Origin of the sequence: Psychroflexus salarius (genome assembly GCF_900129035.1) — a bacterium.
GTDB lineage: Bacteria > Bacteroidota > Bacteroidia > Flavobacteriales > Flavobacteriaceae > Psychroflexus > Psychroflexus salarius.
The window spans coordinates 1-92,182 of record NZ_FQTW01000008.1 but is presented as its reverse complement, the minus strand read 5'-3'; the positions used below and the strand labels follow the sequence as shown (position 1 = coordinate 92,182).

The window sequence follows — 92,182 nt, the reverse complement described above, 5'->3', positions numbered from 1 at the left end:
TAAAAAAAGTTATCAATGTTACGTGAATAAAAACGATATTTATGAATGAAATTTTTAACCCAAAAAAGATCAACCTATTTCAGGACAAGACAAAATGATATTCAATAAAATAACTTAACGCAACAAACCTAAAATTATAAATTTATAGGATAGATTTAAAAACATAGACTTCTTACCATAAATGTCGAGTTTAAATTCTTTATCTTTGAAGAAAATATAATCAATATGAAAATTATTAAAACACTTTCAATTTTAATTTTTACAAGTTTACTGATTGCCTGTGGCCATTCAACTGATGTTGTGGAATCAGGAACCTACCAAGGTACAATATCTGAAGTTGAAGCTGATAAAAATGAAATTTATGTTAAAACTGACGATGGCAAAACGCTTGAACTCTATTTTACTGAAGAAACTCAACTTATGCAAAATGGTAAAATGGCAGAATTTTCAATTTTAAAAGAAAACCAAAACGTCGAAGTTGAAGTTGAAAAAGTTGGAAAACGTCTAGACCCAATTTCAGTTAAAGTTTTGAAATAAATGCAAGAAATTGAATTTTGGCGAACAGCAGTTTATCATCCGCTTAGCGTTCATTTTCCAATTGTAATCATCATCTTAGCAACTTTGTTTAAGTTGCTAAGTTTGTTTAATCACAAATTTAAGAGCACAACCCAAATCTTAATTGGGTTAGGTTTAATTAGTACTTGGATAGCTTATTATACAGGTTCCCAAGCCGATGGCGAAGTTTCTAGAACAATCTGTGATCCTACAGTTTTAAAAAATCATGAAAACTTTGCATTGTATCTTGGTTATATAATTAGTTTAATAGCTTTAATTGAGTTTAATCTGAAACTTAAAATTTTTAAAATTTCTAACAAATGGCAGTCGTATGCTGTTTTAATTGGCTTAATCGTTAGTTGTGTAATTTTAACTTATGTTGGTCACCTTGGCGCTGAACTTGTTTATAACCAAGCAGCTGGCGTTAATATTCCTAGCGAAGACTGCCGAGAATTTGAATAATTTTGTTTATTAGATTTTATCCTTTACATTTAAGTCATGAAAGAAAATCCAAAGCTCAAGTATAGTGACTTAAAGCGATTATACCAATTCACACGTGAACATTTTGTTGTTTATGTTGATGTTCAGCGTATTTTCGTAAAAGAATTGGCAGAAGGTATAAAACAACAATGGGAACAAAACCCTGACCTTAAATTTGAAACAGCACTTGAACGTCAATTTAAAACCTACGGTATTTATGGGTTCTCTGATCGAAATGATACAATTGTTCAAAAACTTCAAACCTATTATCTAAAAGTCTCAATAAAATACAGCTTAGAAAAACTTTTAAGTAAAAATATTTTATTAAGCCTATTATTAGCTTTTTTGGTTTACTACCTGTTTTTCGGTTTAGGTTGGCAAGCTTACTATCTTTTAACGTTTGCAATTTTATTTATAATTGGTGCATTTTACCTACATTTTAGACATCAGCGTAAACTAAATAAATCACGTAAGAGTCATACAGCGAGTCTCATTAACGAAACCATTAAAACTGGTGGTAATAGTGGTATGGTCACGCTTATATTAGTTCAGTTTCCGCTACAAATAAGTAAAGCGAATACTGGTGCTTTATTAGATGAAATCTTTTTAGTGACTATGTATCTAGTTATGATTTTGGGTGTTTACATTTTATATACATCATATTTTATCTTACCTCAACAAAACTTTAAAATTAAGCGTTTACTCCATCAAAAACTTCATAATTATCAAACCACATGAGCATAGTTAGATTAATTTTTGCAATAATTTTGCCACCATTAGGCGTATTTTTTACCGTAGGCATTAAACCTGCCTTTTGGCTTAATATATTACTAACAATTCTCGGTATTGTTCCAGGTATTGTTCATGCCGTTTGGCTTATTGCAAAACACGACAACTAATGCTGTATTTAATTCTAAGTAACTTTTTATTAAGTACATTTGCCATTATACCATTTCTTGAAATAGATCATTGGTCTGTTCGTTTTTTCGATTTTCCTCGAGTTCAATTTTTAAGCTTAAATATTCTTTTAATCGTCATTAATTTAAGTCTTTTTCAAACCGAAACTTGGTTTTTAATAAGTTTTACAATACTCGTCTTAGCAAGCCTTTACCAAGTCAAAAAAATCATTAAATACAGCCGCATTTACCCTGTTGAAGTTAAAAGCACAAAACAAAATATTCCTGACCAAGAAATCAGCATTCTAGTCAGTAATGTGCTCATGACTAACACATCAACTCATCAATTAATCAAATTAATAAAAAAGCACCAACCTGATGTTTTACTTTGTCTTGAAACCAATAAATATTGGGAAAATGCATTATCTGAAATCACCAAAAATTACACAGACCAAGTTAAAATTCCACAAGAAAACTTATATGGAATGCATTTGTATTCTAAATTAAAACTATCTCACCTCAACATTAGAAATTTAGTTGAAGACGATGTCCCTTCGATTACATGCCAACTACAGTTGAAGTCAGGTCAGAATATTCAATTTTACGGCTTGCATCCAAAACCACCAAGCCCAACTGAAAACGAAGCGTCTACAGAACGTGATGCCGAATTATTAATGGTTGCCAAAGAAGTTAAAAACGCTAAAATCCCTAGTATTGTTTGTGGTGATTTAAATGATGTAGCTTGGTCTAAATCTACTGAATTATTTAAAAAAATTAGTGGCCTACTCGATAGCCGAATTGGTCGTGGCCGCTTTAGCACATTTAATGCAAAATATTGGCTCTTGAGATGGCCGTTAGATCATTTTTTCCATTCGGCCCATTTTACACTTAAAAATATTAAGGTTTTGCCAAGTATTAATTCAGACCACTTCCCTATTCTAACCAAACTTCAATACCAATCTGTTGCCGAGCTAGTTCATGAAGCACCAAAATTTGAACCTGAAGATCTTGATGAAGCCAACCAAACCATTAATCAAGTTACTTAATTTTTTCAAAAACTAATATATTAAAGCCCTATTTTTAGAGATAAACTTATATTTGCTCTATGGAACATTTTGTTGTATCTGCTCGAAAATATCGTCCTCAAAACTTTGAAGATGTCGTTGGCCAAAAAGCCATTAGCAATACTTTACTCAACGCTATTAAAAACGACCATCTTGCCCAAGCCTTATTATTTACTGGTCCACGTGGTGTAGGCAAAACATCATGTGCGCGAATATTAGCAAAAACAATTAACCAACAAGAACTTGGCCCTGATGCAAGTAATATAGAAGATTCTGATTTTAGCTTTAATGTTTTTGAACTTGATGCAGCGTCAAACAACTCGGTTGACGATATTAGAAACTTAACTGACCAAGTTAGAATTCCACCACAAACAGGAAAATACAAAGTCTATATTATAGATGAAGTACACATGTTATCGCAAGCAGCTTTTAATGCCTTTTTAAAAACATTAGAAGAACCACCAAAACATGCTATATTTATCCTTGCCACAACCGAAAAACACAAAATTATACCTACAATTTTGTCGCGCTGCCAAATATTTGACTTTAAACGAATTACGGTAACTGATATTAAAGAACACCTCAAAAAAATTGCCCAAAAAGAAGGTGTTACAGCCGAAGATGATGCGCTACACATCATCGCTCAAAAAGCTGATGGTGCCATGAGAGACGCACTTTCTACTTACGATCGTGTGGTTAGCTATTGTGGCAAGAATTTGACAAGACAAGCAGTGACTGAAAATTTAAATGTTCTTGATTACGAAACTTATTTTAAAGTCACAGATTTATTACTACACAACCAAATTGCTGATGTCTTAATTAAATTCAACCATATTTTAGCCAAGGGTTTTGATGGACAGCATTTTATAAGTGGTCTAGCTAGCCATTTTAGAGATTTAATGGTTTGTCAAAACCAAAAAACAATTGCTTTGCTTGAGGTTGGCGAACAAACCAAAACACGCTATTTTGAACAAGCGCAACAAACAAATATGCCATTTTTACAAACGGCGTTAAAGCTTGCCAACCAATGTGATTTTGATTATAAGTTGAGTCGAAATCAGCGTTTACATGTGGAAATTTGTTTGATGCAATTAGCCTCTATTACTTCTGAAAATAATCCTGACTTAAAAAAAAAAGCTGAACCAAAAATCATAAGCCCATCTGAAGTAAAAACACCAGAAAAAGAGGTGTCCGCTTCAGTTGAAGCTAATGGAACAAAGCAAAATGCACATACAACTGAAAAACCAGCAAATCAAAAAAGTGTAGAAACTTCAACTGAAACTGAGCAGCCAGAGCCTGCTATTTCTACTCAGAAAAAAGTTGAAAGTCCTACTAAAAAAGCGGCCACAGCGTCAGAAGTAAATTCATCTATAACTCAAGTAGAAGAAGCCAAACCTTCAGGCTTATCTTTAAAAGCTATTAAGCATAAAAAAGCTCTCAAAGCCGAGAAAGAACGATTAGAGTCAACTAAAACAGAGCGTTTGTCTGAATATTCACAAGAAGATTTAGAACGTTCTTGGGGCGCCTTTGCTAAAAAAGTTAAAAACAAAGGCCAAAAAATATTAGCGACTTCGATCGGGATGTGCAAACCTGTAGCAAAAGAAAATTTAATTTGTATTGAGGTGCCTAATGATACGATGAAAGCTGAAATTTTACAGCAACAAGGAGACTTGATGGGCTTTTTAAAAAAAGAGCTGGATAATACCACTTTAGATTTACAAATTGATGTGGTGCATAAAAATGAGAAAGAAAATACTAAGTATTTATACACCGATCGTGAAAAATATGATAAACTGGTTAAAAGCTATCCAAGTTTAGATAAATTAAGACAAACATTTGATTTAGATTTGAAATCATGATTCTAGGACTAAAATTACCAACAGACCCAAGATGGGCAAATATTGCTGAAAAAAATATTTCTGAAATTTTAATCGATCACGCTTATTGCGAACAAAAAGCGGCTTCAACGGCTATTTCATTAATTGTGAGTTTCCCCGAATATGAAGACTTAGTAACTGAAATGACGGCTTTAGTGCAAGAAGAAATGAGCCACTTTAAGCTTGTGCATGATTTATTAAAAGAGCGTAAGATTGAGTTAGGACGCGATCGAAAAGATGAATATGTTAACCAATTGCTTCGTTTTTTCCCGAAAGGTGGCAGCAGAACTGACCAATTAATACACCGACTATTATATGCTGCTTTAATTGAAGCAAGAAGTTGTGAGCGTTTTAGGTTACTTTCTGAAGAACTTCAGGATGAGAAATTACGTAAATTCTACCGAAAATTAATGATTAGTGAGGCTAACCATTACACGATGTTTTTAAATTTTGCTAGAAAATATGGAGATCGTGAAATTGTTGATCAAAAATGGCAAGACTTATTAAATTATGAAGCTGAAGTTGTAAAAAGTTTTGAAAAAGGCACAGGTGTTCACGGCTAGTTTGTGATGATATAAAAAAGCAGGTCTGTAAGCCGGATTCTGTCGTTAACCTCAGTTAACGCCTTATCATTTATCTGGTTTTAATATTACTATTAAAATCTAATCTACCAACCCTCCAAGATTGGCCGCACAAGCCTCGAGCCTTGGTTTACTTGGTATTTCACCGCGTAGAGTTTACCTGATTTCACTACAGCTTAACCTGTACATTCTTTCTGTTGCACTTGTCCGATTTGTCATTAAAACAAATGACGGGCGTTACCCGCTACGCTGTGCTTTGGTGTCCGGACTTTCCTCACTAAAAAGCGCGATAAGGCGACCTGCTTTGGCAAAGATACGTGTAAAATTGGGTTGTCTATAATTAATGAAGTAGAATTTAATTTTCATACCCTAACAGAAATAAACCTGTAATTTTTGACTTATGAATCATAAGCTAAAAAAGTACTTATTTATTAAAAACATACAACTTGAATATTGCTTTATAGATATGTAAGTTGAATCACAGTTTTTTGTACTTTTGCAGCGAAATAATAAATATCATGTACAACAAAAATATTAAACTTATAATAGCAGGCTTAATCATTATTTATGCTGTATATCAATTTACAGAATCACAAATTGGTAATGGCATTGCTTTAATTTTATTTTCTGGTATTTTTATATTTCTATACTTTAAAAACGAATTTATTCTTCTAGCATTTCTAAAATTAAGAAAACAAAATTTTGAAGGTGCTAAAAATTGGTTAGACAAAATCAAGAATCCAGAAGCAGCTTTAACTAAAAAACAACAAGGTTATTACAACTATCTACATGGCTTAATGCTATCACAAAAAAATATGAATAAAGCTGAAAAGTATTTCAAAAAAGCCATTAAACTTGGACTTGCCATGAAGCATGATTTAGCTATGGCAAAAATTAACTTAGCAGGAATAGCAATGACTAAGCGAAGAAAACGAGAAGCTCAAACCTTAATTAAAGAAGCTAAAGATTTAGATAAGCATAACATGTTGGGTGATCAAATTAAAATGATGAAACAACAATTAAAACGAATTTAGTATTTACCTTTTCTGTATTTTGAAGGCGTAATATTAAATCTGTTCTTAAAAGATTGATTTAAGCTAGAAGGTGAGTTAAAACCCAAGTCGTTAGCGATTTCCTGTATGTTGAGATCTGTGTTTCTCAATAACTTTTTTACCTCTTGTAAACGATGTTCAATAACGTATTGATGTGGCGTTGTACCTATTTCTTCATTAAATTTTCTGATAAAATGAAATTTACTCCAGCCTGAAATTTCAACTAGAACATCAGTATCAATTGGTTTATTAAGGTTATTTTGAATGTAAGTTATTACACGCTGTATGGGCTTAGAAAATTCTTCACTTTCCTTTTTAGATACTTCTTTAGCGTTATCTTCGTCGTTAGCCTTTGTGTTATATAGAGCTACTGCAATATTATTAATTATATCTGATTCGCGCAGTGGCTTAGACAAGTAACCTGTAGGACTTGTAGTTTGAATTCTTCTTAGAGTTGAAGAGTCTGAATAGTTTGTGATGTAAAAAAATGGGATATCAGTATTTTGGCTAATGTAACTTCCAATTTGAATACCTTCATTTTTTCCCTCTAAATTTATGTCAAGCAAAATGAGATCTGGAACAATTGAAGCAATAGCATCAATACATTCTTTAACACTTTCAAATTTGTGAATAACATCATAATTATTTTTTTCTAAAATCTTTACCAGTTGAAGCTTGAGTGGTAAATCATCTTCAACAACCATTATGCGTGCATTCATATATTGTATTCTATTTTAACTAAATCTTCTGTAAAATTATGATTTAATTTTAATTGTTGATAAATAATTTTAAATAAAGTGAAGTTTTTCAATTGATTTTCAATGCTGTTAAAAAAATCACTTGGTTTTGAATGCGGGCTCTCATACATAATTTGTAAAGTGGCATTTTTAATTTCAAAAGTTATGATAAGATCATCATTATTCAATGAATTCTGGTCATCTAAATGAGTTGTAAAAATTAATTCATAAATTAAAAAACCAAGATATACAGCATCTTTAGCTTTTATAATAGTATTGTTATTTATGCTTTGGTAATCAAATTTAATTGAATTAAGCAAACTTAAATCAAAGATTTGCTCAAACTTCAAAAAATAAGATTTTAAATCGACTTCTGCTTTATAAGGCTGATCACGAGTTAAAGACGCATATAACGAGTTAATAGCTAACAAATATGGTTTTACCCGACTGTATTTTTTATCATTAGGTAAGTCTGATAGTTCAAGTAAAGCAATAACTGACTGCAAATTACTATTGACATCATGGTAGAGTATTCTGAATTTATTAAGATCAGTCATAAATATTTTAACTTAAAATTACAAATTGTGTGAATTTATTATTAATTTTCAACTATATTAATATTTGAAATATGAAAATAAATATTATCATTTACTTTCTGTTCTGCCTTTTTTGTACGGCTCAACAAAACTCTAATAAAAGTAATGATTTATTTTTTGAAAGTATTTTAAATCATCAAAAAAAGTTTTCATACGATATTGAAAGAGCCTACCTCAAACAAAATTTTGATAAGGCAAATAAAATTTTTAAGAATTTTATTCAAGAACAACTAATCAATAAAAAAATGAATGATTTTAGATGGAGCCGATTTAGATCTAAATCGAAAGCACTTTATGATATTGAAATGCCTATTTATTTACAAACACGTTCATCATGGTGTTTACCTAGTGAAGGTGAAATACCTACATTAAATAAGCTTGCTAAAAAATTTAAAAACAAAATAAAGTTCGTTGTATTATTTTGGGACAAAAAGTCCAGAATGAGAAGTGAAGGAAGAAAATATAATAGTGTGATTGATGTTGTATACATCAATGAGTTAACTTATAAAAATGACTATATAATTAAAGCTTTAAAACATGTATTAGGCGTGCCAGTAGTTTACCTGATTGACGAGCATAAAAAAGTTAGGCTCATAGAAAGACCAGTAAGTACGCCATTTCATTTCGATAGCGAAACATCTAAAGAAATTTTTGAAGGTGCCATCTTGAAACAAATCAATCACTTAGTTAGTGATTAGTTTACTTACCAAAAATCATTTTTAGACCTACGATTAGCATTACAACACCAAATATTTTCTTTAAAAGTGCTTGATTAATCGTAATTGCTAGTTTTGATCCAAAATAACCACCTACAATAAAACAAAGTGCCATAATTAGGGCGTACTTCCAATTAATTTCACCGTCTTGATAGTAATTGTACGCCGAAATAAATGTTACAGGAACGGCTAAAATAGCTAAGCTTGTACCTTGAGCTTGTTGCTGTGAATAGTTGAGAAAAATAAGCATGAATGGCACCATTATTATACCACCACCAAGACCTAACAAACCACTAGCAAAGCCACCTAAAACACCTATAACAACTAAAAGCAAAAAAGTTGATAAAGCCATGATTATTTCATTTGTGGAATTTTAATTTGATAGAGCTTCCTAGAAGAATTATTTAGATTTTTATCACGCAACCAAGGATTATAATTTTTTAGTGTTTTGTAGCTCAAATTAAATTGACGAGCAAAATCTGCAAAATTTGCCACTGCTGTATCAACTTCAACAATTTTGTAAGCTTGTAATTCATATAAATCATCAGCTTCAAAATGAAAACCATAAGCTTTTGGTTGAGACAAGATTGTCTTTAAAGCTACTATTCTAAATACATAACGTCTAGTTTCTTCATTCAATAGTAAGTCGTAATAATTAGAAGTTTCTTGACGGTCTAATTGATTTTGAATACCTGCCATTCCGCGATTATAAGATGCTGCAGCTAAACTCCATGATCCAAACTTTTCTTTCGCTTTTTTTAGATACTCACAAGCTACACGAGTCGACAATTCAATATGGTAGCGTTCATCTACATTATCATTAACTTCTAGACCATACTCACGAGCAGTCTTTTTCATAATTTGCCAAAAACCTGTAGCTCCAGCAGGTGATACTACTTGGGTTAATCCACTCTCAGCGACAGCTAAATATTTAAAATCGTCTGGAACACCTTCTTCTTTCAAAATAGGCTCAATTAAAGGAAAATATTTATTTGCACGTTTTATTAAAAGTAATGCATTAGATTGCCAATAAGTATTTACAAGTAATTCACGATCAAAGCGTTCGTAAATATCTGGGTCTTCAAGCGGAATTCTCTCTCCGGCGAAGTTCAAATTTTCTGGGGTTTCTAAAGCAAAAACATTGTAATCTTCTTCAAAGCTTTTGTTTTCTTTTGAAGTACTTACGGCATCAACTTCATTATCTATAAAAGCCGAAACAGTTATAAACCCTAAACCAACGATTGTTAAAACGCCTACTATTTTTAAAGTATTAGATATTAATTGATTTTGCATAATTTTTAATTTATAAGATTTGGTAAATGCTCGTTAAACCATCTAAAACGATTTAAAATCATGAGATGTGTTCCGCCTTCAATAGTCACACAGCCTTTTATATATTTGATTGGAAAAACACCATCTTGATCTCCATGAATATGTACAAAGTTAGTATTATCTTGAGTTTGTTCCCAATTTAAAATGCGTTTTATTGCCCAATCAAGATAATGTTTATCACTCATGGACATATAAGTTTTATACAATTGTATGCGTTTTTTTACGACATCACCTAACGGCAGTTTATCTATTTGCTCTAAATAATTAAAAACGCCCGTAGGTAAAACTTTATAAACACCTGTATCACGTGCGATTTTCATTCGTGGAGGCAACTCATTTTCATGTTTGACACTTGAAATAATTATTACTTTTTTAGCATTAACTAGCTTATGAATTTCTTGCACAATGATACCACCAAACGAAACACCTATTAAAACCACCTCATCATTTTTTGGTATGTGTTCACTTAAGCGTTTTGCGTAAGATTCTAAAGATTCATCTCCTAATGGGTCAAGCCAATCTAACCAATGCACTTTAAACTCATCAGGCAATTTAATATGCTCAAATATTGTAGGATTAGCAGCCATTCCTGGCATCATAAACACCTGAGTTTCCATAGATTTTATTTTGACAAGGTTATAATTGCAAAGCTACAACTTAAAGCTAAATGTTGTATTTTTATCAATACTTTATAAAAGTAGAATAACTGTGATTTCTACATACAAAAAAATATTGACAATAGGTTTGCAAAATCCATACTTTTTTTACGGAAAATGAAAATTTAAAATTAATTTATTATAGTTAAGTTTGAATATTAATATTTAAATCAGAAAATTATGAAAAAATTTAATTTATATTCAACTTTAATTTTAATTGTATTCTCAGTTATTACCTTATCTTGTAGCAAAGAGAACACTGAAGACTTGAACGAGACTCAAAACATCAAAACTGAGTCTAAAAACTACATACCTCCCACAATTAGTGATGCTGATATAGAAATTGGTTGTGAAGGTGGTTGCGACGAAGAAGGTAAAGCGTGTATTTTAATTATATCGACGACGACTCAAATTGGGGAATGTAGATGTGCAGGTTCTTGTAGCTTTTATATGAGACAAATGGGTAAAAGTAATTACAAAGAAATTAAAGAAGAAGCTCTTGAAGATTTCACTTATCTCATAAGAAAAGAATATGGCCTTGATGAAGTTGGTGTTAGAAAAATAGTGTTTAAGGAAGAAAATGATACCGAAGCTGCATTTTTCGAATTTTATCTTCCTGATGTTAAACAAGTTCAAACTATGCTTTGGTTAAAAACAAATAGCCAAAATAAATCTTTAGGTGGTAAAAAGATTTATAGTTGTGCGGGATCTTGTGACGATGAGAGTAAGACTTGTAGAGAAAGATTCTACATGAGAGAAGGTAGAGTAGAATGCACATGTGAAGGTAGTTGTTCTTTAACAGTTTACGAAGAAGAAGAAATAACTCCACCAAGACCATAATAGTTGACTAATAATTTTACTAGTAAACCTAACTAAAATTTTGGGTAGGTTTTATTTTTAAGCTTAAAATATTAATTTTAATTGCTCACTATATTGATAGTTTGGGTTTGAATAGCCTAAGCGTTTACAATGTTTGACACTTGAAATAATTATTACTTTTTTAGCATTAACTAGCTTATGAATTTCTTGCACAATAATACCACCAAACGAAACGCCTATTAAAACCACCTCATCATTTTTTGGTATGTGTTCACTTAAGCGTTTTGCGTAAGATTCTAAAGATTCATCTCCTAATGGGTCAACCAATCTAACCAATGCACTTTAAACTCATCAGGCAATTTAATATGCTCAAATATTGTAGGATTAGCTGCCATTCCTGGCATCATAAACACCTGAGTTTCCATAGATTTTATTTTGACAAGGTTATAATTGCAAAGCTACAACTTAAAGCTAAATGTTGTATTTTTATCAATAATTTATAAATGAAGATTATGAGTGATGATGATTTGAAAATTGAGAACAATACGTTTTTAAGACAGTATGAATTTAAAACAGAAGAAGGCTTATTAACCATAGAGTATCAAGACCAAGGAAGACAATTATTTTTAACTAAGCTAAATTTACCCTCTAAACAAATAAGCCTCGAAACGGTTGAAGTTTTTATCGCTCAAGTTTTAGAAACTTATCGTGACTCAAGAATTAAAGTGATGCCTACTTCTCCTGAAATAGCTAAGTTTTTTAAAAAATACCGTCAGAAATATAAAGATTTATTGCCAGCTGGCATTACTATTTAGACTTCAGAAGGAACCGAAACTAATTGCGCTTTTACCAAACCATCTTCAGCTATTTCAGTTAAAGTAACTTGTTGAAGTGTATTTACTAAGTAAGGATTCCAAGGAAATTTTATTTTAACGTAGTTTTCAGTAAAACCATGAATATAACCTTCTTTATTTTCGCCTTCAAATAAAACTTCATGCGTACTTCCTAATTGAGATTCGTAAAAAGCACGACGCTTTTTTGCTGAAAGTCCACGGAGCATTTTACTACGTTTTTTTCTTGTTTTTAAAGACACAGCACCTTCCATTTCTGCAGCCAGTGTATTGTCTCTTTCAGAATAGGTAAATACATGAAGATACGAAATATCAAGATCAACTAGAAAATTATAAGTTTCTAAAAACAATTCATCTGTTTCACCGGGAAAACCAACAATCACATCAACACCTATACAAGCATCAGGTAATTGTTGTTTGATGCGATTTACGCGGTCAACGTAAAGTTCACGCATGTAACGACGACGCATTTGTTTTAATAATGTATTACTACCACTTTGTAAGGGAATATGAAAATGCGGTACAAATTTTTGACTTGCCGCAACGAAGTCAATCGTTTCATTTTTAAGTAAATTTGGTTCAATAGACGAAATTCTTAAACGCTCAATACCTTCAACTGTTTCTAGGGCTTTCACCAAATCTAGAAAGGTATGTTCGTGTTTTTTATTTCCAAATTCTCCTTTTCCATAATCACCAATATTCACGCCTGTTAAAACAATTTCTTTAATATTCTGTTCAGATATTTCTTTAGCATTTTTCAATACATTTTCTAAAGTATCTGAGCGTGAAATACCCCGAGCAAGCGGAATGGTGCAATAGGTACATTTATAATCGCAACCATCTTGAACTTTTAAAAAAGCACGCGTACGGTCACCAATAGAATAAGAACCGACATAGAAATCTGCATCGTCTATTTCGCAAGAATGTACTTCTCCAAAATCATTTTTAGTTAAGTCATTAATATAATCGGTTACTTTAAATTTCTCGGTAGCGCCAAGAACTAAATCAACACCATTAACAGCAGCCAATTCTTCAGGCTTAAGTTGTGCATAACAACCAACACCTATAATAAAAGCATCACTGTTAATTTTACGCGCTTGTTTAACAATGGTTTTAAAGCGTTTGTCTGCATTTTCAGTAACGCTACATGTATTAATCACCACAACATCAGCTGGCGATTGAAAGTCGGTTTTTTGAAACCCTTTTTCTTCAAATTGACGTGCAATTGTGGATGTTTCAGAGAAATTTAACTTGCAACCTAAGGTGTAAAACGCTACTTTTTTTTGCATAAAGCTTTTATTCAATTATTATCTTATTCTAATGATAAAACTACATTTAGATCAAGATTATAAATTCATTTTTAATTACTTTGCAAATATACCAACTAAATCTTGTTTATTAAATTGAGACAGCGCCCAATCATTTACTGCATTTTAGCAAGTCTATTTATAAGCTTATATAGCTGTAAAAATTCATCTAAAGACAAACATTCTCACATGGTATTTCGTTACAACGAACATGCTAATATTACATCTTTAGATCCAGCTTTTGCAAAAGACCAACGCAATATTTGGGCATGCCATCAAATTTATAACACACTTGTTAAGCAAGACCATAACTTACACATTAAGCCTGATTTAGCTAAGAGTTGGCAGATTTCTGAAGACGGTAAAATCTATACATTTCAATTACGAGATAGTATTTTTTTTCATCAACATCCTATTTTTGGTAAAGATTCTACAAGACAAGTGACAGCCGAAGATGTTGTGTTTAGTTTAAAAAGACTAACTTCAACTGAAATTGCTTCACCTGGCAGTTGGGTTTTAGACCAAGTTGAAGCTATCAAACAGATTGATCAATCTCGATTACAAATTATACTTAAACAAGCTTTCCCGCCATTTCTAGGTATTTTAAGCATGAAGTATTGTTCTATTGTTCCAAAAGAAAGCAAACAGCTCAACTTACGCAAAACACCTATTGGCACTGGACCATTTTACTTAAAACGTTGGCTTGAGAATGAAAAAATGGTACTCAGAAAAAACAATCTGTATTTTGAAACTGATAGCTTAGGACATCAGCTGCCTTATCTCGAAGCGGTAGCGATTACATTTTTGCCTGACAAACAAAGTGAGTTTATGGCATTTTTACAAGGAAAATTAGATTTTTTAAGCGGCCTTGACCCTAGTTACAAAGATGAATTATTAACTAACACAGGTCAGCTTCAGCCGCAACATAGTGATAAAATTATTCTTGAAAAATCACCTTATCTAAATACAGAATACATCGGAATTAACATGGAAGGCCAGGAACAGGCACTACAGAATATTAACTTCAGAAAAGCTTTAAATTTCGGTTTCAATCGTGAAAAAATGATTACCTATTTACGAAACGGCATTGGTTTTCCTGCTAACAATGGCTTTATACCTAAAGGATTGCCAGGCTACCTCAACACAAAATTATATAGCTTCAGTAAAGACTCGGCTTCATATTATTTAAATAAATATAAAAAAGAAGCCAAAAATTCACCGAAAATAAACATTACAACCAACGCTAATTATGTAGACTTGATTGAATATATTCAAAAATCATATCAAGAAATCGGTATAGAAACATCGGTTGAAGTTTTGCCGCCATCAACCATAAGGCAGCAGCGGTCGGCTGGACAACTTGATTTGTTTAGAGCCAGCTGGATAGCCGATTATCCCGATGCTGAAAATTATTTAGGTTTATTTTTCTCAGAAAAAAAAGCACCAAAAGGTCCTAATTATACGCGTTTTAGCAACCCGTTATTCGATAGTTTGTTTGTGAAGTCACAAACCATTCAAAATGATAGTTTACGTTACACTTATTACCGAAAAATGAACCGATTAATCTCAAATAAAGCGCCTGTAATACCACTTTATTACGACCAAATTACTCGATTTTATCACAAAAACATCAAGGGTTTACAAATGAATCCTGTAAATTTGCTTGACCTCAAAACCGTTTACAAAGAACACTAATTATGGAATATATTATTGTGGGCATTGTTGCCATTGTATGCTTACTTATTGGATTATTTATCGGAAAAAAACTAGGCCATTCTGATGCTCAAGAAGCTCGTAAAAGAATTGAAAATGAAGCTATAGAGCTAAGACAAACCAACAAAAATTTAGAACTTCAATTAAAAGACTTAAACGCTAAATTAGAAACTCAACAAGAGACAGCTAAACAAGAGTTGAAAGAATTATCTGCTGAAAAAAATAAAGTAGAAATAGCTTTAACACAACGCAACACAGAATTTAAAAATCTACAAGAAAAACTAGACCACCAAAAAGCAGATGTTGAAAAACTACAAGAAAAATTTTCAGCTGACTTTGAAAATTTAGCCAATAAAATATTAGATCGAAAGTCTGAAAAGTTCACTTCGCTTAACAAAAAAAATATTGAGCAAATTTTATCACCGCTTAAAGATAAAATAAAATCATTTGAGGATAAAGTTGATAAAAACAATACAGATTTCATAAAAACACACTCTGAATTAGGCCAAAAATTAAAAGACCTCAACGAGCTCAATTCAAAAATTAGTGAAGAAGCTCAAAATCTAACAAATGCTCTAAAAGGTGAAACTAAAACCCAAGGGAATTGGGGCGAAATGATTTTAGAACGTGTGCTTGAAAAATCAGGTTTAACCAAAGGACGCGAATACGATATACAACAAAGTTTCGAAAATGAAGATGGCAAAAAACAAATGCCAGATGTGGTGATTAATTTACCTAACGAGAAACAAATGATTATCGACTCTAAAGTATCTTTAGTTGCTTACGAACGTTATGTTAATAGCAGCGAGTCACTTGAAAAATCAAAACATCTAAAAGACCATATTAAATCTTTAAAAACTCACATTAAGCAATTAAGCGAAAAGAAATATGAAGATTTAGGTTTTCAAAAATCGCCTGATTTTGTACTCATGTTTATTCCTATCGAGCCAGCTTTATATTTAGCTCAAAATGAAGACCAAAACTTTTTCTACTCAGCGTTTGACCATAATATTTTATTAGTCAGTCCTACAACGCTTCTTTCAACATTACGAACCGTAGATACCATTTGGAAAAACGAAAAGCAACAGCAAAATGCTAACGAAATTGCTAAGCACGCTGGTAATCTTTATGATAAATTCACAAATTTATTAGTTGAATTAGAAACTATCGGTAAGCGATTAAAATCGACTGATGTGGCTTACAGCGATGCGATGAAAAAACTAACTGGTAAACAAAATCTAATTAAAGATGTTGAAAAGTTAAAGCAACTTGGCGTTAGAACATCAAAAGATATCAGTCAAAAATGGATTAAAAAAGCTAATGAAAACTCTTTACTAGATCATGAATAAAACATACAAACACGCTTCTGAAAGTGAAGTAACATTATCTCAACTCATGTTACCTTCACATTCAAATTTTAATGGTAAAATTCATGGTGGTTTTATTTTATCGGTTCTAGACCAAATTGCTTTTGCTTGTGCCTCTAAACATTCTGAAAACTATTGCGTTACAGCCAGTGTAGATCGTGTTGACTTTCTCAATCCTGTTGAAGTCGGCGAACTACTTACTTTAAAATCATCAGTAAACTATGTCGGCCGCACTTCTATGGTTGTAGGTGTTAGGGTTGAATCTGAAAACATCCAAACCGGACATAAAAAACATTGCAATTCTTCTTATTTTACAATGGTGGCTAAAAATCAAGATGGCGAAGCCACTGAAGTTCCAGGGCTTATTCTTAAAACTGAAAATGATATCAGACGTTTCATTAAAAACATTAAACGTCGCGAATTACGCCAACAACATGATAAAACCTTTAATGACTTTCAATTAGACCTTGAAAATCACCTACAACTTCTAAAAAACCATAATGCAAAAGTTGAACTAGATAAGCATTAATAAATATGATTACAGATTTTCTAGAATTCGGTACTTTAAATTAATTTAATAATATTTTACTTTTTATTTTCTAGAGCTTTTGAATGTTTAAGTAAGCTATTCTTTTCTTTTGCAGCATCCCAATGATCAAATAAATCAATAAAATCGATTGCTGAATTCGGGCTTTGTTTTTCTAATTCTCCTTTTACGAAACCATGAACTAAAATCGATTCGATATAAAAATCTTCTTTAACCTTGTAGGGTTGGTAAGTTTCTTTTAATGAAATATTAAACAAACTCGCGGTTGTATTATACCAAAAAGCTCGCCATCCTGATTTTAAATCTTTTACTAAATCAAATGTTGTGATTCCTGTTTGGCGATGCATAAGCTTAACCAATATTTGTCCTTCTGTTTTGGTAAGTTTCTTCAATTCATCTGTAAAGCGATTCTCAATATAATCTTGAATTAATCGGGTATATTTTCGGCGTTTTCGCTTTGATTCAATTTGTTCTAAACGCTTATTTAAGCTGTCTAAACGCTTAGAGGCTAAAATAGCATAAGGCCAAACACGTTTAACTTTTCGCTTGAGTATCAGATATTGCCTAATATCTTTTCGGTTTGTTAACTTCAACTTAGGATAAATGACCACTTCGTCTAACTCAATTGAAGAAACCGCTTCAGGGTTTTCATCGGTTAAATCATAAAATTTCTTTTGCTGTGTTGAAGCTGTGGTTGTGTCCTGTGACCAAAGCACAAAGAACTTCAAGAAGAAAAAAATGATGATAAGAAATTTCATGTTTTAAAGACAGCTAATTCAATGCCAAAATTAAGATTTTGTAAAGTAAAATATCTTAAATTCTTTCCTAAATTCGCAGAAGTTAAAAATTTAAACTATGACAGATACATCTTTAAAATTTCTAGAAAAATACTTAAATAATGCAGCTCCTACTGGTTATGAAGCCGAAGGCCAAAAACTTTGGATGGACTATTTAGAACCCTATGTAGACGAATTTATCACCGATAATTACGGCACAGCTGTTGGCGTTATTAATCCTGAAGCAGAATTTAAAGTTGTGATTGAAGGTCATGCTGATGAAATTTCTTGGTATGTTAATTACATCACAGATGAAGGCTTAATTTATGTAATTAGAAATGGCGGAAGCGATCATCAAATTGCAACGTCTAGACGTGTTAATATTCACACTAAAAACGGCATTGTAGAAGGTGTGTTTGGTTGGCCAGCGATTCATACCCGTGACAAAAGCAGTGAACAATCGCCTAAACCTGAAAATATTTGTATTGATGTTGGTTGCTCAACCAAAGCCGAAGTTGAAGAGTTAGGCGTTCATGTTGGTTGTGTTATTACGTATCCAGATGAATTTTTTGTGCTTAATAATAATAAATTTGTATGTCGAGCTCTAGATAATCGCATGGGTGGCTTTATGATTGCTGAAGTGGCTAGATTGCTTAAGGAGAATAATGTTAAACTCGACTTTGGACTTTACATTACCAATTCAGTACAAGAAGAAGTTGGTTTACGTGGTGCTGAAATGATTACTCAGCGAATTAAACCTGATGTTGCCATTGTAACAGATGTTTGCCACGACACCACTACTCCAATGATCGATAAGAAAAAAGAAGGTTTAACTAAGATTGGTGATGGTCCAGTGATTAGTTATGCACCAGCCATTCAAAACAATTTAAGAGAACTTATTATCAACACAGCTGAAGATAAAAAAATACCGTTTCAGCGTTTAGCTGCAAGTCGAATTACAGGCACTGATACTGATGCTTTTGCTTATAGTAATGGCGGTGTTGCATCTGCTTTAATTTCGTTACCACTTAGATATATGCATACCACAGTAGAAATGGTACATAAAGATGATGTTGAAAATGTGATTCAATTGATATACAATAGCTTGCTCAATATTAAAAACAAGCACAACTTCAGTTATTTTAATTAATATTATTGAATTATACCAAATCTCCCATAAAATAAGATAAAAAAAGCCGTTTTATTAAAACGGCTTTTTTTAATTTTAATAGGTTTCTAAAAATAGTCCTTAAGGTTACTTTCTATTCTTTGGTTGATATCTGAAACATCAGCCTTCACAAATTTTTTACCTGTAATTTTTTCATACAACTCGATGTACCGATTACTTACGGATGTCACAAAATCGCTTGTCATCTCAGGGATTTTTTGATGGTCTTTGCCTTGAAATCCGTTTTCAATTAACCATTCTCTCACAAACTCTTTAGAAAGTTGCTTTTGGCGAAGTCCTTTTTCTTGTAATTCTTCATAAGTATCGGCATAAAAATAACGAGAAGAATCAGGTGTGTGTATTTCATCAATAACAACAATGTCACCTTCAACTGTTTTACCAAATTCATATTTTGTATCAACTAAAATTAAGCCACGCTTTTGAGCGATTTCTGTCCCTAGTTGAAACAGCTTCAAACTGTAATCTTCTAAAATTTCGTAATCCTGTTGTGATACAATTTGTTGATTTAAAATTTCATGCCGAGAAATATCTTGGTCATGTGAGCCTTGATCGGCTTTAGTAGTTGGTGTAATAATTGGTTGTGGAAGTTTATCATTTTCTTTTAAGCCATCAGGTAAATTAACGCCACAAACCTCACGTTTCCCAGATTTATATTCACGCCAAGCATGACCAGCCAAGTAAGCACGTACAACCATTTCTACCTTAAACGGCTCGCATTGATGACCAATTGCCACATTGGGGTCTGGAGAATTCGTCAACCAATTCGGCACTTGATGTTCTGTTGCTTTAAGCATATCGAAGGCAATCTGATTTAAAATTTGTCCTTTAAACGGAATTCCTTTTGGTAAAACCACATCAAAAGCACTGAGACGATCTGTGGCAATCATGATAAGTTGATGATTTGATAGTGTATAAACTTCACGCACTTTACCTTTATAATAATCAGTTTGAAGCTTAAAGTTGAAATTAGTCTCTAAAAGTGTAGAACTCATCATTTAAAATTGTGATTAATCTTGATTTTCAATTGATTTATAAGCTGAAATAACTTTTTTAACGAGTTTATGACGTATAACATCTTTATCGTCTAGATGTAAAATCCCAATCCCTTTAACATTTTTAAGAACTAAAAGTGCTTCTTTTAAACCAGAAATTGAACGTCTTGGTAAATCTACTTGGCCAGGATCGCCCGTAATCATAAACTTGGCATGTCGCCCCATTCGTGTTAAAAACATTTTCATTTGGGCATGCGTGGTGTTTTGAGACTCATCAAGAATAACAAAAGCATTATCTAAAGTTCGGCCTCGCATAAATGCTAAAGGTGCAATTTGGATAGTCCCTTTTTCTATAAAACTATCTAATTTTTCAGGCGGAATCATGTCACGCAACGCATCATACAAAGGCTGCATGTAAGGATCTAACTTTTCTTTTAAATCACCTGGCAAAAAACCAAGATTTTCACCAGCTTCAACCGCTGGACGCGTTAATATGATTCGTTTTACTTCTTTGTTTTTTAGCGCTCTTACGGCAAGCGCTACGCCAGTATAGGTTTTACCAGTTCCTGCGGGACCAATGGCAAAAACCATATCGTTTTTTTGCATTAACTCAACTAATTTGCGTTGATTAGCGGTTTGAGCTTTAATACTTCGACCGCCAACACCGTGAACTAAAACTTGGTCAGATTGTTTAGAGGTTTGATAGTCAGCTTTAGAGTCGCTTGTCAAGATGCGTTCTATACTATTTTCATCTAAGTTATTATACTTTAAGAAATACTCCGTTAACATTTTCAAGCGTTTCTCGAACTCGTCTAACATTTCTTCATCCCCAAAAGCTTTAATAGTTCCACCTCGAGCAACAAGTTTCAACTTGGGAAAATACTTTCTGATAAGTTGAAAGTTTTTATTTTGATCACCAAAAAACTCCTTAGGATTGATTTCTGAAAGTTCTAAAATTAGTTCATTCAATAGACATCATATTTGTGCATTAATACTTAATTTCGCATAGCAAATTTAGCGAAAAAAATAGCGTTATTCTAGTTTTGATATTAACAATTAATTAAATGCCTTTAGTTACCTTAACAACCGATTTTGGACTTAAAGATCACTCTGTTGCTGCAGTGAAAGGTGCTTTGTATAGTGAACTTGAAGATGTTGAAATTATTGACATTACGCATTTAATTTCGCCTTTTCATATTATCGAGGCGGCATATGTTATCAAAAATGCATATCATAATTTCCCAAAAGGCAGTATTCATATTGTAGGTGTTGATTCTGAAATTACACCAGAAAACAAACACATAGTGATGGCACTTGACGGCCATTTTTTCGTTGCGGCTAATAATGGTATTTTATCACTAATTGCTTCAGAGGTTAATCCCGACGAAATTGTTGAAATTAATATTCATGATCGCGTTGAAACAAACTTTACAGTTTTAGATATTTTTATAAAAGTTGCGGCTCATATAGCACGTGGCGGAAATTTAAGTGTAATTGGTAAAAAACTAAATGAAATTAAACAACTAAAACATATAGAACCTTCAGTTAATAATGAAAATAAACAGATGATTGGCCATGTGATTTATATTGATAATTTTGGCAATGTAGTTACCAATATCAAGCGGCAGTCATTTCTTCAAATAGCTAAAGGCCGAAGTTTTACAATTACAGCACGTTCTCAACAATTTAAGAAAATATATGAAAGCTACAGTGATGCGATCAATTTTTCGCTTCCAAAAGACCAGCGAGAAGAAGATGGTAAAAAATTAGCCTTATTTAATTCATCTTCCTATTTAGAGTTGGCAATTTATAAAAGTAATCCTTCAACTGTTGGTGGCGCTTCAAGTTTGTTTGGGTTAAAAGCTTTAGATACCATAACCATAAATTTTGATGAATGATTATACGTATTGTTAAAATGACATTCAAACCTGAGCGTATCAATGATTTCAAAGCTATATTTGAAGCTTCGAAAGAAAAAATTAGAGATCAAAACGGCTGTAATTATTTGTGCTTATTGCAAGATAAAAACAATACATCTGTTTTTTTTACGTATAGTTATTGGGACAATGAAACTTGTTTAAATCATTATAGAAATTCTGATTTATTTGGCCAAGTTTGGCCTAAAACAAAAGCTTTGTTTGCCCAAAAACCAGAAGCTTGGACTGTTGAACAACATCACGAATTAAAGTAAATTTATGATTGCTATTTTAAAAAAAGAGTTTAATTTATTTTTTAGTTCAGTTTTAGGCTACCTTATCATCGTTCTTTTTCTTATCAGTTTAGGCTTATTTTTATGGGTCTTTGACTCAAGTTTTAATATTTTCAATTCAGGTTATGCAAATTTGACACCTTTCTTTGAGCTTTTGCCTTGGGTATTTATCTTTTTAATTCCTGCAATTTGTATGCGAAGTTTTAGCGAAGAGCGTAAACAAGGCACAATAGAATTACTATTCACAAAGCCAATATCAACACGCGCTTTAGTTTACGGGAAGTTTTGGGGTGCTTTTTTACTGGCTATGATTAGCTTAATCCCAACTATTGGCTATGTGTGGACAATTTCAAGCTTAAAACAATACACCAATCAAATTGATTTAAGTGCTATAATCACTTCTTATATGGGTGTTTGCTTAATGCTGTTTGCGCTAATAAGCCTTAGCATATTTAGCTCTGTTTTAAGCAAAAATCAAATCACAGCTTTCATTTTGGCTGTTTTTTTCAACTTATTGTTATTTTATGGATTTTATGGCTTGAGCAATTTTAAACTTTTAGGCTCTGAAATTTACGCCTTAGAATATTTAAGTCTAAATTTCCATTATAAAGCTATGAGTCGTGGTGTTATTGACACACGAAACCTCATTTACTTTTTAAGCATCGCAATTATTTTTAATGAATTTACGCGCTTGAAACTCAATCAACTTAAAGCTTAATGAAAAAATATCTTAAACATATTAGTCTTTTTTTGTTAGTATTCATTAGCATTAATCTTGTATCATCACAATTGTTTATGAGACAAGATTTTACTCAAAATAAACGCTACAGCTTATCTCAATACTCTATAGAATTAACAGAATCTATAGAAAAAAACGTTTTAGTTGAAGTTTTTTTAACTGGCGATTTACCGAGTAACTACAAACGATTAGAACGTGAAATTGGCTACTTACTAGAAGAATATTCGGCTTACAATTCGTTAGTGAAATTTAATTTCATTAATCCGCTTAATGAAACTGACGATGCTATGGAAGTTGCCAATCAGTTTTATGAAAATGGCATGTCACCCAAAATACTCAACCAATTGAAAAATGGTGAAATGCGTGAGAAAATAATATTTCCTTGGGCCATTATCACCTACAACGATCAAAAACTTCCTGTAAAATTAATTAGCGAAAACAACCAAGCTAACCAAGAAGAGTTAATTAACAGTTCAATTGAAGAACTTGAATACCAACTTACCAATGCCCTTAAAATTCTAAGTCAACCAAAAGCTAAAAAACTAGCTATTATTAAGGGACAAAATGAATTAGATGATATTTATATTGCTGATTTATTGAAAAGCCTTAAGCAGTATTACTACATCGCAGCCTTTACTTTAGATTCGGTTGAAGTTTCTCCGGTAAAAACACTCAACCAACTTTCGGAATACGATTTAATTATTGACGCAAAGCCTCAAGAAACTTTTAACGAAAAGAAAAAATATTTACTTGACCAGTACGTAATGCAAGGTGGTAAAGCAGTTTGGCTTACTGAACACGTTAAAGCCGAAACCGATAGCTTAATGAAAACAGGTGAAAGCATAGCCTTAGCCTTAGATTTAAATTTACATGATTTGTTTTTTAGCTATGGCATCCGAATCAACCCAAAACTTGTTAAAGACATTTTTTGTGCGCCTATTAATTTAGCGGTTGGTCAAGGCCAAAACACAGAAATTAATCAGTTTCCATGGTACTATTTCCCACTTTCTCAACGGAACAAGCAACATCCTATAAATCAAAATCTAAGTCCAGTAAAATTTGAATTTGCCAATCCGATAGATACTTTAAAAAACGGACTTAAAAAACATATTTTACTGCAAAGTTCACCATTATCAGCAGCTATTGGTACGCCAATGGCTATTAGCTTAGACGAAATTAAATCTAAACCCAATCGAAATCTATTTAATGATGGCCGCCAAAATTTAGCTGTTTTACTTGAAGGTAGTTTTAAGTCGGCTTATAAAAATAGGATTAAACCTTTTGAGTACCCTAACTCAAAAGATAACAGCCTATCGACACACCAGGCCTTTATAAGTGACGGCGATTTTATTAAAAATAAAGTGTCACGTGGAAAACCAATGCCCTTAGGTTTTGATCGTTTTTCTGGCAAGAATTATGGTAATAAACAATTTTTTATCAACCTAATTAACTACATGCTAGCCGACCAACAACTTGTAAAACTTCGTAATAAATCTATTAAAACAGCCAATTTAGATAGTGACAAATTAGCTGCCTCAAAACTTAGTTGGCAATTGTTGAATCTTATTGGCTTACCTGCATTAATTATTGTTTTTGGTTTTGTGAGCTACTATATTAAGCGTAAGCAGTTTGTAAAATAAAGACTTATATGTACTAAATTATTGTTTAAGTTTTATAGCTTATGTTGTCTTCCAATCGCTAAATAAAATATAGAACCTAGAAACGGGATAAAAATTACAACTAAAGTCCATATTAACTTTTCGTTGGCTTTAAACTTGCTTTTCAAAACATCATACAAGCAAAACAACCAAAACAAAAAGGTGCTTAACAACAAAAACTGCCATATTAAAAGGTTAAAAGAAAAATCTTTTAAAAACAAATCCATAATAGTCAATTTTTCTTAATACTTCAACTTAACCTAAAAATTCAAGAATTGTGTTGGTAATAAATTCAATTTGTTCAGTATATAATTCAGTATGCATTGGTAATGAAATCACTTCATCAACCAATTGGTTAGTCACTTTAAAATCGGCTTCATTGTAACGTTTATCGGCATAAGCCTTTTGTAAGTGTAAAGGTATTGGATAATAAATACCAAAAGGAATATTCTTTTCTTTTAAATGTTCTGCCAAATGATCACGTTTACCATTTGTGATTCTAATGGTATATTGATGAAAAACATGACAATCGCAAGTATCACAAATACTACAATTAATATCGCAAGATTTATGCGTAAACGTAGTAGGCGTTACAATCGCTTGATGATTTTGAAGTGCTTTACTGTAAGCTCTTGCAGCATCTTGACGTCTAGAATTGTAAGTATCTAAATGCTTTAACTTGATATCTAAAATTGCAGCTTGTATACTATCTAAACGCGAATTTACACCAACGACGTCATGATGATAACGCTCGTACATGCCGTGATTAACGATTCCTCGTATTGTATGCGCAAGTTTGTCGTTATTGGTGAAAATTGCTCCACCATCACCATAGCACCCTAAATTTTTAGATGGAAAAAAAGACGTTGCACCAACATCACCAATAGTTCCGGCTTTTTTGGAAGACCCATTTTTGAAGGTGTAATCAGCTCCAATCGCTTGGGCATTATCTTCAATAACTTTTAAATCGTGAGCTTTGGCTAAATCCATTATAGCATCCATATTGGCCACATGTCCAAATAAATGCACTGGCACAATTGCCTTGGTTTTTGGAGTAATTGCCTTTTCAATCGCATTGATATCGATATTATAAGTTTCTGGATCAACATCAACTAAAACTGGTGTTAATCCAAGAAGCGCAATAACTTCAACGGTTGCAGCGAAGGTAAAATCTGCTGTAATCACTTCGTCACCTGGTTTTAGACCGAGACCCATCATAGCAATTTGCAATGCATCTGTTCCATTTGCACAAGGAATCACATGTTTAACATCTAAATATTGTTCAAGATTAGCTTGAAAAGATTGAACTGCTGGTCCGTTAATGTAAGCTGTAGAATCTACCACATCGATTACAGCTTGATCAATTTCAGGTTTTATGTGTGTATACTGACCTTTAAGGTCTACCATTTGAAGTTTTCTCATAAATAAATTTTCAGATACCAAAAATACAAAATAAGCATTCGCATTGCAATCGTTTTTAAGTAAAGCTGTATTTTTAACCCAAAATTAAGTGCTATTTATTCATTTTTAATTCATATTTTTAAGACTCTATTGCCTTTTTTTACAAGCGTAAATAAGAGTTTGGCTAAATTCTATGATGGCCGACGTGATTTATTCAAAAAACTTGAAGTTAAGTCTAGATCGCTTAAAAACCCGGTTTGGATTCATGCCGCATCACTAGGCGAATATGAGCAAGCGGTACCAATAATAGATTATCTTAATAAAAAGCAGCAAGATGTGGTGGTTAGCTTTTTTTCGCCCTCAGGTTTTGATATAAAAAAAGATGATAAAAAACTAGCAGCAGTTACTTATTTACCGATTGACACCTCACAAAATATGAAAGAATTTGTAGAGATTTTAAATCCTAAATTAGCGCTAATAATTAAATATGAAGTTTGGCCAAATATGCTTCAAGCCCTTCAAAAAAAAAATATTCCTAAGGTTTTGGTTTCTGCTACATTTTCTAAACATCAGCTCTATTTTAAGTGGTATGGCAGCTTATTTTTAAAAGCGCTTCAAAAATTTGATGCTGTTTTTGTACAAAATGAAGACAGTTTTAGGTTAGCTCAAGAACTTCAACTAAAAGACATTCATATTTCTGGAGATACAAGATATGATCGGGTTTTTAATCAGCTTCACCAAGACAATTCAATTGAAGGCATTTCAGAATTTATTGGTGACCAGCTATGCTTAGTTTGTGGAAGTACTTGGCCAGAAGACGAAAATTTTATTATTAACTACATCAATCAAACTCATCAACAACTCAAAGTTATTATAGCACCACATAAAGTAAATACAGAACATATTGAAGCCATAGAAAACAGCTTGAAAGTTGATTATATAAAATGGAGCGATGGTATACATACAACAAATTTAAATCAAGCTAAAGTTGTAATTATCGATTGCATTGGTTTATTGACAAAACTATATAGTTATGCTAACATCGCTTATGTTGGTGGCGCTGTTGGCACTACAGGTCTACATAATATTTTAGAACCTTCAACCTTTGGAGTACCTGTATTGTTTGGTGAAAATCACCAAAAATTCCCAGAAGCTAAAGCGCTTTTAAATGCTGGTGGCGCTTTTGAAATTAAGCATCAAACAGACTTCAATAACAATTTAGACGCATTAATTTCTAATCGAGAAAAACGCCTAGAAATTGGTAAAAAAGCATCACAATTCGTAGAAAAACAGACTGGAGCGACGACTTTAATTTGTAATTATATTGAAGAACAACTTAAACAGTAACTGCTTTATTAAGATAGTTTCTGAATGATAACATAGCTCTGTAGTGTTCGAGTAACCAGTCATCAAATTCGCTTGAAAACAACAAATTTTCAGAAAAAGCAGTTTCAACAACAAAACTTTTATGTTTCAATAAATCGATATGTTGATGTTCTTTTGAAAAACCTTTAGGTGCATTTTGAAGCATTTCAACCTCAACTAAATCTCCAAATTTTGCTTTAAAGTTTGGTTGATGTATTATTTCTTTTAATGTTTCGCCATTATAATCTATCGCTTCACGAATACTTTTCAAAAATGTAGAATTGGGCTTATAAAATCCACCAGCAATAAATTTTTCATGTAGCCCAACATGAATGTAAAAGTCACTTTGCTTTGGCTTTTTATCAAACCCAAATCCGAAATGATCTTTGTAAGGTGGCTTATTAGGATGATATAATAAGTTATTATTAATTCTATTTAAAGCCTTGTTACCGGGTAAACTGTAATAATCAGGATCAACCTGGCTTAACTTAAAATCAAAAGCTTCAGCCCAATCAATCATGTCTTTTCTAATCGATTTATAAGTTGAGCGATTTTGATCAAGCCACTCTTTATAATTGTTTTGGTTTAAATCAGCTAGAAACTTCAGCGCTAGTTTAAAGTTCATTATTGGATGGCTTTAAGTTGAGATTTCAATTCTTCCATAGAATGTTCTAATTTACGTAAAACAGAATTTTCAGCATTAGCATCTAGACTAAAAGTTAACTTACTTGTTACTTCCCATATTTCAAGGACTCGTTCTGGCTCTACGAAAATTGGTGGGTAATTTTCATTTGTTGAAATTAAAAGAATTTCATCTCGATTAGGATTTAGGCTGATTTTTTTTACCAACACCGAATCGTCTAGTACAACAACATACATTTTATGGCTTGAGGCTGAACTGATGTCTTCTAAAGACTTGGCTAAAACCCAATCGCCAGGGTATAAATTAGGCAGCATACTGTCGCCTTCAACTTGAAAACCGCGGTATGTGGCATTTCTAAATTGTGGTATTGGCATGTTGAAGGCTGGTAATTTTTTATACCAAGAAGCATCTTGAATATTGCTTGGGTAACCAGCGGCTGCTTTTTGACTTACCATGAGCATGTTTTCATGTTCGGTGTCGTTATCTAAAGTAACAACTTTAGGCATCACATTAAATGCTGAGATTTTTATGTGTTTGTCGTGAGATTTACCATACAGCCACATCGGATTTATCTGATACTTTTGCATTAACAATGCTACGGTTTCTCCAGTAATACGTGTTTTACCACGTTCAATATCTGCGGTAGAATTGCCTAATGAAAGTTCTTCTGCAAATTGAGATTGAGTAAAATTAAGTGACTGCCGTATTTCTTTAAAACGTTTGGCTTCAATGGGGTAACTTACTTTCATATTCAAATATAGCTGAAAAAAGGAAATATTCCAACATTATTTGAAAATTTCCAATTATCTGAAAAACTGCCAATCAATTTTAAGTGAAAACACATTTGAATATAATGAAGCGCTTTGATCACCAATATCGGTTAAAGCATAATCAATTTGAATGCCTTTGTACACGAAACCAACACCTATGTTAGGTTGAAATCCTATATTATCGCTTCCATCAAGCTGCGTTATGGTTTGAAAATTACCAACACCACCACGCAAATAAATCATGTTAATGTAACCTAAGTCGAAACCAAATGCTGGAGTCATACTTATATTTGAAGTTGAAATTAAGTCATTGGTTTGTGCAAAACGTGTATTAAGATTTAACGCTGTAGACATGCTAAAATCTCTATTAATTTCAAAAGATTTAGCAATACCCAATTCTAATTTTGGTAAAGTAATTTCAGTATCTTCAGGTATACTCTGGTTTTGACCTTCAACTGCAGCACGAATTGTTTCGAGTTGTTCTTCATCAAAAGTCCATGAATTATAGGTAGTTGTAATATCTCTTGCCATAATGCCAAACTCCCAAGAATTAGATTTAAATTGAATACCTGCGTCGAAACCAAACCCCCAAGCTGATCCAAAATCTCCTATAACACGTCTAATTATTTTAGCATTCACGCCATACGAAAAGCCTTGTAGTCTCATTTTACGAGCATATGAAAACGTAAAGGCATAATCGGCTGTTGAAAATAAACTGATACGATTATAGTCGATATTACCTTGATCATCAATTAATTGGGTTGTGTTTAAAATATCATCTACTCCAAACCGAATAACACTAATACCAAAAGATGAAACATCGTCTATTGGTTTGGCAAATGCAGCGTAATTGTAAGTGGCAATATTGGCGAAATAATTGGCATGCATTAAACTCATTTGATTGTCTTCAAGCTGAGTTAAACCAGCAGGATTCCAATACACAGCATTTACATCTTTGCTAATGGCAGTCATAGCGTTAGACATACCAAATGCTCTTGCATCTACGCCAATATTTAAAAACTCATTAGAATATTTCCGTGAGCTTTGTGCGCTACTGAAAGCACTAATCATTAAAATACTTAAAAGCAATAGTTGCTTAGGCACAGTTTTTTAGATTTAAACTTAAAAAGTTCAAATATATTGCGTTTTAAAGAGCTACAATAGTAATTATGTCTTAAATTCTGTAAACTTGCATTCACAAAATTGTTTTAATTATAATTAAAAAACTCTAGGATGAATCTAAAGGCTCAAATCCCAAATATCATCACTTTACTCAACTTATTTTCAGGTTGTTTGGCTAGTATTTATGCATTTCAAGGTGATTATTTATGGGCTGGTTTTTTTGTGTTTTTAGGGATTTTCTTTGATTTTTTTGATGGGTTTTTTGCTCGTATTTTAAAAGTTAGCAGCGAATTAGGACTTCAATTAGACTCTTTAGCCGATATGGTTACTAGTGGATTTGTTCCTGGATTAGTGATGTTTCAATTAATAGGAACTACAATAAATCCTGATTTTTCTTTATCTAATTTCGATTTTTTTACTTTAGACAGTCTTGCTTTGTTGGGTTTTTTAATTACTCTAGCTTCGGCCTATCGCTTAGCAAAATTTAATATTGATGAAGCCCAAACTGAGAATTTTATTGGTTTACCAACGCCGGCAAATGCCATTTTAATTATTAGTGTCGCTATTTTAACTGAACCGCTTCAATTTGGTTTTAAAATTGAAACTTTACTTTTATTGACTTTAGTTAGCAGTTATTTACTGAATGCAAACTTAGCCTTGTTTTCGTTTAAATTTTCTAATTTCAATCTAAATGAAAACTGGTTTCGGTATGTAATAATCGTTGTTTCAATTATACTTTTAATCACACTTCAGCTGAAGGCAATCCCTTTGATTATTGGGTTTTACATTTTGCTTAATCTCGTATTAAATTTAAAAAAAAGGATTTAACGCCGTCTCGTAATTGAAAATAACACAATTAACCCTGCCAGTAACAAAGCTAATCTTGGAATTACATTACCGTAAGTTACATAAAAGGTAGGCTCAGACGTATAAATTGGTAGTTTTTCAACCAGTGCTGTTTTGGTATTATATTTTGATCGACTTAGTTCGCTTCCATCACGATCGATAAAACCTGAAATTCCTGTATTAGCTGATCTAGCAACTGCTTTTCTCGTTTCGATGGCTCGAAGCTTGGCGTAACTCCAATGTTGCTGATATCCCTGAGTATCATCCCACCAAGCATCGTTGGTGATAATGGCTAAAACATTGGCTTTATTTTTCACGTAATTTGTTACATACTCGCCGTAAACAGATTCATAACAAATAATGGGTGCCACTTTTAGGTCGGTATTTGTAGAGAAAACTTCGCGATTAGCCTGAGTGGTTTTAGTCGCTACAGTGCCACCTAAATCAAGCATAACATTGCCTAAAATTGGTTCTAATAGGCCTTTGTAAGGAAAATTTTCTACACCGACCACTAACTTTGATTTATGATAAAAGTTTAAAGTATCTTTATTTTGAAAGACGGCAGAGTTGTAATCATTATACCACAAATTTTTTCTCAAATAATTGCTTTGAAGTGTTAATTGAGATTGGTCCCTAATGAGCTCATAAGCAGAAATTCCCATTAATATTTGGGCATTCGGATTTTTTAATAAAACTTGTTTAGTAAAATCTTTGGCGTGAGAATACTTATAACTTTTAAATTCGGTACCATTAGCAAAAACCGTTTCTGGTGCTAAAATCAGTTGCCTATGCTCTGGCTTTAATAATGGCATCACTTGTTCTAAAAGTTGTTGCTTTATTTGGGCATCTGTTAAATTATATTTCTCTTCATAAGGATCTATATTAGGCTGCAAAACAATGGTTTCGATATACGATTTAGTTGAAGTGCTTGGCTTAATTAAAACACTTAAAACAATAGGTAAACCAACAAGCAAAACTGTTTTAAAAATAGCTCTATAGATAATCGCTTTTTCCTTGTATTGATTGAATAATAACACAGATTTTAAAATAACTATGTTAACTAATAACACCCAAAGCGATCCGCCAAAAACACCTGTATATTCATACCATTGAATAAAACTAATCGATTCTGAAAACACGTTTCCTAAAGTTAACCATGGCCAAGAAAACTCCCAGTGATAATGCAGATATTCAAACGAAAGCCATAAACTTATAAACAAACTTGCTGAAGCTATGAAGTTTAGTTTTTTAATAAATTTAATAACAACTAACATCACAAGACTCATCAACGCACTATTGACCAAAACTGCAAATAGCATCCCAAAACTTGAAGAGTAATATAGCCAACCTGTAGAAATAAAATTCCATACAACAAAACTCAAATAATTTAAAAAGAAAAGTTTTGTATGGGAATAGCCGTGTTTAACTAAATTATAATTCTTAAATAGAAGTGGTACAAAAGCAATAAAAATCAATAAGCTAAATCCATTAGTTGGCCATGCAAAAGCTAGTAGAAATCCTGATAGAATATAGTAAAGTAATGTTTTCAATTTATTTGTTTAAAAGTGAACCTAAATTTATAATTCTTCGTAATTATAATAAAATGCAAAGTACTATCATTATTTTTTTAAATTTGTATTAAACTAACCAAAAATGCCTCTTAAAAAAGGAACTCATTTTGAAATATCTGAGCGTAAGATATTGCTAAGAATTATTGATATAATAGTAGCTTGGTCGTGTCTATATGTGGTTTCGCGTTTTGATTTTTTTAACTATTTTACATTTTATCAAAGTTATGCGATTAATATCGTTGTACTGGCTTTTTATATTTTTAGTTTTGGCACTGTTTTCGAAATTTATCACTTACGCAATGCAGAGTCTAGATTTACAACCGCAAAAAACCTTTTACTCACAACATTTTTTACAGTTGCATTTTACCTTTTTACGCCAATTTTAACACCTCAATTACCTGAAAACAGACTACAGATACTCATCTTTTTTGTCGTTATTTACATCAGCATTTTCATTTGGCGTATTGCTTATATTGGCTTAATAGCTTCGCCAAGATTTTATAAACGTGCATTACTCATTGGTGACGATTTTGATGCTGACTCAATTAAAAAAGAACTTCAAATTTTTGATCCCAATTATGAAGTTGTCGGTTATTTCTCACAGCAGCCACAAAATGCTGAAAAATGTATTGAATTTGACAAAAATAATCTTGAAAAGCTTTTAGAAGATTACAAAATCAGTGAAATCGTTGTCACAAATTCATTTAGAGGTGTCAGCACTGAATTACAAAAATTACTTCTGCCACTGCTTCAAATTGGCTATCCAATTAAATCTTATTCTCATGTCTACGAAGAACTGACCAACAAAGTACCTGTACAGCATATTGGTAATGATTTTTATTGCTATTTCCCGTTCAGCAGAAACAATCAAAACAAGCTCTATTTGCTGTTTTTAAGAAGCTTAGATATTACAGTTAGCACTTTAGGTTTGCTGAGTGCTTCACTACTTTTACCAATCGTATTAATTGGTAACTTAGTTGCTAATCGTGGTCCTCTATTTTATTCTCAAAAAAGAATCGGTAAAAACGGCAAAGCATTTAAAATTATCAAGTTACGCTCAATGATAAAAAATGCTGAAATTTATGGTGCGCAATGGGCTACTAAAAATGACATGCGAATAACAAAGTTTGGTAAGTTTTTACGTAAAACAAGATTAGATGAAATCCCACAGTTTATCAATATTCTGAAAGGCGACATGAGCCTAATTGGCCCGCGACCTGAGCGCCCAGAATTTGTAAAAGAGTTAGCCAAAACAATTCCGTTTTATGAAATTAGACACGTCATAAAACCAGGTGTAACCGGTTGGGCTCAAGTAAATGCTAAATACGCTTCAAGTGATGCTGAAACCATCGAAAAGCTTCAATATGATTTATATTATATAAAACACCGTAGCGCATTTATAGATTTTAGAATTATTGTTAAAACTTTAAGTACGGTTATCTTTTTTCGAGGTCAATAAAAAAGCCACCCGAAAGTGGCTTAACTTTAATCAACAAAATTTTATCTAGTTAAAATAAAAAGAGTTTGGCCCAATGCCGACTTCCTGTTCTTTAATTAAATCTCCTTGTGAGTTTCTAATTTGAATAAAGCCATTTGAAGCAAAATCAGCTCCATCGGATAGATAAATGAAGCCATTATGCACATCAAAACCGTAAAATGTACCAAAAGCTGAAGTAGTTTCATAATTAAATAATGCTGTTTCCGAAATAGTATCATCAGAGGTTGTGAAGTTGTAAACCGAATTGCTACTGGTAAAATAAATCGCGTTACCTTCAACTGCTAAACGTGAAGCCCCAACGTGAGTCTCAGCTAAACTCCATGTTGATGATGTTTGGAAATTGGTGAGGTTTACTTGAGTGATTTCATCTTGAGCCAAGACATAAAGGTTACCATTGCTTAAATATGTATCTGAAATGGCCGAAGAAAAACTTAAATTTTGCTCTACCGTCTGGTTTTCAATATTCAGTTTTGAAATCTGATTACCAAAGCCATAGCTAGCATTCTGAACATAAATTTTATTTTCAAATTCATAAATTTTTTCAGCATAATTGCCTAAAACAATGGTATTTTCTAAGGTTCTTGATGCAAGATCAATTACGGCGACATAATCATCAGCAGTAGTCGAAAAATCAGCCTGATTGGTAACATAAGCCTTGCCATTTAAGATAAGGCCGTACCTCGGAACGTTTAAACCACTATCGATACGGTCTACAAATTCTAAAGTGTAGCGATTAACAATGGTAATCATGTTTGAACCATTGGAAATGATGTACGCAAATTGTTCATCAAAAAAAATCGATTGAACAAATAAACCTAAATCATCGTCAGGATTAACGCTTTGATAGGCATTTTGAGTAATTTCTGAAAAATCTGAAGTCATAAAACTTAAACTTCCGCCAGCTGAATTACCTTCATTTAAAATAAAAATGCCATTGGCAAAATCGCCTTCTAATTCTACCGGAATACCAAAATCATCGTCACTACAAGACGTAAGGATTAAAAAGCTGAAAATTGATAAAAAAAATAATTTAATGTTCATGATGTGTGTTTATAGATTAATAATTGTGTTTACGTAAAATTGGTGACCTGGCATTGGTCGGTTTTCTATGGTTTGGTAAGCTTGATTAAATAGATTTTTAAAACCGATATTAACACTAAAAAAGTCGATCTGTTTTGGTTGATAAGCAAGATTTAAATGGCTCAGCCAAAAATCCTCTAATATTTCATTAGGCGCGTTATCTGTTCTTGTAAAAGCTTTACCAGTATAAGTTTGTGTAAAATTTAAGGCAAAAGTTTTATACTGTAAATCTAAATTTAAAAAAGCCGAATGTTGTGGTGTAAAAGTGAGTTGTCGCTGGGTTCTTGCATCAATAGCTTTAGTAAATTCATAATTTAACTGTGTTTTGAAGTGAATTGGCATCAACTTAAATTCTTTAGAAATTGAAGTCGTCAAGCCATAAGTTTTTACTTCATCAACATTTTCGGGTTTCCAAGTTGAAGTTTGGTCTGGTAACCACCTAATCATTTGAGAAATATCATTGAAAAATCCGGTAAGCTGAAAACTTAGAGATTGGTGTTTAAAGTTAAATTGATGCGAGGCTTCATATTGAAGTGCTGTTTCAGGTTGAAGGTTGGTTGTCCCTTCTACCCAAAATAAATCGTTTAAACTGGGTTGCCTGAAATTTTTTGAATGACTTAATTTTAAATTGTAAGCTGAAGTTACGGGAAGTTCAGCGCCAATCGTATAAAGTAATGGACTATCAAAGAAATTTGAAAATTCTTGTCTTAAACCAAGACTTAAGGTTGCCCATTTTGAATTATAATTTAATAAAGTTGAAAAATTTAAATGCTGTATATGTTCATCTATAATATTATCGCCATCGGCAGCAGTCTGTTTTATTGAAATATTAAAATTGGTATCTAGCTTACCGTAATTTTGGTAAACTTCAGTTTTTACAAGATGTGTATTGGCTTTATTAGCTGTACTTAAATTGGTTTCAATATTCTGGTTATACTCAAATGCTTCATGCAAAAACGCGTATTTAACAACCGATTTAAAATCGTTTTTATCATATTCCCATTCAATTAAGTTTCGGCTATCTGTATTGCTGTAATTTGATTTATTTTCTGATGGACGCAAAACTGAAAAATGTCGTAAACCATCGTAAAATTGACCATGATAGTTAAGTTGTGAATTTTGTGATAATTTATAGGCAAAGCTTAAATGCGCCGACCACTGCTCAAATTGACCGTTTAAATTAGTCCTAGAACTTCCTAAAATCGGGTAATCATTATCAGATGCAGACCGATTTAAGTTAAACTTTAAGCTTGTCTTTTCGGTTGAATGTTTAGTTTCTATAAAATTTTCGAAAGTATTAAAACTACCAATTTGAGAAAATAATTTAACCTGAGTTGTGTCTCTAAAATACAGTTGATTATTTAAATGAATACTGCCACCAACTGCACCTGAGCCATAGAGTAAACTGCCACCACCAGGACGAATTGAAATCTCTGAATAGCCATAAGTTGGCATGGTGTTAAAATCAGTTTGGCCATTAAATTGAGAATTTATGTTAATACCGTTCCAAACAACGGCTGTTTGCTGAGCGGTTGTGCCTCGAAAACTTGCTGAAGCTACCATTCCATAGCCGTTTTGCCTAATGTGAATAGTTGAGTTTTCGAGAAGTAAATCGCTTAATTTATTAGCCGTAATGCGCTTTCTTGATTCAGGAATTTCAATCAGATTTTGCCCTACAGAAAATTGCTGCAACTGACGATCACTTAACACGACTTCGTCTAATTGCTGAATACTATCTAGTTGCGCAAGTGCAGAGGATACAACCAAACACAAGCACACAAAAATGTGAGCTCTAAACTGTTTCATAAACGTACAATCTTTATCCCGAAGATTATGACTTGATTTAAGAATATGGCAGGTCTCCTGGCTTGCGTTTTTGTAAAAACCTTCCCATTTCTATATGAAACAGTGGTTATTGAAGTTTTTTAATTACAAAACATGCACTAAGTGCACATAGCTTACAGTTGCGGGAACAGCTTTCGATTTTAACGAAATTCCCTTTTAATTGCTGAATTAAACCCTAATTCAGCATACCAAATTCGTAACAAAAGTAAACAAAAGCTTCTGAATTTTAATCATAACTCGAAATAATCTTACATTTGTTAAAAAAAGTTAGTGAAATATTTCTTTTACATTTTATGTACTGCTTTCGTACTTGGCTGCCAAAATTCTTCTAAAGAAACTACTAAAATTGAATCAAAACAATTAGGCTATTCCGTCAAGCATGCCAAAGGATTTTCAATTGAAGTTTACAAAGATTTTGCCATTATAGAAGTTGAAAAACCATGGCCTAATAGTAAACAAAATTATCGCTATTTAGTACAATATACTTCAACCCATGAACAAGATAAAGGAAATTTTGATGCAGTCATTTCAACTCCAATTTCAAGCTATATACTAAGTTCTACAACACATATTCCTTCGGCTGAGAGTTTAGGTGTTTTGAATAAATTAGTCGGCTTTCCTAATACTGATTTTATTTCTTCAAAAGCAGCTCGTAAACGTATTAAAGCTGGTAAAATAACCGATGTTGGCCAAAATCAACAACTTACCACCGAACTCATTTTAAACCTCAATCCAGATGTTTTTGTAGGTTTTAGTGTTGATGGTGCAAATAAAGCTTATTCTGTTTTTGAAAAAGCTGGAATTCCTATTTTATATAATGGCGATTGGGTAGAATCTACACCTTTAGGAAAAGCCGAATGGATCAAGTTTTTTGGCGCCTTGTTTAATAAAAATAAACTTGCACAACAACAATTTGAAGCCATAGAAAATGCTTATCATAAAACTAAACAATTGGCCAAGACTGCTAAAAATAAACCTAAAGTGATTTCCGGTAGTTTATATAATGATAAATGGTATTTACCAAATGGAACAAGTTGGCAAGCACAATTTATTAAAGACGCTAATGCTAACTATATGTATAAAAATATATCTGGTTCTGGAAGCTTAGCTTTGGCTTTTGAAAGTGTTTTAAATAAAGCCAGTGAAGCCGATATTTGGATATCTCCAGGGAGTTATACAAGCTATGAAGCGATGCTAAACGACCAGCCACATTATAAAAAATTTAAAGCCTTTAGCAAAAAGACAGTTTACAGCGTTGCTCAACAGAAAGGTGAAACTGGTGGTGTTTTATTTTACGAGCTTGCACCTAACAGGCCTGATTTAGTGTTAAAAGACTTAGTGAAAATTTTTCATCCTGAATTATTACCTAATTACAATCTTCATTTTTTTAGTCCGCTTCAATAATGCAAACTTCAAAATCAATTTTATTATTAAGCTTCTGTTTTGTTGCCTTGTTATTGTTGAGTTTAAGTTTAGGTTCAGTCTATATTCCATTTTTAGAGGTTTTAAAAGCGCTCAGTTTTCAAACACTTGATAACGAGACCTGGCAATATATTATTCAAAATTACAGATTACCAAAAACTATCACGAGTATTTTGGTTGGTGGTGCCTTATCCTTATGCGGACTTTTAATGCAGACACTTTTTAGAAACCCTTTAGCTGGACCTTATGTTTTAGGTTTAAGCAGTGGCGCAAGTTTAGGTGTTGCCTTGGTTGTTTTGGGTAGCTCAAGTTTGGGTTTTGTTTTAAGTGCAGAAATCAGCGAACGTTGGGTGATTGTTTTAGCCTCTAGTTTGGGAAGTTTTTTAGTTATGCTCTCAATTTTAGCCACAGCTAAACGTCTAAAAGACACCATGGCTCTATTGATTGTCGGATTGATGTTTTCAAGCATTACAAGTGCTATTGTAAATGTTTTATCATTTTTTAGTAGTTCAGATGAACTTCAAAAATACATATTTTGGTCTTTAGGAAGTTTAGGAAACCTTAGTTGGTCTGAAATCGGTTTATTAAGTATTTGCTGCGGTTTAGGTATTTTGTTAAGCATCATTTTAATTAAGCCACTTAATGCATTGCTGATGGGTGAACACTACGCGACTAGCCTCGGCATTAACATTAAACAAACCCGTTTATTAGTAATTACGGCAACTTGCTTAGTGGCAGGCGCAATTACAGCATTTACGGGACCTATTGCATTTATAGGTTTAGCTGTGCCACACCTGACTAGACAATTAGTTAAAACAACTAATCATATTATTTTGGTGCCAAGTGTTGTTTTGTTTGGCGCTTCTCTCCTACTACTTTGCGATAGTATAGCGCAATTACCATTTTCTGAATTGAGTTTACCTATTAACGCTGTAACATCAATTATAGGTGCGCCAGTGGTTATTTGGTTATTAGTGAAACAAAAATACATTCGTTTTTAATGGAGCGTAAAATGATTTTACATACTGAAAATCTAAGTATAGGTTACCAAAATTCTGCTATTATTAATAACATCAATATTGCTGTGAATCAAAGTGAATTAATTGGTGTTATTGGTATTAATGGTGCTGGAAAATCAACGCTACTGAAAACAATTTCGCAAATGGAAACAGCTATCAGCGGAAAAGTCTTTTTGAATCGAAAACCTATTGAATCTTACGACCTAAAGTCAAGGGCAAGACAAATGGGATTAGTGTATGCCAATCAAAATATCAATAAAACATTAAGCATAGCTGAAGTGATTGCGCTTGGTAGACATCCTTACACAAATTGGATTGGAAAATTAACCCGAGAAGACCAAAAACAAATTGTAAATGCCGCAAGAGATGTTGGTATAACAAAACCACTTAACACAAAATGTAGCAACTTAAGCGATGGTCAGTTTCAAAAGGTCATGATTGCGAGAGTTATTGCCCAACAAACACCACTCATTATTTTAGATGAACCAACAACACATTTAGATATGTATCACAAGATACAAACCTTTAAGCTGTTGCAAAATATTAGTGAACAAAAGAATAAAGCGGTTATTTTCGCAACGCATGAAATAAATTTATCACTTCAACTTTGTGATAAGATTATTTTGATTCATGAGGGTTCAACACATTTCGGATCACCAAAAAAATTAGCTTCTACTGGAATTTTAAATCAATTGTTTCCTTCAAACATGATTAAGTTTGATGAAAATCAATTACTATTTAAATTATAATATGGCTCATATTTTCATTTTATGTACAGGAAGGTCTGGTTCAGTAAGTTTTATAAAAGCTTGCAAACACATAACCAATTTCACATGTGGACACGAAACAAAATCACGCTTACTAGGTAAAGAGCGTTTTGAGTTTCCTGATCAACACATCGAGGCTGATAACCGATTAATTTGGGATTTAGGACGACTTGAAAAATACTATGGCAACAAAGCCAAGTATATTTACCTTAAACGTGATTCTGCTAAAGTGGCCAAAAGTTTTACCAAGAGAACTTATTACCCGAATAGTATTTTTAAAGCTTACTGTGACGGTATAAAAAAAACACCAACCGAAAAACTTAATGCAAAGCAAATAGAGCAAATTTCAACTGATTTTGTAGATAATATGACAACGACTATTGAAAATTTTATCAATAAGCAAAAGCATACCTTGGTGATTGATATAGATCATATTGAAAATGATTTTAAGACATTTTGGGACTTTATTGAAGCTAAAGGTGATCTTCAAAATGCCTTAGATAGTTTTAAACATAATCACAACGCATCAGCGTTAAAATCAAAAACTTACATAAAATATCATATTAAACTATTTTTTTTAAGATTCTTTAAATCAATTGTTTAATTATATTTCATTTTTATATATATTTGTCTGTACCCCAAAATTTTAAATCATGACTAAAAATCAAGAAGAAGAATGGAGAACGGTTGAACTTGAACCGCAATTTAAAGAAAATCAGAGCATTGAAGTCTCTAATCTCGGTGACGCAAGACGAATAAAAAAAACAGGTAAAACTTGGCCCGTAAAGCTTGGTAATATAAACGGTTACGCAAGTGTAAGTATCACTTTAAAAGCTGGCGGCAATAGATCCAGATATTTACATAAATTGATTGCTGAAACTTTTTTAGATAAAAGAGACGATCAAATCTTTGTGATTCATAAAGACTACGATAAGCAAAATAATCACGTTTCTAACTTGGCATGGGCTAATAAAAAAGAAAAAGAAAAACATCAATTTAAAAACCCTAAATGGCTAGCCAAGTCTAAGATGGTCAAAAATTCTAAGCTAAGCGAAGATGATGTTAGAAAAATTAAGCGCATGCTAAATAGTCCAAACCGCAAATATAAAATGCGTGATTTAGCAAAAAAGTTTCAAATTTCTGAAATGCAACTTTACCGCATCAAAAAAGGAAAAAACTGGACTCACGTTAAAATTTAACTTGACTTAAACCGATAAATTTGAATTTAAGCCTCTTACTTAGAGGCTTTTTATTTCCATTTAATTCCGCAACCCATGGCAGGTTTTTGAGTTTTTATAGGCGACTTATTACTTAATATAAAGTCTAAAGCTTGCCTTAATGAAGTCCCTGAAATTGGGATATTGTTTTGAGGTCGCGAGTCATCTATCTGTCCGTGGTAATTTAGCTTAAGGTCTCTATCGAATACATAAATATCTGGTGTGCACATAGCTTGATAAGCCTTTGCGATTAATTGAGTTTCATCATATAAATATGGAAACGGAAAATCATGTTCTCGTGCAAATTCATACATTTTTTGAGGTGAATCTTGAGGATATTTTAAAATATCATTACTCGAAATAGCGACAAAGCTAAATCCGGTAACACGATAATCATTGGCTATACGGACTAATTCTTCAATCACATGCACAACATAAGGACAATGATTACATATAAACATAATTACAGTTCCTTTTTCACCGCGTAAATCTTTATAAAGTTCAAAAACTTCATTAGAAACACTGTCTTGTAATGTAAAGTCTGGTGCTTTAAAGCCTATTTCAATTGGGTTTGATTCTGTTAATGCCATTGTTTAAAAATTAAAAAAGCTATCTCGTTAAAGATAGCTTATGTAAATTTAGATCTCAAAAAAAGATTATTTCTTTTTATCTTCTTTAGGATTGTTTAGTTTACTTGTTAATTCTAGAGAAATCGCTGACTTATCAAAAGTCATTTTCCCAGAACCTGTTTCGATAATAATAGCATCTAACTTTTCACTAGTATCTGCTACTTTACCGTGTAAACCACTTTTTGTAACAATACGATCACCTTTTTTAATGTCATTAATAAAGTTTTTTTCTTGCTTTTGTTTTTTCATTTGTGGTCTAATCATGAAAAAATAAAGCACAACAAATATTAAGACTAAAGGTAAAAAACTTTGTAATTGCTCCATATTATTTTACTGGAGAACCAGCTTTAGGATTTTTAGGATTTACAAAAGCCTTAATTCTTAGAGTTTCAGTACCTTTTTCTGTATTGGCAGTAATTCTAATGCTTTTCATTTGTTGGTTAGGCTTACCATTAGAATTAAATTTTACGGTCATTTCACCTTTATCGCCAGGCATGATTTGCTCATTTCTTGGATAAGTAGGTACTGTACAACCACAACTTCCTTTTGCGTTTGTAATTACAAGTGGCGCCTCACCAGTATTGGTAAATGTAAATACATGCTCTACGATATCGCCTTCATTAATTGTTCCAAAATCGTGCATTGATTCATCGAACTGCATTTCTGGAAACTTTTGCTCTTTAGAATCTTGTACTGCTGCTGTTTCTGCTTTTTTAGTATCAACTTCTTCAGCTGCATTTTGTTTACATGAGGTTAAACTCAATGCACCAACGGCTAATAATGATAAAAAAATTCTTTTCATTTTTACTAAATTTAAATTTATTCAAAAATATAAAAAAAACGATGATTACATCAATCCACGTCCTATTTTATTAATTTTTCCAGATTCTTCAAACTCTTTAGATAGTTTATCAAGCACACCGTTTATAAATGTTGCGCTTTTAGGCGTTGAATAATTTTTAGCTAACTCTAAATATTCATTAATTGTTACTCGAATAGGAATGCTTGAAAATTGTGTGAATTCGCAAAGCGCCATTTTAATTAATATCCGATCAAGCTCTGCAATTCGGTCTTTATCCCAATTTGGTGTTTTCCCTACTAAAGCTGTTTCAAACTCTTCATTAAACAGTAAAGATTTTGTAAATAATCTGTTGGCAAAATCTTCATCATCTAAATTAGCGAAAAGTTGAGGAACTTTAATTTGTTCATCGTCTTCAGAAATATTACTCAAAAATTTAACTAAACTCGTGTTAACAATCGGGAAATCATCTATCCAAGTTAGCTTGTTATCTTCATAATAATCGTATAAAAAATCATTTGGAGCGATGATCTTTTTGAATAATTCAATAACAAAATTTTTGTCATCTTTAAATGATGATTGTTTTTGAGAATTGTAATCTGAATAAAACTCGCTTTTTAAACAATCTTCCCAAATTTGTTTTGGAACCTCATCGTCATGTTTCCATTGATTTAACTTTCGATTAGACAAAAGATCAAACAAGTTAGACTCATCTTCTAGCTTTTGAATTAGCTTATTATTAGTGAAATTTAAGTTAGGTTGGCGATCGGCTTCGGTTGCTAAAAACTTCTTTTTACTTAATTCGTAATAGTTTGAAGCTATTTCTTTAACTTCAACTAATAGACTTAAATTAAGCAAGAATAAGTCATGCATATCTTTCATGCTTTTCTTTAGAAACTTTTGTTCTGTTTGCATCACTTCTCTATTTCCTTTATTAAAGGCATAGATAGATTGCATAACTTTAGCACGAATATGGCGTCTTGTAAGCATTTAATAAAATTTTCAGTTTGCAAAAATAAGATTTAAAATAAGAGTAATTCAATTTTATTAGATTTTTAGTCAACTTCTCTATTAAACTTATGTTAGTAGCAATAGCGCTAAACTGAATAATATTACATTTGCAGTCTTACAAATTAAACCAGTTGAAAGCATTAAAGCATCTTAATAAATACCTCTACAAGTATAAGTGGCGACTATTGCTAGGGCTTATCATTACAATTGGTGCTCGTGTGTTTGCCATTTTTACACCACAACTTATCAGAAACTCTACTACGGTTATTGAACGCTACTTGAATAATGAAATTACTGATTTAGAAGTCGTTAAAAATGAATTAATGCTGAATATTGCATTGATTATTGGAGCCGCTTTGGCTTCAGCCATTTTTACATTTTTGATGCGGCAAACCTTTATTGTAGTATCTCGCTTTATTGAATATGACCTTAAAAATGAAGTATTTGAACAATACCAAAACTTATCACTTAATTTTTATAAGAGAAATAGAACAGGTGATTTAATGAATCGTATATCTGAAGACGTTTCAAAAGTAAGAATGTATGTTGGTCCCGCTTTAATGTATGGTGTACAAACCTTAACCTTGTTTGTTGTGGTTATTTCATACATGGTTAGTGCTGCACCAATGCTTACTTTATACACTTTAATACCTCTGCCCATTTTATCGGTTGCTATATACAGATTAAGTGTCGCTATTAATAAACGTAGTACAATTGTACAGCAATTTTTATCCCGATTAAACACTTTTACGCAAGAAAGTTTTAGCGGAATTGCAGTCATAAAATCTTATGGTATTCAGCCTAAATTTAAAAGCGACTTTAAAGGTTTAGCTGAAGAAAGTAATTTAAAGAATGTAGACTTAGCTAGAGTTCAAGCCATATTTTTCCCGTTAATGGTGTTATTGATTGGCTTTAGTAACCTTATTGTAATTTATGTAGGTGGGCAGCAATATATTGATGGCCAAATTGAAAGCGTTGGTGTAATAATTGAGTTTATATTATATGTAAATATGCTTACTTGGCCTGTGGCATCAGTTGGCTGGATTACCTCTATGATTCAACAAGCTGAAGCCTCTCAAGTTAGAATAAACGAATTCTTAAGTGAAAAACCAAGTGTTAAAAATACGTCAGACCGAAATCAAAAAATTAAAGGCAAAATTGAATTTAAAAACGTAAGCTTCACTTACGAAGATACCAATATTACAGCGCTAAAAAATATTTCATTTGTTTTAGAACCTGGAAATAGTTTGGTAATTTTAGGAAAAACAGGCTCAGGAAAATCAACCATTCTTGAGCTCATCGGCAGGCTTTATGATGTCACTGAAGGCGAAATTTTAATAGATGATCAGCCCATTGAGAGTTTTAACTTATTTGAACTTAGAAAGCAAATTGGATATGTACCTCAAGATGCATTTTTGTTTAGTGAAAGTATACGAGAGAATATTAAATTTGGAAAACATGATGCCACTGAAGATGATATTATAAAAGCAGCTAAATATGCTGCAGTTCACAACAATATTAAAAACTTCAGTAAATCTTATGATACTGTGTTAGGTGAACGAGGCATCACGCTATCAGGTGGGCAAAAACAACGTGTTTCTATCGCTAGAGCTATTATTAAAAATCCTAATATTGTTTTATTTGATGATTGCCTTTCGGCAGTTGATACCGAAACTGAAGAAGAAATATTTAACAACCTTAATGAAATTTCAAGTAAAAAAACAGCTGTAATTGTAAGCCATAGAGCTTCTTCAGCTAGAACTGCAAACAAAGTTTTGGTTTTAGACAACGGCAAAATTATTCAAGAAGGCACTCACAACCAACTTGTTAAAACTAAAGGTTATTATAAGTCGCTTTACGAAAAACAACTTACCAAAAAAGAAACCTAAGTAAAGCTTGGTTTTTTTTATTTTTTTTTATGATTTTTGACACTTAAACAAATCAAAAAATTATTATGAGTGATCAAGGCATGATGAAGAATGACGACATCTTTTCAAGGGTGATTAGAGCTGGTAGAAGAACTTATTTTTTTGACGTACGTTCTACAAAAGCAGATGACTATTATCTAACAATTACTGAAAGTAAAAAGTTTACAAATGATGATGGTTCATTTTTTTATAAAAAGCACAAAATTTATCTTTACAAAGAAGATTTTGATGGGTTTAAAGAAGCCTTAGAAGAAGCCACACAGTTTATTGTTAATGAAAAAGGCGAAGAAGTGATTAGTGAGCGACATCAAAGTGACTTCAAAAAAGAAAACAACCTTAGTCATGAAAATGTTTTAGAAGAAACAAAAGCTTTTACTGATGTAAAGTTTGACGATATATAAAAATCTACTTTTTTTAAAAACAAAACCCCAAAACTAAAGTTTTGGGGTTTTGTTTTTATGTGAAATAGCTAAAAGCCTTTACGATAAATGCTGTTTTACAAGCTTAGAAATAGTTTTGCCATCAGCTTTCCCAGCCAATTGCTTAGAGGCTAAACCCATAACTTTACCCATATCCTTCATACCTTCAGCATTAACTTCAGTTATTATTGCTTTAACTTTCGCTTCAATTTCTTCTTCAGATAATTGTTCAGGTAAAAAAGTTTCAATAATTTTTGCTTCACTCAATTCAGCTTCAGCTAAATCTTCACGACCTTGTTCTTGATAAACTTGAGCACTCTCTTTACGTTGTTTCACTAACTTTTGTAATAGCTTGAGTTCCTCAGCTTCACTCAATTCTTCAGCTGAACCTGAAGATGTTTTGGCTTTTAATAATTCATTTTTTATCGATCTTAAAGATCCTAAGGCGACGCTATCTTTAGCTTTCATAGCCGCCTTCATTTTTTCCATAACTTGTTTTTCTAGAGACATAATTGCTTATTTTTAGCAAATATACGCAAAGACTTGTTGTATTTAAAGTGCACTGTAACCAATGTTACTGCTACTACTGAAGAATAAAGTTAATTTTGAATTTTATTTAATTACTATGGAAATTATAGAAATTCTTGGTTACGTTGGCGCTTTAATTATAGGGCTCGTTTTAGGTTTAATTGGTGGTGGCGGCTCTATATTAACTGTTCCTGTTTTAGTATATTTATTATCTGAAGACCCAGTAATCGCTACGGCATATTCACTTTTTGTGGTTGGTGTATCTTCTTTGGTCGGTGCGTTTAGAAATATGCAAAAAAAACTAGTAGATTTTAGAACAGCTATTGTCTTTGCCATTCCTGCTTTTATTGCGGTTTATGTTACTCGTAAATTTTTAATCCCGTTTATCCCAGATGAGTTATTTAGTGTTGGTGGTTTTTTAATTACTAAGAATATTGCCATCATGCTCTTTTTTGCTGTGATAATGATATTAGCATCTTACTCAATGATAAAGAGTAAAAATAAGGCAACAGATGAGCACCAAACTATACAATACAACTATCCATTAATTATTATAGAAGGTTTTGTTGTAGGTACATTAACAGGAATTGTTGGAGCTGGTGGTGGATTTTTAATAATTCCTGCACTGGTGATTTTAGCAAAATTACCTATGAAAAAAGCGGTGGCAACTTCATTGTTGATCATCGCTATAAAATCATTAATTGGTTTTATTGGCGATGTTCAGAATCTTGAAATTGAATGGAATTTCCTTTTAAGCTTTACAGCACTTTCAGTTGTTGGTATCTTCATCGGCATTTGGCTTAACAAATTTATTGATGGTAAAAAACTAAAGAAAGGCTTTGGCTGGTTTGTCTTAGTCATGGGAATTTACATTATCTTTAAAGAATTCACTAAATAACTTAAACATGAATAAAATATTAAGCCTGATTTCAGTAATTTCATTAGCACTAGTGAGTTGTCAAACTTCAACTAAAACTGAAGCAAATGAAAATAATAAATATGTAGATGTTTCTGAAGCTGAAATAGCGCAAACTGAGTTAGCCTCTAAAGGGAAAACTTTGATGGAAAATCAGTGCTATGTTTGCCATAATCCTAAAGCTAAAAAAGAAAACAGGATTGCACCTCCATTTATCGCAATTAAAAATCATTATCTAAAAAAATATAATTCAGAAGAAGAATTTACGGCTAAAATATGGACATTTTTAGAGAAGCCAACTAAAGAGAAAGCAATCATGAAAGGCGCAATAGACAAATTTGGACTCATGCCTTACCAAGTATTTAAAGAGAAAGATATTAATGCTATTGCACACTATTTATATAATTACAATATTGAAAAACCAAGTGATTTTAAACAGCATAAGGGCAAAGGAAGAAAAAAAGGCAAACAAAAAAAACTGGGTAAATCACAACCAAAAACAGATGCAGAAAGAGGTATGCATTATGCTAAATCTACAAAAGCTGTCTTAGGTCAAAATTTAATGGGAGCTATTCAGAAAAAAGGCGTTAGTCATGCTTTAAGTTTTTGTAACGAACAAGCTTTACCACTCACCGACTCGATGGCTAACTATCATAATGTCAAAATCAAACGTGTTACGGACCAGCCAAGAAATCCTTCAAACGCTGCCAGTAACATAGAGGTAAAACATATTAAAACGTTTAAGTCTTTATTAGCTAACAGTGAAGACATCAAACCAATTGTAGAAAAAAATAATGGCCAAACTAACTTTTATTATCCTATTGTAACCAATAATATGTGTTTAAAATGCCATGGTACACCAAATAAAACAATTGCAAAAAGCGACTACAATAAAATATTGAAATTGTATCCTAAAGATCAGGCAGTTGGTTACCAAACTAACGAAGTTAGAGGAATTTGGAGCATAAGTTTTAAAAGTGATGAACAAAATTAAATCTATATTTCTTATCCTGATTGTAGTAACAAGTTGTGGTACTGAAAGTGCAACTGACAAAAACGCTAATCAAAACCATTGGAGCTACGAAGGCGAAACAGGACCTGAACATTGGGACGAACTAGAAAAAAACAATCAATGTAGCGGATTATTTCAATCTCCAATAAACTTAGTTAACTTCAGCGAAGACAAAAATCTAAACCCACTTGATTTACATTATGCAGATAGTACGAAAATTCATAGTGTAGAAAACAATGGACATACCATAAAATACAATTTTGAGAAAGGAGATTATTTAATTTATAACGACAAACGTTTTAATTTAGTTCAATTTCATTTTCATGAACCAGCAGAACACTTAATTGAAGGTGTGCGTTATCCACTTGAAATACATTTGGTTCACACCTCTGAAGAAGGAGAAATATGTGTTCTAGGAATCATGGCAAAAGAAGGAAAAAACAGTGAACCATTTGAATTTCTTGAGCGCTTTTTACCCTTAGAACAAGATGAATCAAAATTAATTAATAAAAGTTTTGATATACAATCTACACTACCTGAAAACCAAAACTATTTTACTTATAAAGGCTCTTTAACCACGCCGCCTTGCACAGAAAATGTGACATGGTTTGTATTTAAAGAACCAATTAATGTATCTGAAGCTCAAGTAGAACTTCTGAGAGGTTTTATGCCAATTAATAATTATCGCGACCATAAACCTCAGAATGGAAGAATCATTAAATTAAGTCATTTTTGATATGAAACTACTTGGACTCATTGGCGGTACCTCTTATCATTCAACTTTAGAATATTATAAGTTGATTAACGAAGGTGTTAGTAAACAAATTGGTTTTGATGCTAATCCTGAGTTACTAATCTATAGTATTAATATAGATGTTATGAGACGGCAAGATATTGATGAGATTAACTCTACTTATCTAAAAGTTGCTCAAAAGCTACAAAAAGCCGGTGCTGAAGCAATCATAATTTGCGCTAACACACCTCACATGGCTGTTGAATTTGTACAACCTAAAATTGATATTCCATTTTTACACATTGCAGACGCTATAGGTCAAGAAGCCAAAAAATACAACTACAAATCTTTATTACTACTTGGTAATAAACCAACAACTACCAAAGCTTTTTTGAAAGATTACCTAGCAGAAAACTATGGTTTGAAAATTGTCATTCCTTCTGAAAGTAATATTAATAAGTCTCATTATTACGTTTCTAAAGAACTCACACAAGGCCAGTTTACATCTGAAGCTAAACAATTTTATAAAGAACTCATAAAAACACATCAAGAAAGAATTGATGCTGCTATCTTAGGCTGCACAGAACTCCCAATTCTATTAAAAGATGAAAAATCAGTTGTCCCTTTTTTAAAAACTACCGATTTACATATAAAATCAGCTATTAATTTTATTCTTAATAAATAAAAAGCCATCTGCTTAAGGATAAGCTAAACAATTGTAACTTTAGTTACATATAACGTTATAGATTTTTCATAATTTTATTAAATTTTAAATAAAACTTCTTATGAACTCATCACATGATATTTTAATTATCGGAGGTGGTACAGGCGGCATCATGACGGCTGCGCAACTTCTAAAAAAAGACAAAACATTAGACATTGCTATCATAGAGCCAGCTGACACCCATTATTATCAGCCAGCTTGGACTTTAGTTGGTGCAGGAACTTACAATTATGAAGATACTGCTAAACCAATGAAAGACTTAATTCCGGAAGGCGCTAAATGGATTAAGGATTATGCCACGAAATTTAATGCTACAGAAAACATTGTCGAAACCAAAAACAATGGTTCTATTGGTTACAAATATTTAGTTGTATCTCCAGGTTTAGTTATGGACCCTAAACAAATTGACGGTCTTGAAGAGTCTTTAGGTAAAGGTGTGGTTTGTAGTAATTATACCGACCCTAAACACACTTGGGAAGTCATTAAAAACTTTAAAGGTGGTAATGCTATTTTCACTCAACCTACAACTCCTATAAAGTGCGGTGGAGCTCCACAAAAAATTGCCTATTTAGCTGCAGATTATTTTAGAAAAAACAAAATCGACTCTAAAGTTGTGTTTGCTACGCCTGGTTCAGTGCTATTTGGTGTTAAGCCTATTCGTGATACTTTAACTAGAGTTGTAGAACGTTACGGTATGGTGTTCAAACCGTTTTATGCACCAAGACATATTGATGCAAAAAACAAAAAAATTATTTTCTCATACACAGGAGATGATGAAAACCAATGTGTAACCAATGAATCTAAAGAAATTGGTGAAAAAATTAGCGGGGTAGCTAATATAGAAGTTCCATTTGACATGCTGCATATCGCTCCACCTCAAGCTGCACCAAAATTTGTTCGTGATTCTGAATTGGCCAATAAAGATGGGTGGCTTGATGTCAATATCAATACACTTCAACATAATAAATATCCAACTATTTTTGGGCTAGGTGATGTTGCTGGCTTACCTACGGCTAAAACTGGTGCAGCCATAAGAAAGCAAGTACCTGTTTTAGTTGACAACATTTTAAAACTCATGAGTAATCAAGAAGCGAATAATGATTCTTATCAAGGCTACTCTTCTTGTCCGTTAGTAACCGGTTATGGTAAAATGACGCTTGCAGAATTTGATTATGAAGGTAATTTTACACCAGATCCAAAACTCAAGCAGATGCTAGTTTTTAATTCTGCTAAGGAACATTGGCGATTATGGATGCTTAAAAAATATGGACTACCTTATTTATACTGGAATAAAATGATGAAAGGGGAAGCTGTTTAATTTAGTTTCAACCTAAAAAACAAAAAGGTCAACTGATTAGTTGACCTTTTTTTGTGCAAACCATTTTTATCTAAAATTTATACTTGGCGAATACGCTAAAATTTCGACCTGGTTCAGTAATTGGTCGTCTTGAAAAACCATCTTGATTAGTAAAAGCAAAATTGAGGTGGTTATTATAAAATTCATCAAAAATATTAAGTACAGCTACACCAAATTGATAAGATTTATAATTTAAACCAGCTTTAAAATCTAATGTTTGCCACGCTGACGTTTCAACTTCACCAAAAGAGGTTGAAAGTTCATCTTGTTTACTTACAACTTGATAAGCTAATTCACTCCAAAATGTATTGGTGGTATATGCCAATGTAAACCTGTTTCGCCATGGCGGCGTTAATGGTAAAGCTTCATCAAGATCTTCATTTTTGGTCATAACATAAGCAGATTGCCAATTTAAATTAAAATCGTTTGGTAAAGCTAAGTTAAAACTAGTTTCAAAACCGTATTTATAAGCGTCATCTAAATTTCTAAACACTTTTGGATGAATTGGTTCTTGATTTGGCATATATTTCCGATTTAGACTTGTGTCTATCAATGGTGCAATATAATTTTCAAATATTGAATAATAAGCAGATGCTTCGAAACTTATTCCCTTAAAAAAGCCATGATTAATTGCATAATTAGAAGCATATTTAACTTCAAATTGATTATTAACTTCAGCGTCAAGATTTGGGTTACCAATATATTCGTAAGGATCTGAACCTACAGAAAAATGATTGATATATCGCTCAATCATATTAGCTGATCGAAGACCGCGACCAAAGGCAAACTCTAATGTTGAATATTCATTTAAATCTTGAGTTAAAGATGCTGTAAAACTGAAGTTGTATTCTTCACGCTCGCCTAAGTTAGGATATAAGTCTTCAAAATCGGCTTCTGGATCCTTAATATCTGAAGTTACTAAATCAAGTCTTGCTCCCAATGTTAAAGATGTTTGCTCTAAAAGCTTCCATTTGGCTTCATTAAAAAAACCAAACGTGTTAACATAAGAATCTTGCCAAATTTTATCTACAAATACCTGAGCTTCAGGTAACGGCATTCCCATCATGTTTTGTTTAACAACGCGTGTTCGTGAACCATCTCTAGCTAATAGTTGTGCATCAAAACCACTAAATACTCGAATTTCTTCAGATAATTGCCAATCAACTTCTAATTTACCGCCAGTTGTTATGGACTCTACTGGCGAACTTGCTTCAACTATTGATCGATTTGGTCTATTTTCATTTGTCATTAAATGGTCAACAAATGAATAATATAACTTAAATTTTAAAGCATTAACACCTTCAGATAATTCCTTAATATGATAATCTAAAGAAGCAATAGATGAATCGTCATATTCTGTATCCATAGGCAAAGAAGCATGTAAAACATCACGACCAAATGATTGACGCCAATTAAGTTGAAGTCGTTGTTGCTCGGTAAAATTATAACCTAAATTTATGCCGTAATCAATACTTCTAAAACTACTTGGTATCTCGGTATTAGAGCCATCTTCGTAGTTACCGAAATCGCGGTAACCATAGTTGACACCTAAATCAAACTTTTCATCAACGTAATTCACTTTAGCCATTGTGGTTAAAGCATTTCCATTGGTTTCATAACCTGAAGATACAGATCCAGAAACGCCTTGCTTGTAGTTTTGAGCTGATTGCGTAACTAAATTCACAACACCACCAAAAGTAGCGCCATAACGCATACTAAACGGACCTTTAATAACTTCAATTTTAGCAATTTCTTCTGGTGAAACGTGACTAGTTATAGGATCCATACGATTAGGACATGCATGCATAACTTTAGTGCCTCCATCATATTGAATATTGAGTTGTTCGTACTGAGCTGCTCTAAAGCTTGGATCTATAGCGTAATTACCGCGTTTTATTAACGAGAACCCATTTAGTCCCGAAAATAAATCAGCTACATTTTTTGGTTGAACAACATATTTTGAAATATCTGGCTTTACCATAGTCATTACAGGATCTTGAAGCCGATTACCTGTAATTAGAACTTCAGCTAAACTATTTACTTTTGGCTGAAGCACTATAATTTTTGGAGTAGTTGAAGTAATTTCAACCTCAACTGGTTGATAACCTAAGTTTTTAATGCGATAGCTTTGTTGTACCTGAAGTGCCAAGCCTTCAGCAGTAGCATAAATTATAGCATTAGTTGTTGTGTTTTCGGCATAGGCCGAAGTTAATTCTTTCTGTGTGTTTTTATCTACAATTTTAAATACACGAGTTTGAGCAAAGCTTACTGCTGTACATAACAGTAACATTGCTAAATACAATTTTTTCATTTGTTTTTAATTACTTGATTAAACATTATTATAGAATCCTGAAAAATCTACAATAGTTCTGGTGGTTTAATCAAGCTATCTAAGCTCCTGCCGTTATAAAAATTAATGTATGCAAATTTTGAAGAATTTGGCTCTACTGGCGCAAAACCAAAAAGTGAATTAAGTGATAAGACATAAATAAGCTCATTTTCAACAAACAACTTAAAAGAACTTGTGTGATCATCAGTTGGTGACTTATCTAGCATTTTAGACAAAAAACACTTTCCATCACACTCTAATTCTGGTTGGTCTTTATTAGCACAAAAGTTTTCAATAAAATTGTTAGTGAACGCTAAATAATAAGACATTAAAAAGCCACTCTTTAAAGTAAAAAGACTTATTAAAATAACTAATAAGATGGCTTTATTTTTCATTGATTTATTTCTATTGCAAAGATACAAAGCTCTGGAATTTCTTTTGTGACTAAAGTCACAATATAACCAATGTTAAATTTACTTCGTCTGTAACAATAGTTACCCGACAAAGGAATTAGAATGCTTTAATTTTGTAAAAAAAAAGTTATGGATGTAGAAATTCTCTCACGTATCCAATTTGCCTTTACCGTTGCTTTTCACTATATCTATCCGCCTCTAAGTATTGGTATTGGTCTAATCATGGTCGTTTTTGAAAGTATGTATTTGCGTACTAAACTTAAAGAATATGAGGTTCTTGCTAAATTTTGGACTAAAATTTTTGCAATTACTTTTGGTATTGGTGTGGTAACTGGTATTGTTATGGAATTTGAGTTCGGAACCAATTGGGCAACATACTCGCGTTATGTTGGTGATATTTTTGGTAGTGCACTCGCTGCTGAAGGTATTTTTGCCTTTGCTCTAGAAAGTAGTGCTTTAGGTGTCTTGCTTTTTGGATGGAATCGTGTAAAACCTTGGGTACATTTAGTAGCTACTTGGGCTGTTTTTTTAGGCTCGATGTTCTCTGCAGTGTGGATCGTTGTAGCCAATTCTTGGCAACAAACGCCTGCTGGTTATCATATTGTAGGCGAAGGAATGCAAGCCAGAGCAGAAATAGTCGATTTTTGGGCTATGGTTTTTAATCCTTCATCTGTAGATCGATTAACGCATGTTTGGCTTGGTGCATTTTTAGCAGGAACTTTTTTAATTTTAAGTGTTCATGCTTATTATATTTTAAAAGGGCGATTTGTATTCTTATCAAAAAAAGCATTCAAAATAACTTTAATTGTTGCAGCTGTTGCCTCTTTAGCTCAATTATTTACAGGTCATAGTTCTGCTGAAGGCGTTGCTGTTAATCAGCCTGCAAAGTTGGCCGCTATGGAAGGCCACTTTGAAAAATCTGCACCAGCAGATTTATACTTGCTGGGTTGGGTAAATAAAGAAAATAAAGAAGTTAGCGGTTTAAAAGTACCTGGAGGACTTTCATTTATGTTACACCAAGACTTTGAAACACCTGTAACGGGTTTAGATGCATTTCCAAAAGAAGACCAACCACCACAAGTCAACGCAGTTTTTCAATTTTATCATTTAATGGTGGCCATTGGCATGTTTCTTATTGCTTTAAGCTTATTTGCTTTGTGGCAGTGGAAACGTGGCAAACTCTTTCAGAAAAAATGGTTGTTATGGACTTTTGTTTTTACAGCACTATTGCCACAATTAGCCAATCAATTTGGCTGGTTTGCGGCTGAAATGGGCAGACAGCCTTGGGTGGTCTACGGTTTACTAAGAACTTCTGATGCTTTATCTAAAAGCGTACAAGCCAATCAGGTCTTATTCTCATTAATCTTATTCTTTGTTGTTTATTTCGTTTTATTTCTTTTATTCATTTACTTAATGAATAAGAAAATTAAAAGCGGTCCTGACAGTGATATTAACTTTGATGATGGTAGTTTAAATAAAGAAATAGCTGAAGTAGTTACTAAATAAAATATTATGGAAACTTTATTAGGAATAGATTATCCAACTTGGTGGTTTTTAGTCGTCGGAGCACTTTTTTCTGGCTATGCCATTTTAGATGGATTTGATTTTGGAGCTGGTGCTTGGCATATGTTTTTTAGAAAAAATACAAGTAGAGAAACCGCGTTAAAAGCCATTGACCCTACTTGGCATGGAAACGAAGTTTGGTTGGTTATTGGCGGCGGAACATTATTTGCTGGTTTCCCTGTTTTTTATGGTACTTTATTTTCGGCTATGTACACGCCATTCATTTTATTTTTACTTTTTATTATTTTTCGAGGTATTTCAATCAAATTTAGAAATATGGAAGACATGCTTTGGTGGAGAAGATTGTGGGATTGGAGCTATTCTATTTCTAGTATCATGCTGGCATTTCTATTGGGTGTAGTTTTAGGAAACATTCTTAACGGAATGCCACTCGATCAAAACTACGAATATGTTGGACGCGGCTTTTTTGAATTTCTCAATCCTTTTTCAATTTTAGTTGGCGTTACAAGTTTAGCACTCTTCATGATGCATGGTGCTATTTATCTACTGCTTAAAACGGAAGGCAAATTATTTGATAGGATTCAAGGTTTTTTAAAAAAAGGAATGGCCTTTTTTATCATCGCTTATATTATTACCACGGGCTACGGCTTTTTATATCTAGACCATTTGCTAGTTGTTTTTGAAGAAAACAAAGTTTTATTTATAGTGCCTTTATTGGTGTTTTTAAGCATTGCCAACGTACCTAGATTAGCTAGTAAGAAAAAATATGGCTGGGCCTTTATTTTTACAAGTATTACCATTTCCTTATTACTTGTAATTGTGGCTTTTGAATTGTATCCAAGACTATTAATGTCTAACCCAAGTATAGAAAATAGCATTACCATTTACAATGCAGCAGCATCGATTAAAACCTTGAAAATTATGATGGGTTTTGTAGCTATCGGCGGACCTTTAGTATTATTGTACAGTTATTTTGTTTATAGAACATTTTGGGGAAAAGTAAAACATAACCAAACTGGTTATTAAATTTCGAATCATATTTTTTTAACACAATTGCTTATTTACACCTAAAATTAAGGACATTTGGTCTATGCCAAAACCGCTTAAAAGACATACAGCATTACAAAATCTAAGTCGGGAACATCACGACATTTTGGTATTTGCTTTACGTTTAAAGAAAGGTCTTAAAAAAGCTGAATTAGTTGAAATAAAAAATTATATCGACTGGTTTTGGGAAGAATACCTTAAAATTCACTTTCAACAAGAAGAAGTTTATCTATTTCCTATTTCAGTTGAAGTCTCTAAGCTTACAAATACAGCACAAGAATATCATGAAAAAATAGAGCAACTTATAAAGGCCAATCATATAGAAGAATTACATATTAATGAAATTCAAAAGACTTTGATTGATTATGTAAGATTTGAGGAACGCAAATTATTTCCTGAATTGCAAATTAAACTTAGTGATTCTGAGCTTGAAAATTATGCAAAAAACCATAAAGTACAGCTAAACTGCCCTTATTGGCCTAACTCATTTTGGAAATAACGTCAAAAGTTTTGATTAAAGATTAAACGTTTAAATAACAAACATCTCACTAACATTATCTATAAAATTTTGTTCTATCTTTTTAAATGATATTCTTCTGAGATATGGTCATGATTATACCAAAATAGTGGTTATTTTGTGTTGTGCCCAATTAAAAAATTCCGTTTCAATACATAATTAATGCTAAATGAATGTATCTTTGATAGTATCAAATGATATTATCATAAAATGAAACCACCTTACGAAATAACATCTTCTATTTTAAAACAAATAACCTCTATTTCAGAGAAAATGGGAGAAGTAAACGCTAATTTATTAAACAAACCTTCACCTAAATTAAGAAAACAGAATAAAATTAAAACTATTCATTCTTCTTTAAAAATAGAAGGAAACACGCTTACAGAAGAACAAATAACAGCACTTCTAGAGAATAAAAAAGTAATTGGCCCAAAAAAAGATGTTATCGAAGTTTTAAATGCAATTAAAATCTACGAAAAATTAAAAGATTATAAACCTTTCAATGAAAAATCATTTTTAAAAGCACACCTAGATTTAATGGAAGGCTTAATTGAAAACGCTGGAAAATACAGAAATCAAAGTGTTGGAATCGTAAAAGGTTCAAAAGTTGAACACTTGGCGCCACCTTTTGAAAATGTTCCTTATTTAATGAAGAACCTTTTTCAATACTTGAAAAAGTCGGACGAGATTGAATTAATAAAAAGTTGTGTTTTTCATTATGAAATGGAATTTATACATCCATTTTTAGATGGAAACGGAAGAATGGGGCGTTTATGGCAAACTTTAATTTTAATGGAAAAATATCCAATCTTTGAATTTTTGCCATTTGAGACTTTAATCAGCAAAGACCAAGAGAAATATTATAAAGCATTAGCAGATAGCGACAAATCAGGACAATCAACAAAGTTCATTGAGTATATGCTTAATGTAATTGATATTTCGATAAGCGAATTATTGGACTTTAACAATCGAACATTAAACGAAAAAGACAGATTGGAGTATTTTACCTCTTTGAACAAAACCGAATTTTCGAGAAAAGATTATATGGACATTTTTAAAGATATTTCTTCAGCGACAGCAAGCAGAGATTTAAAAAAAGGAGTAGAATTAAAAATATTTGAAAAAGTAGGAGAAAAAAGCAAAACAATTTATCGAAAAAAATAACTGGACACAACAAAGAACTGAGCTAAAACCCTAATAAAAATCCAGTTATTTTTGGGTGTGTAAATTAAACTCTGTCTAGTTAATTTCAAATTCGGTTATTTCTACTGTTGAAATGCATCCTAGCTTTATCGTTATGGATAATTAACAAAAAACCTGTCTTATCCAGACAGGTTTTTTGTTATATACGACTTCAAAATTAATCGACATTATCATGTAAAAATGAGTTGTTAGATTTAAAGTTAATACCATCTTCATTAGATTCTAATGATGTTCTTGATATACTTTGAGCATTACGTTGGTGTTCCTTAAGCTCTACTCCTGCACGTTTATAAGCAGGTTGTTTTTCTATATCATCTATATTGTTACTACGATTAAACTTGTAATTAAACTGCTTCATTTTAGCACGTCGCTCTTCTGCTCTTGCGGCTAATTCTGAAATAGATGAATTAAATGGGTCAACTTCTTGCGAGTCATTAGTATTTTGGACAGATTCCGTATCTCTTATAGAAGTGGTAAATAAATCTTCTTCTTGAGGTTCTTCAACTTTTTTAGGTTGGGTTGAAGTTTTCTGTGAAACACTTTCGAATTGCTCCTCTTCGAAATCTTCTAAATTATAACGCTTAACTTCATTTTCTGACTTAGGCTGAAATTTTATTTCTTCAAAGTTATGAACTTCAATTTGGCGTATTTCTTCAGCTGATAATTGGCGTTCTTTATTAATAGTTTCATCAGGATATGACGAATTTAAATCGAATTGTAAAAACTCATCATCTTGACCTTCAGCCTGTTCAGGTTTTGTCTCATTTACGGCTGGTTTTTCGTGAATTTCAAATTCAATATCATTATTAACAGCTTCGTAATTAACCTCTATATCGTTAATTTTACTAGACTGGTTATTCGGCTTTGGTTCATTATCTTCAGCTTCATCTAAATCTAAGGTGTGAATAATTTTTTTAGGTTCTTCTGTTGCTCTTGGAGCTTTTGGTTTTGCTTTAAAGTCGTCTTTAGGCATCAAATCTTGCTCTACCTTTTGCTCATCTTCAAGCGTATGAATAATTTTTTTTGTTTCGGTATTAACGATCACATCTTGCTGTTCGGTATTAAAACCAGTAGCAATAACGGTTACTGAAATTGACTCTTCTAAGCTTTCATCTTCACCAACACCCATAATAATATTAGCGCTGTTACCTGCTTCAGCTTGAATATGATCGTTAATTTCTCCAATTTCATCAATTGTAATTTCTTCTCTACCAGAAACAATTAATAAAAGTACATTCTGGGCACCTGTAATTTTATTATCGTTTAATAAAGGAGAATCAAGTGCTTTTTCAATAGCAATATTAGAACGGTTGGTACCTGAAGCTGTTCCAGAGCCCATAATTGCAGTACCACTATTACTTAAAACTGTTTTAGCATCACGAAGGTCAATGTTTTGCGTGTAATGATGCGTTATTACTTCTGCAATACCTCTAGATGCAGTTGCTAAAACCTCATCGGCTTTAGAGAAACCAGCTTTGAAACCAAGGTTTCCATAAACTTCACGTAATTTATTGTTATTAATAACAATTAAAGAATCTACATTTCGGCGTAACTCTTCAACACCTATTTGTGCTTGGTCATTACGTGTTTTACCTTCAAACTGAAAGGGAATAGTTACTATACCAACAGTTAAGATATCTAAGTCACGTGAAAGCTGGGCAATTACTGGTGCTGCACCAGTTCCTGTTCCGCCTCCCATTCCTGCAGTAACAAAAACCATTTTAGTATTTTTACCAAGTAGATTTTTAATATCTTCTGAAGATTCTTGTGCGGCTTCTTTTCCAATTTCAGGGTTTGCGCCAGCGCCTAATCCTTCGGTTAAATTAACACCAAGCTGTATTTTATTCGGAACTGGACTACTTTCTAAAGCTTGAGCATCGGTATTACAAATCACAAAATCTACACCTTTGATGCCTTGGCTAAACATGTGATTAATAGCGTTTGAGCCACCGCCACCAACACCGATTACTTTAATGACGTTTGACTGATTTTTTGGTAAATCGAATGCAATGTTATCTAATTCTGAGCCCATAATATGTTGTTTTTGTGTATTCTTACTTTTGAAATTATTCTGCTTTGTCTAAAAAATCTTTTACCTTATCAAAAAATTTATCGAAAAAACTTTTCTTAGGTTCGGCTGGTCTTTTGGCGCCGTAGTTATCATTCAAGAATGAATCTTCGTATTTTTGCTCTTGATTTTGTTCTGCTTCAGTTGATGATGCATTATCCTGATGTTCATCAGATGTGGTTGTTTCAGCTTCATCACTAACTTCATCTGCTTTTTTGCTTTCTAATTCTTTTTGTAATTCTAAGTTACGTTTCAGTCCGTCCATAACCAAGCCAACAGCCGTGGCATACATCGGGCTTGCAATTTCATCATCAGTATCACCTGCTAAGTGTTCATTAGGATAGCCAATTCTAGTATCCATTCCGGTAACATATTCAACTAATTGTTTTAAATGTTTTAGTTGAGCGCCACCGCCTGTAATCACAATACCGGCAATAAGTTTCTTTTTTTGCTCTTCGTGACCGTAATTTTTAATCTCTAAAAAGACTTGTTCAATAATTTCAACTGCTCTAAAATGTATAATTTTAGATAGATTTTTCAGCGAAATCTCTTTTGGGTCACGACCGCGTAAACCAGGAATAGAGACAATTTCATTTTCTTTATTTTCACCTGGCCAAGCAGAACCAAATTTCACTTTTAATAATTCAGCTTGTTTTTCGATAATTGAGCAGCCTTCTTTAATATCTTCAGTAACCACATTGCCACCAAATGGAATAACTGCTGTATGACGAATAATGCCGTCTTTAAAAATAGCTAAATCGGTAGTACCGCCACCAATATCAATTAATGCAACGCCTGCTTCTTTTTCTTCTTGGCTCAAAACAGCATTAGCAGAAGCTAAAGGTTCAAGTGTCATCCCTTTTAGTTCTAAGCCTGAATTTTGAACGCAACGTGCAATGTTACGAATAGATGAAATTTGACCAACAACCACATGAAAATTAGCTTCTAAACGACCACCTGACATACCTCTTGGCTCAGTGATTTCAGATTGGCCATCAACTTTGTATTCTTGAGGTAGCACATGAATAATTTCTTCGCCAGGAAGCATCACTAATTTATGCACTTGATTGCAGAGTGAATCTATATCATCGTCGTTAATAACTTCTTCAACATCGTTTCTTGTGATATAATCACTATGCTGTAAACTGCGAATGTGCTGTCCTGCAATACCAACTGTTACGGCATCAACTTTTAGTTGAGAGTTAGCTTCTGCCTGTTGTAGTGCTTGCTGGATTGACTGTATTGTTTGTGTAATGTTGTTTACAACACCACGATGTACACCAAGACTTTTAGTGCGGCCAATACCTAAAATTTCTACTTTGCCATATTCGTTTTCACGACCAATCATGGCAACAATTTTAGTTGTACCGATATCTAAACCTACTGCAATGTTTTCATTTTCCATCATTCACCTATTGCTTAAATGTACAAACCACTTGATTGCCAAATTGCAAATTCACCGATTTGTAATCGTTTAATTTTTGTTCTTCTTTTGCTTTTAAATAGAAAGCTTTATAGTTAGTAAATTTCAGTTCTAAAGCTTCAATCTTACCAAGATTAATGCTAAAGTCTTGATTCCTAACATTTAATTTTATAGTCTGATTTTTTGAATTTTTTCGGATTGCAATGATATGCTTTTTTAAAAATTCATCCTTACGAATCTTTAATAAAAGTGGATAAATTGTTGAAATTTCTTCAGAAGAAAATCCGTAAACTAAAGGAACTCGCGCTGAAAATTGATGAGATAACGGCATTAATAAGCCTTGCTCATCGATATAGTTGAAGTCGCCATCAAAAAATCTTGCAATGGGTTGCCGTTGTGAAATAATAACGCCTAAATTACCTTTAATGTCTGAAAATATATCAGCCGATTTAATCATATCATGCTTATTGAGCAAATGCTCTAAACCTTTCAAATCTAACATATATTTATAACTATTTAAGGAGTCTTTAAGATTATCTATTAACAAGTTTTCAACAGATTCGGCAGTTACAAAAAGTGCTGCGTTGTTATTAAAATTTATCTTAATATCACCTAACTTTCGTTTGTTATTTATGGAGTTTGCAAACCCAAATAAGCCTAACATTAGGAGTAAAATCAATACCAATCGTATGTATTTCATATTAAACATTGGTTTTTAATTGTTTAGTTAAATTACTCACTTCTACACCTATATCGCCAGCGCCTAGCATGGCAACAACTTCACATTGGCTAGAAAGTACTTCTTGATAAATACTTTCTTTTGAAATTACTTTTGCATGATTGCCTATTTTTTGTGCCAAAAAAGTAGAATTAACACCTTTAATTGGCGCTTCACGAGCTGGATAAACCTCTAACAAAGCAACTACATCAAATTGTTTTAAAACTGAAGTAAAATCAGTTTCAAAATCGCGTGTTCTACTAAATAAATGGGGCTGAAAAACCACCATTTTTCGTTTATTTGGGTAAAGTTCTTTTAAAGTTTGGTAAACCGCTTCAATTTCTGTTGGATGATGCGCATAATCATCTATCAATACTAAATCTTCAGTATCTATAACTTTGTTAAAACGGCGTTTAATGCCTTTAAAAGTTGAAATGGCTTTTGCAAAAACTTCAGCTTTTTCTGGAAATTCAGAAATGGCTAATGCTAGAGCTAAAGCTGAGTTTATGCAGTTATGCAAACCTGGTAGATTACTTCTCACCGACTTCAATTCAACGTCATTGAGTTTAAAATCAAATTGAAATGCTTCATCAACCACCTTAACATTTGATAATGTAAACTTACCTAATGAATTAAGTTCTAAATTAATTCCGTTTAAATTAACCTGAGGACCTAAAAAGACATGAGATGAATCTGGTATTAATTGAACAAATTCTTTAAATGTTTGATTGAATTGTTCTGTAGTTTCATAAATATCTAAATGGTCTGGATCTTGAGCAATCACGCAAGCCTTAGTCGGTTGAAGGTAGAGAAATGAGCGATCAAACTCATCGGCTTCAACCACAAATAAATCACATCCAGTGGAAATATAATTTGAATCAAAATTATTAACTACACCACCTAAAAATCCGGTAAAATTAATTTGAGCTTCAAATAAAAGATGCGCTAAAATAGCTGATGTTGTGGTTTTACCGTGAGTTCCAGCTATGGCTAAAGTTGGCTTATCTTTGGTTATTTCACCTAAAACTCTTGCCCGCTTGTAACAATCAAACCCTTTAGATTTAAAATAAGTTAATAGTTCATTTTGTTGACTGATGGCAGCTGTGTAAATCACTAAAGTGTCTTCAGGTGATAAAGGTTTTAGATGTTGAGTATCTAAACTTGTTTGTATTGAAATACCTTCAAGCTCTAATTGTTGCGTTAACTTAGATGCTGTACGATCATAACCAAAAACTTTTGCATTATTATTATTAAAATAACGCGCAATTGCACTCATACCAATACCGCCAATACCGATGCAAAAAATAGTCTTATAGCTGGTTAAATGTTTCATTATCATAAAGGCTTTTGAATGCGTTTTACTTCATCTACAATATGTTGAGTGGCTTCAGGTTTTGCTAAATTCTTCAAATTATTAGCTAATTTTACCTTTAAATTTTGATCGGTAATTAGTTGACTCATTAAGTCTTGGAATTCGGCCTCTAAATTTTGTTCTTCAATCATAACACCTGCATTTTGATCACAGATAGATTGAGCATTTTTAAATTGATGATTCTCGGCTACGTTTGGAGATGGAATAAACAAAACAGGCTTACCTACAGTAGCCAGTTCACTCACCGTACCAGCCCCAGCACGAGAAATAATAATATCAGCAGCTGAATAAGCTAAATTCATATCTTCTATAAACTGCTTGACCTTAACGGATTTAGATTGTTTTGATTGATAGGTTTGGTAATAAATTTTTCCTGTTTGCCATATGAGTTGCAAATCTTCTGAAATCAACCACTCTAAATTTGAATTTATTAATTGATTAATGCGCTGAGAACCTAAACTTCCACCAACAACAAAAAGCGTTAATTTTTGCTCTAAATGAAGTTTTTCTTTAGCTTCTGAAGAATTCAATTGGTTTGCCAAAAGACTATTGCGAATAGGGTTTCCTGTAAATTTTAATTTTTGCTTCGGGAAATAGCGTTCCATATTCGGGTAAGCCACACAAATTGATTTTGCTTTAGCAGATAGCCACTTATTAGTTACGCCAGCATAAGAATTTTGTTCTTGAATTAAGGTTGGGTAACCTAACCATTGTGCTGCTTTTAGGGTTGGCGCCGAAGCAAAACCGCCTGTACCAATAACCGCGTTTGGCTTAAATTTTATAATAATAAAAACAGCTTTAATTAAACTCACAATTAATTTTAGTGGAAACAATAAGTTACTTAAATCTATTTTTCGTTGAATTCCGCTGATCCACAAACCTTTAATATTGTAACCCAATTGCGGAATTTTTTCCATTTCCATTTTACCTTTAGCGCCAATAAACAGTATTGAAGTTTCAGGGTTTTCTTGTTTCAGTGCATCTGCAATGGCTACAGCCGGAAAAATATGTCCACCGGTTCCGCCACCTGATATGATGTATTTTGGTTGCTTCATATCGTTTCGCTTAAAACTTCTAAAGGATTATCTTCAGTTTCATTAGAAACTGATGTCTCTTTTGTTTGATTGTCTTCTTTGTTGCTCACACTTAAAATAATGCCTATTGAAATACATGTCATCCAGATAGAGCTTCCACCACTACTAATTAGAGGCAAGGTTTGCCCAGTAACCGGTAGCAACTCAACTGCAACACTCATATTAATCAAAGCCTGAAAAATAATAGGTAACCCAACAGCAATTGTAATTAATTTACCAAAGAGGTTTGAAGATTTTGAAGCAACAATACTAATTCTAAACAATAATAAAAGATAGGCTAAAACAACGCCAAGACCGCCAAACAATCCCATTTCTTCTACAACTATTGCATATATAAAATCTGATGATGATTGCGGTAAAAAGTGACGTTGAACACTTTTGCCAATGCCATTACCTGTTAAACCACCAGTTGCAATAGCAATTTTAGCTTTTTCAACTTGATATTGTTCATCGCCATCTGGTTCAGAAAAATTTTCAATTCTGCTCATCCAAGTATCTACACGATTAGGAAATAAACCTGGAAAAGCTTTGGCTGTTAATACAAAGATAGAAAGCATTACTAATCCTATTCCTAGGATAAATCCGAGGTATTTCAGTGGATATTTACCAATGTAAACAACTAAAATTACCATAAAAAACAATAAGGCTGCAGTTGAAAAGTTTGCTGGTAAAACTAAGCCGACAACTGCAAAAACAGGTAACCAAAGCGATACTAAACTTTGTTTAAATTTAAGGTCACGTTCTTTATACTTCGCTAAATATCTGGCAACGTAAACTAATAAAACAACACCAGCTAAACTTGAGGTTTGAAATGACAGATTTACAATTGGAATACTAATCCATCGACTTGCATTAGCACCACCTATAGTTGTACCTTGAGCAAGTGTAATAATAAGTAAAACGATAACTAATGGCAACATAATTAAAGAAATACCCTTAAAATAATGGAGTGGCACTTTATGAACAGCGTACATTAATCCAAACCCTAAACCTAAATGAATAAAGTGCTTTATTAAATAACTTATAGTATTACCATCTCCACCATTTAAATAAGCCAAGTTACTGCTTGCACTAAAAACAGGCATAAACGAAAATATAGCCATCAAAGCTACAATAGCCCAAATAGATTTATCTCCTTTAATATGTGAAAACAGTTGCTGCATTAATTATAGTTTACGCACACATTCTTTAAACTGTCTACCGCGATCTTCATAATTTTCAAACAGGTCAAAACTAGCACATGCTGGCGATAATAAAACCGTATCACCAGCATTTGAAAAATGCTGAGCTGCTAAAACAGCATCAGCCATATTAGCAGTCTCTACAAGCTCATCGACCGTTTTTCCAAAAGCATCAATAATTTTAGAGTTATCAATACCGAGACAGACAATCGCTTTTACGCGTTCATTAACTAATGCTAGCAAATCTTGGTAATTGTTTCCCTTATCAACACCACCGACAATCCATACTGTTGGTTTAGTCATGCTATCTAAAGCATAAAATGTAGCGTTAATGTTTGTTGCTTTAGAATCATTAATGTAGTTCACGTTATTCAAAACTTTTACCTCTTCAAGGCGGTGCTCAACACCTCGAAAACTTTCCATACTTTCACGAATGGTTTGTTTTCTGATTTTTAAAAGTCTGGCTGCCGTAGAAGCTGCCATAGCATTTTGTGCGTTATGCGTGCCTTTAACGTTTAAATTATTTATAGACATATTAAATGTTTTTTGTTGATTAAGATTAATTTTAATAGTATTCTGTTCAATAAACGCAGCAATATTTTGTTTTAGTTGCTTTTTACTAAAAGGAATGAGTTGCACGTTAGTTGAAATTTTCGGAAGAAATTCAGTAATGGCTAAATCATCTTCATTGTATATAAAGAAATCGTCCTGACCTTGATTTTGAAGAATTTTAAATTTAGCTTTTCGGTACAAGTTGAAGTTATTGTTGTATCGATCTAAATGATCTGGTGTTATATTAGTTAAAATTGAAATATGAGGTTTAAAACTCACACAATTATCCAGTTGAAAACTACTCACTTCAATGACATAGTTATCAACTTCGGGTTGAGTGGCTAGATGCATGGCAAAACTATCGCCAACATTACCAACCATAGCAACAGATAAATTGGCTTGCTCTAAAATATGGTAAACCATTTTAGTGACAGTTGTTTTTCCATTAGAGCCTGTTATAGCAATTATTGTAGCATCGGTAAATCGGTAGGCAAATTCAATTTCTGAAATTACTTCGACACCTTGATTTCTTAAATTATTGATAAGTAGTAAATCATCTGGTATACCTGGACTTTTAATAACGATGTCAGCTTTAAAAATTTCACTTGTTGTATGTCCTTCATCTTCAAAGGCAATGCTATGCTTTTGAAGTATTTTTTTGTATTTCGGTTTAATTTTACCTTGATCACTCAAAAATACCGCAAACATCTTTTGCTTTGCTAGTACAGCTGCACCAACACCACTTTCGCCACCACCAAGTACAACAATATTTTTCATCATCTAATTTTCAAGGTTACAATACTAATAACAGCTAATAGAATACCGATTATCCAGAAACGCACTACAATTTTACTTTCATGAAATCCTTTTTTTTGATAGTGATGATGTAAAGGAGACATTAAAAAAATTCGTCTACCAGCACCAAACTTTTTCTTAGTATATTTAAACCACCCAACTTGTAAAACCACCGATAAGTTTTCTAGAAAAAAGATTCCGCATAAAATAGGTATCAATAACTCCTTTCGGGTAGCAATTGCAATAACCGCTATAATTCCGCCTATTGTTAAACTTCCAGTATCACCCATAAAAACTTGTGCTGGAAAGGTATTATACCATAAAAACCCAATAAGTGAACCCGTAAATGCAGCTATAAAAATGGTCATCTCTCCAGATCTTGGAATATACATTACATCTAGATATTCAGAGAAAATAAGGTTACCTGAAACCCAAGCAAACAAGCCTAACGTAAGTACAATAATAGCTGAACTTCCAGCTGCTAAACCGTCTATCCCGTCTGTTAAATTAGCGCCATTTGAAACCGCTGTTACAATAAAAATTACAATTGGAATAAAAATTAACCAAGCGAAAGGTTTTAAGTCATTTGAAATCCAGGTTAATACCTTTGAATAATCAAGTTCGTTATTTTTAACAAACGGAATAGTTGTAGTTGTTGACTTCAACTCTTCACTTTGTACAACTTCAGTATTAGTGAGTGTATTTTCTTTTACCGTAATTTCTTTTACAGTAACATCTTCATGAAAATACATTACCGAACCTACAATAATGCCTAAACCAACTTGACCTATAACTTTAAATTTTCCTTTTAAACCTTCTTTATTTTTTTTAAAGGTTTTGATGTAATCATCTAAAAAACCGATAGACCCCATCCAAACGGTTGTAATAATCAGCAACAAAATGTAAATATTGTTTAGATTATTAAGCAAAAGTACAGGGACTAAAGTTGCAGCAATAATAATTAAACCACCCATTGTTGGTGTTCCTGCTTTTGCTTTCTGGCCTTCTAGACCTAACTCTCTTACGCTTTCACCAACTTGTTTGCGCTGAAGTAGTAAAATGATATGCTTCCCAAAAACAGTTGAAAACAATAAGGCAATAATTAAGGCTAATGCTGCTCTAAAAGAGATGTAACCAAACAATCTTGCACCTGGCAAATCGTAATTTTGTTCTAAAAATTCAAATAAGTTATACAACATTGTTTAGAGCTTAAATAATTTAAAGTTTTCTAGAATATGCTCACGATCATCAAAATCATGTTTAATACCTTTAGTATCTTGATAAGTTTCGTGTCCTTTTCCAGCTATTAAAATAATATCATTAGGTTGTACTTGCTGACATGCGGTTTTAATAGCTTGTGCGCGATTGCTTATTGCAATGTATTTAGATGTATTTTGAGGCTCGACACCAGTTTCTATATCTGCTATAATTTCATCAGGATCTTCAAATCGAGGATTATCACTCGTAAAAATTACTTTATTACTCAACTGAGTAGCAATTTTGCCCATTTTTGGGCGTTTACTTTTATCGCGGTTTCCACCACAACCAACCACAGTTATTAAAGTCTCGTTGTGAGTGCGAATAGCATTTATCGATTTCAAGACATTTTGTAATGCATCTGGTGTATGCGCATAATCTACAATTGCGTGAATATTTTGATGTGGTGATACCATGTGTTGAAATCTACCAGCAACTGGTTTTAAGCGTGTAATTGCTTGTAAAATTTGAAGTTTATCAGTACAAAATTGAAGCGCTGTGGCATAAACAGCTAATAAATTGTAGACATTAAATTCTCCTAAAAAAGACGACCAAATTTCTTGCCCATCAAGATCAAGCTTAAGTCCATCAAAATTCTTTTCTAAAATTTTAGCTTTTATATCAGCAATAGACTTTATAGCATAAGTTAATTGATTAGCGCTTGTGTTTTGCAACATGAATCGCCCGTTTTTATCATCAATATTGGTAATTGCAACGGCTTGAGGTTTTAGCTGATCAAAAAGTCTTTTTTTAACGTTTCTGTATTCTTCAAAAGAATTGTGATAATCTAAATGGTCATGTGAAAGATTAGTAAAAATAGCTGCGTCGAAGTCTAAACCTAAAGCGCGTTTTTGATCAATCCCGTGAGAACTCACTTCCATAAAGCAGTAGTCTACGCCAGCTTCAACCATTTTACTCATCGTATTATTTATGGTAATAGAATCTGGTGTTGTGAGATTTGTAGGTATATCTTTATCGTTAATTTTTATAACTACTGTGGAAATTAGCCCAACTGAAAAACCTAGGTCTTTAAATAGTTGAAATAATAAACTGCTCACAGTGGTTTTACCATTTGTACCCGTAACACCAACTAGTTGAAGTTTTTGTGATGGTTGGCCATAAAAGTTATGAGATAAATGTGCTAAAGCTTCGCGCGTATCATCAACTCGAATGTAGGTAACATTACTCACCAGTTGTTCTGGTAAAGTATCACAAATAATAGCACTTGCACCTGAGTCAATTGCTTTAGTGATAAAATGATGACCATTGGCTTTTTCGCCTCTAATGGCTATAAAACAGGTTGATTTACTCACAGTTCTTGAGTCAAAACTCAAGGCCTCAACTTCAACTGAAGTTGAACCAACAACTTGTTCTATAGCAACGTTTAATAAGATGTCTTTTAATAACTTCAACCTAAAACTAAATTTATCTGTTTATTTTCTTTAACTGACTTCCCTGGTGCAAGCGATTGCTTAATCACTTTTCCTTCGCCAAATAATTTCGCCTTCAAACCAAGATTTTCTAGGATTGAAATAGCATCCATAGCTGGCATACCAACTAAATTTGGCATGATGGTTTTATATTTGTTAAGCACTTGATTGTAATTATCTTGTTCAGTTAACTGTAACTGGTTTAACTTTGTTCTTGGTAATCGGGCTTCAATAGGCGTATCTGAATAAATTTTCTTAGCGATACGTTTAAAAACTGGTGCTGCAACTGTACTACCATAATAGCCTTTTTCAGGATTTGGCTTATGAATGACAACAATGCAAGAGTATTTAGGCTTGTCTGCTGGAAAATAACCTGCAAATGATGCAATGTATCGACCAGATTCTACCCAATATTCAGTTTGGCAAGTTCCAGTTTTACCAGCCATTGAAAATCTTGGCGAGTAAATATTACTTGCGGTACCTCTATTGACAACATTTTTTAAAATTGCTCTTACTTGTTTAGCTGTTTCTTTAGAACAAACACTTCCCGTAATTTGCGGCTCTGTGTATTGCTCAATTACCTTATGCCGGTCACGCACAGCTTTTATAAAACGTGGTTTTACCATTACGCCATCATTAGCGATGGCATTATAAAAACTTAAAATTTGAAGTGCTGTTTGTGAAACACCATAACCGAAACTCATCCATGGTAAAGTAGTCCCGTACCAATTTGAATCATTTGGGTGAGGAATACTCGGTTGCCCTTCACCTTTTATTTGAAGGCCAATTTTTTGATCTAAACCCATCATTTTTAAACGATCAACAAACTGATTTGGTTGGTTTTTATAGTTTTCATAAATCATTTTAGCAAATGCGGTGTTTGAAGAAACTTCAAAAGCTTTTGCAACTGAAATCTTACCATATCCACCTCGTTTAGAATCATAAACAGTGCGGTCAAAATATTTTAAGCGACCATTTTCTGTATCAATTACAGTGCTAGTATCAACTACATTATCTTCTAGCGCAGCAACTAAGCTCATCAATTTATATGTAGAGCCAGGTTCGTGAGGTTCGTATACGGCATAGTTACGCTTTTCATAATATTTACCAGGTTCGTTACTTAAACCAAGGTTTGAAATAGCTTTAATTTCACCTGTTTTGGTTTCCATTACAACAGCAGTTCCGTGTTCAGCCTCAAAATATTCAAGTTGCGCTAATAATGCGTGATGCGTAATATCTTGTATGTTTACATCTATCGTTGATATAACATCTAGACCATCAACTGGTTCTACTTGGTTTAAATCAGTTAAAGGCTTCCATTGCCCTTTTGCGATTTTTTGCTTAAGCCTTTGACCTTTTTCGCCTTGTAAATAATCTTCAAAAGCACCTTCTAAACCCACATTATTGTAACCAACAGTTCGACGACCTATTTTCCCTAATGGATGCTCTCTAACAGTTGACTGTTCAGCAATAAATCCTCCTTTGTAAGCGCCTAGATTAAACATCGGAAAATTTTTAATTCGGATATATTCTGAATAATCTAAATTTTTAGCAATAAAAACGTAGCGATTATTCAATGCTCTTGCTTTTTTAAGCTTATTTTTATAATAAGCTGAAGATTTTGAAAACATTTTTGAAAGCGAATCTGAGAGCGGATTTAAGTAAGTGTTGAAGTTTGATTTTGTTACTGAAATTGGATCAAATCTAATTTCATATTTAGTGACTGATGTTGCTAATAAGTTCATATTAGCATCATAAATATTTCCGCGATTAGGCTCTATTTTAAAGTTTTTATATACCGTATTTTGAGCCAATTCTGTATAGTAATCACCTTGATTAAATTGAATATTAAAAAGCTGGTAAACAATAGCAAGTGCCACTGTCACAAATAATACAACTATTAAATAATAGCGTTTTAATATGTCTTTATCAGTTAGATTCATCTGACTCAATTACAATTTTTATAGCTGGCTGATCTGAGGTGAAAATTCCTTTTGGTTTCATCATCTCAGCAATATTAGACTCCATTTTTAACTGCATTAATCTTTTTCTAGAATCGACAAACTCACTTCTTAGTTCTTGAATTTCTTGATTAAGCTCAGCTACTTTAAAAACTTTCTTTTCAGCTGTGTGTGAACTCGCAATCATAATAATAGCAAGTAGCGTACAGAACAAAATAAAACTCCAATTTTTTGAAGCATCTTTGTTGGTCAAGAACTCACCTTTTAATATGGCAAAAACGCTTTTTTGCATGTTATAATTTTTCAGCTATACGTAATTTGGCACTTCTAGCCCTACTATTATCAATGATTTCAGACTTATCAGGAATTATTAACTGGCCTACTTTTTTAAAAGGCGCAAGCTTATTCCCGTAGAAATCTTTCTCTACCTGACCCGTAAAATTACCATCTCTAATATAACGCTTCACTAAACGGTCTTCTAATGAGTGATAGGTTATAAAACTTAACCTTCCCGAGGGTTTAACAAGGTCTTGTGTTTGCAGCAAAAATTCCTCAAGCGCCTTCATTTCTTGATTCACTTCAATGCGAATTGCTTGATAAATCTGAGCTAAAAACTTAAACACCTTAGTTTTTGGCAACAATGGTTCTAAAACTGAATTTAACTCCGATGTAGTTTCAATAGGCTTATTTAAACGTTCACTAATAATGGCTCTTGCCAATTTTGGCGCCATTTTTAACTCACCATAAGTTCTGAATAAGCTCGTTAAATCTTGCTCTTCGTAAGTATTGACGAGCTCATAAGCACTGAGTTTATCATTCTGATTCATGCGCATATCTAGTTGCGCATCAAAACGTGTTGAAAACCCGCGTTCAGGGATATCAAACTGATGCGATGAAACACCAAAATCAGCTAAAATTCCATCAACTTCAGTAATTTTAAAAAACTTCAAAAAGCGTTTTAGAAATCTAAAATTAGCTTCTATCAACTCGAAACGATCATCTTTTAAACTATTTTGCTGTGCATCTTTATCCTGATCGAAAGCAAATAATTTACCTTTAGAACTTAATCTAGAAAGAATTTCGGCAGAATGCCCACCACCACCAAATGTTGCATCAACATAAACACCATCAGGGTTTAACACCAATGCATCAACGCTTTGTTTTAGTAAAACTGGTATGTGATAATTAGTATTCATCTTCTTGAGTTCCCATGACTTCTTCTGCTAAATCAGCAAAATCGTCAACCTTATTTATAGCGTTTTCATAATTTTCTTTATCCCAGACTTCAATAATATTAACAGACGATGACAAGACAATTTCTTTGGAAATACCAGCGAACTGAATTAAGTCTTTTGGAATTAAAACACGAGAATTCGCATCGACTTCAACTAATTTTACGCCAGCTGTAAACTTCCTAATGAAATCGTTATTTTTCTTCTTAAATCGGTTTAATCCATTTATTTTATTCATCAATGCATTCCATTCCTGCATAGGATAGAGTTCTATACAATTTTGAAACACTGAACGCTTTAGCACTAAACCTTCTTCAACGACTGGCATTAATTGCTTTTTTAATGCTGAAGGCAAGGATAATCTGCCTTTTGCATCAATTTTGCACTCATATGTTCCGATAAAATTCAGCATTAATGTATAATTACACTTCAAATATATTGAATTTTTTTCCACATTATCCCACTTTTTACCACATTGTTGATAAGTTTTTACACAAACTTTTTACCAATACTCGTTAAGGCTTTATTAGCAAAGGTTTAGCCACTTTAACTAACAGAACTACTTGATTGTTAATAAGTTTAGTTTTGAGATAAGTTTCAAATTCAAATATTTAAAATTGAATAGATATTATTCTAAAATGCTTTTATAAATATGACTATATTTGAGGTTTGAAAGATTGATAGTTAATGGAAAAACACATACAACAAGACGGCAAGTTTAGGTTTTTTGAATTCGGCGAAGGTCAACCCTTAGTAATTTTACACGGCTTAATGGGCGGCTTAAGTAATTTTGATGGTGTTATGAATTTTTTCCCACAAAAAGGCTATAAAGTTATTATCCCTGAATTACCGCTTTACGAATTGCCATTGCTTAAAACAAATATTAAAACCATTACAACCTACATAAAAGAATTTATTGACTTACGCCAATATGGCAAAGTTGTTCTCATCGGTAATTCTCTCGGCGGACATATAGGTTTATTAACTACAAAATTATATCCTGAAATTGTTAAAGCACTTGTAATTACAGGAAGCTCTGGCCTTTATGAAAGCGCGATGGGCGAAAGTTACCCTAAGCGTGGCGATTATGACTACATTAAGCAAAAAGCAGAAAATGTATTTTATGACCCAGAAGTGGCTACTAAAGCCATTGTTGATGATGTTTACAACACAGTCAATGACCGTTCTAAATTAATAAGAACGCTTGCGATTGCTAAAAGTGCTATTAGGCATAACATGGCAAAAGATTTACCAAAAATGAGCACGCCAACATGCATCATTTGGGGAAAACAAGATACAGTTACACCACCAAATGTAGCTGAAGACTTCAATAAACTATTACCAGATTCTAATCTATATTGGATTGACAAATGTGGCCATGCTGCGATGATGGAGCATCCAAATAAATTTAACGAACTACTTTACAACTGGTTAACTAGCCGAAATCTGTAAATCATGCAAATTAAAACAGCAAAATTTGTCATGAGTAATAGCGATGTAGCAAAATGCCCAAATTCGCCACTACCAGAATACGCATTTATTGGCCGTAGTAATGTTGGAAAGTCTTCACTGATCAACATGCTAACAGAACGTAAGAGCTTGGCAAAAGTCTCTGGTAAACCTGGTAAAACAAGACTTATTAATCACTTTTTAATTAATGAAAGTTGGCATTTAGTAGATTTACCTGGTTATGGCTATGCAAAGGTGAGCAAAAAAGAAAAAAAAATCTTTCAAAAATATATAACTGATTATTTTAGAAAACGTCCGCAGTTGGTTAATACTTTTTTGTTAGTTGATATTAGACACGAACCGCAGCCAATAGATATAGAATTTATGACTTGGTTAGGTAAAAATCAAATTCCATTTTCAATCATTTTCACTAAATCAGACAAACTAAAGTCACATCAAGTTGAAAATAATATCGCCAATTACTCAACAGAATTAATGGAAACTTGGGCAGAATTACCACCCATATTTATAACATCTTCTAGCAAAAAAACTGGTCGAGATGAAGTTTTAAATTACATTGAGCAAATTAACCAAAGCCTTTAAACATTTGTTACATGAGGCTTCAACTTATCTATTAGTTGATCAAGATGAACTAGTTGATTGATTTCTTTAGCTGAAAGAACAAGTTCTAATTCATAATGATTTTGTTTAAGGACAACTGGCAACTCATATTGAATACCAAATTTTGATTTAAATTGAGACATAAACTCATCGGCGTGTAAAAACTGCATTTCAGTTGAAGTTTGCAATTTAAATTTTCTCCACTTCGTCTTCTCTGAAGTCAACCCATAAGTTAAACTACATAACCGACAATTTGAAGCCTGAGGGTTCAATAATTTTTGCAAAGATTCTTTAAAAGCATTTCGAGTGCCAGAATTAGCATTATAAACAAAAATTAATTTAGACAACTTATTCTTTTTTTAAATCTAGTTTTTCAGCAAAATAATCGCAAAAATCGTTAAAGGTCGCTGCCATTTTATCATCATCAGTAGCTCTTTTGTAGGTACTCGCCATACTTACTAAGGTTTGATGAAAAAACTTTTTCATTTCATCTACAGGCATATCTTTTGTCCATAAATCAATACGTAAAGTTTCTTGTGTTTTATGATCCCAAATAGATAGCATCGCTGCTTTAGCAGATTCATTTTCAATGCCGCCATCTTTAGCTGACCAATTAATAGATTCTGGAATTTTATTTTCGTCGGTCTCTATATGTATGTTAATATCAGATTTTGCCATAGTTAAGGTTTATAATTTGATTGTTTAAAAATTTGTTGCCCATCAAGCAACATAAGTTTATTAGGCTCAATTTCGGGGTTATTTTTCATGAAATCTCTAACTATTTGCCAACCGATATATTGCCCGATTCTAGGTGAAGAATCATTATCTAATTCAAGATAAAATTTAGAAAATGGTGCTGGATTAATAAAACGATCTTTCAAATCAGCCTGTGTTGAAAAGACGTAATCTTTATCAATAAAAAACTCCCAAATCTTAGTTTCATTAGATTCTGCCCATTCTAATTGCTCTTTTGTATACTGAATTTTTTCAGCATCACTCTCCCAAGGTATTACCAAATCCTTAAAATAGAGCAGCTTACCATGATAAATCATATATGAAATAAAGCGTCGGTCTAAGGGTTCAAAAGTAGCATTTTTAGCATAAGCACCAGCAACGTCAGACATTAAATACTTTTTATCTTGATAGTTTTTAATGTAGTCAGGGAAACTTTCGTAGAATCGATGTTCGCGTCCCAAATAGTTATCTAATGAAATTACGATGATAGAATCTGAGGTAACAACTTTATTTTTATAATCAACGCTTTCTGCAATTGTAACAATTGTCGGGTGTTTAAATGCTGTAAAATAAAATTTTAGATATTTAAAAAATCGCTCGATATCTTGTTTTTCTTGATCAAAATCTGGAAAGGCTTTTAATACCTCATGATTTATTTCGTTTTGTAATGTGTCTTTCATTTTTTTATACCACAAGCTGTCAGGAACAGCACTGTTGAAGAAAAAAGGATAACCTATTTTTAAGCTTTCTAGGTCTAATGAATCAGATGCCGCAAACTCACGGTCAAAACGCATAAGGCTCAAGTCTAAATTTTTATTTTCAATACGCTCAATAATTTTCGATTTCTTTGAATCGCAAGACGTTAGATAAACACAGGTCACAAGAATTAATAAAACTCTAAATATTGTTTTGAATAACATTGACTTTGTTTTAATATATTTGATGCAAATGTAGTTAATCTTGAACTTAAATTTAACGCCATGCAAAACGAAAAAATAATAAATTATATTAAAAATTGGCTAGATAATTATCTTGTCAAAACCAATTTAAATGGTTTTGTAGTTGGCGTTTCAGGAGGAATTGACTCTGCGGTAACTTCAACTTTGTGCGCAATGACCAAACAAAAAGTACTTTGTGTTGAAATGCCTATTCATCAAGACATATCACAAGTTACTCGAGCACAACAACATATTGCATGGTTAAAATCAAATTATAATAATGTCTCATCAGTTGAAGTCGACTTAACACCAACATTTGATGCATTTAAACAGGGCTTACCAAAAACAAATTCAAAACGAGAAGATTTAGCTCTAGGAAACTCACGCGCTCGATTACGCATGACAACCTTATATTATCTTGCAGGTTTACACAATTACTTAGTTGTAGGAACAGGTAATAAAGTTGAAGATTTTGGTGTTGGTTTTTATACTAAATACGGCGATGGCGGTGTAGATTTGAGTCCGATTGCCGATTTAATGAAATCTGAAGTTTACAGCTTAGCTCAAACGCTAAACATTATAGATGTTATTCAAAATGCCGAACCAACCGATGGACTTTTTGGTGATAGCCGAAGTGATGAAGACCAATTAGGTGCGAGTTATGATGAATTAGAATGGGCAATGCAATATGAAGGAAATCCAGAAGAACTAAGCAGTAGACAAGCTGAAGTTTTAAAGATTTATAAAAGTTTAAATTCTGCTAATCAGCATAAAATGAAGCCTATACCGATATGTAGTATCCCTTCAGAATTTAAATAATTCGGTTTAATTTGCGAGCAATTAAAACCTCGAGTTGCTTATACTCCATTGTTTCTTCTAGAACTTCAGTAGGGTTTTCATGATCACCACTTTTAAGGAGCTCACCCATTTCATCAACTTTTTGATGTATCAATATTCGTCTAAGGTTTAAAATTGTTTCAGTTACCTCAGCAGGTTCCAGTTTGTCTCTATGTTTTACAAAAATATTTTGGCTTTCCCAATTGTGTAATTCGTAGCGTTCAAAATTCATTAAGATACTCGTTGCTTCTTCTGCTATAGTTTGGTCGAGTTTACTTGTAAATTTAGAGACATTAAATTCTTTCTGGGTTGATAGTCCATCAATTAAAGAATGGTAGAGTAACTTAAAATTTTCATCCGTAAACTCAATTTCATCACTTTGCAAATCAAGATAAATTTTTTCGTAAACTTTATGTGTTTTAATGATAGGCTTTAAAACTTCGTTACCTTTTTCATCAATTTCAATTAAAAAATCTTCAAATTCTGCTTCTTGATCACCATATTTTAATAATAGGCCAATAATAATACGCTCAAGCTCTATCTTAGGGTTAATTTTTTTCGTCGTAGTCGTAGTCTCTTCAACTTTGCTTAATTGTGGTACTTGACTTTTATTTTTTTTGCGCTGATCGCGGCTAGATTTAGCCAAAATTTGATCTAAACTACTAAATAAAACGGCCTCAGAAACATCCATTAACTTTGAGCAAGATCTAATATAAAGTTCTCGTTTAATTTGATCAGGAACTTGAGCTATACTTTCAACTATATCGCGAATAACTTCTGCAGTTTTTATCGGATCATTTTCAGCTTCTTTGATTAAAAGCGATGCCTTAAATGTGATAAAATCTTTTGCGTTGGTTTCAAGGTATTCCTCTATAACATGGGTTGAGTTAGCTTTTGCAAAACTATCAGGATCTTCGCCTTCAGGAAACATGCAGACCTTAACATTCATATCCTGAGCTAAAATCATATTTACACTACGTAATGAAGCACGCAAACCTGCAGCGTCGCCATCAAACAAAACGGTAATGTTTTTAGTTAAGCGATTTATTAACCGAATTTGTTGATCGGTTAAGGCTGTTCCTGAAGAAGAAACCACATTTTCAATTCCTGCTTGATGTAACTGAATAACGTCAGTATAACCTTCAACTAAGTAACAATTATCTTGTTGAGCAATGGCTTTCTTTCCATAGTATAAACCATATAAAATTTTACTTTTATGGTAAATTTCACTTTCAGGCGAATTTAAATATTTCGCAGCTTTTTTAGAATTATCTAAAATTCTTCCGCCAAAGCCCAATACACGTCCTGACATAGAATGAATTGGAAACATAACACGACCTTTAAACCGGTCGAAAGATTTTTGGTCTTTTGTGATGGTTAAGCCTGTAGCTTCAAGATATTTTTTTTCGTAAGCCTTATTGATTGCTGCTTTTGTTAAAGCTTCCCATTGATCAGGCGAGTAACCTAGATCGAATTTTTTTATAGTTTCAGTAGTAAAACCGCGTTCTTTGAAATATGACAAACCAATTGTTTGACCTTCAGTAGAATGGTGTAATTGGTCTATAAAAAATTGATTTGCGAATTTAGACACTAGAAACATGCTTTCACGTTCAGAAGCTTTTTCTTTTTCTTCTGAAGTTTGTTCAGTTTCTTCAATTTCAATATTATATTTTTTGGCTAAGTATCTTATAGCTTCGGGATACGAGTAATGTTCGTGTTCCATGATAAAACTCACTGCGTTTCCACCTTTGCCAGACGAGAAATCTTTCCAAATTTGTTTTACTGGTGAAACCATAAAACTTGGAGTCTTCTCTTCGCTAAACGGACTTAAACCTTTAAAGTTTGAACCTGATTTTTTAAGATTAACAAAATCACCTATTACCTCTTCTACCCGAGCGGTATCAAAAACTTTTTCTATAGTGCGTTTGGTAATCAAATTAATTTATTTTTCGCGATTAATCACATAATCTACCATTAATTTCAAGGATGACTTATAATCAGATTCAGGATATTGGGCTAAAATTTGAAGTGCTTCATCCTGAAACTGATGCATCTTTGAGGTGGCATAATCTAAACCTCCAGAATTTTTTACAAAATCTATTACTTTATTAACGCGCTTTTTATCTTTATTATGGTTTTTGATAGAATTAATAACCCAATTTTTATCTTTCTTTGAAGCTTGATTAAGCGCATATATTAAAGGTAAAGTCATTTTTTGCTCCTTAATATCAATGCCAGTAGGCTTTCCTATTTTGTGTTGTCCATAATCAAAAAGGTCGTCTTTAATTTGAAAAGCCATACCAATTAATTCGCCAAATTTTCGCATATCGTTGACATCAGATGAATTGGGTTTTACAGCGGCTGCACCAAGGCTACAACAAGCTGCAATTAATGTTGCTGTTTTTTGCCGGATGATTTCATAATAAATAGCTTCAGTAATATCAAGTTGTCTCGCCTTTTCTATTTGTAATAATTCACCTTCACTCATTTCACGCACGGCCACTGAAATAATTTTAAGAAGATCAAAATCATCATTATCAATTGAAAGTAATAAACCTTTAGACAAGAGATAATCACCAACTAAAACGGCAATTTTATTCTTCCACAACGCATTGATCGAAAAAAAACCACGACGTTGATTACTGTCGTCAACCACATCATCGTGCACTAAAGTAGCGGTATGTATTAATTCTATTACTGAAGCACCGCGATAAGTACGGTCATTTACCTCACCATCAGACACCATTTTAGCAACTAAAAAAACAAACATCGGTCTCATTTGTTTTCCTTTTCGGTTAACAATAAAATGGGTAATTTTATTTAAAAGCGCAACTTTAGAAGACATAAATAAAGAGAATTTTTTCTCAAAAACTTCCATTTCATGGGCGATAGGTTGCTTAATTTGATAGACGACTTTCATGTCTCAAAAATACCAAAGTTTATTAGATTTTAACAAGCTTAAACTTTTATTAACTTAAACTTTATTTATATTTACCGCTAAATTATAAATACACACACTATGAAAAAAATTACTTTATTATTTTCTTTATGCATGTTTTCATTAGGATACTCTCAAGTAGTCCTTACGGAAGATTTTGAAAGCAGTACTTCTATTCCAACAGGTTGGAATAATAACGATATTGCAGGAAATGGAGAAATATGGACAATTGGAACAAATGGTGAAGCCGTTGGATATAACTCACCAAATACTATTTACTATGATGCTGCCAATTTTTCAGGAAATTACGCATTATTCGATAGTGATGGATATGGTGATGGTCCAGCAGAAAGCGCTGCTTTAGAAAGTCCAGTATTTGACTGTTCAAGTTTAACTAGCGTTGTATTGAAATATAGTCATTTTTTTACAGCTGGGTTTGGCGGGCAGGCTTCTGTTGAAGTTTATAATGGTACAACCTGGGTAGAAGTTGAATCTTACACCACTCCACCAGGCGGCGATCAAAACGATTCTGAATTTGGAAACGTTGAAGTTGACGTGACATCAGAATTAGCAGGTGTTTCTAATGCCCAAGTTAGATTTGTCTGGTCTGGAAATTGGTCATGGGGCTGGGCTTTTGATAATGTTGAGGTATTTCAATGTACTGATGCAGCTCCAGGCATAACAATTAACCCAATGCCAGCTGATGCTGCTTCTAATGTTGTGGTGACTACGACTGATAATGACGAAACTCAACTTTCTTTTAGTTGGGATGCTCCAGCAACTGGTGGTCCCGTGACTGATTACTTAATTGTTATTAGTGACGATCCTACACTTGACCCTGAAGGAAATACAATAAGCGGAACATTTTCAACTAATAATCCAGGGAATATTTTTCTACCTGGCCAAAATTATTTCGAAGTAAGTACAACTTATTATTGGACTGTAATTCCTCAAAACTGTGCTGGTGGTCCATCAAGTGATCCTACAGTATGGTCTTTTACAACTGATAGCACGCTTAACAACACTGAAATTGAAGCAGAAAAAGTATTTGAATACTTTGTTTCTAACAACGTTTTATCTATCAGTTCTAACAATCAAATCAACCAAGTTGAAATTTATAATATGCTAGGTCAAGTTGTAAAAACTTTACAGCCTAACAATTCTAAAGTTAATGTTGATTTAAATGAACTTAACAATGGTATGTTTATTTCTAAAGTTAGCATAAACGGTCAAACTCAAACTTTCAAGTTTGTAAAGTAATTAGATATTAAATTAAATCTAACAAAAAACCCAGCAGAAATGCTGGGTTTTTTTAATTATTAAAATTATAATTTTAATGTTTATTTGCTAATTGACCGCAAGCTGCATCAATATCTTTTCCTCTAGAATGACGTAATGTTACTGTAATTCGATTAGCTTCTAAAGCATTTTTATATTGGGCTACTGAAGCATCTGAACCTTGTTTAAAAACACCATCATCAATTGGGTTATATTCAATCAAATTGACTTTACAAGGGATAATTTTACAAAACTCGATTAAGGCTGAAATATCTTCGCGAGAATCATTTATTCCATCCCAAACTATATATTCGTATGTTACCGCTTTACCAGTTTTTTGATACCAATATTCTAAAGATTCTGCTAAATCTTCTAATGGAAATTTGGCATTGAACGGCATAATTTGCGTCCTAACTTGATTTCTGGCTGAATGCAGAGAGACCGCTAAATTAAATTTAACTTGATCATCAGCTAACTTTTTAATCATTTTTGGAACTCCAGAAGTAGATAAAGTAATGCGCTTGGGAGACATCCCTAAGCCTTCAGGAGAAGTGATTTTTTCAACCGATTTTAAAACATTATTGTAGTTCATGAGTGGTTCTCCCATTCCCATGTAAACAATATTAGATAATGGCATGTTGTTATATAAACGACTTTCTCGATCAATCGCAACAACTTGATCATAAATTTCATCTGCATTTAAATTCCTTAAACGCTTGAGTTGTGCAGTTGCACAAAATTTACAATCTAAGCTACACCCAACTTGAGATGACACACATGCTGTTGTCCGCGAATAAGTTGGAATTAAAACAGACTCGACAGTAAAGCCGTCATGTAACTTAACGGCATTTTTAATAGTACCATCTTGACTGCGCTGCATGGTATCAACTTCGATATTATTAATCACGAAATTTGCATCAAGCATGGCACGAATTTCTTTCGAAATATTTGTCATTTCATTAAAATTATAGCAGGACTTTTGCCATAACCATTCATAAACTTGTGTGCCACGAAAGGCTTTTTTTCCCTGAGATACAAAAAAGTCTTGTAAGTCTTTTTTACTTAGTGCACGTATATCTTTCTTAGTTGCTTTCACATTGCAAAGGTAAAAGAGAAATAATGAAGTGACTAACTTTAGTTAAAAAACCTCCAAAGATTTGTTATAAGCTGCTTCAAAACTAGTCATCTTGATATTAGAGTCAGTATTTTTTTTGTTGAAATAAGAGACTAATTTTTCGGTTGGCATATTTCCTGTGAGCTTATCTTTTGCCATTGGGCAACCACCAAAACCTTTTATAGCACCATCAAATCTTTTACAACCTGCAAGAAAAGCTGCATCTACTTTATCAAACCACTGATCTGGTGTGGTATGTAAATGTGCGCCAAATTCTATTTTTGGATATTGAGGAATTAAATTTGAAAACAAATAAGCAATAGTTTCACGATCTGAAGTGCCCACAGTATCAGATAAAGACAAAATTTCTACACCCATTGAAGCCAGTTTTTGGGTCCATTGAGCCACAATGTCAACATTCCATGGATCGCCGTATGGATTTCCAAAACCCATTGATAAGTAAGCGACAACCTTTTTGTTTGAACGATGTGCAATGTTAATGATATCTTGTAAAACTTCAACTGATTGAGCAACTGTTTTGTGCGTATTTCGCATTTGGAAATTTTCAGAAATTGAAAATGGATAGCCGAGATAATCAATTTCTTCAAATTGACAAGCGTCTTTGGCACCTCTAAGGTTTGCTACAATAGCTAAAAGCTTACTTGAGGCTTCTGTTAAATCCAACTTAGACAAAACTTCAGCCGTGTCACGCATTTGCGGTATGGCCTTTGGTGATACAAAACTACCAAAATCTATGGTATCAAAACCACATTTTAAAAGTGATTGAATATAATCAGCTTTGAGTTGTGTTGAAATAAAAGGTTTAATCCCTTGCATAGCATCTCTAGGGCATTCAATAAGTTTTACACGACTCATAAGCTTTTTTTAACTTGACGTCAAATATACAAGTTTTGAAAGATTATCACTAAATTTTTAATCTGATTACACTTATACTAAAATTAGAACCGCAATAAGCAAAAAAATAACGATTTGAAAATATTTCATGCTATCACCAAAATGCTTTTGATGTTTTAAATATTGTGCTAAACGATCTGAAAAAAAGGCAACAAAGCTAAAAATCACAAAAGCTTGCAACATAAAAACACCACCAAGTAGGTAAAACTGATAAATGGTATTTTCTGTCTCATTCCATAAAAATCCAGGAAAAAATGCTAAAAAAAATAAACTCACTTTAGGATTAATTAAATTCATAATCAATCCCTTTCTGAAATAATTATTTAATGATTTTGACCCTTTAGTTATTTGAATTTCAGCTGATGGTGACTTATAAACTTGATAAGCTAAATAGATTAAATAAACTGCTCCTACTAACTTTAACGTAAAAAATACTTGTGGAAATTCTATTAGAAGTGCAGAAACGCCAAAAGCCAATAAACTCGTATGAAAAATAATACCGCTTACTAAACCAGCTGCAATGATGAGTCCACGCTTAAAACCACCAGCTATACTTTGACTTAACACATAGATAATATCTGGTCCTGGTGCTAAGGTTAATAAAATTGAGGCTAATAAAAAGCTACTCAGTTGAGCTAACATTTATTTATTACGCTTTAAAATTGCTTTGTTAATAGACTTGATCAGTTTTGGCCCATGAAAAACGAAACCTGTATAAAGCTGAATTAAATCGGCACCAGCCTCTAACTTTTCGAGTGCATCCTGAGCTGTCATTATACCTCCAACTGCAATGACTGGAAACCTAGCTGTTTGATGTTCTTTAATAAATTTTATCGCTTCTGTAGAGCGCTTTGTTAAAGGTTTACCACTCAATCCGCCTGCTTCGGCTTTGTGTTTTGATTGCAATCCATCTCGACTAATTGTGGTATTTGTTGCTATTAAGCCATCAATTTCTGTTTGCTCTACAATATCGATAATATCTATAAGTTGAGCAGTATTTAAATCTGGTGCGATTTTTAACAAAATTGGTTTTGGATTAGATTTTTTAGCATTTAATTCTTTTAAATGACTCAATAAATTGGTTAGTGGTCTTTTATCTTGAAGTTCACGTAGATTTGGTGTATTTGGTGAACTAACATTAACCACAAAATAATCTACAACCTCAAACAAAGCTTCAAAAGCATACGCATAATCGTTAATAGCTTCAGCGTTTGGTGTTACTTTATTTTTACCGATGTTACCACCGATAATAATTTCACCTTTAGACTTCAACCGTTTTACAGCTGCCATAACACCTTCATTATTAAATCCCATTCGATTAATAATAGCTTCGTCTTCAATTAATCTAAACAAACGTTTTTTGGGATTCCCAGCTTGGGGTTTTGGGGTTAAGGTTCCTATTTCAATAAAACCAAACCCAAAGTTATTCAATTCATTAATCAGTTTTGCATCTTTATCAAAACCTGCAGCTAAACCAACAGGATTAGGAAATTTAATTCCAAAAACTTCTCGCTCTAAGGATTTAGAATGTATGCAAAACTGTTTCCGAATGAGTTGATCAACAAATGGAATTTTATGCAACAACTTGATTGACTTAAAGCTGAAATAATGAATTTTTTCGGGATCAAACTGAAATAATAAAGGCTTTATAAGAGAATTATACACTGCTGAAGTTTTAGCAAAAGTAATCTATTTAAAAGGCTTTTTAAAAAATAATTGGTTTAAAGCATATGTAATCTGTATTTTTACCTAAAATTTTTCTGATGCTAGACACCAAACAATTACTTGACCGCTTTATAAGCTATGTAACTATTGACACGCAGAGTGATCCTCACTCCAAATCGACGCCAAGCACAGACAAGCAGTGGAATTTAGCCAAAAAGCTACATCAAGAATTATTAGACATTGGTCTAGAAGACGTTAGCATAGATGAAAATGCTTACATCATGGCTACTTTGCCGTCTAATGTAAGTCATGAGGTCCCAACTATTGGTTTTATTTCTCATTTTGACACCTCACCAGATTTTTCGGGTACCAATGTTAAACCACAAATTCATGAAAATTATCAAGGTGGCGATATAATTTTAAACAAAGCCAAAGATATTATACTTTCTCCAGCCTATTTTGAAGACCTTAACAAATACATCGGTAACACTATCATCACGACAGACGGAACAACACTTTTAGGTGCAGATGATAAAGCTGGCGTCACTGAAATTGTTTCAGCAATGGCTTATCTTATTAAACATCCTGAAATTAAACACGGAAAAATAAGAGTTGGTTTTACCCCTGATGAAGAAATTGGCCGTGGCGCACATAAATTTGATGTTGAAAAATTTGGTGCAGAATATGCTTACACCATGGATGGCAGTGAAATAGGAGAATTAGAATACGAAAATTTTAATGCCGCTGAAGCTAAAATACACTTTCACGGTCGTATTGTACATCCAGGATATGCTAAAGGAAAACTTAAGAATGCTATGTACATGGCGACTGAATTTGTAGAAAGTTTACCTAAAAATGAAGTCCCTGAAAAAACTGAAGGTTATGAAGGCTTCTTTCATTTAACTGATATGAATGGAGAAGTTGAAAAAGCCTATCTACATTACATTATTCGCGACCATGATAAAACAAAATTTGAAGCCCGAAAAGAGCTTATTTACAAACTTGGTCAATTATTAAAAGACAAATATGGTGAAGATGCCATAACAGTTGAAGTGAACGATCAATATTTTAATATGAAAGAACAGGTTTTACCTGTAAAACATATTGTAGATATTGCCGAAGAAGCCATGAAAAGTTTAGATATTACGCCTATTTTAAAACCTATTCGCGGTGGGACTGATGGCGCGCAGCTTAGTTATATGGGTTTACCATGTCCTAATATTTTTGCTGGCGGACACAATTTTCATGGAAAATTTGAATATTTACCTTTAGAAAATCTAATCAAAGCCACAGAAGTTATCATTAAAATAGCCGAATTAACGGCTAAAAAATCTAATTAAATTGTCCTTTAAGAGTATTTTATTAATCTTTATTGGTGGTGGCTTAGGCAGTATAGTTCGTTATTATCTAAGCCACTTGATGAATAGCTATCAGTTAATAAAATTCAATCTAGGAACGCTCAGTGTTAACGTTATTGGTAGCTTTTTTATTGGACTTATATTAGGTTATGTTTTAAAATCGCAACCTGAAAATCAAAATCTAATTAGCTTTGCTGTCATAGGCTTTTGTGGCGGTTTTACTACTTTTTCAAGTTTCAGTTACGATAATTTTCTGTTACTTAAGCAAGGCGATTATCTTCAATTTTTAATCTATGCTGTAGGCAGTTTAGTGGTTGGTTTATTAGCTGTAGCTGTAGGATTTTTAATTACCAAATTTTAATCAATAAGCTTTTTCTCTATCTACCTCATTTTTAAGTCTCTTATTGTTTTCCATCCTGTTGAAATTATCTAAAATTTGATTAACCACAGAATTAGGGTCGGTCATACTAGCTACATGAGGTGTTACTGAAACTTTTGGATGAGACCACAATTTAGATTCTGTTGGTAAGGGTTCAGTTTGAAAAACATCTAAACAAGCTAATGAAAGATGGTCTTCGTTTAAAAGTTGAATTAAATCATCTTCAACCATATGTTGACCTCTTGCTACATTAATAACTTGAGCATTTTCAGGAAGCTTCTTTAAATTATTATAGTTTAAAATAGCCTTTGTACCTTCAGTAATCGGTAATAAACAAACTAAAATTTGGCTTTCAGCTAGAAATTGGTCAAGTTCATCTTCTATAAAACTGGTAATACCTTCAATGTTTTTTCGACTTTTTGATAAGCTATTAACCTTAAATCTGTTAAGCTTAAGTTGTTTTGCTGCTGCTTTGCCTAAAACGCCAAAGCCCATGACACCGACTTTTACGGCTTCAGGCTGCTGATAAGATTTAATTTCCCAATGCTTATCAAGTTGGTTTTGAGCATGAAATTTTAAATTTCTAATACCGTATAAACAATTTAATAGCACAAAATCTGCCATATCTTTTGTTAAATTATCATCTACGATTCTAGTGACTTTAACAGATTTAGGAATAGTTTTATCTTTTAAAATGTGGTGAACACCAGCCCCCATTGACGCGATAACTTTAAGGTTAGGAAACTGAGCAAAAACACCTTGTTCATGTTGCCAAGAAATGGCAAAATTTATAGAACTAACATCTTTAACGTCTGGATAAACCTGAATGTCAAGATCTGGGTTTTTATCCTTAAAGGCTTTTACCCAAGGCTTTGGGTCACGATGGTTACAAACTAAAACTATGGACATTTTTTAAAATTTTAGAATTAAAAACGAAATCGGTTTTCTAAGGCAAACTTTAAAAGATCACTTTTTCCTTTTAACTTCAACTTATGTATGATGTTTTTTCTGTGGGTATAAATTGTGGTTAACGCTGATTGCCTAATTTCTGCAATTTCTTCACTTGTTTTTCCTTCAGCAATTAGATTTAAAATTTCTGTTTCAGAATTAGAAAGTAATGATTTGTAATTTGAAGACTCATTATTTTCAGCTAAACTAGAAATAGCTTCGTCATAAAAACTTCTGCCACTGTGAACCGTTTCTATGGCTTTAAACAAAGTTTCTAAGGGCGATGTTTTAACCACATAACCTGAAGCGCCTGCTGCTTTAATTTCATCGACAGCTGATATTTGATCAAACATTGAGAAGGCCACAACACCTATATTTTTAAATGATTCAGAAATTAATTTAGTTAAATGAATACCACTCATTCCATTCATTTTAATATCGGTTACAACAACATCTACATTTGAAATTTCTAAATTAAGAAATAAAGCTTCAGCTGAAGTTGCTTGCAAAACAAGTTTAAAATTAGGCATTTGTTTAATCTTTAAAGCAAAGCCATCTAAAAGCGATTGATGATCATCTGCTATGGCAACTCTAATCATAATTTACATTAATTATAAAGGTTGAACCACGACCTAACTTAGCATCAATATCAAACGTACCGCCAAGCTCTTCAACGCGTTTTTGAATTGAACTTAGTCCCATTCCTGAAGTTTTTAATTGTTCAGGTTCAAAACCTTTTCCGTTATCTTCAATAATAATATTGACAGACGATTCGTAAACGTTTAAATTAATATCAAGTTGAGTCGCTTCAGCATGTTTAATGGTATTTGTAGAAAGTTCTTGTATAATCCTAAACAAAGAAACTTCAATATAAGATGGCAGTTGAATTTCAGAATTAAATACAGAAAGATTGACTTGTATATTATGAAGTTGAGATATGGTTTGTTTTAATTCATTTAAAGAACGAACTAAACTTTTTTCAGCTGAAATTCCGCCGTTATTTTTATGTGCTAAAGCACGTATATCCTTATAAGTTTGAGAAAGTAAATTATAAGTTGTATTGAAGACATCACGTTGACTTTGATCTGAAATTTGATCTTTTAACACTGAAAAATAAGCATTAATTGAAGCTAAATTTCCACCAACTTGGTCGTGTAAATCACTTGCAATTCTTTTACGCTCTTTGTCTTGTCCCTTCAGCATAGCATCAACAGATTTAAGTTCTTGTTCTTTTAAGAGTTGCTGATTTTTCTGGAATTGAATTTCTGTAGACTGTTCTGCGATTAATTGTTTGCGCTTGATGTTTTTGTAGACTAGAAATGAAACAAAAACGACAACAACAAAACCGCTTAAGCTAGCATAAATGAGGTTTTGTTGCCGTTCATTTTTTTGCCGTAAGATTAAGTTTTGTTTCTCTTTACGTTCTGTTTCAAATCTTGTTAAGGCAATATTCTGCTTTTCTATATTTAAACTATCGCGATATTTCATTGATGCATCAAGGTAATAGTAAGCCGAATCGTATTGACCAAGTGCCTTATAATCTTGAGCAAGTAATTCATAATTAAAAGCTGTTAAATCGTAATCGTAACTGAGATTTCTGTAGTTGTTAGCTTGTTTTAAATAATTTATAGAGGCTTTATAATTACCTTGAATGCGCTCTACTTCACTAAAATTAATATAAATAAGAAGTGATTTGTTTGGTAGATTTAAATCTTCATAAATTTTGAGTGACTTTTGAAGATAGGCATTAGCCGAATCTTTATTAAACTCAACATCTATATAAAACAATGCTTTATAAGCATTTAACATACCGTAAGTTAAAGGATTTTTATCTAAAGAGTTATAATAAAATGCCTTATCAAAATAATTTAAAAAAGCTGAATTATCTAATGTATCTAGACTATTAAATGCAAGTTCAATTTGAAGGTTGGCTAACTGATTAGAGTTATTGAGTTTTCTAGCTGTCTTTGCATATAAATCAAGATAATTTGTACGTTCACCTATAAAATCGCCTTCAAGCAAAATATAAAATAAATCAAGATTAATTTCATTATAGCGTAATTCATGACCTGTTTTCAAGAATAATTCTTGAGCTCGCTGAAGATGATTTACCGCTAAATCATAATTAGTATTACGGTCGTATAAATCGCCTAAAATATTGAAATAATAAGCTTTCTGATCAGTTGTTAAATCTAGGGTATCTAATTTTGCTAATGTCTTGAAGCCTTCATTAAGTTGCTTAGTAAAATTAAAATAGTTGGCTTTGATTAACAGCTTATTATTAGGTGAAAATTGATTGTTTTTTAATCGCTGTTTTACTTCCTTAACTTCTCCTCGCTCAAAAAGACGATCTATTTCAGGTGTTTGTCCAAAACAAAAATCTATGGAGCTTAAAACCAATACCAATAAAATAATTTGCCGCATGATTAATAAAATATCACACTAAAATATAATTTTAGAATTAAAAACTCTACATTTAAGATTATAAAAAAACCACATCTTAAAAAATGTAAGATGTGGTTTATAATAATTTGTGACCCAAGTCACCGATACTTCTAACTTAGTGTCTGATGTTAAGAAAGTTATAATTTTTGATGTGTGATTTTAAAATTGAGGAATAAAAAAATATCCCCAAGCATAAAAAATTATGTTTGGGGATAATTTGTGACCACGGCAGGATTCAAACCTGCAACCTTCTGAGCCGTAATCAGATGCGCTATTCAGTTGCGCCACGTGGCCTAAATTTGCTAAAATAGAATATGTTTTAGCGGGTGCAAATATATTTCTTTTTATACTTTTACCAAAGAAATACTTTGTTTTAATTATGAAATTAGAAAAATATATCAGGACAGTTCATGACTTTCCTAAAAAAGGAATCTCCTATAAAGATATTACACCTTTGCTGCAGAATGCTGATGCAACAAAAGAAGTCGTCAAGAAATTAGCAGAACCTTTAAAGAATCAGCATATCACAAAGGTTGTGGGTATAGAATCGAGAGGTTTTCTTTTTGGGATGTTGTTAGCAAGTGAATTAAATGCTGGCTTTATACCTATTCGTAAGCTAGGCAAATTACCATTTGATGTTGAAAGTCAGTCTTATGATTTAGAATATGGCACTGATCAAATTGAAATTCATCGAGATGCCTTAAACGTAAATGATAGGCTTGTTATTCATGATGATGTTTTAGCTACTGGTGGTACTGCACAAGCAGCTTGTAAGCTAATTAACAAATTAGGCGGAAACATTATTGAACTTAATTTTTTAATCGAATTAAATGATTTAAAGGGTAAAGAAAAAATTATTGAATACCCATACCGAAGTTTACTTAACTATTAAAATCACAAAAGCTGCAATATTGCAGCTTTTGTGATTAAATGTGAACACTTAAGTTTTATCGTTTTAAAGTAAAGTGTGATTTAAATATTGTTTTTTCTCCTGTACGTGGTTCTACATAATCTATCGTGAACCAGTAATCGTCTGATGGTAAAACCTCACCTTGATAAGTCCCATCCCAACCTGATTGATCTGGTGTTAATTTATACAAGTGTTTCCCATAACG

General features: G+C 32.6%; 96 protein-coding genes, 1 tRNA gene, 1 other RNA gene and 1 riboswitch. Of the genes, 45 read left to right on the top strand and 53 right to left on the bottom strand.

Annotated features, from left to right (window positions below):
* The first annotated feature begins 225 nt into the window (after nucleotides 1-225).
* The 7 genes from BUB82_RS09965 to miaE are packed head-to-tail and all read left to right on the top strand — an operon-like array spanning nucleotide 226 to nucleotide 5,435.
* A complete protein-coding gene (locus tag BUB82_RS09965) occupies nucleotides 226-537 on the top strand; it encodes a hypothetical protein (protein ID WP_073193473.1) in 312 nt (103 codons plus the stop codon).
* Nucleotides 538-1,017: a DUF2231 domain-containing protein gene (locus BUB82_RS09960; protein WP_073193472.1), complete on the top strand. Its 480-nt coding sequence runs from the start codon at nucleotides 538-540 to the stop codon at nucleotides 1,015-1,017. It abuts the gene before it with no gap.
* A gap of 36 nt (nucleotides 1,018-1,053) precedes the next feature.
* Nucleotides 1,054-1,773 carry a hypothetical protein gene (locus BUB82_RS09955; protein WP_073193471.1) on the top strand — a complete coding sequence of 240 codons (720 nt, stop codon included), beginning with the start codon at nucleotides 1,054-1,056 and terminating at the stop codon, nucleotides 1,771-1,773.
* Complete coding sequence (locus tag BUB82_RS09950) at nucleotides 1,770-1,934, top strand: YqaE/Pmp3 family membrane protein (RefSeq protein WP_073193470.1); 165 nt, start codon at nucleotides 1,770-1,772, stop codon at nucleotides 1,932-1,934. The genes BUB82_RS09955 and BUB82_RS09950 overlap by 4 nt, the downstream gene beginning before the upstream one ends.
* The gene (locus tag BUB82_RS09945; protein WP_073193469.1) at nucleotides 1,934-2,977 is read left to right on the top strand and encodes an endonuclease/exonuclease/phosphatase family protein; all 1,044 of its coding nucleotides are present in this window, start codon (nucleotides 1,934-1,936) and stop codon (nucleotides 2,975-2,977) included. The genes BUB82_RS09950 and BUB82_RS09945 overlap by 1 nt, the downstream gene beginning before the upstream one ends.
* A gap of 59 nt (nucleotides 2,978-3,036) precedes the next feature.
* Entirely contained in the window at nucleotides 3,037-4,854 is a 1,818-nt protein-coding gene (locus tag BUB82_RS09940) for a DNA polymerase III subunit gamma/tau (protein WP_073193468.1), read from the top strand.
* On the top strand, nucleotides 4,854-5,435 hold the full coding sequence (gene miaE, locus BUB82_RS09935) for a MiaE family protein (protein WP_073193477.1): 582 nt from the start codon (nucleotides 4,854-4,856) through the stop codon (nucleotides 5,433-5,435). The genes BUB82_RS09940 and miaE overlap by 1 nt, the downstream gene beginning before the upstream one ends.
* 12 nt (nucleotides 5,436-5,447) lie before the next feature.
* On the opposite strand, the gene rnpB is transcribed toward miaE, so the two are convergent.
* Nucleotides 5,448-5,759, bottom strand: an RNA gene (rnpB, locus tag BUB82_RS09930) — RNase P RNA component class A.
* Nucleotides 5,760-5,971: 212 nt separating this feature from the next.
* On the opposite strand from rnpB, the gene BUB82_RS09925 reads away from it, so the two are divergent.
* Nucleotides 5,972-6,487, top strand: a complete 516-nt coding sequence (locus BUB82_RS09925; protein WP_073193467.1) for a tetratricopeptide repeat protein — start codon at nucleotides 5,972-5,974, stop codon at nucleotides 6,485-6,487.
* Here the strand turns inward: BUB82_RS09925 and BUB82_RS09920 are convergent.
* On the bottom strand, nucleotides 6,484-7,224 hold the full coding sequence (locus BUB82_RS09920) for a response regulator transcription factor (protein WP_073193466.1): 741 nt from the start codon (nucleotides 7,222-7,224) through the stop codon (nucleotides 6,484-6,486). The two genes, BUB82_RS09925 and BUB82_RS09920, sit on opposite strands and share 4 nt — an antisense overlap.
* Nucleotides 7,221-7,799 carry a hypothetical protein gene (locus BUB82_RS09915; RefSeq protein WP_073193465.1) on the bottom strand — a complete coding sequence of 193 codons (579 nt, stop codon included), beginning with the start codon at nucleotides 7,797-7,799 and terminating at the stop codon, nucleotides 7,221-7,223. The genes BUB82_RS09920 and BUB82_RS09915 overlap by 4 nt, the downstream gene beginning before the upstream one ends.
* A 284-nt stretch (nucleotides 7,800-8,083) precedes the next feature.
* Between BUB82_RS09915 and BUB82_RS09910 the strand changes: the two genes are divergently transcribed.
* Nucleotides 8,084-8,536 (top strand): TlpA family protein disulfide reductase, encoded by a 453-nt coding sequence (locus tag BUB82_RS09910; RefSeq protein ID WP_234949781.1) that lies wholly within the window; start codon nucleotides 8,084-8,086, stop codon nucleotides 8,534-8,536.
* A gap of 1 nt (nucleotide 8,537) precedes the next feature.
* Here the strand turns inward: BUB82_RS09910 and BUB82_RS09905 are convergent, their stop codons facing one another.
* Genes BUB82_RS09905 through BUB82_RS09895 form a run of 3 tightly spaced genes read right to left on the bottom strand, consistent with a single transcriptional unit; the run spans nucleotide 8,538 to nucleotide 10,503 of the window.
* On the bottom strand, nucleotides 8,538-8,906 hold the full coding sequence (locus tag BUB82_RS09905) for a sulfite exporter TauE/SafE family protein (RefSeq protein ID WP_073193463.1): 369 nt from the start codon (nucleotides 8,904-8,906) through the stop codon (nucleotides 8,538-8,540).
* 2 nt (nucleotides 8,907-8,908) lie between these two features.
* Nucleotides 8,909-9,847, bottom strand: coding sequence for a lytic transglycosylase domain-containing protein (locus BUB82_RS09900; protein ID WP_073193462.1), 939 nt, complete (start codon nucleotides 9,845-9,847; stop codon nucleotides 8,909-8,911).
* 5 nt (nucleotides 9,848-9,852) lie between these two features.
* Complete coding sequence (locus BUB82_RS09895) at nucleotides 9,853-10,503, bottom strand: alpha/beta fold hydrolase (RefSeq protein ID WP_234949780.1); 651 nt, start codon at nucleotides 10,501-10,503, stop codon at nucleotides 9,853-9,855.
* A 219-nt stretch (nucleotides 10,504-10,722) separates the two neighbouring features.
* On the opposite strand from BUB82_RS09895, the gene BUB82_RS09890 reads away from it, so the two are divergent.
* Nucleotides 10,723-11,382 carry a hypothetical protein gene (locus BUB82_RS09890; RefSeq protein WP_073193461.1) on the top strand — a complete coding sequence of 220 codons (660 nt, stop codon included), beginning with the start codon at nucleotides 10,723-10,725 and terminating at the stop codon, nucleotides 11,380-11,382.
* A gap of 63 nt (nucleotides 11,383-11,445) precedes the next feature.
* Here the strand turns inward: BUB82_RS09890 and BUB82_RS09885 are convergent, their stop codons facing one another.
* The gene (locus tag BUB82_RS09885) at nucleotides 11,446-11,688 is read right to left on the bottom strand and encodes a hypothetical protein (protein WP_073193460.1); all 243 of its coding nucleotides are present in this window, start codon (nucleotides 11,686-11,688) and stop codon (nucleotides 11,446-11,448) included.
* A 185-nt stretch (nucleotides 11,689-11,873) separates the two neighbouring features.
* Between BUB82_RS09885 and BUB82_RS09880 the strand changes: the two genes are divergently transcribed.
* Nucleotides 11,874-12,176: an N-acetyltransferase gene (locus BUB82_RS09880; protein WP_073193459.1), complete on the top strand. Its 303-nt coding sequence runs from the start codon at nucleotides 11,874-11,876 to the stop codon at nucleotides 12,174-12,176.
* On the opposite strand, the gene mtaB is transcribed toward BUB82_RS09880, so the two are convergent.
* The gene (gene mtaB / locus BUB82_RS09875) at nucleotides 12,173-13,501 is read right to left on the bottom strand and encodes a tRNA (N(6)-L-threonylcarbamoyladenosine(37)-C(2))-methylthiotransferase MtaB (RefSeq protein WP_073193458.1); all 1,329 of its coding nucleotides are present in this window, start codon (nucleotides 13,499-13,501) and stop codon (nucleotides 12,173-12,175) included. The two genes, BUB82_RS09880 and mtaB, sit on opposite strands and share 4 nt — an antisense overlap.
* Nucleotides 13,502-13,708: 207 nt before the next feature.
* Between mtaB and BUB82_RS09870 the strand changes: the two genes are divergently transcribed.
* Genes BUB82_RS09870 through BUB82_RS09860 form a run of 3 tightly spaced genes read left to right on the top strand, consistent with a single transcriptional unit; the run spans nucleotide 13,709 to nucleotide 17,128 of the window.
* Nucleotides 13,709-15,214 carry an ABC transporter substrate-binding protein gene (locus BUB82_RS09870; RefSeq protein ID WP_083574513.1) on the top strand — a complete coding sequence of 502 codons (1,506 nt, stop codon included), beginning with the start codon at nucleotides 13,709-13,711 and terminating at the stop codon, nucleotides 15,212-15,214.
* 2 nt (nucleotides 15,215-15,216) lie between these two features.
* Nucleotides 15,217-16,581 carry a DNA recombination protein RmuC gene (gene rmuC / locus BUB82_RS09865; protein ID WP_073193457.1) on the top strand — a complete coding sequence of 455 codons (1,365 nt, stop codon included), beginning with the start codon at nucleotides 15,217-15,219 and terminating at the stop codon, nucleotides 16,579-16,581.
* On the top strand, nucleotides 16,574-17,128 hold the full coding sequence (locus tag BUB82_RS09860; RefSeq protein ID WP_073193456.1) for an acyl-CoA thioesterase: 555 nt from the start codon (nucleotides 16,574-16,576) through the stop codon (nucleotides 17,126-17,128). Before rmuC ends, BUB82_RS09860 begins: the two co-directional genes overlap by 8 nt.
* Before the next feature lie 56 nt (nucleotides 17,129-17,184).
* Here BUB82_RS09860 and BUB82_RS09855 read toward each other — a convergent pair whose 3' ends face one another.
* The gene (locus tag BUB82_RS09855) at nucleotides 17,185-17,904 is read right to left on the bottom strand and encodes a DUF4294 domain-containing protein (protein ID WP_073193455.1); all 720 of its coding nucleotides are present in this window, start codon (nucleotides 17,902-17,904) and stop codon (nucleotides 17,185-17,187) included.
* A 97-nt stretch (nucleotides 17,905-18,001) separates the two neighbouring features.
* On the opposite strand from BUB82_RS09855, the gene BUB82_RS09850 reads away from it, so the two are divergent.
* Complete coding sequence (locus BUB82_RS09850; RefSeq protein WP_073193454.1) at nucleotides 18,002-19,072, top strand: M42 family metallopeptidase; 1,071 nt, start codon at nucleotides 18,002-18,004, stop codon at nucleotides 19,070-19,072.
* An 86-nt stretch (nucleotides 19,073-19,158) separates the two neighbouring features.
* Here the strand turns inward: BUB82_RS09850 and BUB82_RS09845 are convergent, their stop codons facing one another.
* Together BUB82_RS09845 and BUB82_RS09840 are read right to left on the bottom strand one after the other, a co-directional pair.
* Complete coding sequence (locus tag BUB82_RS09845; protein WP_073193453.1) at nucleotides 19,159-20,103, bottom strand: phosphoribosylaminoimidazolesuccinocarboxamide synthase; 945 nt, start codon at nucleotides 20,101-20,103, stop codon at nucleotides 19,159-19,161.
* Nucleotides 20,104-20,118: 15 nt separating this feature from the next.
* The gene (locus BUB82_RS09840) at nucleotides 20,119-21,072 is read right to left on the bottom strand and encodes a PhoH family protein (RefSeq protein WP_073193452.1); all 954 of its coding nucleotides are present in this window, start codon (nucleotides 21,070-21,072) and stop codon (nucleotides 20,119-20,121) included.
* 95 nt (nucleotides 21,073-21,167) lie between these two features.
* Here BUB82_RS09840 and BUB82_RS09835 point away from each other — a divergent pair, with 95 nt between their 5' ends.
* Genes BUB82_RS09835 through gldG form a run of 4 tightly spaced genes read left to right on the top strand, consistent with a single transcriptional unit; the run spans nucleotide 21,168 to nucleotide 24,691 of the window.
* Nucleotides 21,168-22,001 carry an SAM hydrolase/SAM-dependent halogenase family protein gene (locus BUB82_RS09835; protein WP_073193451.1) on the top strand — a complete coding sequence of 278 codons (834 nt, stop codon included), beginning with the start codon at nucleotides 21,168-21,170 and terminating at the stop codon, nucleotides 21,999-22,001.
* Nucleotides 21,998-22,294 carry a putative quinol monooxygenase gene (locus BUB82_RS09830; RefSeq protein ID WP_073193450.1) on the top strand — a complete coding sequence of 99 codons (297 nt, stop codon included), beginning with the start codon at nucleotides 21,998-22,000 and terminating at the stop codon, nucleotides 22,292-22,294. Before BUB82_RS09835 ends, BUB82_RS09830 begins: the two co-directional genes overlap by 4 nt.
* Nucleotides 22,295-22,298: 4 nt before the next feature.
* Complete coding sequence (gldF, locus tag BUB82_RS09825; RefSeq protein ID WP_073193449.1) at nucleotides 22,299-23,030, top strand: gliding motility-associated ABC transporter permease subunit GldF; 732 nt, start codon at nucleotides 22,299-22,301, stop codon at nucleotides 23,028-23,030.
* A complete protein-coding gene (gldG, locus tag BUB82_RS09820; RefSeq protein ID WP_073193448.1) occupies nucleotides 23,030-24,691 on the top strand; it encodes a gliding motility-associated ABC transporter substrate-binding protein GldG in 1,662 nt (553 codons plus the stop codon). Before gldF ends, gldG begins: the two co-directional genes overlap by 1 nt.
* A 32-nt stretch (nucleotides 24,692-24,723) precedes the next feature.
* On the opposite strand, the gene BUB82_RS11950 is transcribed toward gldG, so the two are convergent.
* Both BUB82_RS11950 and BUB82_RS09810 read right to left on the bottom strand, forming a co-directional pair.
* Nucleotides 24,724-24,936 carry a PLDc N-terminal domain-containing protein gene (locus BUB82_RS11950; protein ID WP_073193447.1) on the bottom strand — a complete coding sequence of 71 codons (213 nt, stop codon included), beginning with the start codon at nucleotides 24,934-24,936 and terminating at the stop codon, nucleotides 24,724-24,726.
* A 28-nt stretch (nucleotides 24,937-24,964) separates the two neighbouring features.
* Nucleotides 24,965-26,131 (bottom strand): DegT/DnrJ/EryC1/StrS family aminotransferase, encoded by a 1,167-nt coding sequence (locus BUB82_RS09810; RefSeq protein WP_073193446.1) that lies wholly within the window; start codon nucleotides 26,129-26,131, stop codon nucleotides 24,965-24,967.
* A gap of 159 nt (nucleotides 26,132-26,290) precedes the next feature.
* On the opposite strand from BUB82_RS09810, the gene BUB82_RS09805 reads away from it, so the two are divergent.
* Nucleotides 26,291-27,457 carry a 3-deoxy-D-manno-octulosonic acid transferase gene (locus BUB82_RS09805; RefSeq protein ID WP_159432033.1) on the top strand — a complete coding sequence of 389 codons (1,167 nt, stop codon included), beginning with the start codon at nucleotides 26,291-26,293 and terminating at the stop codon, nucleotides 27,455-27,457.
* On the opposite strand, the gene BUB82_RS09800 is transcribed toward BUB82_RS09805, so the two are convergent.
* From BUB82_RS09800 to BUB82_RS09790, 3 genes are read right to left on the bottom strand one after another with little or no spacing between them, the layout of a single operon-like run.
* A complete protein-coding gene (locus tag BUB82_RS09800) occupies nucleotides 27,447-28,100 on the bottom strand; it encodes a DUF2461 domain-containing protein (protein WP_073193444.1) in 654 nt (217 codons plus the stop codon). The genes BUB82_RS09805 and BUB82_RS09800 overlap by 11 nt on opposite strands.
* Entirely contained in the window at nucleotides 28,100-28,867 is a 768-nt protein-coding gene (locus tag BUB82_RS09795) for a LexA family transcriptional regulator (RefSeq protein WP_073193443.1), read from the bottom strand. The genes BUB82_RS09800 and BUB82_RS09795 overlap by 1 nt, the downstream gene beginning before the upstream one ends.
* A 54-nt stretch (nucleotides 28,868-28,921) precedes the next feature.
* Nucleotides 28,922-29,959, bottom strand: a complete 1,038-nt coding sequence (locus BUB82_RS09790; protein WP_073193474.1) for a putative type IX sorting system protein PorV2 — start codon at nucleotides 29,957-29,959, stop codon at nucleotides 28,922-28,924.
* A gap of 162 nt (nucleotides 29,960-30,121) precedes the next feature.
* On the opposite strand from BUB82_RS09790, the gene BUB82_RS09785 reads away from it, so the two are divergent.
* On the top strand, nucleotides 30,122-30,838 hold the full coding sequence (locus tag BUB82_RS09785; RefSeq protein ID WP_073193442.1) for a CDP-alcohol phosphatidyltransferase family protein: 717 nt from the start codon (nucleotides 30,122-30,124) through the stop codon (nucleotides 30,836-30,838).
* Here BUB82_RS09785 and lnt read toward each other — a convergent pair.
* Nucleotides 30,835-32,406, bottom strand: coding sequence for an apolipoprotein N-acyltransferase (gene lnt, locus BUB82_RS09780; protein ID WP_073193441.1), 1,572 nt, complete (start codon nucleotides 32,404-32,406; stop codon nucleotides 30,835-30,837). The two genes, BUB82_RS09785 and lnt, sit on opposite strands and share 4 nt — an antisense overlap.
* Before the next feature lie 103 nt (nucleotides 32,407-32,509).
* Between lnt and BUB82_RS09775 the strand changes: the two genes are divergently transcribed.
* Nucleotides 32,510-33,886 carry an exopolysaccharide biosynthesis polyprenyl glycosylphosphotransferase gene (locus BUB82_RS09775; RefSeq protein ID WP_073193440.1) on the top strand — a complete coding sequence of 459 codons (1,377 nt, stop codon included), beginning with the start codon at nucleotides 32,510-32,512 and terminating at the stop codon, nucleotides 33,884-33,886.
* 45 nt (nucleotides 33,887-33,931) lie between these two features.
* Here BUB82_RS09775 and BUB82_RS09770 read toward each other — a convergent pair whose 3' ends face one another.
* Both BUB82_RS09770 and BUB82_RS09765 read right to left on the bottom strand, forming a co-directional pair.
* On the bottom strand, nucleotides 33,932-34,966 hold the full coding sequence (locus BUB82_RS09770) for a YncE family protein (RefSeq protein ID WP_073193439.1): 1,035 nt from the start codon (nucleotides 34,964-34,966) through the stop codon (nucleotides 33,932-33,934).
* A gap of 9 nt (nucleotides 34,967-34,975) precedes the next feature.
* Nucleotides 34,976-36,811 (bottom strand): TonB-dependent receptor plug domain-containing protein, encoded by a 1,836-nt coding sequence (locus tag BUB82_RS09765; protein ID WP_073193438.1) that lies wholly within the window; start codon nucleotides 36,809-36,811, stop codon nucleotides 34,976-34,978.
* A 30-nt stretch (nucleotides 36,812-36,841) separates the two neighbouring features.
* A riboswitch (cobalamin riboswitch) is annotated at nucleotides 36,842-37,058 on the bottom strand.
* 62 nt (nucleotides 37,059-37,120) lie between these two features.
* Between BUB82_RS09765 and BUB82_RS09760 the strand changes: the two genes are divergently transcribed.
* From BUB82_RS09760 to BUB82_RS09740, 5 genes are read left to right on the top strand one after another with little or no spacing between them, the layout of a single operon-like run.
* Nucleotides 37,121-38,254: an ABC transporter substrate-binding protein gene (locus BUB82_RS09760; RefSeq protein ID WP_073193437.1), complete on the top strand. Its 1,134-nt coding sequence runs from the start codon at nucleotides 37,121-37,123 to the stop codon at nucleotides 38,252-38,254.
* Nucleotides 38,254-39,273 (top strand): iron ABC transporter permease, encoded by a 1,020-nt coding sequence (locus tag BUB82_RS09755; RefSeq protein ID WP_073193436.1) that lies wholly within the window; start codon nucleotides 38,254-38,256, stop codon nucleotides 39,271-39,273. Before BUB82_RS09760 ends, BUB82_RS09755 begins: the two co-directional genes overlap by 1 nt.
* Nucleotides 39,273-40,040, top strand: coding sequence for an ABC transporter ATP-binding protein (locus BUB82_RS09750; protein ID WP_073193435.1), 768 nt, complete (start codon nucleotides 39,273-39,275; stop codon nucleotides 40,038-40,040). The genes BUB82_RS09755 and BUB82_RS09750 overlap by 1 nt, the downstream gene beginning before the upstream one ends.
* A 1-nt stretch (nucleotide 40,041) precedes the next feature.
* The gene (locus BUB82_RS09745) at nucleotides 40,042-40,662 is read left to right on the top strand and encodes a hypothetical protein (protein WP_143185676.1); all 621 of its coding nucleotides are present in this window, start codon (nucleotides 40,042-40,044) and stop codon (nucleotides 40,660-40,662) included.
* Between the two features lie 49 nt (nucleotides 40,663-40,711).
* The gene (locus tag BUB82_RS09740) at nucleotides 40,712-41,257 is read left to right on the top strand and encodes an HNH endonuclease (RefSeq protein ID WP_073193433.1); all 546 of its coding nucleotides are present in this window, start codon (nucleotides 40,712-40,714) and stop codon (nucleotides 41,255-41,257) included.
* 50 nt (nucleotides 41,258-41,307) lie between these two features.
* On the opposite strand, the gene BUB82_RS09735 is transcribed toward BUB82_RS09740, so the two are convergent.
* The 4 genes from BUB82_RS09735 to BUB82_RS09720 all read right to left on the bottom strand — a co-directional run bounded on the left by BUB82_RS09735 (nucleotide 41,308) and on the right by BUB82_RS09720 (nucleotide 43,693).
* Entirely contained in the window at nucleotides 41,308-41,865 is a 558-nt protein-coding gene (locus BUB82_RS09735) for a thioredoxin family protein (RefSeq protein WP_073193432.1), read from the bottom strand.
* Between the two features lie 66 nt (nucleotides 41,866-41,931).
* A complete protein-coding gene (gene yajC, locus BUB82_RS09730; protein ID WP_073193431.1) occupies nucleotides 41,932-42,228 on the bottom strand; it encodes a preprotein translocase subunit YajC in 297 nt (98 codons plus the stop codon).
* A gap of 1 nt (nucleotide 42,229) precedes the next feature.
* On the bottom strand, nucleotides 42,230-42,706 hold the full coding sequence (locus BUB82_RS09725) for a DUF1573 domain-containing protein (RefSeq protein WP_073193430.1): 477 nt from the start codon (nucleotides 42,704-42,706) through the stop codon (nucleotides 42,230-42,232).
* Between the two features lie 45 nt (nucleotides 42,707-42,751).
* The gene (locus BUB82_RS09720; protein ID WP_073193429.1) at nucleotides 42,752-43,693 is read right to left on the bottom strand and encodes a transcription antitermination protein NusB; all 942 of its coding nucleotides are present in this window, start codon (nucleotides 43,691-43,693) and stop codon (nucleotides 42,752-42,754) included.
* A 152-nt stretch (nucleotides 43,694-43,845) separates the two neighbouring features.
* Between BUB82_RS09720 and BUB82_RS09715 the strand changes: the two genes are divergently transcribed.
* Both BUB82_RS09715 and BUB82_RS09710 read left to right on the top strand, forming a co-directional pair.
* The gene (locus tag BUB82_RS09715) at nucleotides 43,846-45,603 is read left to right on the top strand and encodes an ABC transporter ATP-binding protein (RefSeq protein ID WP_073193428.1); all 1,758 of its coding nucleotides are present in this window, start codon (nucleotides 43,846-43,848) and stop codon (nucleotides 45,601-45,603) included.
* A 65-nt stretch (nucleotides 45,604-45,668) separates the two neighbouring features.
* Nucleotides 45,669-46,043, top strand: a complete 375-nt coding sequence (locus tag BUB82_RS09710) for a PUR family DNA/RNA-binding protein (protein ID WP_073193427.1) — start codon at nucleotides 45,669-45,671, stop codon at nucleotides 46,041-46,043.
* 78 nt (nucleotides 46,044-46,121) lie between these two features.
* On the opposite strand, the gene BUB82_RS09705 is transcribed toward BUB82_RS09710, so the two are convergent.
* The gene (locus BUB82_RS09705) at nucleotides 46,122-46,571 is read right to left on the bottom strand and encodes a GatB/YqeY domain-containing protein (RefSeq protein WP_073193426.1); all 450 of its coding nucleotides are present in this window, start codon (nucleotides 46,569-46,571) and stop codon (nucleotides 46,122-46,124) included.
* 115 nt (nucleotides 46,572-46,686) lie between these two features.
* On the opposite strand from BUB82_RS09705, the gene BUB82_RS09700 reads away from it, so the two are divergent.
* From BUB82_RS09700 to BUB82_RS09680, 5 genes are all read left to right on the top strand, one after another.
* On the top strand, nucleotides 46,687-47,487 hold the full coding sequence (locus BUB82_RS09700) for a sulfite exporter TauE/SafE family protein (RefSeq protein WP_073193425.1): 801 nt from the start codon (nucleotides 46,687-46,689) through the stop codon (nucleotides 47,485-47,487).
* 7 nt (nucleotides 47,488-47,494) lie between these two features.
* A complete protein-coding gene (locus BUB82_RS09695; RefSeq protein ID WP_073193424.1) occupies nucleotides 47,495-48,499 on the top strand; it encodes a c-type heme family protein in 1,005 nt (334 codons plus the stop codon).
* Entirely contained in the window at nucleotides 48,486-49,253 is a 768-nt protein-coding gene (locus BUB82_RS09690; RefSeq protein WP_073193423.1) for a carbonic anhydrase, read from the top strand. The genes BUB82_RS09695 and BUB82_RS09690 overlap by 14 nt, the downstream gene beginning before the upstream one ends.
* 1 nt (nucleotide 49,254) lies before the next feature.
* Nucleotides 49,255-49,935: an aspartate/glutamate racemase family protein gene (locus tag BUB82_RS09685; RefSeq protein ID WP_073193422.1), complete on the top strand. Its 681-nt coding sequence runs from the start codon at nucleotides 49,255-49,257 to the stop codon at nucleotides 49,933-49,935.
* 100 nt (nucleotides 49,936-50,035) lie between these two features.
* Complete coding sequence (locus BUB82_RS09680) at nucleotides 50,036-51,292, top strand: NAD(P)/FAD-dependent oxidoreductase (protein ID WP_073193421.1); 1,257 nt, start codon at nucleotides 50,036-50,038, stop codon at nucleotides 51,290-51,292.
* A gap of 70 nt (nucleotides 51,293-51,362) precedes the next feature.
* On the opposite strand, the gene BUB82_RS09675 is transcribed toward BUB82_RS09680, so the two are convergent.
* Entirely contained in the window at nucleotides 51,363-53,642 is a 2,280-nt protein-coding gene (locus BUB82_RS09675; RefSeq protein ID WP_073193420.1) for a TonB-dependent receptor domain-containing protein, read from the bottom strand.
* A 47-nt stretch (nucleotides 53,643-53,689) separates the two neighbouring features.
* A complete protein-coding gene (locus BUB82_RS09670; RefSeq protein ID WP_073193419.1) occupies nucleotides 53,690-54,055 on the bottom strand; it encodes a hypothetical protein in 366 nt (121 codons plus the stop codon).
* 147 nt (nucleotides 54,056-54,202) lie between these two features.
* Here BUB82_RS09670 and BUB82_RS09665 point away from each other — a divergent pair, with 147 nt between their 5' ends.
* The 4 genes from BUB82_RS09665 to BUB82_RS09650 all read left to right on the top strand — a co-directional run bounded on the left by BUB82_RS09665 (nucleotide 54,203) and on the right by BUB82_RS09650 (nucleotide 58,325).
* On the top strand, nucleotides 54,203-55,579 hold the full coding sequence (locus BUB82_RS09665; protein WP_073193418.1) for a cytochrome ubiquinol oxidase subunit I: 1,377 nt from the start codon (nucleotides 54,203-54,205) through the stop codon (nucleotides 55,577-55,579).
* A gap of 6 nt (nucleotides 55,580-55,585) precedes the next feature.
* Nucleotides 55,586-56,623, top strand: a complete 1,038-nt coding sequence (cydB, locus tag BUB82_RS09660; protein WP_073193417.1) for a cytochrome d ubiquinol oxidase subunit II — start codon at nucleotides 55,586-55,588, stop codon at nucleotides 56,621-56,623.
* A 64-nt stretch (nucleotides 56,624-56,687) separates the two neighbouring features.
* Nucleotides 56,688-57,143 (top strand): hemerythrin domain-containing protein, encoded by a 456-nt coding sequence (locus BUB82_RS09655; protein ID WP_073193416.1) that lies wholly within the window; start codon nucleotides 56,688-56,690, stop codon nucleotides 57,141-57,143.
* 228 nt (nucleotides 57,144-57,371) lie between these two features.
* Nucleotides 57,372-58,325: a Fic family protein gene (locus tag BUB82_RS09650; RefSeq protein WP_073193415.1), complete on the top strand. Its 954-nt coding sequence runs from the start codon at nucleotides 57,372-57,374 to the stop codon at nucleotides 58,323-58,325.
* Nucleotides 58,326-58,521: 196 nt separating this feature from the next.
* Here the strand turns inward: BUB82_RS09650 and ftsZ are convergent, their stop codons facing one another.
* From ftsZ to mraZ, 13 genes are read right to left on the bottom strand one after another with little or no spacing between them, the layout of a single operon-like run.
* The gene (gene ftsZ, locus BUB82_RS09645) at nucleotides 58,522-60,396 is read right to left on the bottom strand and encodes a cell division protein FtsZ (RefSeq protein ID WP_073193414.1); all 1,875 of its coding nucleotides are present in this window, start codon (nucleotides 60,394-60,396) and stop codon (nucleotides 58,522-58,524) included.
* A gap of 34 nt (nucleotides 60,397-60,430) precedes the next feature.
* A complete protein-coding gene (gene ftsA / locus BUB82_RS09640) occupies nucleotides 60,431-61,837 on the bottom strand; it encodes a cell division protein FtsA (RefSeq protein WP_073193413.1) in 1,407 nt (468 codons plus the stop codon).
* A 7-nt stretch (nucleotides 61,838-61,844) separates the two neighbouring features.
* A complete protein-coding gene (locus BUB82_RS09635) occupies nucleotides 61,845-62,555 on the bottom strand; it encodes a cell division protein FtsQ/DivIB (RefSeq protein WP_143185675.1) in 711 nt (236 codons plus the stop codon).
* A 1-nt stretch (nucleotide 62,556) separates the two neighbouring features.
* Nucleotides 62,557-63,906: a UDP-N-acetylmuramate--L-alanine ligase gene (gene murC, locus BUB82_RS09630; RefSeq protein WP_073193411.1), complete on the bottom strand. Its 1,350-nt coding sequence runs from the start codon at nucleotides 63,904-63,906 to the stop codon at nucleotides 62,557-62,559.
* Nucleotides 63,907-63,908: 2 nt separating this feature from the next.
* Nucleotides 63,909-65,000 (bottom strand): undecaprenyldiphospho-muramoylpentapeptide beta-N-acetylglucosaminyltransferase, encoded by a 1,092-nt coding sequence (gene murG / locus BUB82_RS09625; RefSeq protein ID WP_073193410.1) that lies wholly within the window; start codon nucleotides 64,998-65,000, stop codon nucleotides 63,909-63,911.
* Nucleotides 64,997-66,202: an FtsW/RodA/SpoVE family cell cycle protein gene (locus BUB82_RS09620; RefSeq protein ID WP_073193409.1), complete on the bottom strand. Its 1,206-nt coding sequence runs from the start codon at nucleotides 66,200-66,202 to the stop codon at nucleotides 64,997-64,999. The genes murG and BUB82_RS09620 overlap by 4 nt, the downstream gene beginning before the upstream one ends.
* 3 nt (nucleotides 66,203-66,205) lie before the next feature.
* Nucleotides 66,206-67,549, bottom strand: coding sequence for a UDP-N-acetylmuramoyl-L-alanine--D-glutamate ligase (gene murD / locus BUB82_RS09615; protein ID WP_073193408.1), 1,344 nt, complete (start codon nucleotides 67,547-67,549; stop codon nucleotides 66,206-66,208).
* Nucleotides 67,549-68,766, bottom strand: coding sequence for a phospho-N-acetylmuramoyl-pentapeptide-transferase (mraY, locus tag BUB82_RS09610; protein ID WP_073193407.1), 1,218 nt, complete (start codon nucleotides 68,764-68,766; stop codon nucleotides 67,549-67,551). Before mraY ends, murD begins: the two co-directional genes overlap by 1 nt.
* A 3-nt stretch (nucleotides 68,767-68,769) precedes the next feature.
* Complete coding sequence (locus tag BUB82_RS09605; protein WP_073193406.1) at nucleotides 68,770-70,236, bottom strand: UDP-N-acetylmuramoyl-L-alanyl-D-glutamate--2,6-diaminopimelate ligase; 1,467 nt, start codon at nucleotides 70,234-70,236, stop codon at nucleotides 68,770-68,772.
* The gene (locus tag BUB82_RS09600; RefSeq protein ID WP_073193405.1) at nucleotides 70,233-72,197 is read right to left on the bottom strand and encodes a penicillin-binding protein; all 1,965 of its coding nucleotides are present in this window, start codon (nucleotides 72,195-72,197) and stop codon (nucleotides 70,233-70,235) included. The genes BUB82_RS09605 and BUB82_RS09600 overlap by 4 nt, the downstream gene beginning before the upstream one ends.
* Nucleotides 72,184-72,507, bottom strand: a complete 324-nt coding sequence (locus BUB82_RS09595; RefSeq protein WP_073193404.1) for an FtsL-like putative cell division protein — start codon at nucleotides 72,505-72,507, stop codon at nucleotides 72,184-72,186. The genes BUB82_RS09600 and BUB82_RS09595 overlap by 14 nt, the downstream gene beginning before the upstream one ends.
* A gap of 1 nt (nucleotide 72,508) precedes the next feature.
* Entirely contained in the window at nucleotides 72,509-73,411 is a 903-nt protein-coding gene (gene rsmH / locus BUB82_RS09590) for a 16S rRNA (cytosine(1402)-N(4))-methyltransferase RsmH (RefSeq protein WP_073193403.1), read from the bottom strand.
* The gene (gene mraZ / locus BUB82_RS09585) at nucleotides 73,401-73,859 is read right to left on the bottom strand and encodes a division/cell wall cluster transcriptional repressor MraZ (protein ID WP_073193402.1); all 459 of its coding nucleotides are present in this window, start codon (nucleotides 73,857-73,859) and stop codon (nucleotides 73,401-73,403) included. Before mraZ ends, rsmH begins: the two co-directional genes overlap by 11 nt.
* Before the next feature lie 275 nt (nucleotides 73,860-74,134).
* Here mraZ and BUB82_RS09580 point away from each other — a divergent pair, with 275 nt between their 5' ends.
* Both BUB82_RS09580 and yihA read left to right on the top strand, forming a co-directional pair.
* Nucleotides 74,135-74,899 carry an alpha/beta fold hydrolase gene (locus BUB82_RS09580; RefSeq protein ID WP_073193401.1) on the top strand — a complete coding sequence of 255 codons (765 nt, stop codon included), beginning with the start codon at nucleotides 74,135-74,137 and terminating at the stop codon, nucleotides 74,897-74,899.
* 3 nt (nucleotides 74,900-74,902) lie between these two features.
* Complete coding sequence (gene yihA, locus BUB82_RS09575) at nucleotides 74,903-75,499, top strand: ribosome biogenesis GTP-binding protein YihA/YsxC (protein ID WP_073193400.1); 597 nt, start codon at nucleotides 74,903-74,905, stop codon at nucleotides 75,497-75,499.
* Here yihA and BUB82_RS09570 read toward each other — a convergent pair.
* Genes BUB82_RS09570 through gldB form a run of 3 tightly spaced genes read right to left on the bottom strand, consistent with a single transcriptional unit; the run spans nucleotide 75,496 to nucleotide 77,172 of the window.
* Entirely contained in the window at nucleotides 75,496-75,864 is a 369-nt protein-coding gene (locus BUB82_RS09570; protein ID WP_073193399.1) for a GTPase, read from the bottom strand. The genes yihA and BUB82_RS09570 overlap by 4 nt on opposite strands.
* A gap of 1 nt (nucleotide 75,865) precedes the next feature.
* Nucleotides 75,866-76,195, bottom strand: a complete 330-nt coding sequence (gene gldC, locus BUB82_RS09565; RefSeq protein WP_073193398.1) for a gliding motility protein GldC — start codon at nucleotides 76,193-76,195, stop codon at nucleotides 75,866-75,868.
* Nucleotides 76,196-76,197: 2 nt separating this feature from the next.
* A complete protein-coding gene (gene gldB, locus BUB82_RS09560; protein ID WP_073193397.1) occupies nucleotides 76,198-77,172 on the bottom strand; it encodes a gliding motility lipoprotein GldB in 975 nt (324 codons plus the stop codon).
* A gap of 60 nt (nucleotides 77,173-77,232) precedes the next feature.
* Here gldB and nadE point away from each other — a divergent pair, with 60 nt between their 5' ends.
* Nucleotides 77,233-78,009 carry an NAD(+) synthase gene (gene nadE, locus BUB82_RS09555; RefSeq protein WP_073193396.1) on the top strand — a complete coding sequence of 259 codons (777 nt, stop codon included), beginning with the start codon at nucleotides 77,233-77,235 and terminating at the stop codon, nucleotides 78,007-78,009.
* Here the strand turns inward: nadE and dnaG are convergent.
* Together dnaG and BUB82_RS09545 are read right to left on the bottom strand one after the other, a co-directional pair.
* On the bottom strand, nucleotides 78,002-79,963 hold the full coding sequence (gene dnaG / locus BUB82_RS09550; RefSeq protein WP_073193395.1) for a DNA primase: 1,962 nt from the start codon (nucleotides 79,961-79,963) through the stop codon (nucleotides 78,002-78,004). The genes nadE and dnaG overlap by 8 nt on opposite strands.
* A gap of 6 nt (nucleotides 79,964-79,969) precedes the next feature.
* Nucleotides 79,970-80,947, bottom strand: a complete 978-nt coding sequence (locus BUB82_RS09545; protein ID WP_073193394.1) for a polyprenyl synthetase family protein — start codon at nucleotides 80,945-80,947, stop codon at nucleotides 79,970-79,972.
* Nucleotides 80,948-81,046: 99 nt separating this feature from the next.
* Here BUB82_RS09545 and BUB82_RS09540 point away from each other — a divergent pair, with 99 nt between their 5' ends.
* The gene (locus BUB82_RS09540; RefSeq protein WP_073193393.1) at nucleotides 81,047-82,225 is read left to right on the top strand and encodes a T9SS type A sorting domain-containing protein; all 1,179 of its coding nucleotides are present in this window, start codon (nucleotides 81,047-81,049) and stop codon (nucleotides 82,223-82,225) included.
* A gap of 73 nt (nucleotides 82,226-82,298) precedes the next feature.
* Here the strand turns inward: BUB82_RS09540 and rlmN are convergent, their stop codons facing one another.
* The 4 genes from rlmN to BUB82_RS09520 form a co-directional block, all read right to left on the bottom strand.
* Nucleotides 82,299-83,339, bottom strand: a complete 1,041-nt coding sequence (rlmN, locus tag BUB82_RS09535; protein ID WP_073193392.1) for a dual-specificity RNA methyltransferase RlmN — start codon at nucleotides 83,337-83,339, stop codon at nucleotides 82,299-82,301.
* A gap of 42 nt (nucleotides 83,340-83,381) precedes the next feature.
* Complete coding sequence (locus BUB82_RS09530; RefSeq protein WP_073193391.1) at nucleotides 83,382-84,233, bottom strand: hydroxymethylglutaryl-CoA lyase; 852 nt, start codon at nucleotides 84,231-84,233, stop codon at nucleotides 83,382-83,384.
* Between the two features lie 72 nt (nucleotides 84,234-84,305).
* Complete coding sequence (locus BUB82_RS09525) at nucleotides 84,306-84,914, bottom strand: LysE family translocator (RefSeq protein WP_073193390.1); 609 nt, start codon at nucleotides 84,912-84,914, stop codon at nucleotides 84,306-84,308.
* Nucleotides 84,915-85,937: a quinone-dependent dihydroorotate dehydrogenase gene (locus BUB82_RS09520; RefSeq protein WP_073193389.1), complete on the bottom strand. Its 1,023-nt coding sequence runs from the start codon at nucleotides 85,935-85,937 to the stop codon at nucleotides 84,915-84,917. It lies immediately after the preceding gene.
* A gap of 98 nt (nucleotides 85,938-86,035) precedes the next feature.
* On the opposite strand from BUB82_RS09520, the gene pepT reads away from it, so the two are divergent.
* Together pepT and crcB are read left to right on the top strand one after the other, a co-directional pair.
* A complete protein-coding gene (gene pepT, locus BUB82_RS09515) occupies nucleotides 86,036-87,277 on the top strand; it encodes a peptidase T (RefSeq protein WP_073193388.1) in 1,242 nt (413 codons plus the stop codon).
* 1 nt (nucleotide 87,278) lies between these two features.
* Complete coding sequence (gene crcB, locus BUB82_RS09510; RefSeq protein WP_073193387.1) at nucleotides 87,279-87,656, top strand: fluoride efflux transporter CrcB; 378 nt, start codon at nucleotides 87,279-87,281, stop codon at nucleotides 87,654-87,656.
* Here the strand turns inward: crcB and BUB82_RS09505 are convergent, their stop codons facing one another.
* From BUB82_RS09505 to BUB82_RS09490, 4 genes are all read right to left on the bottom strand, one after another.
* On the bottom strand, nucleotides 87,657-88,583 hold the full coding sequence (locus BUB82_RS09505) for a 2-hydroxyacid dehydrogenase (RefSeq protein WP_073193386.1): 927 nt from the start codon (nucleotides 88,581-88,583) through the stop codon (nucleotides 87,657-87,659).
* 17 nt (nucleotides 88,584-88,600) lie between these two features.
* Nucleotides 88,601-89,221 (bottom strand): response regulator, encoded by a 621-nt coding sequence (locus BUB82_RS09500; protein WP_073193385.1) that lies wholly within the window; start codon nucleotides 89,219-89,221, stop codon nucleotides 88,601-88,603.
* Entirely contained in the window at nucleotides 89,214-91,046 is a 1,833-nt protein-coding gene (locus tag BUB82_RS09495) for a tetratricopeptide repeat-containing sensor histidine kinase (protein ID WP_073193384.1), read from the bottom strand. The genes BUB82_RS09500 and BUB82_RS09495 overlap by 8 nt, the downstream gene beginning before the upstream one ends.
* 241 nt (nucleotides 91,047-91,287) lie before the next feature.
* Nucleotides 91,288-91,361 (bottom strand) — tRNA-Arg (locus tag BUB82_RS09490).
* An 85-nt stretch (nucleotides 91,362-91,446) separates the two neighbouring features.
* On the opposite strand from BUB82_RS09490, the gene BUB82_RS09485 reads away from it, so the two are divergent.
* The gene (locus BUB82_RS09485; protein WP_073193383.1) at nucleotides 91,447-91,959 is read left to right on the top strand and encodes an adenine phosphoribosyltransferase; all 513 of its coding nucleotides are present in this window, start codon (nucleotides 91,447-91,449) and stop codon (nucleotides 91,957-91,959) included.
* A 55-nt stretch (nucleotides 91,960-92,014) separates the two neighbouring features.
* On the opposite strand, the gene BUB82_RS09480 is transcribed toward BUB82_RS09485, so the two are convergent.
* Nucleotides 92,015-92,182 (bottom strand): T9SS type B sorting domain-containing protein (locus tag BUB82_RS09480; protein ID WP_143185674.1); only part of this gene is annotated, 168 nt, incomplete at its 5' end.

Bases quoted from the DNA above. Each gene is read 5' to 3' on its own strand.
- BUB82_RS09965 (WP_073193473.1), top strand. From the start codon at position 226: ATGAAAATTATTAAAACACTTTCAATTTTAATTTTTACAAGTTTACTG.
- BUB82_RS09960 (WP_073193472.1), top strand. From the start codon at position 538: ATGCAAGAAATTGAATTTTGGCGAACAGCAGTTTATCATCCGCTTAGC.
- BUB82_RS09955 (WP_073193471.1), top strand. From the start codon at position 1,054: ATGAAAGAAAATCCAAAGCTCAAGTATAGTGACTTAAAGCGATTATAC.
- BUB82_RS09950 (WP_073193470.1), top strand. From the start codon at position 1,770: ATGAGCATAGTTAGATTAATTTTTGCAATAATTTTGCCACCATTAGGC.
- BUB82_RS09945 (WP_073193469.1), top strand. From the start codon at position 1,934: ATGCTGTATTTAATTCTAAGTAACTTTTTATTAAGTACATTTGCCATT.
- BUB82_RS09940 (WP_073193468.1), top strand. From the start codon at position 3,037: ATGGAACATTTTGTTGTATCTGCTCGAAAATATCGTCCTCAAAACTTT.
- BUB82_RS09925 (WP_073193467.1), top strand. From the start codon at position 5,972: ATGTACAACAAAAATATTAAACTTATAATAGCAGGCTTAATCATTATT.
- BUB82_RS09920 (WP_073193466.1), bottom strand. From the start codon at position 7,224: ATGAATGCACGCATAATGGTTGTTGAAGATGATTTACCACTCAAGCTT.
- BUB82_RS09915 (WP_073193465.1), bottom strand. From the start codon at position 7,799: ATGACTGATCTTAATAAATTCAGAATACTCTACCATGATGTCAATAGT.
- BUB82_RS09910 (WP_234949781.1), top strand. From the start codon at position 8,084: ATGAATGATTTTAGATGGAGCCGATTTAGATCTAAATCGAAAGCACTT.
- BUB82_RS09905 (WP_073193463.1), bottom strand. From the start codon at position 8,906: ATGGCTTTATCAACTTTTTTGCTTTTAGTTGTTATAGGTGTTTTAGGT.
- BUB82_RS09900 (WP_073193462.1), bottom strand. From the start codon at position 9,847: ATGCAAAATCAATTAATATCTAATACTTTAAAAATAGTAGGCGTTTTA.
- BUB82_RS09895 (WP_234949780.1), bottom strand. From the start codon at position 10,503: ATGGAAACTCAGGTGTTTATGATGCCAGGAATGGCTGCTAATCCTACA.
- BUB82_RS09890 (WP_073193461.1), top strand. From the start codon at position 10,723: ATGAAAAAATTTAATTTATATTCAACTTTAATTTTAATTGTATTCTCA.
- BUB82_RS09880 (WP_073193459.1), top strand. From the start codon at position 11,874: ATGAGTGATGATGATTTGAAAATTGAGAACAATACGTTTTTAAGACAG.
- mtaB (WP_073193458.1), bottom strand. From the start codon at position 13,501: ATGCAAAAAAAAGTAGCGTTTTACACCTTAGGTTGCAAGTTAAATTTC.
- BUB82_RS09870 (WP_083574513.1), top strand. From the start codon at position 13,709: ATGGTATTTCGTTACAACGAACATGCTAATATTACATCTTTAGATCCA.
- rmuC (WP_073193457.1), top strand. From the start codon at position 15,217: ATGGAATATATTATTGTGGGCATTGTTGCCATTGTATGCTTACTTATT.
- BUB82_RS09860 (WP_073193456.1), top strand. From the start codon at position 16,574: ATGAATAAAACATACAAACACGCTTCTGAAAGTGAAGTAACATTATCT.
- BUB82_RS09855 (WP_073193455.1), bottom strand. From the start codon at position 17,904: ATGAAATTTCTTATCATCATTTTTTTCTTCTTGAAGTTCTTTGTGCTT.
- BUB82_RS09850 (WP_073193454.1), top strand. From the start codon at position 18,002: ATGACAGATACATCTTTAAAATTTCTAGAAAAATACTTAAATAATGCA.
- BUB82_RS09845 (WP_073193453.1), bottom strand. From the start codon at position 20,103: ATGAGTTCTACACTTTTAGAGACTAATTTCAACTTTAAGCTTCAAACT.
- BUB82_RS09835 (WP_073193451.1), top strand. From the start codon at position 21,168: ATGCCTTTAGTTACCTTAACAACCGATTTTGGACTTAAAGATCACTCT.
- BUB82_RS09830 (WP_073193450.1), top strand. From the start codon at position 21,998: ATGATTATACGTATTGTTAAAATGACATTCAAACCTGAGCGTATCAAT.
- gldF (WP_073193449.1), top strand. From the start codon at position 22,299: ATGATTGCTATTTTAAAAAAAGAGTTTAATTTATTTTTTAGTTCAGTT.
- gldG (WP_073193448.1), top strand. From the start codon at position 23,030: ATGAAAAAATATCTTAAACATATTAGTCTTTTTTTGTTAGTATTCATT.
- BUB82_RS11950 (WP_073193447.1), bottom strand. From the start codon at position 24,936: ATGGATTTGTTTTTAAAAGATTTTTCTTTTAACCTTTTAATATGGCAG.
- BUB82_RS09810 (WP_073193446.1), bottom strand. From the start codon at position 26,131: ATGAGAAAACTTCAAATGGTAGACCTTAAAGGTCAGTATACACACATA.
- BUB82_RS09800 (WP_073193444.1), bottom strand. From the start codon at position 28,100: ATGAACTTTAAACTAGCGCTGAAGTTTCTAGCTGATTTAAACCAAAAC.
- BUB82_RS09795 (WP_073193443.1), bottom strand. From the start codon at position 28,867: ATGAAAGTAAGTTACCCCATTGAAGCCAAACGTTTTAAAGAAATACGG.
- BUB82_RS09790 (WP_073193474.1), bottom strand. From the start codon at position 29,959: ATGATTAGTGCTTTCAGTAGCGCACAAAGCTCACGGAAATATTCTAAT.
- BUB82_RS09785 (WP_073193442.1), top strand. From the start codon at position 30,122: ATGAATCTAAAGGCTCAAATCCCAAATATCATCACTTTACTCAACTTA.
- BUB82_RS09775 (WP_073193440.1), top strand. From the start codon at position 32,510: ATGCCTCTTAAAAAAGGAACTCATTTTGAAATATCTGAGCGTAAGATA.
- BUB82_RS09770 (WP_073193439.1), bottom strand. From the start codon at position 34,966: ATGAACATTAAATTATTTTTTTTATCAATTTTCAGCTTTTTAATCCTT.
- BUB82_RS09765 (WP_073193438.1), bottom strand. From the start codon at position 36,811: ATGAAACAGTTTAGAGCTCACATTTTTGTGTGCTTGTGTTTGGTTGTA.
- BUB82_RS09755 (WP_073193436.1), top strand. From the start codon at position 38,254: ATGCAAACTTCAAAATCAATTTTATTATTAAGCTTCTGTTTTGTTGCC.
- BUB82_RS09750 (WP_073193435.1), top strand. From the start codon at position 39,273: ATGGAGCGTAAAATGATTTTACATACTGAAAATCTAAGTATAGGTTAC.
- BUB82_RS09745 (WP_143185676.1), top strand. From the start codon at position 40,042: ATGGCTCATATTTTCATTTTATGTACAGGAAGGTCTGGTTCAGTAAGT.
- BUB82_RS09740 (WP_073193433.1), top strand. From the start codon at position 40,712: ATGACTAAAAATCAAGAAGAAGAATGGAGAACGGTTGAACTTGAACCG.
- BUB82_RS09735 (WP_073193432.1), bottom strand. From the start codon at position 41,865: ATGGCATTAACAGAATCAAACCCAATTGAAATAGGCTTTAAAGCACCA.
- yajC (WP_073193431.1), bottom strand. From the start codon at position 42,228: ATGGAGCAATTACAAAGTTTTTTACCTTTAGTCTTAATATTTGTTGTG.
- BUB82_RS09725 (WP_073193430.1), bottom strand. From the start codon at position 42,706: ATGAAAAGAATTTTTTTATCATTATTAGCCGTTGGTGCATTGAGTTTA.
- BUB82_RS09720 (WP_073193429.1), bottom strand. From the start codon at position 43,693: ATGCTTACAAGACGCCATATTCGTGCTAAAGTTATGCAATCTATCTAT.
- BUB82_RS09710 (WP_073193427.1), top strand. From the start codon at position 45,669: ATGAGTGATCAAGGCATGATGAAGAATGACGACATCTTTTCAAGGGTG.
- BUB82_RS09705 (WP_073193426.1), bottom strand. From the start codon at position 46,571: ATGTCTCTAGAAAAACAAGTTATGGAAAAAATGAAGGCGGCTATGAAA.
- BUB82_RS09700 (WP_073193425.1), top strand. From the start codon at position 46,687: ATGGAAATTATAGAAATTCTTGGTTACGTTGGCGCTTTAATTATAGGG.
- BUB82_RS09695 (WP_073193424.1), top strand. From the start codon at position 47,495: ATGAATAAAATATTAAGCCTGATTTCAGTAATTTCATTAGCACTAGTG.
- BUB82_RS09690 (WP_073193423.1), top strand. From the start codon at position 48,486: ATGAACAAAATTAAATCTATATTTCTTATCCTGATTGTAGTAACAAGT.
- BUB82_RS09685 (WP_073193422.1), top strand. From the start codon at position 49,255: ATGAAACTACTTGGACTCATTGGCGGTACCTCTTATCATTCAACTTTA.
- BUB82_RS09680 (WP_073193421.1), top strand. From the start codon at position 50,036: ATGAACTCATCACATGATATTTTAATTATCGGAGGTGGTACAGGCGGC.
- BUB82_RS09675 (WP_073193420.1), bottom strand. From the start codon at position 53,642: ATGAAAAAATTGTATTTAGCAATGTTACTGTTATGTACAGCAGTAAGC.
- BUB82_RS09670 (WP_073193419.1), bottom strand. From the start codon at position 54,055: ATGAAAAATAAAGCCATCTTATTAGTTATTTTAATAAGTCTTTTTACT.
- BUB82_RS09665 (WP_073193418.1), top strand. From the start codon at position 54,203: ATGGATGTAGAAATTCTCTCACGTATCCAATTTGCCTTTACCGTTGCT.
- cydB (WP_073193417.1), top strand. From the start codon at position 55,586: ATGGAAACTTTATTAGGAATAGATTATCCAACTTGGTGGTTTTTAGTC.
- BUB82_RS09655 (WP_073193416.1), top strand. From the start codon at position 56,688: ATGCCAAAACCGCTTAAAAGACATACAGCATTACAAAATCTAAGTCGG.
- BUB82_RS09650 (WP_073193415.1), top strand. From the start codon at position 57,372: ATGAAACCACCTTACGAAATAACATCTTCTATTTTAAAACAAATAACC.
- ftsZ (WP_073193414.1), bottom strand. From the start codon at position 60,396: ATGGGCTCAGAATTAGATAACATTGCATTCGATTTACCAAAAAATCAG.
- ftsA (WP_073193413.1), bottom strand. From the start codon at position 61,837: ATGGAAAATGAAAACATTGCAGTAGGTTTAGATATCGGTACAACTAAA.
- BUB82_RS09635 (WP_143185675.1), bottom strand. From the start codon at position 62,555: ATGAAATACATACGATTGGTATTGATTTTACTCCTAATGTTAGGCTTA.
- murC (WP_073193411.1), bottom strand. From the start codon at position 63,906: ATGAAACATTTAACCAGCTATAAGACTATTTTTTGCATCGGTATTGGC.
- murG (WP_073193410.1), bottom strand. From the start codon at position 65,000: ATGAAGCAACCAAAATACATCATATCAGGTGGCGGAACCGGTGGACAT.
- BUB82_RS09620 (WP_073193409.1), bottom strand. From the start codon at position 66,202: ATGCAGCAACTGTTTTCACATATTAAAGGAGATAAATCTATTTGGGCT.
- murD (WP_073193408.1), bottom strand. From the start codon at position 67,549: ATGAAAAATATTGTTGTACTTGGTGGTGGCGAAAGTGGTGTTGGTGCA.
- mraY (WP_073193407.1), bottom strand. From the start codon at position 68,766: ATGTTGTATAACTTATTTGAATTTTTAGAACAAAATTACGATTTGCCA.
- BUB82_RS09600 (WP_073193405.1), bottom strand. From the start codon at position 72,197: ATGAATCTAACTGATAAAGACATATTAAAACGCTATTATTTAATAGTT.
- BUB82_RS09595 (WP_073193404.1), bottom strand. From the start codon at position 72,507: ATGCAAAAAAGCGTTTTTGCCATATTAAAAGGTGAGTTCTTGACCAAC.
- rsmH (WP_073193403.1), bottom strand. From the start codon at position 73,411: ATGAATACTAATTATCACATACCAGTTTTACTAAAACAAAGCGTTGAT.
- mraZ (WP_073193402.1), bottom strand. From the start codon at position 73,859: ATGCTGAATTTTATCGGAACATATGAGTGCAAAATTGATGCAAAAGGC.
- BUB82_RS09580 (WP_073193401.1), top strand. From the start codon at position 74,135: ATGGAAAAACACATACAACAAGACGGCAAGTTTAGGTTTTTTGAATTC.
- yihA (WP_073193400.1), top strand. From the start codon at position 74,903: ATGCAAATTAAAACAGCAAAATTTGTCATGAGTAATAGCGATGTAGCA.
- gldC (WP_073193398.1), bottom strand. From the start codon at position 76,195: ATGGCAAAATCTGATATTAACATACATATAGAGACCGACGAAAATAAA.
- gldB (WP_073193397.1), bottom strand. From the start codon at position 77,172: ATGTTATTCAAAACAATATTTAGAGTTTTATTAATTCTTGTGACCTGT.
- nadE (WP_073193396.1), top strand. From the start codon at position 77,233: ATGCAAAACGAAAAAATAATAAATTATATTAAAAATTGGCTAGATAAT.
- BUB82_RS09545 (WP_073193394.1), bottom strand. From the start codon at position 80,947: ATGAAAGTCGTCTATCAAATTAAGCAACCTATCGCCCATGAAATGGAA.
- BUB82_RS09540 (WP_073193393.1), top strand. From the start codon at position 81,047: ATGAAAAAAATTACTTTATTATTTTCTTTATGCATGTTTTCATTAGGA.
- BUB82_RS09530 (WP_073193391.1), bottom strand. From the start codon at position 84,233: ATGAGTCGTGTAAAACTTATTGAATGCCCTAGAGATGCTATGCAAGGG.
- BUB82_RS09525 (WP_073193390.1), bottom strand. From the start codon at position 84,914: ATGTTAGCTCAACTGAGTAGCTTTTTATTAGCCTCAATTTTATTAACC.
- pepT (WP_073193388.1), top strand. From the start codon at position 86,036: ATGCTAGACACCAAACAATTACTTGACCGCTTTATAAGCTATGTAACT.
- BUB82_RS09505 (WP_073193386.1), bottom strand. From the start codon at position 88,583: ATGTCCATAGTTTTAGTTTGTAACCATCGTGACCCAAAGCCTTGGGTA.
- BUB82_RS09500 (WP_073193385.1), bottom strand. From the start codon at position 89,221: ATGATTAGAGTTGCCATAGCAGATGATCATCAATCGCTTTTAGATGGC.
- BUB82_RS09495 (WP_073193384.1), bottom strand. From the start codon at position 91,046: ATGCGGCAAATTATTTTATTGGTATTGGTTTTAAGCTCCATAGATTTT.
- BUB82_RS09485 (WP_073193383.1), top strand. From the start codon at position 91,447: ATGAAATTAGAAAAATATATCAGGACAGTTCATGACTTTCCTAAAAAA.